The 81650-nt window shown below is 73.2% G+C and carries 68 protein-coding genes; 30 read left to right on the forward strand and 38 right to left on the reverse strand.

Annotated features, from left to right (window positions below; translation table 11 throughout):
* The 8 genes from KME80_RS20280 to KME80_RS20315 all read right to left on the reverse strand — a co-directional run.
* A partial coding sequence (locus KME80_RS20280; protein WP_504739717.1) for an ABC transporter ATP-binding protein occupies positions 1-735 on the reverse strand: 735 nt, incomplete at its 3' end.
* Entirely contained in the window at positions 732-2867 is a 2136-nt protein-coding gene (locus tag KME80_RS20285; protein ID WP_219507393.1) for an ABC transporter transmembrane domain-containing protein, read from the reverse strand. The genes KME80_RS20285 and KME80_RS20280, both read right to left, overlap by 4 nt.
* A 79-nt stretch (positions 2868-2946) precedes the next feature.
* Positions 2947-3078, reverse strand: a complete 132-nt coding sequence (locus KME80_RS20290) for a SapB/AmfS family lanthipeptide (protein ID WP_156325919.1) — start codon at positions 3076-3078, stop codon at positions 2947-2949.
* The gene (lanKC, locus tag KME80_RS20295) at positions 3050-5629 is read right to left on the reverse strand and encodes a class III lanthionine synthetase LanKC (protein WP_219507394.1); all 2580 of its coding nucleotides are present in this window, start codon (positions 5627-5629) and stop codon (positions 3050-3052) included. The genes KME80_RS20290 and lanKC overlap by 29 nt, the downstream gene beginning before the upstream one ends.
* A 93-nt stretch (positions 5630-5722) precedes the next feature.
* Positions 5723-6847, reverse strand: coding sequence for a sensor histidine kinase (locus KME80_RS52780; protein WP_219507396.1), 1125 nt, complete (start codon positions 6845-6847; stop codon positions 5723-5725).
* Between the two features lie 116 nt (positions 6848-6963).
* On the reverse strand, positions 6964-8658 hold the full coding sequence (locus KME80_RS20305) for an AMP-binding protein (protein ID WP_219507397.1): 1695 nt from the start codon (positions 8656-8658) through the stop codon (positions 6964-6966).
* Positions 8659-8791: 133 nt separating this feature from the next.
* Complete coding sequence (locus tag KME80_RS20310; protein WP_219507399.1) at positions 8792-9226, reverse strand: peptidase inhibitor family I36 protein; 435 nt, start codon at positions 9224-9226, stop codon at positions 8792-8794.
* 44 nt (positions 9227-9270) lie between these two features.
* The gene (locus KME80_RS20315; RefSeq protein ID WP_219507400.1) at positions 9271-10128 is read right to left on the reverse strand and encodes a hypothetical protein; all 858 of its coding nucleotides are present in this window, start codon (positions 10126-10128) and stop codon (positions 9271-9273) included.
* Positions 10129-10283: 155 nt separating this feature from the next.
* On the opposite strand from KME80_RS20315, the gene KME80_RS20320 reads away from it, so the two are divergent.
* From KME80_RS20320 to KME80_RS20360, 9 genes are all read left to right on the forward strand, one after another.
* Entirely contained in the window at positions 10284-13940 is a 3657-nt protein-coding gene (locus KME80_RS20320; RefSeq protein ID WP_219507402.1) for an nSTAND1 domain-containing NTPase, read from the forward strand.
* Between the two features lie 10 nt (positions 13941-13950).
* Complete coding sequence (locus KME80_RS20325) at positions 13951-14919, forward strand: aldo/keto reductase (protein ID WP_219507404.1); 969 nt, start codon at positions 13951-13953, stop codon at positions 14917-14919.
* 89 nt (positions 14920-15008) lie between these two features.
* Entirely contained in the window at positions 15009-17627 is a 2619-nt protein-coding gene (locus KME80_RS20330) for a hypothetical protein (protein WP_219507406.1), read from the forward strand.
* A gap of 3 nt (positions 17628-17630) precedes the next feature.
* Entirely contained in the window at positions 17631-18923 is a 1293-nt protein-coding gene (locus KME80_RS20335; protein ID WP_219507407.1) for a hypothetical protein, read from the forward strand.
* A 62-nt stretch (positions 18924-18985) separates the two neighbouring features.
* The gene (locus KME80_RS20340) at positions 18986-19882 is read left to right on the forward strand and encodes a hypothetical protein (RefSeq protein ID WP_219507408.1); all 897 of its coding nucleotides are present in this window, start codon (positions 18986-18988) and stop codon (positions 19880-19882) included.
* A gap of 39 nt (positions 19883-19921) precedes the next feature.
* The gene (gene polX / locus KME80_RS20345) at positions 19922-21604 is read left to right on the forward strand and encodes a DNA polymerase/3'-5' exonuclease PolX (RefSeq protein WP_219507409.1); all 1683 of its coding nucleotides are present in this window, start codon (positions 19922-19924) and stop codon (positions 21602-21604) included.
* 203 nt (positions 21605-21807) lie between these two features.
* Positions 21808-22854, forward strand: a complete 1047-nt coding sequence (locus tag KME80_RS20350; RefSeq protein WP_219507410.1) for a sulfite oxidase — start codon at positions 21808-21810, stop codon at positions 22852-22854.
* Positions 22855-23024: 170 nt separating this feature from the next.
* Positions 23025-24776, forward strand: coding sequence for a wax ester/triacylglycerol synthase domain-containing protein (locus KME80_RS20355; RefSeq protein WP_219507411.1), 1752 nt, complete (start codon positions 23025-23027; stop codon positions 24774-24776).
* Between the two features lie 56 nt (positions 24777-24832).
* Entirely contained in the window at positions 24833-25762 is a 930-nt protein-coding gene (locus KME80_RS20360) for an aldo/keto reductase (RefSeq protein ID WP_219507412.1), read from the forward strand.
* 99 nt (positions 25763-25861) lie between these two features.
* Here KME80_RS20360 and KME80_RS20365 read toward each other — a convergent pair whose 3' ends face one another.
* On the reverse strand, positions 25862-26929 hold the full coding sequence (locus tag KME80_RS20365) for a polyprenyl synthetase family protein (protein WP_219507413.1): 1068 nt from the start codon (positions 26927-26929) through the stop codon (positions 25862-25864).
* A gap of 121 nt (positions 26930-27050) precedes the next feature.
* Between KME80_RS20365 and KME80_RS20370 the strand changes: the two genes are divergently transcribed.
* From KME80_RS20370 to KME80_RS20400, 7 genes are all read left to right on the forward strand, one after another.
* Complete coding sequence (locus KME80_RS20370; RefSeq protein WP_219507414.1) at positions 27051-28403, forward strand: cytochrome P450; 1353 nt, start codon at positions 27051-27053, stop codon at positions 28401-28403.
* The gene (locus KME80_RS20375) at positions 28400-29278 is read left to right on the forward strand and encodes a terpene synthase family protein (protein ID WP_219507416.1); all 879 of its coding nucleotides are present in this window, start codon (positions 28400-28402) and stop codon (positions 29276-29278) included. Before KME80_RS20370 ends, KME80_RS20375 begins: the two co-directional genes overlap by 4 nt.
* A complete protein-coding gene (locus KME80_RS20380) occupies positions 29275-31062 on the forward strand; it encodes a prenyltransferase/squalene oxidase repeat-containing protein (protein WP_308125847.1) in 1788 nt (595 codons plus the stop codon). Before KME80_RS20375 ends, KME80_RS20380 begins: the two co-directional genes overlap by 4 nt.
* A 156-nt stretch (positions 31063-31218) precedes the next feature.
* The gene (locus KME80_RS20385; protein WP_308125848.1) at positions 31219-33612 is read left to right on the forward strand and encodes a sensor histidine kinase; all 2394 of its coding nucleotides are present in this window, start codon (positions 31219-31221) and stop codon (positions 33610-33612) included.
* Entirely contained in the window at positions 33609-34013 is a 405-nt protein-coding gene (locus tag KME80_RS20390; protein ID WP_219507418.1) for a roadblock/LC7 domain-containing protein, read from the forward strand. Before KME80_RS20385 ends, KME80_RS20390 begins: the two co-directional genes overlap by 4 nt.
* A complete protein-coding gene (locus KME80_RS20395; protein WP_219507419.1) occupies positions 34010-34369 on the forward strand; it encodes a DUF742 domain-containing protein in 360 nt (119 codons plus the stop codon). The genes KME80_RS20390 and KME80_RS20395 overlap by 4 nt, the downstream gene beginning before the upstream one ends.
* Entirely contained in the window at positions 34350-34934 is a 585-nt protein-coding gene (locus KME80_RS20400) for a GTP-binding protein (protein ID WP_219507421.1), read from the forward strand. The genes KME80_RS20395 and KME80_RS20400 overlap by 20 nt, the downstream gene beginning before the upstream one ends.
* On the opposite strand, the gene KME80_RS20405 is transcribed toward KME80_RS20400, so the two are convergent.
* The 14 genes from KME80_RS20405 to KME80_RS20470 all read right to left on the reverse strand — a co-directional run bounded on the left by KME80_RS20405 (position 34885) and on the right by KME80_RS20470 (position 46663).
* Positions 34885-36045 carry a hypothetical protein gene (locus KME80_RS20405; protein ID WP_219507423.1) on the reverse strand — a complete coding sequence of 387 codons (1161 nt, stop codon included), beginning with the start codon at positions 36043-36045 and terminating at the stop codon, positions 34885-34887. The two genes, KME80_RS20400 and KME80_RS20405, sit on opposite strands and share 50 nt — an antisense overlap.
* 75 nt (positions 36046-36120) lie before the next feature.
* A complete protein-coding gene (locus KME80_RS20410) occupies positions 36121-37740 on the reverse strand; it encodes a monocarboxylic acid transporter (RefSeq protein WP_219507424.1) in 1620 nt (539 codons plus the stop codon).
* Positions 37737-38066, reverse strand: a complete 330-nt coding sequence (locus KME80_RS20415; RefSeq protein WP_219507426.1) for a DUF485 domain-containing protein — start codon at positions 38064-38066, stop codon at positions 37737-37739. The genes KME80_RS20410 and KME80_RS20415 overlap by 4 nt, the downstream gene beginning before the upstream one ends.
* A gap of 152 nt (positions 38067-38218) precedes the next feature.
* Entirely contained in the window at positions 38219-39373 is a 1155-nt protein-coding gene (locus KME80_RS20420) for a trans-sulfuration enzyme family protein (RefSeq protein ID WP_219507427.1), read from the reverse strand.
* A gap of 30 nt (positions 39374-39403) precedes the next feature.
* Entirely contained in the window at positions 39404-40888 is a 1485-nt protein-coding gene (locus tag KME80_RS20425; RefSeq protein ID WP_219507429.1) for a sodium/solute symporter, read from the reverse strand.
* Entirely contained in the window at positions 40885-41265 is a 381-nt protein-coding gene (locus tag KME80_RS20430; protein WP_219507430.1) for a hypothetical protein, read from the reverse strand. The genes KME80_RS20425 and KME80_RS20430 overlap by 4 nt, the downstream gene beginning before the upstream one ends.
* Positions 41262-42011 (reverse strand): LytR/AlgR family response regulator transcription factor, encoded by a 750-nt coding sequence (locus KME80_RS20435; RefSeq protein ID WP_219507432.1) that lies wholly within the window; start codon positions 42009-42011, stop codon positions 41262-41264. The genes KME80_RS20430 and KME80_RS20435 overlap by 4 nt, the downstream gene beginning before the upstream one ends.
* A gap of 33 nt (positions 42012-42044) precedes the next feature.
* Positions 42045-43223, reverse strand: coding sequence for a sensor histidine kinase (locus tag KME80_RS20440; protein WP_219507433.1), 1179 nt, complete (start codon positions 43221-43223; stop codon positions 42045-42047).
* A gap of 13 nt (positions 43224-43236) precedes the next feature.
* Positions 43237-43644 carry an HIT family protein gene (locus KME80_RS20445; RefSeq protein ID WP_219507434.1) on the reverse strand — a complete coding sequence of 136 codons (408 nt, stop codon included), beginning with the start codon at positions 43642-43644 and terminating at the stop codon, positions 43237-43239.
* The gene (locus KME80_RS20450) at positions 43641-44351 is read right to left on the reverse strand and encodes a DUF1838 family protein (protein WP_219507435.1); all 711 of its coding nucleotides are present in this window, start codon (positions 44349-44351) and stop codon (positions 43641-43643) included. Before KME80_RS20450 ends, KME80_RS20445 begins: the two co-directional genes overlap by 4 nt.
* 18 nt (positions 44352-44369) lie before the next feature.
* Positions 44370-45254: a YihY/virulence factor BrkB family protein gene (locus tag KME80_RS20455; protein WP_308125849.1), complete on the reverse strand. Its 885-nt coding sequence runs from the start codon at positions 45252-45254 to the stop codon at positions 44370-44372.
* 54 nt (positions 45255-45308) lie between these two features.
* The gene (locus KME80_RS20460; RefSeq protein WP_219507437.1) at positions 45309-46040 is read right to left on the reverse strand and encodes a DUF3618 domain-containing protein; all 732 of its coding nucleotides are present in this window, start codon (positions 46038-46040) and stop codon (positions 45309-45311) included.
* Positions 46037-46417: a phage holin family protein gene (locus KME80_RS20465; RefSeq protein WP_219507438.1), complete on the reverse strand. Its 381-nt coding sequence runs from the start codon at positions 46415-46417 to the stop codon at positions 46037-46039. The genes KME80_RS20460 and KME80_RS20465 overlap by 4 nt, the downstream gene beginning before the upstream one ends.
* A gap of 81 nt (positions 46418-46498) precedes the next feature.
* On the reverse strand, positions 46499-46663 hold the full coding sequence (locus tag KME80_RS20470) for a hypothetical protein (protein ID WP_219507439.1): 165 nt from the start codon (positions 46661-46663) through the stop codon (positions 46499-46501).
* 102 nt (positions 46664-46765) lie between these two features.
* On the opposite strand from KME80_RS20470, the gene KME80_RS20475 reads away from it, so the two are divergent.
* Together KME80_RS20475 and KME80_RS52785 are read left to right on the forward strand one after the other, a co-directional pair.
* On the forward strand, positions 46766-49984 hold the full coding sequence (locus KME80_RS20475) for a DEAD/DEAH box helicase (RefSeq protein WP_219507440.1): 3219 nt from the start codon (positions 46766-46768) through the stop codon (positions 49982-49984).
* 1 nt (position 49985) lies between these two features.
* Entirely contained in the window at positions 49986-50735 is a 750-nt protein-coding gene (locus tag KME80_RS52785; RefSeq protein WP_219507441.1) for an SWIM zinc finger family protein, read from the forward strand.
* A gap of 22 nt (positions 50736-50757) precedes the next feature.
* Here KME80_RS52785 and KME80_RS20485 read toward each other — a convergent pair whose 3' ends face one another.
* The 8 genes from KME80_RS20485 to ctaD all read right to left on the reverse strand — a co-directional run bounded on the left by KME80_RS20485 (position 50758) and on the right by ctaD (position 59803).
* The gene (locus KME80_RS20485; protein WP_219507443.1) at positions 50758-51696 is read right to left on the reverse strand and encodes a diacylglycerol/lipid kinase family protein; all 939 of its coding nucleotides are present in this window, start codon (positions 51694-51696) and stop codon (positions 50758-50760) included.
* A gap of 48 nt (positions 51697-51744) precedes the next feature.
* Positions 51745-54492, reverse strand: a complete 2748-nt coding sequence (locus KME80_RS20490) for an immune inhibitor A domain-containing protein (RefSeq protein ID WP_308125850.1) — start codon at positions 54490-54492, stop codon at positions 51745-51747.
* 124 nt (positions 54493-54616) lie between these two features.
* A complete protein-coding gene (locus KME80_RS20495) occupies positions 54617-54958 on the reverse strand; it encodes a fumarate reductase subunit D (protein WP_219507447.1) in 342 nt (113 codons plus the stop codon).
* A gap of 17 nt (positions 54959-54975) precedes the next feature.
* A complete protein-coding gene (locus KME80_RS20500; RefSeq protein WP_219507449.1) occupies positions 54976-55362 on the reverse strand; it encodes a succinate dehydrogenase/fumarate reductase transmembrane subunit in 387 nt (128 codons plus the stop codon).
* Positions 55359-56084, reverse strand: coding sequence for a succinate dehydrogenase iron-sulfur subunit (sdhB, locus tag KME80_RS20505; protein WP_219507450.1), 726 nt, complete (start codon positions 56082-56084; stop codon positions 55359-55361). The genes KME80_RS20500 and sdhB overlap by 4 nt, the downstream gene beginning before the upstream one ends.
* On the reverse strand, positions 56077-57804 hold the full coding sequence (frdA, locus tag KME80_RS20510; RefSeq protein ID WP_219507451.1) for a fumarate reductase (quinol) flavoprotein subunit: 1728 nt from the start codon (positions 57802-57804) through the stop codon (positions 56077-56079). Before frdA ends, sdhB begins: the two co-directional genes overlap by 8 nt.
* A 4-nt stretch (positions 57805-57808) precedes the next feature.
* Entirely contained in the window at positions 57809-58042 is a 234-nt protein-coding gene (locus KME80_RS20515; protein ID WP_219507452.1) for a hypothetical protein, read from the reverse strand.
* 66 nt (positions 58043-58108) lie between these two features.
* On the reverse strand, positions 58109-59803 hold the full coding sequence (gene ctaD, locus KME80_RS20520; protein WP_219507453.1) for an aa3-type cytochrome oxidase subunit I: 1695 nt from the start codon (positions 59801-59803) through the stop codon (positions 58109-58111).
* 173 nt (positions 59804-59976) lie between these two features.
* Between ctaD and KME80_RS20525 the strand changes: the two genes are divergently transcribed.
* Positions 59977-61182, forward strand: coding sequence for an aspartate aminotransferase type Ic (locus tag KME80_RS20525; RefSeq protein WP_219507454.1), 1206 nt, complete (start codon positions 59977-59979; stop codon positions 61180-61182).
* 54 nt (positions 61183-61236) lie between these two features.
* Here KME80_RS20525 and KME80_RS20530 read toward each other — a convergent pair whose 3' ends face one another.
* Positions 61237-61794 carry a hypothetical protein gene (locus KME80_RS20530; RefSeq protein ID WP_219507455.1) on the reverse strand — a complete coding sequence of 186 codons (558 nt, stop codon included), beginning with the start codon at positions 61792-61794 and terminating at the stop codon, positions 61237-61239.
* A gap of 70 nt (positions 61795-61864) precedes the next feature.
* On the opposite strand from KME80_RS20530, the gene KME80_RS20535 reads away from it, so the two are divergent.
* From KME80_RS20535 to KME80_RS20560, 6 genes are all read left to right on the forward strand, one after another.
* Entirely contained in the window at positions 61865-63226 is a 1362-nt protein-coding gene (locus tag KME80_RS20535; protein ID WP_308125851.1) for an FAD-binding oxidoreductase, read from the forward strand.
* A 157-nt stretch (positions 63227-63383) separates the two neighbouring features.
* Complete coding sequence (locus tag KME80_RS51910; RefSeq protein ID WP_308125852.1) at positions 63384-65591, forward strand: serine/threonine protein kinase; 2208 nt, start codon at positions 63384-63386, stop codon at positions 65589-65591.
* An 84-nt stretch (positions 65592-65675) separates the two neighbouring features.
* Positions 65676-67208, forward strand: a complete 1533-nt coding sequence (locus tag KME80_RS20545) for an acyl-CoA carboxylase subunit beta (RefSeq protein WP_219507477.1) — start codon at positions 65676-65678, stop codon at positions 67206-67208.
* On the forward strand, positions 67205-69079 hold the full coding sequence (locus KME80_RS20550) for an ATP-binding protein (protein ID WP_219507456.1): 1875 nt from the start codon (positions 67205-67207) through the stop codon (positions 69077-69079). The genes KME80_RS20545 and KME80_RS20550 overlap by 4 nt, the downstream gene beginning before the upstream one ends.
* Positions 69076-69840 carry an enoyl-CoA hydratase-related protein gene (locus KME80_RS20555; protein WP_219507457.1) on the forward strand — a complete coding sequence of 255 codons (765 nt, stop codon included), beginning with the start codon at positions 69076-69078 and terminating at the stop codon, positions 69838-69840. Before KME80_RS20550 ends, KME80_RS20555 begins: the two co-directional genes overlap by 4 nt.
* Before the next feature lie 83 nt (positions 69841-69923).
* The gene (locus KME80_RS20560) at positions 69924-71555 is read left to right on the forward strand and encodes an acyclic terpene utilization AtuA family protein (RefSeq protein WP_246645296.1); all 1632 of its coding nucleotides are present in this window, start codon (positions 69924-69926) and stop codon (positions 71553-71555) included.
* Between the two features lie 28 nt (positions 71556-71583).
* On the opposite strand, the gene KME80_RS20565 is transcribed toward KME80_RS20560, so the two are convergent.
* Positions 71584-72459: an ROK family protein gene (locus tag KME80_RS20565; RefSeq protein WP_219507461.1), complete on the reverse strand. Its 876-nt coding sequence runs from the start codon at positions 72457-72459 to the stop codon at positions 71584-71586.
* 67 nt (positions 72460-72526) lie between these two features.
* On the opposite strand from KME80_RS20565, the gene KME80_RS20570 reads away from it, so the two are divergent.
* The 5 genes from KME80_RS20570 (at position 72527) to KME80_RS20590 (ending at position 76035) form a co-directional block, all read left to right on the forward strand.
* On the forward strand, positions 72527-73333 hold the full coding sequence (locus KME80_RS20570) for a GNAT family N-acetyltransferase (RefSeq protein ID WP_219507463.1): 807 nt from the start codon (positions 72527-72529) through the stop codon (positions 73331-73333).
* Positions 73334-73394: 61 nt separating this feature from the next.
* Positions 73395-74411: a phosphotransferase family protein gene (locus KME80_RS20575; RefSeq protein ID WP_219507465.1), complete on the forward strand. Its 1017-nt coding sequence runs from the start codon at positions 73395-73397 to the stop codon at positions 74409-74411.
* A 103-nt stretch (positions 74412-74514) separates the two neighbouring features.
* Positions 74515-74724 carry a hypothetical protein gene (locus tag KME80_RS20580; RefSeq protein ID WP_219507466.1) on the forward strand — a complete coding sequence of 70 codons (210 nt, stop codon included), beginning with the start codon at positions 74515-74517 and terminating at the stop codon, positions 74722-74724.
* A gap of 123 nt (positions 74725-74847) precedes the next feature.
* Positions 74848-75699 carry a helix-turn-helix domain-containing protein gene (locus KME80_RS20585; RefSeq protein ID WP_219507467.1) on the forward strand — a complete coding sequence of 284 codons (852 nt, stop codon included), beginning with the start codon at positions 74848-74850 and terminating at the stop codon, positions 75697-75699.
* A 69-nt stretch (positions 75700-75768) separates the two neighbouring features.
* Positions 75769-76035 (forward strand): hypothetical protein, encoded by a 267-nt coding sequence (locus KME80_RS20590; protein ID WP_219507468.1) that lies wholly within the window; start codon positions 75769-75771, stop codon positions 76033-76035.
* A 58-nt stretch (positions 76036-76093) separates the two neighbouring features.
* On the opposite strand, the gene KME80_RS20595 is transcribed toward KME80_RS20590, so the two are convergent.
* The 5 genes from KME80_RS20595 to KME80_RS20615 form a co-directional block, all read right to left on the reverse strand.
* The gene (locus KME80_RS20595; protein WP_219507469.1) at positions 76094-76780 is read right to left on the reverse strand and encodes an SRPBCC family protein; all 687 of its coding nucleotides are present in this window, start codon (positions 76778-76780) and stop codon (positions 76094-76096) included.
* Positions 76773-77354, reverse strand: a complete 582-nt coding sequence (locus KME80_RS20600) for an ArsR/SmtB family transcription factor (protein WP_219507470.1) — start codon at positions 77352-77354, stop codon at positions 76773-76775. The genes KME80_RS20595 and KME80_RS20600 overlap by 8 nt, the downstream gene beginning before the upstream one ends.
* 126 nt (positions 77355-77480) lie before the next feature.
* The gene (locus KME80_RS20605; RefSeq protein WP_308125853.1) at positions 77481-78848 is read right to left on the reverse strand and encodes a sensor histidine kinase; all 1368 of its coding nucleotides are present in this window, start codon (positions 78846-78848) and stop codon (positions 77481-77483) included.
* The gene (locus KME80_RS20610; RefSeq protein ID WP_219507471.1) at positions 78845-79540 is read right to left on the reverse strand and encodes a response regulator transcription factor; all 696 of its coding nucleotides are present in this window, start codon (positions 79538-79540) and stop codon (positions 78845-78847) included. The genes KME80_RS20605 and KME80_RS20610 overlap by 4 nt, the downstream gene beginning before the upstream one ends.
* A gap of 171 nt (positions 79541-79711) precedes the next feature.
* Entirely contained in the window at positions 79712-81214 is a 1503-nt protein-coding gene (locus KME80_RS20615) for a phytoene desaturase family protein (protein ID WP_219507472.1), read from the reverse strand.
* Between the last annotated feature and the right edge of the window lie 436 nt (positions 81215-81650).

Consider the following 81650-nt stretch of genomic DNA (forward strand, 5'->3'; position numbering starts at 1 on the left):
CAGCCAGCCGCCGACGGCGAGCGCGGCGGTGCGCACCGCCGTCATCCTGGCCAGCGACCGGGCCGCGGCGGCCTGCCGGGCGACGCGCGCGGACAGACGGGCGTCGGCGCGGTCCTCGTCCCCGCAGGCCACGATGTCGCGCAGGCCACCCGCCAGGCCGGTCATCGCGTCGGACAGCTCCTCGTCGGCCACCAGGAACGCGCGCTGCCGCCGGGCGAGCGCCGGCAGCGACGCCAGGAACAGCACCAGCCCCGCCACGAACGCGGGCAGCACGAGCACGAGCGCGCCCGGCACCAGCGTCGACAGGCCGATCACCACCCCCGCCACCGTGAACGCGAACCCGCGCACGGTGGTGACGACGGCGGCGAACGCGTCCCTGGCCAGCTCCACCTGCAGCCCGGCCCGCGCGACGGCCGCGCTGTCGCGGGGCTCGCGGGCGTGCACGGCGTCCTCGACGACCCGGGTGAGCAGGTCGTCGCGGAACGGCTCGGCGATCCCGGCGACGGCGAGCACCACCTGGCGCGCGGCCACGGCCGCCAGCGCCCACGCGGCGCCCAGCGCGGCCAGCCACACCAGGCCCGTCCCGGGGCTCCCGGCGGCGAACCCGTCCTCGATGGCGCGCGCGACGGCATGCCCGATGAGCACCGCCGGGGCCGCCTCCAGCAGCGACCACACGCCGATCCTCACCAGCAGCCGCGGCTCCCGCCGCAGCGCCCCCCACACCACCCCCCTCACCGCCCACCACCGAACCCCCCGCTTTGCCGAGGCGCCAGCCCACCCTGCCCCTGATGGGGAACAGCCGCCCCCCGGCCCTCCCCCGAGGTGAAGGCATCGCCCGCAAGGCGGCCGTCCCGGCGGGAAGCGGGGGCCGAAGGGCCGCCCGCCAAGCCCTCACCCTGGCCGGGAGCGGGCGCCGCCCGGTCCTCCCCCGAGGCGGCAGGACCGCCGAGGTAACCGTCCCTGCGGGGAGCGGGGGTGGGAGGACCGCCCGCGCGGCCCTCCCCCGCGACAGGCGCGCCACCCGGAAGGTGACCGTCCCGGCAGGGAGCGGGGGCCGGAGGGCCGTCCGCGAAGCCCTCGCGCGCTCGGGGCGGGGGCGGGGGGTGGTCCTTGCCCGAGGCGGCGGGGGCGTCCGTGGGGTGGGGGGTGGACTGGAAGATGGCCCGGTAGGCGGGGTCCTGCCAGAGGTCGTGGTGGGGGCCGGTGGCGCGGACGGCGCCGTTGTCGAGCCAGATGACCTGGTCGGCGCGGGCGGCCGTGGCGAGGCGGTGGGCGACGATGAGGCGGGTGCGGCCGCGCGGGTCCTCGGTGAGGGCGCGGGCGACCTGGCGTTCGGTGACGGTGTCGAGGCTGGAGGTGGCGTCGTCCAGCACGAGGAGCCGCTCGCCGCGGGCGAACGCGCGGGCGAGGCCGAGGCGCTGGCGTTCGCCGCCGGACATGGGGGCGTCGGCGAGCGGGGTGTCGTAGCCGTCCGGCAGCCGCCGTACGAAGGAGTCCGCGCAGGCGGCGCGTGCCGCCTCGGCGACGTGCTCGGTCAGGTCGTCGCCGGAGGGGCCGGGGTACGGGGTGAGGGCGTCGGCGATGGTGTCGCCGGTCAGGACCGGGCGTTCGACGGCGTACCCGATGGCCCGGCGCAGGGTGCGGCGGGGCAGCTCGGTGAGGGGGACGCCGTCGAGGAGAACGGCGCCGCCGGACGGGTCGGCGAGGCGGGCGGCGAGGGCGGCGAGCAGGGACTTGCCTGATCCGGAGCGGCCGACGACGGCGGTGACGGTGCCGCCGGGGATGACCAGCTCGGGGACGGCGAGCCCGGCGGCGGTGACGGACCGGAACTCAAGGGTGCCGGGGGTGCGGCCGGAGGCGGCCCCGCCGGCCGTGCCGGAAGGCTTGGGAGGGTACGGCGGTAAGGGGTGGGTGCCGTAGTGGGGGGTGGGGAGGGTGAAGAGCTCGGCGACGCGGGCGGCGGCGGAGCGGGCGCGGGCGAGGCCGCCGAGGTAGCCGAGGGCGCCGCTGAGGGCGGCGCCGAGGACGGCGTAGCGGGCGGCGGCGTAGAGTTCGCCGATCGTGAGGTCGCCGGCGGCGAGCAGGAGCCCGCCGGCGGCGAGGACGGCGATCTCGACGACGGGCACGACGAGGCCCGCCTGGACGCCGGCGGTGGCGTTGGCGCGCCACAGTCCGAGGCCGCGGGCGCGCAGGCGGGGCAGGGGGCCGAGGACGCGGCGGGCCTCGCGGTCGGCGGTGCCGGCGGCGGTGATGGTGCGGGCGCCGCCGAGCGCGTCGACGAGGCGGGCGGCGATCTCGCCCTGGACCTCCTGGTAGCCGCCGGCGACGGCGGTGGTGGTGCGCAGGAAGGCGCGCAGGACGAGCAGGATGGCGACCACGCCGGCGGCGAGGGCGGCGGCGAGCCGCGGGTCGATGAGGACGAGGGCGACGAGTGCGCCCACGGTGGGGACGAGCGGGGCGAGGGCGCCGGTGACGGCTTCGGGGGCGCGGCCGACTTCCTCGGTGTTGAGCCCGGTGCGGGTGACGAGCTCGCCGCCGGGGTAGCGGCGGGTCACGGGCAGGCCGGCGGCGAGGACGTGGCGCAGGAGGCGCAGGCGGAGTCCGGCGGCGGCGTGGGCGGCGCTGGCGCCGCGGGCCCAGACGCCGAGGCTCTCGCAGAGCATGACGGCGGCGACGACGGCGGCGCTGAGCGCGAGCCAGAACGTCTGCTGGGGGGCGGCGGCGGTGAAGGCGTCGACGGTGCGGCCCACGAGGTAGGGCAGGGCGAGTTCGGCGGCGGCGCCGGTGATCGCGGTGACGGCGAGGATCGCGGGCCAGGGCCCGCCGCGCCGTACCGTGTCGAGCACGAGCCGGTCTGCGGCCTGCATCCGTCGTCTCCTCGGGGGGCATGAAGGTGAGCGGGTCCCCGCGCCGGCACCTGCGGTGCGGGGACCCGTGCCACAGGATCTAGTGGCAGATGGCGACACTCAGGTTGCTGGGCTTGCCGGAGTGACACGTGAGAACCGTGAGCGTGCTGCCGCCGCTGGCCACGTCGCTGGCCGCGGGAGCCTCAAGACCCTGCAGGTCGAGAAGAACCATGTGAAGACACCTCCTTCCGAGGCTCGTCGGGGACAGGCCGCTCGGGTGCGGCCTCAAGGAACGGCAGTCGGACGGTCCGCTCCGCGTGCCCCGTGCCGTGCACGGTGCCGAGGGCGAACAGGACGCCGGCCGTTCCGGTCGCGAAATCCATGGACAGGCGCAGGAGCTGGTCTCCGGGGAAGGCGAGCCCGCCCGCGTGGGGCAGGGCGTGCCAGCTCAGTGCCTTGACGTGCTCGTCGGCCAGGGGGTCTCCGGCGAGCGCGGCGACGATGCCGGCGCGGCCGGTGAACAGCCCGGACTGGACGAAGAAGCCGGAGCGTGCGACGAGGCGCAGCGCGTCCAGCTCGCCGGCGAGTTCGTCGCCGGGGCGGTGGGTGAGGTAGCGGGCGAGGACGAGGGCGATGCCGACGGATCCCTCGTCGAGGTAGGGCAGCAGCCGCCAGCCCTGGTTCACCTGGAGGGAGCCGTCCTCGGCGCGGCGGCAGCGGCGCAGGTCCTGGCGGAGCGCGGTGGCGGCCAGGTCGAGCAGCGCGGTGTCGCCGGTGCGCTCGTAGGCGTGGAGGAAGAGCAGGGCGGGCCCGGACGAGCCGTACATGAGGCCGGCGCGTGGGTTGTCGCCGCCGCTGAGCTCGGGCACGTCGTCGGGGCCGCCGAGCCGGTCGGCGCACAGTTCGACGGCGCGGCGGGCCTCGTCGGGGAAGCCGAGGTGGAAGAAGGTGAGGCCGAGGCCGGACAGTCCGGAGTGCAGCGCCGGTTCGAGGCCTTCCCAGTGCTCGCGCAGGCTGATGCCGATGGTGTCGAGCGCGGTCTGGCGGTGGCCGAGCCGGTCCAGGACGTACGCGATGCCGTGCAGGCCGTCGTAGAGGCCGAGGCCGGAGCCTGGGGCGGGCCGCAGGGCGCGGGCGAGCAGCCACTCCTCGTATTCGGGGAAGCGGCCGGCGCCGGTGGCCTCCAGCGCGTACAGGACTCCGGCGGCGCCGGTGGCGAGGTTGAGGCCGCCGCCGGGCTTGAACTGGGCCACGTCGCCGGGGAAGAGCCGGTCGTCGCGTCCGGGGGTGGCGCTGGCGCGGATGGCCTTGACCATGGCGTCGCGCAGGTGCGGCCAGGGGGTGACGCCGGGCAGCGGCGGGGGCGGGGTCTCGGTTTCGCCGCCGAGGATCGTGGCGACGGCGCGGGTCACGCTCTCGCGGGGCACGGGGAAGGTCTCGGTGACGAGCTCGCCGAGGTGGGCGACCTTGGGCCGGTGCAGCGGCAGCATGATCGTGCACTGCGGGGCGAACAGGCCGAGCCGCAGGCAGGCGAGCGCGTACCTGTCGACGTCGGCGCCCTGCCGGTCGGGGGGCGCGGCGAAGGCGGGGTGGGCGAGCGCGGCGCGGGCGCCGTCGCCGGTGAGGGTGGCCACCTCGTAGTCGATGAGCACGACCCGGCCGTCGTCGGTGAGCAGGATGTTGTCCGGGTGCAGGTCGCCGAAGACCACGCCGCGCCCGTGCAGCTCGTCCACGGCCGCCTCGACCTGGTCGAGGGTGTCGAGCGCCCAGCGCGTGTAGTCGGCGAGGTCGGCGTCGGTGCAGGTGGCGCGGGTGAGCGGGTAGCGGTGGACGAGCCGGCGTTGCAGCGGCGTCCCGTCGACGAACTCCTGCACGAGGAAGTGGTGCTCGCCGAGCGTGAAGTAGCCGCGCAGGCCGGGCGCGGCGCTGAGCCCGTCGAGGCGTTCCAGGATGTCGCGTTCGTGCTCCAGGCGGGCGACGGCGTCGCGGCCGGCGGCGTCCAGCCCGGCGTGCGGCCTGGCCTCCTTGAGGACGACCCGCTCCCCGGTGCCCGTGTCGCGGGCCAGGTAGACGCCGCCGCCGTTGGAGAAGTGCAGGACGCTCTCGATCGTGTACGGGAGCCCGCTCGTGGTGACGGCGTTGCGCGCGGCCAGGTGGGGTTCGAGGAAGCCGGGCAGCGTCGTCCAGGGGGGCACCGTGAAGGTGGCGCCGCGCACGTCGGGCACGAGCTTGCCGCCGCCGTCCTCGACGGCGAGCACGCGCTCGCCGGAGCCGGACAGGCAGTGCCGCTCGGCGAACCCGCCGTAGCGCACGTACAGCGGGCCGTCGCCGTAGCGCAGGTCGCTGAGGATGTACGGGCCCCGCACCCCGCGCAGCAGCTCGTCGAGCTCCTTCAGGACGAGTTCGAGCTGGCCCTCGTCGCGCGGGTAGATCGTGACGAGTTTGCCGCTGGAGGCGCGGGAGGCGGCCTTGGAGTTCAGCATGATCAGGACGGGCGCGCCGCGCAGGAACTTGAACGCGATGCCGCGCGGGACGCAGTAGTCCCAGACGGCGGCTATGGCGCGCTCGGCGTCGTCGGCGCGGGCGGACACGTGGATCTTCCAGCCCTGGGCGGGCAGGGGCGGCTCACCGGTGGGGGCGTAATAGCACCAGGTGTCGGTCGTGTCATGAAACCAGCCCTCCGGCACGGGCCGGCGGGGGAATTCCGCGCCATCGGCTGCGCTGTGGTCGAGATTGTCGTAGAACAATCTGTCGGCCAGGCAGTACAGCTCATACTGATCCATGCGTTAGAGATTGCCCGCCAAGCCCGGATTGCGTCTAGTAACACATAACATGACTGATGTGTGGCAATTTAATTCGCATTTGTGAATTTTTCACTATAAGGCGCGTGGGAGATATACGGTGAATGTGAATTCGCCGCTGCGCAGGGCCGTGGCCTCCAGCCAGCCGCCGAGCACCGACACGCGTTCGGCCAGGTTGAGCAGCCCCTGGCCGGCGTCTCCCGGCTTGCGCGGCGGGCCGACGCCGTCGTTGCGGATCGACAGGCGCACCAGGCCGTCACGTTCCAGCAGGTGCACGACGCACTCGCGGGCGGTGGCGTGGCGCAGCACGTTCGTCACGCCCTCGCGCAGCGCGTGGGTGAGCGCCTCGGCGACCTCCCACGGCAGCTCACGGCACGACACCTTGACCTGGCAGCGCACCCCGACCGACTCCAGCAGCGCGCGGGCCGAGCTCAGCTCCCGCTCCAGCGACGAGCGCCGTACGCCGTGGGCGACCGCGCGGACGTCGGCGGCCAGCCCGCGCGCCAGCGCGAGCGTCTCGTGCACCTCGTTCTCGCACTTGTCCAGGTCGTCGCGCAGCAGCCGCTGGATGAGCTGCACCTTCAGCACCAGGACGGTGAGCCGGTGGCCGACCAGGTCGTGCAGGTCGCGGGTGAAGCGGCGGCGCTCGAACGACACGGCCTTGCCGATCATCTCGGTGCGCGCCTCCGACAGGCGGTGCGCCCGCACGGCCAGGCTCACGACCGCGAACTCGGCCAGCCCGACCACCGGCGCGGAGACCGCCCACCCGAGGTCCACCGACGCCTGGTCGGGCGCGGCCAGCAGCAGCGGGCCGGTGACCAGCGCCAGCGCGACCAGCACGAACGAGCGGATCCGGTCGGCGGCCAGCAGCAGCGCCCCGGCGAGCAGCCCGCACACGGGCGTCCACGCCGCCCCGAACAGCGGCAGCGGCAGGTAGGTCAGCCACGACTGCAGCCCGGCCGCCCACCACCCCGGGCTGCCGCCGGTCAGCAGCCCGAGCACGAACCTGGCGTGCACGGCCAGCAGCACCAGCAAGGTCACCGACCCGGCCAGTTCCCGCCCGCTCCCCGCCAGGCTCGACTGCACCGCCACGGAGACGCCGAGCAGCCCGGCCGTCAGCCCGATGCCGCCCGTCCACAACGGGGACGAGGGACCGGCCGTCCAGGAGCGCGACCGGCGAACGCCACGTGTCTCTTCCACCCGTCCCCCGCCATGCGGCTGACCCGACAGGACCGTACCGTCGCGAGAGCGCCCACCACCCCCGCCTCTTACCCATCGGACCCGACCGGGCCGGTGTTGCACACCTCAGGTCGTGCTCAGCCCTTCAGTTCGGGGAACTGGTCGTCACGCCACTCCGTGGCGGCGCCGCCGGGCAGCTCGGCCTCGCGGGTCCGCAGCTCGACGCGGCGGATTTTCCCGGAGACCGTCTTGGGCAGCTCGGCGAACTCCAGGCGCCGGACGCGCTGGAACGGGTTCAGGTGGTCGCGGGCGTGCTTGAGGATCGAGTACGCGGTCTCCCTGGTCGGCTCGTAGCCCGGGGCGAGCGTGACGTACGCCTTGGGCACGGCCGTGCGGACCGGGTCGGGGGCCGGGACGACGGCGCTCTCGGCCACCGCGGGATGCTCGATGAGCACCGACTCCAGCTCGAACGGGCTGATCTTGTAGTCGCTGGCCTTGAACACGTCGTCGGTGCGGCCCACGTAGAAGATGTAGCCGTCCTCGTCCACGGTCGCCACGTCACCGGTGTGGTAGTGGCCGCCGGCCATCGCCTCGGCGGTGCGGCCGGGGTCGCCCTGGTAGCCGCGCATGAGCGGGACGGGCCCGCGCGCCAGGTCGAGGCAGATCTCGCCCTCGCCCGGCCCGTCCAGCGGCCGGCCGGTGACGGGGTCGACCAGCACCACGGGGACGCCGGGCAGCGGGCGGCCCATCGAGCCGGGCTTCACCGGCGAGCCGGGGGTGTTGCCGACCTGGGCGGCGGTCTCGGTCTGGCCGAAGCCGTCGCGGATGGTCAGCCCCCAGGCCCGGCGCACCTGCTCGATGACCTCCGGGTTGAGCGGCTCGCCCGCGCCGATGACCTCGCGCAGGCCGGGGGGCCGCTCCCCCAGGTCGGCGTTGATGAGCATGCGCCACACGGTCGGCGGGGCGCAGAAGGTGTTGACGCCGCGCTCGCGCAGCTGGGCGAGCAGCGCCGCCGCGTCGAACCGGCGGTAGTTGTAGACGAAGATCGTCGCCTCGGCGATCCACGGCGCGAAGAAGCACGACCAGGCGTGTTTCGCCCATCCCGGGGCCGAGATGTTGAGGTGCACGTCGCCGGGCCGCACGCCGATGAAGTACAGGGTGGACAGGTGCCCGACCGGGTACGACACCTGCGTGTGCTCGACCAGCTTCGGCCGCGACGTCGTGCCGGAGGTGAAGTAGAGCAGCACCGGGTCGCCGGTCGCGGTGCCGGGGTGCGGGATCGGCTCCCACGTGAGCGCGGCGGCCTGCCTGAGGTCGGCCCAGCCGTCGGCCGGTCCGACGCTGATGCGCGTGTAGCCGCCGGGCACGCCGGCGAAGCGGCCGGTGTCGGCGGCGTTGCAGACGACGTGCCGGGCGCCGCTGCGCTCGATCCGGTCGGCCAGGTCGGCGGTGGTGAGCGCGGTGGTGGCGGGCAGGATGACCGCGCCCAGCTTCATCACCGCCAGCATCGACTCCCACAGCTCGACCTGGTTGCCCAGCATGAGCATGACCGGGTCGCCCTTGGACACCCCGCGGGCCGCCAGCCACGACGCCAGCCGGTCGGAGGCGCGGGACATCTCCTCGTAGCCGCGCTCGGTGACGGTGCCGTCCTCCTCCACGATGACCAGGGCCGGCCGGTCGTTGCCCCGGGCGACGGCGTCGAACCAGTCGACCGCCCAGTTGAAGCGGTCGCCCAGCTCCGGCCAGCGGAACTCGGCCACCGCCCGCTCGTGCTCACCGCGCAGCGACAGCAACAGGTCCCGGCTCGCCCTGTAAGCCTCGGTCACGTCCATGTCGGGCACTCCTTCGTCGATCAGCGCTGCGTCTCATCTCATACCGCCGATCGCGATCTGTCACCCGTGGCCCGCCCGTACGCCGGACGGGCGGCCCGGGACACCCCGGACCGCCCGCGTCGCACCGGCCGCGTCAGGTGAGGATCGTCGTGCACTCGCCCGGAGTCACCCACTTGTGCGAGGTGATCCTGTCGTTCACGATGACGCCGTTGCTGAACCGGTTGTCGGTCAGGTTGTCGGCGTACAGCTCGCCCGCCAGCAGGCAGGTGTGGCCGCCGCCGTGGTTGATGTCCTGGTAGAACTTGACCGCGTCACGCCCGCCGGTGAAGCCCCGGTTCATCACGGACGAGGCCTTGTCGGTGGCCCCGGCGCCCCAGTACGAGCTGTTGCCCGCGGTGGCGATCAGCCGGGTGCCCTCGCAGTTGAGGTCCTGCCAGGCGTACATGTAGCCGTTGCGCGGCCCCCAGTCGTCGTCGCAGCCGCCCGCCGCCTGCGCGGCGGTGGCGGGCACGGTGACGCCGAGGCAGGCGAGGCCGAGGAGCATCGCCGAGATGGTGATCTTGCGCATGGTGCTTTCCTCTCGTTGGGTGGGTGGTGCGTGGACGGTGAAGGTCAGCGGCGTTCCGGGACGATGCGCACCGCCCGCTCGTAGGCCCGCAGGCCGAGCCTGCGGTAGGCGTCGAGGTCGGCGCCGAACCGGTCGCGCAGGCGGTCGCGGTAGTGCTCCTCCCGGGCCGTGGCCACGGCGCGCAGGGAGGTCGCGCGGGCGCAGGTCGCGTCCGCGACGGCGGTCTCGCGCTCGGCCGCGAAGCCGCTGGGACCACGGCCCAGGACGGCGTCCCGGGCCTGCTGGGGGTCGGCGTACGGGTGTCCCGCGGCCTTCATGCACCGGGACCAGGCCCGTATCGCCGCGGTGAGCCGGGCGTCCCGCATGAGGTCGTCGCCGTAGAGCGCGCCCAGGCTCATGGCGACCTTGCTGACGCGGAACCACTCGGCGGGGTCGCCGTACAGCTCGCGGTCGGCCTCCTCCCCGCAGCCGCCGAGGCGTTTGCGGATCTCGCCGCCGCCCGGCAGCCGCGCGGTGAGCAGGCGGGCGCCGCGGCCCCCGTCGAGCGCGGCGTCGAACGCGGCGCGCTGGGCCTCCGGCAGGCCGCGCCGGTAGGCGGCGTTGGGGTCGTCCCCGTCCTTGCCGCCGATCCGGCTGCCGTACCCGTAGGCACGCGCCCAGGCCACGTCGTCCTGGACGTAGCGCACCGGGCGGCTCTCCTGGAGCGTCAGCTCCCGGTCCTCCCAGTAGCCGAAGCCGTGCCGGTTCATGCACTGCCGGATCAGCCGCTGCTGGGCGTCGGCGATCCGCAGCTCCTGCCGCCAGGTCAGCGCCGGCGCGGGCGGTTGCGCCGCCGCCCCGCCCGAGCATCCGGTCGCGGCGGCCGCCATGACCGCGCAACAGGCGATGAGCACGCCTCTCATGGCCCCGAACCCCCGTTTCCCCGTGTCGCCGTGGCCGTTCGCTCCGGTCCTATCGCGGCGGGGCCTGTTCGGTGTCGGTGGCGGGCGCCGAACAAACACATGACGAACAAAGGGCCCTGATGCAGAATGGTTTGACCGGCTCTACGGGGGTGGGCGTGCCACGAGGTGAGCTCCCGCTGCCGCCCGGCGACGACGCGCTGGTGAGGTTCGCGGCGGACCTGCGTGAGCTGCGCCGGCGCGCGGGCGGGCCGACCTACCGGGAGCTGGCCAAGCGGGCCCATTACTCGCTGGCGACGCTGTCGGGGGCGGCGAGCGGGCAGCGGCTGCCGAGCCTGGCGGTGACCCTGGCCTACGTGACGGCGTGCGGCGGCGACGCCGCAGAGTGGGAGAAGCGCTGGCACGCCACGGCGGCCGAGCTGGCTTCCGCCGAGGATCCCGAGCCGGACCTGCGGGCGCCCTATGCGGGGCTGTCGGCGTTCCGGGAGGAGGACGCCGATCTGTTCTTCGGCCGGGAGCGGTTCGCCGACGAGCTGACCAGGCGGCTGGAGGCTGATCGGCTCGTCGCGGTGTTCGGCGCCTCGGGCGCGGGCAAGTCGTCGCTGCTGCGCGCCGGGCTGCTCGCGCGCTGGCCACACCGGTCGATGATCCTCACGCCCGGCGCGCACCCGCTGGAGGAGTGCGCCGTCCAGCTCGCCCGCCTGACGGGCGCGTCCCCGGCGCGCATCCGCGCCGACCTGGCCGCCGGGCCGCGCGCCCTGCACCTGTTCGCGTGCCAGGCGGCCGGCGACCCGCCGGGCGACCTGCTGGTCGTCGTCGACCAGTTCGAGGAGGTCTTCACCCTGTGCCGCGACGAGACCGAGCGGGCCCGGTTCGCCGAGGCGCTGGTCACGGCGGCGCGGGCGGGCAACTCGCGGTGCCGGGTGGTGCTGGGCGTCCGCTCGGACTTCCACGCCCACTGCGCCGGGCATCCGGCCCTGCGCGGCGAGCTGGACCGCCCGCTCGTGCTCGGCCCGATGACGCCCGGCGAGCTGCGGCGGGCCATCACCACGCCCGCCACGCGCGCCGGCTGCGTGGTCGAGCAGGCGCTGCTGGTCGAGCTTGTGGCGCAGGCCGGGGGCCGGGTCGGCGTGCTGCCGCTGCTGTCGCACGCGCTGCTGGAGACGTGGCGGCGACGGCGCGGCAACACGCTCACGCTGACCGGCTTCCAGGCGGCGGGCGGGATCGACGGCGCGCTCGCCCACACCGCCGAACGCGTCTACGGCCGGCTCGGACCGGCCGGGCAGGAGCTGGCCAGAGACCTGTTCCTGCGGCTCACCGCGCTCGGCGAGGGCACCGAGGACACCCGGCGGCGCGTCACCCTGGCCGAGCTCGACGCGGGCGACCCCGGCACCGAGGTGGTGCTCGGCCGCCTGGCGGCGCAGCGGCTGATCACCGTCGACGACGGCGCCGTCGAGCTCACCCATGAGGCGCTGATCCGCTCCTGGCCGCGCCTGCACGGCTGGCTGACCGAGGACCGCGACGCGCTGCGCGCCCACCGGCGGCTCACCGAGGCCGCGCAGACCTGGCGGGAGCTGGACCGCGACCCGAGCGCCCTCTACCGGGGCGTCCGGCTGGAGGCGGCGGCCGAGGCCGGCGGCAGGCTGAGCGCGCTCGAACGCGAGTTCCTGGCCGCGAGCCGGGCGGCCGAGGCGGCGCAGGAGGAGGCGGCCCGGCGCGGCGTCCGGCGGCTGCGCCGGCTGGTGGTGCTGCTCAGCGCGCTGCTGGTGCTGGCCGTGGCCGCGAGCGCCGTCGCCGTCGCGGCCCAGCGGCAGGCGGCCCGCGAGCGCAACACCGCCACCTCCCAGCGGGTCGCCGAGCGGGCGGCGGCGCTGCGCGCCACCGATCCTGCGCTGGCCGCGCAGCTCAGCCTGGCCGCCTACCGGCTGTCGGCGAACGAGGTGACCCGCGGCAGCCTGCTCAGCGCGTTCGGCACCCCGTACGCGACCCGGCTGACCGGGCACGGCGACGCGGTGACGGCGGTGACGCTCAGCGGCGACGGGCGGCTGGCCGCCACGGCGGGCGCCGACGGCACGATCAGGCTCACCGACACCCGCGACCCGCGCCACCCGCGCCCGCTGGCCGCCCTCACCGCCGACGCGGTCTCGGCGGCGCTGAGCCCCGACGGACGCACGCTGGCGGCGGGCGCCGGCGACGCGGTGCTGCTGTGGGACACGACCGATCCCGCCAGACCCGCGCCGCTGCCGGGCCTGGCGGGCGAGGCCGGGGCCGGGGCGGTCGCGTTCGGCCCGGACGGCCGGACGCTGGCGAGCGCGGGCGCCGACGGGGCCGTCCGGCTGCACGACCTGGACGGCGGCGAGCCGGTCACGCTCGACGGCCACTCCGGCGGCGTGACGGCGCTGGCCTTCGGCCCGGACGGGCGCACGCTCGCCTCCGCCGGGGCCGACGGCACCGCCCGGTTGTGGGACCTCGGGACCCGTACGCCGGTCGTGCTGGCGGGGCACACCGGCGCGGTCCACGCGGTGGCGTTCACCGGGTCCGCGCTGGCCACGGCGGGCGACGACCGCACCGTGCGCCTGTGGGACCTCGACGGCCGCCCGCTGGCCACGGCCGAGGGGCACACCGACGCGGTGCGCTCGCTGGCGTTCACCGGCGACGCGCTCGTGTCGGGCAGCGCCGACGCCTCCGTGCGGGTGTGGGACGTGGGCGACCCGCGCGAGGTGCGCGAGCTGGCCGTGCTCGCCGGGCACACCGGCGCGGTCACCTCCGCCGCCTCCGCCGGGCGCACGCTGGCCACGGCCGGCGCGGACCAGACGACGCGGCTGTGGGACCTGCCGGGCGACACGCTCACCGGCCACCGCAGCTCCGTCTACGGGGCGGCGTTCAGCCCCGACGGCCGCACCCTGGCGACCGGCGGCTACGACCGGACGATCCGGCTGTGGAGCGTGCGCGAGCGCACGTCGCGGGTGCTGCGCGGGCACGACGGCCCGGTCAACGCGGTGGACTTCAGCCCCGACGGCCGGACGCTGGCCAGCGCCAGCGCCGACGGGACGGCCCGGCTGTGGAACCTGCGCGAACGCACCTCGGCCGTGCTGGCCGAGCACCCGGACGCGGTGGAGTCGGTGGCGTTCGGCCCCGGCGGCCGGCTGCTGGCCGTGGCGAGCTCCGACGGCACCGCCGCGCTGTGGGACGCCCCGGCCCGCGCCCGCCTGGTCACGCTGCGCGGGCACGCCGGGCCGGTCAACGACGTGGCGACGACCGGCAGCCTCGTCGCCACCGCGAGCGCCGACCACAGCGTGCGCCTGTGGGACGTCTCGGGGCGGCTGCTCTCGTTCAGCCACGGCCACGAGGACGCGGTCAAGTCCGTGGCGTTCAGCCCCGACGGCCGGACGCTGGCCACCGCGGGCTCCGACCGCCGCGTCATGCTGTGGGACGTCGCCGACCCCGCCGCGCCCAGGCGCGTCGCGGTGCTCGACGGCTACACGGACGCGGTCAAGTCGGTCGCGTTCAGCCCGGACGGCCGCGTCCTGGCGACGGCGAGCTCCGACCGGACCGCCGTGCTGTGGGACGTGGCCGGCCGCGCCAGACTGGCGACGCTGCGCGGCCACGCCAAGCCGGTCGACGCCGTCGCGTACGCCCCCGACGGGCGGACGCTCGTCACGGCGGGCGAGGACTGGACGGCCAAGCTGTGGGCCACCGACCCGGAGCGGACGGCGGCGCGGATCTGCGCGACCGCCAGCCCGCCGATCACCGCCGACGAGTGGTCCCAGCACTTCCCGGGTCTGCCCGCCCAGCCGCTCTGCCCCGAGCCCTAGTGTGGGCCGCATGGAATACATGCGCTTGGGTGACAGCGGCTTGAAGGTCTCGCGGGTCTGTCTCGGCATGATGAGCTACGGCGACCCGGCCAAGCAGGAGTGGGCGCTGACGGAGGAGCAGGCCGAGCCGATCGTGCGCCGCGCGGCCGACGCCGGGGTCGTGTTCTTCGACACCGCCGACTACTACAGCGCCGGGGCCAGCGAGGTCGTGACCGGCAACCTGCTGCGCCGCGTCTTCGCGCGGCGTGAGGACTACGTGCTCGCCACCAAGGTCTATTTCCCGATGGGGCGCGGCGTCAACGACCGGGGGCTGTCGCGCAAGCACATCCACGCCGCTGTCGACGCCTCACTGACCCGCCTCGGCACCGACCACGTCGACCTCTACCAGATCCACCGCTGGGACGACGAGACGCCGATCGAGGAGACGATGGAGGCCCTGCACGAGGTGGTCAAGGCCGGCAAGGCCCGCTACCTGGGCGCCTCCTCCATGTGGGCGTGGCAGTTCGCCAAGGCGCAGCACGTCGCCGAGCGCAACGGGTGGACGAAGTTCGTCTCGATGCAGAACCACTACAACCTGCTCTACCGGGAGGAGGAGCGGGAGATGCTGCCGCTCTGCGCTGACCAGGGGGTGGGCGTGATCCCGTGGAGCCCGCTGGCGCGCGGCGTGCTGGCGCGTGCCGGGTCGGCCTCGGCGACCTCGCGGGCCGGCTCCGACGAGCGCATCGGCTACCTGTACGAGCCGGACGCCGACCAGGCGATCGTGGACCGGGTCGCCGAGGTGGCGCGCGAGCGCGGGCTGCCGCCGGCGCAGGTCGCGCTCGCCTGGCTGCTGCACCGGCCCGGCGTGACGGCGCCGATCGTGGGCGCCACCAAGGACCGCCACGTCGACGACGCGGTGGCCGCGGTGGACGTCCGGCTGTCGGACAAGGAGCTCACCTTCCTGTCCGAACCGTATCGCCCCCGCGAGGTGCGTTTCTAGCCGGGAGAGGGCTGGGCACGGGGCCCCGGCTCGTCTACTGTTGGGGCCTCGCGTCACGAACCCCCTCGTAACCGCAAGGGGGTTTCGTCATGCCGTCATCACCCGACAATTCCGCGCCGATCCTCGAGAACTCAGCGCGTGAGGTGCTCAAAGGCACGCTCGTTCCCGTCCGGGTCGACGTCCCTCAGGACGAGCCGGGCGGCGGGCTGGTCAAGCTGGGCGCGGTCCGGCAGCTCGCGCTGGCGCCCGGCGAGGCGGAGGAGGTCCGCCGCAGGCTCGGCGCCCACGACGCCGTGAACGTGTCGGCGGGCGCGTTCGACCTGCTCGGCGCGTTCGCCCGGCCGCTGGTGCCCTCGCTCAGGCCCGACCCGGAGGCGCTGGCGCGGATTCCCGCCCGGCAGCTGGCGGCGTTCGCCGAGACGCTGGTGGAGCTGCGCGCCGAACGCCTGCGCGAGGCCGAGGAGCGGCGCTCCCCGGACGAGGCCGGGCCGGCCGCGCAGGCGCTCAACACGGCGGTCGTCGCGCTGCGCGGGCTGCGCGCCGCCACCGCCACGCCGCCGATCGGCCTGCTCAACCTCGAACGGATCGAGATGGTGCCGATCGGCATCCAGCGCGGCGAGCTCGTGGCGACCGTGCCGCTGGCGCCCGGCGAGGAGACCGCCGTCACCCAGACGGAGTGGTCGGTGACCTCGCGGGAGTTCACCACGATCGTCACCGACGCGCTGGAGGAGGTCAGCGAGACCGGCGTCACGGACAACACGGACCTGTCGCAGTCGACGTCGTCGCAGAGCCAGCACTCCAACCAGTTCAACATCACCGGCACGGTCCAGGGCGGCATCCCGATCATCTCCGGGTCGAGCACCACCGGGTTCACCTCGCAGGGGTCGCAGTCGGAGTCGGCGACCGAGAGCATCAAGCACGCCCGGTCCACGACGCAGAAGGCGTCGTCGCGGTCGCGGCGCGAGCACAAGGTGACGATCTCGACCACGACCGTCACCGGCACGTCGTCGACCTCGACGCGCGTCCTGAAGAACCCGGGCCGCGAGCCCATCCGGATCGACTACTTCAGCATGATGCGCAAGTGGCGGGTGCGGCTCTACCGCTACGGGCTGCGGCTCACGTACGACATCGCGGTGCCGGAGCCGGGGGCGGCGATGCGGCGGGCGTACGCGGAGCTGGAGACGCTGCGCGCCCAGCAGGGGCCGTTCACGTTCGGCGTGAAGCTCTCCGACGTGACCACCGAGCTCGTGGACGAGCACGGCAACCCGTCGCCCACGGGCAAGCCGAAGTACCAGTGGCTCGCCGACCGGCACGGCGTGACCGTCCGGCCGCATCCGGAGCCGCCCACGCCGCTGACGGCGAGCTCGACGGCCGACACCGGCGGCGGCTGGTTCTTCCTCGGCCTGGAGTTCGACGTGCCCGGCGGCACCCGCGTGCGGGAGATCATCCTGGACGCGCAGATCGGCAAGGACGACTCCGACGACCGGATGAACTTCGACGTGCTCGGCGCCCGGCACGAGCCCGGCTGGAACGGGCAGACCGGCGCGCTGATCATCCGCAACCACCGGATCATGTCGGTCGGCGCGGACCGGCCGTTCATGGCGGGCTTCACCGGACGACACAAGATCACGTTCTTCTTCCACCACGCCGAGCAGGTGTTCGTCGGGCTGACCGTGCACCGGGAGCTCATGCCGGAGACGATCGAGCAGTGGCGGGCCGACGTGTGGAACGCCCTGCACGGCGCCGCCCAGGCCCGCTACTTCGCCCAGCAGCAGGAGGTCGCCGCGCGCATCGCCGCCATCGAGGAGCGGCTGTCCAGCGTCGACACGCTGACGCTGCGCCGCGAGGAGAGCGACGAGATCATGAAGAGCGTGTTGCGGTTCGTCCTCGGCACCGACTTCGACTTCATGCCCGCCGACGTGCTGGCCGCCTTCGTCGCCGCCGGCGTCGACCTCCAGCACGGCATCGGCTTCGACGGGCCCGGCCTCGGGCTGAGCCAGGACCAGTGGACGCTGCTGCGCCAGCACGAGGACCTGATCCGCTTCATCAACCAGGCGATCGAGTGGGAGAACGTGGTGACGTTCCTCTACTCGTACTTCTGGGACGTGCCGCCGAGCTGGGCGTTCATCCGGCAGTTGCGCCATCCCGACCCCAACCGGCAGGCGTTCCTGCGCGCGGGCAGCGCGCGGATCGTGCTCACCGTCCGCAAGGGCTGGGAGGAGCGGTGGATGCGCTTCGCCGAGGGCGGCGGGGTCGGCGCGCCCGTCCCCGGCCCCTACCTGACGATCGCCAGGGAGATCGCCGCGTACGACGACCGCAACTATCCGGGCATCCCGCCGGCGAACCCCGGCAAGGAGGCCGTGCACCTTCAGGACGCCGTCTTCACCACCACGACGGCGGACCTGGCGCCCAGCGCGGCCCCGGTGACGATCAGGGTGGCGAGCAGCGCCGGGTTCGTGGTCGGGCTGCCGGTCGTCATCGACTCCGAGGACGAGCGGCGCGTTCAGGAGGCCCAGGTCGTCACCGCGATCCCCGACAACACGCGCATCACCGTCGCCCGGCTCGACTTCGCGCACCGGGGCTCGCAGGCGCCGGTGCCGATCCTGCAACCGGGTGAGAAGGGCGCGCTCATCGCCGAATGGCACGAGTACACGCCGTCGTCCGGCACCGACATCGCCGTGACGTCCAACCTCTCCACGATCGCCTGACCGATGGCGATGCGGGACGTCAGCCGCCGGGTCCTGGAGCTCCACCCCGGCGAGCCGTTCCGGGCCGGGCCGGGCGGCGCCGCCGAGACGGCGCCGCGCGCCCTGCTCGGCGGGGGCGAGCTGCGCAAGTTCGGCTGGAAGGTGCTCGACGCGAGCATGGCCGACGGCATCACGTACGCGCCGGTCCCGTTCGGCTCGGCCTCGATCAGCGAGGCCAACCGGGCCGTGGTGGCCGGGCGGGCGTTCGCGCTGGAGCGCGACACGGGCACCACCAGGCTGTTCTTCGTGTGGCTGCCGAGCGCGCTGGCCGACCGGCTGGCCAAGGGCACGATGACGGGCCCGCTGAACTTCCACGTCATCTTCCACACGCCGACCTACCTGGACAGCTACGTGAAGAGCCGCCCGTACTGGACCGGCAAGAACCCCTCGGACAGGGTGGCGTACTACGTGCGGCTGGGCGCGCGCTACCTGTCGACGGACTTCCGGGCGGTCGCCCACCACGTCATGGCCGTCACCGCCCGCGACCCGAACCTGGCCTACGTCGTCCCGATCGCCGACCTGAGCGGCAACCTGTCCGACCTGACCACGCCCGGCGGGCTGCTCGGCGCGCTGACCGAGGTGAACGCGGCGCTGGCCGCCCTGCTGTCCGGGCCGGCGCCGTCCGGCAAGGTGGGCGGCGTGATGCTGTCGGCCTACAGCCACAGCGGCGACCGGATCGTGGCGCTGATGCGCCACATCAGCGGGGCGCCGTTCTTCACCGAGCACCTGATGCAGATCAACGCCTTCGACGTCAACCTCGGCGACAACGACCAGCAGCGGCTGCCCGAGCTGGCCCGGATGTGGGAGGGCGTGCGGCAGTGGGCCACGCTCAACCGCCGCGCCCGCGCGTACGTCTACACCGCCTACCGCAGCCACTACGCCCAGTGCCTGGCCTCGCCCGTGCCGCGAGGGGCCGCGTGGACGGACCGGGCGGACGTCAAGCTCGACGACGTGACCTGGTCCGACAGCGCCGCCAAGGCCGCGCCCGGCCAGTCACGGGGGGTCGCGTCGGAGGCGTACGGGCCGGACGGGCGGTTCGGGGTGGTCTGCCTGCCGGTGTCGTTCTTCCGCTTCTACCTGGAGAACCATCACCACGGCAAGACGGAGATCATCGGCAACACGGCGCGCGGCTGGCACGACGGCGAGTACGACATCGGCCGCGCCCACGGTCACGGCCTGTTCCTGCGCGGGCTCATGTCGCACGCCGTCGCCCGCGCCGACCCCGTCTTCTTCGCCCCCGTCCGGCGCGTGCCGTGACCCGCTCCCCGGTTGGCCGGAACCTACAAGACCGCAGGTCGCCGGCGTAGCAGGATGGCCGTATGACCTTCGACCGTTCCGTGGCCGCCGCGTTCATGGCCGGCCACGCGAGAGTTCTCGACCGGCGCCGCTTCGACTTGCTGTGGGGCGGCGGCGACCGGCCCGGCGTGCTCGCCGCGCTGGACGCCTACCGCAATCCCGACGGCGGCTACGGGTGGGGCCTGGAGCCGGACCTGCGCTCACCCGAGAGCCAGCCGGGGGCCGCGCTGCACGCGTTCGAGGTGTTCGCGGAGATCGCGCCCGCGACCTCGCCGCACGCGGTGGCGCTGTGCGACTGGCTGGCCTCGGTGACGCTGCCCGACGGCGGGCTGCCGTTCGCGCTGCCGCTGGCCGTCCCGGCGGCGACCGCGCCGTGGTGGGCGGGCGCTCCCCACGACGTCTCCTCGCTCCAGATCACCGCCGTGTCGGCGGCCGCCGCGTACCGCGTCGCCGCGCACGACCCGGCCGTGGCCGCCCATCCGTGGCTCGCGCGGGCGACCGGCTACTGCCTGGAGGCGATCGAGGAGCTCACCGATCCGCACGCGTACGTGCTGTCGTTCGCGGTGCAGTTCCTGGACGCCGTGCACGAGTCCGTGGCGGAGCTGCGCGGCGAGGCGGCGCGGCTGCTGGAGCGGCTGAGCGGGCACTTCCCCGCCGAGGGCGTGCTGCCGGTGGCGGGCGGCGCCGAAGGGGAGGTGCTCAGGCCGCTCGACGTCGCGCCGTACCCGGACCGGCCGGCCCGCACGCTGTTCGCGCCCGAGGTGATCGCGGCCGACCTGGACCGGCTGGCGGCCGGGCAGCAGGACGACGGCGGGTGGAGCGTCGACTACGCCCGGATCTCCCCGGCGGGGGCGCTGGAGTGGCGCGGCGCCGCCACCGTGCGGGCCGTCGACGTGCTGCGGCGCAACGGGCGCAGCTGACCTCCGGGACTGTCGGTGCGGGCTTCTAAGCTTGGGGCCATGGCACGGGCAAACGAGGAGGCTGCGGCCGCCCTCCAGGAATACGCGGAGCTGTTCGCGCTCACCGGGGGCGACGCGTTCCGGGTGCGCAGTTATCAGAAGGCGGCCAAGGCGATCGCCGGCTACCCCGACGACATCGCCGCCGTCGACGTGCGCGCCGTCCCCGGCGTGGGCGAGGCGATCGCCAAGAAGATGGAGGAGTTCCTGCAGCGCGGGAGCTTCCGGCAGCTCGACGACCTGCGCGGGCGGGTGCCCGACGGGGTGCGGCGGCTGACCCGGGTGCCTTCGCTCGGGCCCAAGACCGCGATCATGCTGTTCGAGGACTTCGGCATCGACTCGCCCGTCGCGCTCGGCGAGGCGATCGCCGCCGGCCGCCTCGACGGGGTCAAGGGCCTCGGCCCCAAGACGCTGGCCAACCTCGCCAAGGGCATCGAGCAGCTGGAGCAGTCGGGCCGCCGCGTCCACATCGGCGTCGCGATGGCGCTGGCCGAGCAGGTCATGGGCTCGCTGGAGGCCGAGCGCATCGGCTACGCGGGCTCGCTGCGCCGGATGAAGGACACGATCGGCGACATCGACATCCTGGCCGTGGCCGACGAGTCGATCATGACGGCCTTCCGCGCCCAGCCGTACGTGGCCGAGGTCATCGCGGCCGGCGACAAGAAGACGTCCGTGCGCACCACCTCCGGCATGCAGGTCGACCTGCAGGTGGTGCCCGCGGGCTCGTGGGGCGCCGCGATGCAGTACTTCACCGGCTCGAAGGAGCACAACGTGGCCATCCGGGAGATGGCGGTGAAGAAGGGCTGGAAGCTGTCCGAATACGGGCTGTTCGACGGTGAGCGGGTGATCGCCGCCGAGTCCGAGGAGGAGATCTACGCGGCGCTCGGCATGCAGTTCGTGCCGCCGCCGATGCGCGAGGACGGCGGCGAGGTGCAGGCCGCGCTCCGCGGCGAGTTGCCCGCACTGCTCCAGCTGGCCGACCTGCGCGGCGACCTCCACACGCACACCGACCTGACCGACGGCATCGCCTCGCTGGAGGACATGGTGGCCGCCGGCGCCGCCCGGGGCTACTCCTACTACGCCGTCACCGACCACGCCCCCGACCTGGCCATGCAGCGCATGACCCTCGACAAGGCGCTGGAGCAGCGCGAGCGCGTCGCCGCGTTGCAGCCGCGCCATCCCGGCATGCGCATCCTGCACGGCACCGAGCTCAACATCGCGCCCGACGGGTCGGTCGACTGGCCGGGCGAGGTGCTGCGCACGTTCGACGTGTGCGTGGCGTCGGTTCACTCCCACTTCTCGATGCCGCGCGACGAGATGACCCGGCGCTTCATCGCCGCCTGCGAGAACCCGTACGTGGACATCATCGGCCACCCCACCACCCGCAAGATCGGCAAGCGGGAGCCGGTCGACGCCGACTGGGACGCGATCTTCCGCGCGGCGGCGCGCACCGGCACCGCCATGGAGATCGACTCCTACCCCGACCGCTCCGACCTGCCCTCCGACCTGGTGCGGCTGGCCAAGCACCACGGGGTCAAGTTCTCCGTCGACAGCGACTCGCACGCCATCCCGCACCTGGCGCACCAGCGGTTCGGCGTGGGCATCGCGCAGCGCGCCTGGCTCACCGCCGACGACGTGATCAACGCCTGGCCGCTCGACCGGCTGCTCGCCTTCCTCGGCCGCTGACCGGGCGGCCCTGGGCCTGCCTGCCTCACGCCACCGTCCTCCCCCGGGCCGCCCGGGGAGGGGCGGGATGTTACCCATTGTCACCGTTGGGCATGGATCGGTGAAGGGGAAATCGATCGGAGGAGGAGGGCGTGGCTTGCGCTGCGGCCGATTACATGGTTAACAGGTAGGAAATGTTGCTGGGGAAAGGCGGGAGGTCAGGCATGGCGCATTCGCTGGTGACGATGGTGAAGCCGGTGCCGGCAAGCCTGTTCGTGCTGCGCGACAGCGGCGCGGAGATGCGCTGGGAGGGCATGGCGGGCCAGGGCTACCACACGCCCACCGACCGGTTCTTCGTACGCAACCACACCTACACGCCGATCATCGACGCGGCCACCTGGCGGCTGCGGGTGCACGGCGAAGGGCTGCGGCAGGCGGCCGGCTACTCCTACGACGACCTGCTCGCCATGCCGTCGCGCACGATCGACGCCGCCATCGAGTGCGCGGGCAACGGGCGGCGCTTCTACGAGACGCAGCAGGGCGAGCCCGCGCCGGGGACCCCGTGGGGCCTCGGCGCCGTCGGGGTGGCGCGGTGGCGGGGAGTGCCGCTGCGCGACCTGCTGAAGGCATCCGGCATCCGGCGCGAGGCCGTGGACGTGCTCGCCCAGGGACTCGACGCGCCGTTCGAGCACTACGGCCGGGTGCGCCGGCCGCTGCCCGCGGACAAGGCGATGGACGACGTCCTCGTCGCGTACGAGATGAATGGCGAGCCCCTCCCGCACGACCACGGATTTCCGGTGCGCCTGGTGGTGCCGGGATGGGCGGGAATAGCGTCCATCAAGTGGCTGGGCGACATCGAAGTTCTCACCCGGCCGATATTCACGCCGTGGAACACCGAGTTCTACCGCGACGTCACCGAACTCCCCGTGAAGAGCGCGTTCGAACTCCCCTGGGACGCGACGCTGCCGGCGGGCCTGCCGCTCGTGCTCCACGGCAGGTCGTGGTCCGGGCACGGCCGCGTCGTCCGGGTGGAGGTCAGCGTCGACGGCGGCGCCACCTGGCGCACCGCCGAACACCACGGCCACCACCTGGTCAGAGCCTGGCTGCCCTGGCACGTGGAGTGGGCGCCGAACCGGCCCGGACGGCACGTGCTGATGGCCAGGGCGACGGACGAGACCGGCGCGACCCAGCCGATGGAGGCGCCGTGGCATCCGCAGGGCTACGGGTTCGGCGCCGTCGTGCGGCATCCGGTGCAGGTGGTCCTCGGTTAGGGAAATGTCACGGAAGCGCGCTGAGCTGGCCAATCAGCGAATGGGCCGCACGGGGCCGCCGAATTCATCTGTAAGACTTTCGCGGAAACGTCCGGGAAATTCTTCTGTGCGATCGTCGGCTTCATCGCTGGGGAACTCGCTGGGGAAGTCGCTGGGGAAAAGGAGAGCAGATGCGCCAGCTGACCGCGCTCGACGCGCAGTTCCTCAACGTCGAGTCCGCGACGACCGCCGCGCACGTGGCGGGGCTGGCGATCGTGGACCCCGCCGGCGGGCGGCTCAACCGGCAGGCGCTCGCCGACCTCCTGCGGCGGCGCCTCCACCTCGCCCCGGCGCTGGGGCTGCGGCTGGCCGAGGTGCCGTTCGGGCTGGACCGGCCCTACTGGGTCACCGATGCGGAGCTCGACCTCGACCGGCACCTGTTCGAGCTGACGCTCCCGGCTCCGGGCGGGGATCGGCAGCTCGCGGAGGCGGTGGCGCGGATCCACGCCCGGCGGCTGGACCGGGCGCGTCCGCTGTGGGAGATGCACCTCATCCACGGGCTCGCCGGTGGCCTCGTCGGCGTCTACACCAAGGTCCACCACGCGGCCATCGACGGCGTCTCGGGCGCCGAAACGCTGGCCGCCCTCCTCGACCTGACCCCCGACGGCCCCCTGCCCACCAGCCTCACGACCTCCCTCAGCCGGGGGTCGGCGTCCGCCGCCCGGGAGCCGGCGTCCATGACCCCGGGAGGCCCGGCCGATCAGGGCCCCGCGCCGACCGGCTCGGACGCGTCCCCGCTGCCGGGGCACCTCGCCCCCGGCACCGCACCGGCACCCCATGCCGACAGCCGCGCGACGGAAGCCCGTGCCGACGGGGGCGTGGCGTGCTCCGAACCCAAGGCCGCGGTCGACGGCGAGGGGCTTGGCCTTTCGGGGGCTGCCGGCGGCGCGGGCGCGTACGGGCGGGAGGGGGAGCCCGGGGTGGTGGGGATGCTGGCCGGGGCGGTGGCGCGGGTGGCGGGGCAGCCGGTGCGGGCGGCGGGGGCGCTCGTGCGGGCGGCCGCGGATCTGGACGTGATCCCGCTGGCCGGGGCGCTGCCCGGGGCGCGGCTGGTGGCCAGGGCGGCGCGGGCGCTGGCGGGTGATCGGCGGCCCCGGCCGGAGGTGCCGGAGGGGCCGGGGGTGATCGCGCCGCGGACGCCGTTCAACGGCCCGATCAGCGCGGGACGGCGGCTGGCGTTCGGGTCGGTGTCGCTCAAGGACGTGAAAACCGTCGCCCGCGCGCACGGTCTGAGCGTGAACGACGTGGTCATGGCGTTGTGCACGTCGGCGCTGCGGTCGTGGCTGTCGGAGCGGGACGCGCTGCCCGAGGGGCCGCTGGTCGCGGCTGTGCCCGTGGCGGTGCGGGAGCCGGAGGCGCGGGACGCGGTCGGCAACCAGATCTCCGCGCTGATCGCCCCACTGCCCACGCATGAGCCCGATGCCCGCGTACGGCTGCGCGAGGTGGGGGCGGCGATGGCGGCGGCCAAGCGGCGGTTCGCGGTGGCGCCCGCGCGGTGGCTGGACGAGCTGTGCTCGATGCTGCCCGCGCCGGTCACCGCCCTGGCGACTCCGGCGATCTTCCGGCTGGCGTCGGTGGCGTTCCCGCCGATCAACCTGATCATCAGCAACGTCCCCGGCCCGCAGTTCCCGCTCTACCTGTGCGGGGGGCGGGTGCTGTCGTACTACCCGATGTCGGTGCTGACGGACATGACGGGCGGCGTCAGCATCACGTGCTTCTCCTACGACGGCATGCTCGACTTCGGCGTGGTGGCGTGCCCGGAGCGCATGTCCGATGTGTGGAGCCTGGCCGGGCATCTGCGGGCGGCGCTGGACGAGCTGCTGGAGGGCATGGCGGCCGAGGCCGACGCCTACAGCGACGCCGCCGCCCCGGCCTCCGGCTAGCCCCGCGGCTCGCGCGGCTCCCCGATCTTCGGGCCGGACGTGCCGATAATGACGAGATGAGATCGATCGGCACCACGGACCTGTCCGTGCACCCCATAGCGCTCGGCACCAACGTCTTCGGCTGGACGGCGGACAAGGAGACCTCGTTCGCGATCCTCGACGCCTACACCGAGGCCGGCGGCAACTTCATCGACACCGCCGACGTCTACCCGTACTGGGTCACCGGCGAGTCCACGTCGGAGTCCTTCATCGGCGAGTGGATGGCCACCCGCCGCAACCGTGACACGCTCGTGCTCGCCACCAAGGTCGGCATGCTGGAGGGGCTGAAGGGCCTGGCCCCGCGCACGATCCGCACCGCCGTGGAGAACTCGCTGCGCCGCCTGCGCACCGACCGGATCGACCTCTACTGGGCGCACGTGGACGACACCGACACGCCGCTGGCCGAGTCGCTGGGCGCGTTCGGCGAGCTGGTCACCGAGGGGAAGGTGCGGCACGTCGGCGCCTCCAACTACGCCGCCGACCGGCTCGCCGAGGCGCTGAAGGTGGCGCGGGAGGAGGGCCTGCCGGCGTACGTCGCCCTCCAGCAGCCGTACAACCTGGTGGAGCGCGGCTACGAGGGCGAGCTGCGTGACGTCGTGGAGCGCGAGGGGCTGTCCAGCACGCCGTACTTCGGGCTGGCGCGCGGCTTCCTGACGGGCAAGTACGCGCCGGGCGTCACCGTCGACAGCCCGCGCGCCGCCCAGGCGGCCCGCTACCTGAAGTTCGAGTACGGGCTGCGCACGCTGGAGGCGCTGGCCAAGGTGGCCGCCGAGCGCGGGGTCAAGCCCGCCACGGTCGCGCTGGCGTGGCTGGCCGCCCAGCCGACGATCACCTCGGCGATCACCAGCGGGCGTGACCTCACGCAGCTCGGGCCGCTGCTGGCGGCGGCGGAGCTGACGCTGTCGGACGACGAGCTCGCCCTCCTCGACGAGGCCTCCCGCCCCTGACGGTTCCGCCGCATCCGGGGGGAGGTTCAGCGAGTTCAACGGGGTTCGGCGAGGTCCGACGGGGTTCGGCGGGAGTCAGCCGGTACGGCCTCGCCCGGGTCAGCGGATGCGGTCGACGAGCGTGAGGCAGAGGGCGCGCAGGGCGGTGTCGCCGGGGAGGCAGGCGTCCATGAGCTCCAGGGCCGAGGCGGCGTGCCGGGCGGCCAGGTCGAGGGCCGCCCGCCTGCCTCCGGCGTGCTCGACGAGCCGGGCGGCGTGCCGTACGGCGTCGTCGTCCGGGGCCGCGTGGCCCGGCGCGGGGTCACCCGAGGCGGGGCCGTCCAGGGCGGCGGCGTCGAGGGCGGCGGCCAGCTCGGCGGCCGGCGGGCTGCCCGCGGACAGGACGGCCAGGACGGGGAGCGTCTTCTTGCCGCGCCGCAGGTCGCTGTGGATGGGTTTGCCCGTGACGGCCGGGTCGCCCCAGATGCCGAGCACGTCGTCGTAGATCTGGAAGGCGACGCCGAACGCGCACCCCATGTCCCAGGCGGTTTCGGCGAGCTCGGGCCGGCCGCCGAGCGCGACGCCGGTCGCGGCGGCGGCGGCGAGCAGGCTTCCGGTCTTGCCTGCGGCCATCACCTCGTACTCGGCGACGGTGACGGCGTCGCGGCCGAGCCAGGGGCGGCTCTCGAAGGCCAGGTCGCGCGTCTGCCCCTGGACGAGCTCGACCAGCGCCCTGGACAGGTGGCGCATGGGCTCGCCGGTCCCCGCCAGCCGGGCGACGGCCAGCGCGAGCAGCGCGTCGCCGGTCAGCAGCGCGGGCCCCACGCCGTACGCCTTCCACAGCGCCTGGCGGTGCCTGCGCCGCTCGTCGGCGTCCATGATGTCGTCGTGCACCAGCGAGAACGCGTGCACGAGCTCCACCGCGACCGCGCCCGGCAGCCCGGCCTCCAGCGGCGCGCCGGCGGCCTCGGCCGCGAGCATCGCGATGGCGGGCCGCAGGTGCTTGCCGCCGTCACCGTCGGCCGGTCGCCCGTCCACGTCGGACCAGCCGAGCGTGAACGCGGCCATCCTGGCGCCCCACGGATGCAGGCCCGACACGGCCTCCCGCAGCGCGGGCTCCAGCAGCCGGCGGCAGCGGGCGATCGCGTCGCCGGCGGGGCCGGGGGCCGCGGACTGGCCGACGGTCATGACATCTCCTACCCAACGTACGATCTTGAATCTATATGCAGCATCATGTGATACTCCACCCTGATCACTAACTTTTGTCAGGAGATGTCCGACAGCTGAGACGGACATGGAGGAGAGCCGCGTGTCCACCGGGACCGAAGCCGCCAGACGAGCCAGGATCCTCCCCTTCCTCCGCGCGCTGGCCAGGCACCACCGCTCCCCCATCGACGCCTTCGAGGAAGCCGGCGCCCGGGCGGGCGGCGAGCTGGTCCGTCTGAACATGGGACCGTTCCAGCCATACCTGATCACCCATCCCGATCACGTCCAGCACGTGTTACGCGGCAACCAGCCCAACTACGTGCGCGAGGGCATGTTCTGGGACCCGCTGGCGCCGCTGATCGGCAAGGGCATCCTGTCAGACGGCCCCGACTGGGCGGAGAGCAGGCGCATCGTGCAGCCGCTGTTCACCGCCCGGCAGCTCGAAGGGCTCGGCGAGCGGATGGCCGCGATCATCGCCGAGCTGGTGGACGGGACGCTGACGCCGGGGCGGCCGTTCGACGTGGCGGCGGCCATGTCCGCGATCGTGCACGCGACGACCGTGCGGCTGTTCTTCGGCGAGTCGATCTCCGGCGCGGACATCGACCGGCTGGCCCCGGCCTACGACACCGGCGTGACGGCGCGGGCCATCAGGCTCGTGCTGCCGTCGGTGCCGCAGCGCTGTCCGATGCCCGGTGACCGGGCGTTCGGCCGGGCCGTGGCGACCATCGACGAGGTCGTGTACCCGCGCATCGAGCACGCTCGGCAGCGCGAGGGCAGCGGTGACAGCGCGGGCGACGTCGTCTCGGCACTGTGCCGGGCCCCGTACGCCGACAAGGGCGACCGGCGGGTGCGCGACGACATGGTGGCCATCCACGGCGCCGCCACCGAGACCGCCGCCACGGCGCTGACCTGGGTGTGGCCGGTGCTCGACGCCCATCCGGAGATCGCGGCCAAGGTGTACGAGGAGATCACCCGGGTCGTCGGCGACGGCCCGGTCACGGTCGGCCACCTGCCCGCGCTGACGTACCTGCGGATGTTCCTCAGCGAGCTGCTGCGGCTGTACCCGCCGGGCTGGATCCTGCCGCGCAAGGCGCTCGCGGACGACGTGATCGACGGCGTGGCGATCGAGGCGGGCGCCACGGTGGTGCTGAGCCCGTTCCTGACGCAGCGGCTGCCGCAGGTGTGGGAGCGCCCGCTGGAGTTCGACCCCGAGCGGTTCGCGCCGGGGAACGAGAGACGGCGGTCGCGGTACGCGTACTTCCCGTTCGCGGCCGGGCCGCACTCGTGCGTGGGGCCGCACCTGTTCATGATGGAGGCGCAACTGCTGCTCGCCGGGATCCTGCGCTCGTACCGGCCGGTGCTGCACACGCCCGGGCCGGTGGCGCCCCGGCTGGCCTCGACGCTGCGGCCCACGGCGGGGCTGACGATGACGCTCGTCCCGGCGGCACGGTCATGATCGCGGACAGCGGGACCGGCCGGACGAGCGGGATCGACGGGTCGATGCCCGCCGTCGGCGGCGCGGAGCTGGGGCGGACGTGCGCGCTGGCCGTCGAGTGCGCCCGCGAGCTGGCCCGCGACGCCGGGCGGCACCCCGAACTGTTCCCCGCCAAGCCGTTCGACGCCGGGTTCTACCACTCGCTGGCGCTCGTGGGCGCGTTCGGCTCGCCCTGGGCGACGGCCCGCGAGCTGCGCGCGGTCAACCGGGCGGCGCTGTGGGTGTTCGCGGTGGACCTGCTCATCGACCACGTCGCCACCTCCCGCGACGAGGTGGCCGACCTCGTCGGCGCCTGCCTGGCCGTGGCCGACGGCGCCGAACCGCGCACCCCCGCCACCCACTTCCTCGCCGAGCTGCGCGACGAGGCCGGCTCCCCCGCCTGGCGCGACCAGCTCGGACGCATGCTGGCCGCCATGTCCCGCGAATGGGACTGGCGCACCGGCGACCGGCCGGACCTGGCGACGTACCTGGACAACGCCGACAGCACCGGCTCCTCGTTCGTCAACCTCGCGCACTGGAACGCCACCGGCGACCCGTGGACGCTCGCCAACCTCGACCGCGTCCGCGCCGTCGGCGACGAGGTGCAGCGCTACCTGCGGCTGCTGAACGACCTCGCCACCCGCGACCGCGAAGCCGGCTGGGGCGACGTGAACGCGCTCACGCTCGGCGCCGCACCCGCCGAGGTGACGGCCCGGATGGCCGAGCTGTCGCAGCGCGCCGTCGCCCTCATCGAGCCGCTGCGCGACACCGCGCCGCGTACCGCCCTCTATCTGGAGCGACAGTTGACGTTCAACACGGGCTTCTACGGACTGGCGGACTTCTGGGGGGCGCTGTGAACGTCACCCGCGAGGCTCAGGCTCTGGTCTCCACGCTGATGGCGCTGCCGTGGGGTCAGGTGTCGGCGTCCATCTACGAGACGGGCCGCCTCGTCACGCTCGCGCCGTGGCTCACCGGGCACCGCGAACGGGTCGCGTACCTGCTGGAGCGGCAGCTTCCTGACGGGTCGTGGGGGGCGCCCGACGGGTACGGGCTGGTGCCGACGCTGAGCGCCACGGAGGCGCTGCTGTCGGCGGGCGGCGCCTTCGAGGCCGGTGCCGCCGAGCTGCGGGAGGCGGCCGGGCGCGGGCTGCGGGTGCTGCGGCCGTGGCTGGCCGGGCCGGTGGAGCTGCCCGACATGCCGGCGGTGGAGCTGATCGTGCCGTCGCTGGTCGCGCTCATCAACGCGCACGCGGTGGGGGCGCCGCTGCCGCTGCCCGACGGGATGGACTTCGCGCGGGTCGAACGGCTCCGGCACGTGGTCCGGTCCGGGGCCGCGCTGCCGGAGAAGCTGCTGCACGCGCTGGAGGTGGCGGGGCCCGCGGCGGGCAACGCGCACGCGGTGCGGCCGACCCCCATCGGCACCGTCGGCGCCTCCCCCGCCGCCACCGCCGCCTGGCTCGGCGCCGTACCTCCGGACCCGCGTACGGAGCCGCATCCGGACCTGCGTCCGGACCCGCGTCCGGGCACGCGCTCCGGCGAGCCCGCCGACGCGCTCGCGGGCCGCGGGCCGGCGGGAAGGACCGCCCTGCTCGACGCCCCGGCGCGCCCGGTCCCGACGGGGCCGGCGACGGTGGCGGGGCCGCTCCTCCTGGCCGGACCGGCGGACCTCCACGTTCCGGAGGGGTCCGGTGGGACCGCCTCCCGGGGGTCGTCCTCCTTCGACGGCAGCCCCGTCCCCGGTGCGGACGGGGGGCAGGGGGAAGTGGTCCGGGCGCACCTGGAGGCCGTGGTCAGCCGGTACGGGGGGCCGGTGCCGGTGGGGTTCCCGATCACCGTGTTCGAGCGCGGATGGGTGCTGAGCTGGCTGATCAGGGCGGGGGTGCCGGTGACGGCGCCGCCGGAGATGGTGGCGGACCTGCGGGCGGCGATCGGCCCGGCGGGCACGCCGGCCGGTCCGGGGCTTCCGGCGGACGCCGACACGACGTCCGTGGCGCTGTACGCGCTGGCGCTGGTGGGGCAGCCGCACGATCCGGCGAGCCTGCTGGAGTTCGACGTGGGCACGCACTTCTGCACCTGGCAGGGCGAGGACGGCTTCTCCGTGAGCGTGAACGCGCACGTCCTGGACGCGTTCGGGGCGTACGCGGCGCGCCGCCCGGACCGCGCGCGGGCGTACGCGCCGGTGGTGCGCAGGCTGTCGGCGCTGCTGGCCGACCGGCAGCAGCCCGACGGGAGCTGGGACGACCGCTGGCACGCCTCTCCGTTCTACGCGACGCTGAGCTGCGTGCTGGCGCTCGGCGAGTACGGCGGGCCGGGGCGGGCGGAGGCGATCCGGCGGGCTCGCGCGTGGGTGCTGTCCGCGCAGCGGCCGGACGGGTCGTGGGGCCGCTGGGAGGGCACGCTGGAGGAGACCGCGTACGCGCTGCAGGCGCTGCTCGCGTGCGACAAGGAACTGGACGAGCAGTACGAGTCTGCCGTCGACCGTGGATATCGGTATTTGCGCACGGTAGCGGATATTTCGGAGCATCCGCCGTTATGGCATGACAAGGACCTTTACACGCCGTTCGCGATCGTACGGTCCGCGATCCTGGCCGCGTTACACCTGTGCGAGACCAAGGCGAAGACAGGACAAATTCGGACGTAACGCTATTAACGGGCAGGTACCCGGCTTGAGGTGGGTTTGAGCCATTGCTAAGGTAAGCCCGGCACTGGATGTCGGAAATATCGCTCTATAGCTTGACTTCCAGTTTGACGCAATCCCCTTACCTGGATGGCTTATATGCGTTTGCGCAATACGCGCGTGCGAACAAAGGTGACAGCACTGCTGGTGTCCCTGGTCGCGCTGTGGGCGTTCGCCGCATGGGTGACGCTGCGCGAAGGCGTGAACCTGGTCGGCGCCACCACGGTCGACAGCGAGGCGGTGCAGCCCAGCGAACGGCTGCTGGCCGAGCTCCAGCGCGAGCGCCGCCTGACGATGGCCGGCATCGGCACGGGCGGCCCCCTGCCCGGCCAGGCCCTGCGCGAGCAGCGGGCCAGGACCGACGCCGCCGGCGCCGCCCTGCGGGAGAGCGCGGGCGGCACCCTGGTGCAGCTCGCGGCCGACGACGTGCTGACCGGCCGCCTGAACGAGGCGCTCACGAGCGTCGCCAAGCTCCCCGCCACGCGCAAGGCCATCGACGCGGCCGGGCCCGGCCGCATGACGGCGGCGAGCGCGTACGACCACATCATCGACTCGCTCTACGACATGTTCGACTCGGTGGCCTCGCTCGACGACAAGGAGATCGCCAAGGACGCCCGGACCATGCTGGCGCTCAGCCGGGCCAGCGAGAGCCTGGCCCGCACCGACGCGATGGTGGCGCGGGTGCTGGCGCGCGGACAGTTCACGCCCGCCGAGTACACCGCGTTCGTGCGCGGCACCGGCATCTACCGCTACAACCTGGAGCAGGCCGCCGAGCAGCTGCCCGCGCCCGACCTGGCCGCGTACGAGGCGTGGACCAGGAGCAAGCCCGCGCTGCGGCTGCAGGAGCTGGAACAGCGGCTCGTCACGCAGATCGACAACGCCGGGCCGCCGCCGGTCACCGCCGCCGAGTGGCAGGCGACCGCCGAGCCGGCCCGCGCCGGCATCGAGAAGATCATCGTCGACGGCGGTGACCGGCTGGTCGAGCGGGCCGTCCCCGGCGCGGTCGGCGTCATCGCCCGCCTGCTGCTGGCCGGCGGGCTCGGCCTGGTCGCCGTCGTGGCCTCGATCGTGCTGTCGATCACCACGACGCGGTCGCTGCTGGCCCAGCTCAAGAAGCTGCGCGACGCCGCGCACGAGCTGTCGGACGAGCGGCTGCCCGGCGTGGTCGAGCGGATCGGGCACGGCGAGGTCGTGGACGTCTCCCGTGAGGTGCCCGATCTGGACTTCGGCGACGACGAGATCGGGCAGGTGGGACAGGCGTTCAACACGGTGCAGCGCACCGCGGTGAGCGTCGCCGCCGAGCAGGCGGAGCTGCGGCGCAGCATCCGCGACATCCTGCTCAGCCTGGCCCGCCGCACGCAGGGTCTGGTGCACCGGCAGCTCACCGTGCTGGACGTGATGGAGCGCCGCGAGACCGACCCCGAGGAGCTGAAGGAGCTCTTCCGGCTGGACCACCTGGCCATCCGCATGCGGCGCAACGCCGAGAACCTCATCGTGCTGTCCGGCTCCTCCCCCGCCCGCACCTGGCGGCGCTCGGTGCCGATGGTCGACGTGGTGCGCGGCGCGCTGGCCGAGGTCGAGGACTACACGCGGGTCACGCTCATGCCGATGGGCGACGTGGTGCTCGTCGGCCGGGCCGTGGGTGACGTCATCCACCTGCTGGCCGAGCTCATCGAGAACGCCGTGTCGTTCTCGCCGCCGTACACGAGCGTGCAGGTGAGCGGGCAGATGGTGGCCAACGGGTACGTGGTCGAGATCGAGGACCGCGGGCTGGGCATGAAGCCCGAGGACCTGGCGGCGGCCAACGAGCGGATCGCCGACCCGCCGGAGTTCCGGATCACGGGCACGGCGCGGCTCGGGCTGTACGTGGTGAGCCGGCTGGCCGAGCGGCACGACATCCAGGTGGTGCTCAAGCCGTCGCCGTACGGCGGCACCACGGTGGTGGTGCTGCTGCCGCAGGAGCTGGTGGAGCTGAGCGAGGGGCCGGAGCCCGGCGGCGAGCCGGTGGCGAGCCTGCCCCGCCGCCCGGCGGCGCTGACGGGAGTGCCCGGCCCGGCGGGTCAGGGCGCGGGCACGGCCACGGCCGTGCGGCGCGCCCCCGCGGACGCCGGCCGCCCGCTGCCCGGCGAGAACGTGCGGGCGCTGCCGACGGAGAACGTGCGGCCGCTCAAGGTGGCGGCGGCGCCGGAGGACGCCCGGGAGGCCGAGCCGCCGGACCCCGGGCCGTCAGAAGGGGAGGCGACCACGACCGCCCAACCGGACAGGAGCGCGGAAGGCGACGGCGAGGCGGCGAGGTTCACGCCCGGCGGGCTCCCCCTGCGGGTGCCGCAGGCGAACCTGGCCCCGGCGCTGCGCGAGGAGGCCCCGGCCGCCCCGCCCGAGCCCGAGCGGGACGAGGACGAGCCGACCCCGGAGGAGATCCGGGCGCGGATGGGATCTTTGCAGTCGGGCACCCGACTCGGCAGGACCGAGGCGGCCAAACTCATGGACGAGCGGGCAGGAGGCGATACGTGACACCGGGTGCCGGCACAGACCTGAACTGGCTTCTCGACGACCTGGTCGGCCGCGTGAAGGACGCCGAGCACGCGATCGTGCTGTCGTCCGACGGGCTGCTGATGGCCTCGTCGGCCGGGCTGCAGCGGACCGACGGCGAGCACCTGTCGGCCGTGGCCTCCGGCCTGCAGAGCCTGGCCAAGGGCGTCTCCGAGCACGTGGGCGGCGGCCCGGTCAAGCAGACGGTGGTGGAATGGCGTTCGCAGTTTCTCGTGGTGACCGTGGCGGGGCAGCGGGCGTGCCTGGCCGTGCTGTGCGGGCAGGGCGCCGACATCGGCCTGGTCGCCTACGAGATGGCGATGCTGGTGGCGCGCGTCGGCCAGTACCTGACGTCCGGGGCCAGGGCCGGGAGCGACCTGTGACCGAGGAGCACTGGGTCGACCCCGAGATCGTCCGTCCGTACGTGGTGACGCGCGGGCGCACCGCGCCCGTGCACGGCAAGTTCGACCTGATCTCCATGGCGGTCTCCGTCGGGCCGCCGCCGGGGCCGGAGGCCGGGCTCGACCCGGAGCACCACTCGATCCTCCGGCTCTGCCGCGAACCGAAATCCGTGGCGGAGATCGCCGCCCATCTTGACCTGCCCGCGGGCACCATCCGCGTGCTGCTCGGCGACCTGTTCGACAGGGAGCTCGTCTCGGCCCAGGAACCGCAATCCGAGGTGGACATGCGTGACATGAAGATGTACAGGGCGGTGCTCGATGGTCTTCGATCGCTCTGACCGCCCGCGCCTGCCGACGGCGATCAAGATCCTCATCGCCGGAGGGTTCGGCGCGGGCAAGACGACGCTGGTCGGCGCGGTCTCCGAGACCAGGCCGCTGCGCACGGAGGAGGTGCTGACCGACCGGGGCGTCGGCGTCGACGACCTGTCGAGCGTCGAGGCCAAGCGGACGACGACGGTCGCGATGGACTTCGGCCGGATCACGCTGGGCGACGAGTACGTCCTCTACCTGTTCGGCACGCCCGGGCAGGAGCGGTTCTGGTTCGTGTGGGACGAGCTGGCGGAGGGTTCGCTCGGGGCGGTCATCCTGGCCGACACGCGGCGGCTGGCCGACTGCTTCCCGTCGGTCGACTACTTCGAGCGGCGCGGCACGCCGTTCGTGGTGGCGGTCAACTGCTTCGACGGCGCGCCGACGTTCGAGGTCGACGAGGTACGGCTGGCGCTCCAGCTCGACCCGTCGGTTCCGATCATCCTGTGCGACGCGCGGCGGCGGCACTCCAGCCGGGAGGTGCTCATCACGCTGGTGAAGCACTCCGCCCGGCTGCGGGCCGAGCCGGTGGGCTGAACCAGCGGTCCGGCGGGATCCGTACGGGTTCCGGGAACGTCCTCAGGTGCGCGAGCCGCGGCAGCACGCGCGCCAGGCGGTAGGCGGACGGCGGGGTGGCGAGGGCTCCTGACAGCCGCCCGGCCGGGCCCGCCGCCGCCTCGGCCCGCTCCGGCTCGCACACCGGGGCGAGCTCGACCGCGTGGTGCACCACGAGCCGCAGCGCCAGGTCCTCGGCGACCGTCTTGGGGCGCAGGCGTCCCTTCGTGGCCAGCCGGTGGCCGACGTCCTCGACCGTGGCGAGGAAGCGGCGGGTGAAGGCGGCGTCGTAGGCCCCGGCGTACGGCCACGGCAGCTCGGCCAGGGCCCGCACCCGGTGCGGGCCCAGGTCGGCGAGAGTGCGCACGCGGTGGCCCTCGTCGGCCGGGGCGCCGTCGCCGAGCGCCGCCGCGTCGTGCCGCAGGCCGTCGGCCAGCGTCCGGGCCGCCCGCACGAAGGCCCCGGCGAGCCGGCGCGCCTCGTGGGCGGGCAGGCCGAGCCGCCGCACCAGCGCCTGCTCGGCGGGCGCGTGGGCGAGCGCGGACAGCCGCGCCGCCTCCGCCCGGCCCTCGTTGCCGGCGAAGGGCCCCGGCCGATCCTCGTCGTCGGCTCGTGCCCGGCGGGCGTCGCGGGGCGGCAGGCCCGTCCAGGAGTAGCCGGGATCGTGCGGCGGGTCGAGGCAGGTGCGCGCCCCGGCGGCCAGCGCCCGCAGGTACGGCTCCAGCGCCCGCCGGTAGTGCGCGTCCCCGTCCGGGTCGCGCCACAGGCCGTACAGGCAGCACGCGCCGGTGCGCCGGTCCCACGGCTGGACGAGCGACTCCATGACCTCTAGCGCGGTCGTGCGGAGCCGGTCGTCCACGGGGACGGGCAGCCGCGGGAACGACGGGTCGAGGGCCGGGTCGAGGAGCAGGGCCACCTCGCCGGCGGCGGCCAGGCCCGCCTCGGCGACGTCCGGCAGGATCAGGCTGTCCTCGGCGTGCACCGCCTCCAGGACCTGGACCAGCACGGGCAGCGGGTCGGCCAGGCCGTGCAGGTGGTCCTGGACGGCCATCGCCTCGTCGCTGCCGAAGGGGTCGTACCCGTGTCTGCTCACCCGACGATCATGGCGTGGCCGGGGCGGCGGGGGAAGGCGGGCCCGGCGGAGGGGGTGCCGGGCCCGCGGCGGCCGTCAGTGGTCGGCGGCCTTCTCCGCCCCCACCCCGGTGAGGGAGCGGACCTCGATCTCGGCGTACTTGGCCGCGTTGTACTCCTTGCTCAGGATCGTGCCGAGCCAGCCGCACAGGAAGCCGAGCGGGATCGAGACGATGCCCGGGTTGCTGAGCGGGAACCAGGCAAAGTCGGCGTCCTTGAACAGGGCGGCCTTGCTGCCGGAGACGACCGGCGAGAAGATCACCAGCACCAGGGCGGACAGCAGGCCGCCGTAGATGGCGCTGACGGCGCCGGTCGTGTTGAACCTCTTCCAGAACAGGCTGTAGAGGATCGCCGGCAGGTTGCCCGAGGCGGCCACGGCGAAGGCCAGGGCGACCAGGAAGGCGACGTTCTGGCTCTGCGCGAGGATGCTCAGGCCGATGGCGACGGCGCCGATGACCAGGGCGGAGATCCGGGCCACGACGACCTCCTGCCGCTCGCTGGCCTGGCCGCGCCGGAAGACGTGCGCGTACAGGTCGTGGGCGAAGCTGGAGGAGGAGGCGAGCGTGAGGCCGGCGACCACCGCGAGGATGGTGGCGAAGGCGACGGCGCCGATGAAGGCCAGCAGCAGCGTGCCGCCGACCGAGCCGAAGATCTCCTCGCCGATCCGCAGCGCGAGCAGCGGCGCGGCGGTGTTGCCTCCGGGGTCCTGGGCGACGATGGCCTCCCTGCCGACCAGGGCGGCGGCGCCGAAGCCGAGGACGAGCGTGAGCAGGTAGAACACGCCGATGATGCCGATGCCCCAGAGGACGGACTTGCGGGCGTCCTTGGCGGTGGGGACGGTGTAGAAGCGGATGAGGATGTGCGGCAGGCCGGCGGTGCCGAGCACGAGGGCGAGGCCGAGGCTGATCAGGTCGATCTTGCCGGCGATGCCCTGCGCCTCGGTGCCGTACTTCAGGCCGGGGATGAGGAAGCTGTCGGGGTTGGCCTTGGGTCCGCTGGTGGCGGCGGCCTGGCCGAGCAGCGCCGACAGGTTGAAGCCGAACTTGCCCAGCACCAGCACGGTCACCAGGGCGGCGCCGGTCATCAGCAGCACGGCCTTGACGATCTGGACCCAGGTGGTGCCCTTCATGCCGCCGAAGACCACGTACACGATCATGAGGGCGCCGACGGCGACGATCGTCCAGATCTTGCCGGCCTCGGAGGTGATGCCGAGCAGCAGGCCGACCAGGGCGCCCGCGCCGACCATCTGGGCGAGCAGGTAGAAGATGCTGACGACGATGGTCGAGACGCCGGCGGCGGTGCGGACGGGTCGCGGGCTCATCCGGAAGGCCAGCACGTCGGCCATGGTGAACTTGCCGGAGTTGCGCATGAGCTCGGCCACCAGCAGCAGCGCGACGAGCCACGCCACGAGGAAGCCGATGGAGTACAGGAACCCGTCGTAGCCGGACAGCGCGATGATGCCGGCGATGCCGAGGAAGGAGGCGGCGGACATGTAGTCGCCGCCGATGGCCAGGCCGTTCTGCACGCCGCTGAAGGAGCGCCCGCCGGCGTAGTAGTCGGCGGCGGTCTTGGTCTGGCGGCTGGCCCAGAAGGTGATGCCGAGCGTGGCCGCGACGAAGACGAGGAAGAGGATCGTGGCGAGGGTGGTGGAGCTCACTTGGTCTTCTCCTCGACCTCGTGGCGGAGCTTGTCGGCGATCGGGTCGAGCTTCTTCCCGGCGTGCCTGGAGTAGGCCCAGGCGATGAGGAACGTCGTCACGAACTGCAGCAGCCCGAGGATCAGCCCGACGTTGATGTCACCGAGCAGCTTGATGCCCATGAAGTCGCGGGCCCATCCCGACAGCACCACGTACAGCAGGTACCACACCAGGAAGGCCGCCGTCATGGGGAACGTCCACCGCCTGAAGCGGCTCTTCAGCTCCTGGAACTCGCTGCTCCTCTGCACCTGTTCGTAAACGGACGCGTCATGTTCTCTGGTCGTCACGAGACCTCCACTGTGATGCGGATCACGCACAAGGTAAGAGCGCAACCTACCCGCGGTGGAGGGGTCTCGCAGGGCTGTTCGGCGAGCCGCCGCCGAACGGCGTTCAGCTGGTCAGGGGTTGCGGTGAATGGTCCCTTATGTACGACGAACGGTCAGGCGATTCCGCCCAGCGCGCCGCCCAGGTCCTCGATCAGCGTGGCGGCGGGCTCCAGGCCGACCGCCAGGCGCACCAGGCCCACCGGGACGCCCATGGTGGCCCGCACGCTCTCCTCGACGGTCAGCGCGGGCGCGTTGACCAGGCTCTCGAACCCGCCCCACGACACGCCGATCCGGAAGTGCCGCAGCCCGTCGAGGAAGGCGCCCACCTCGGCGCGCGAGTCCGTGTCCAGCTCCACGCTGAACAGGCTGGAGAAGCCCGACATCTGGCCGCGCGCGACGCCGTGGCCGGGATGCGAGGGCAGGCCGGGGTGGTTGACCCGGCGTACGGCCGGATGTCCCTCCAGGTACGCGGCGACCGCCAGGCCGCGCTCCTGGTGCGCGGCCATCCGTACGGGCAGCGTGCGCAGGCCCTTGATCACCCGGGCGGCGTCGTGCGGCGACATGGCCGCGCCGTACAGCTGGTATTCGGTCAGCGCCAGCGGCCTGATCAGCCGCGCCGGGCCCGCCACCACGCCGCCGACCACGTCGCTGTGCCCGCCCGCGTACTTCGACAGCGAGTGCACGACCAGGTCCACGCCCTTGGTCAGCGGCTTCTGGAACAGCGGCGTCGACCAGGTGTTGTCCATCACGGTGACCAGCCCGTGGCCGCGCGCCCACCCGGCGACGGCCTCCAGGTCGAAGATCTCGTAGCGCATGTAGGAGGGCGACTCGAAGTACAGCAGCCGGGTGCCGGGCCGCACCGCCTCCTCGCACGCCGCCAGGTCGGCCGCGTGCGTGTGGGTGACGCCGAACTTCTCCAGGTAGCGCAGGAACTGCGTGGTCGGCCCGTAGACGGCGCCCAGCACCAGCACGTGGTCCCCGGCCGACACCAGCGACGAGATCGCCGCCGAGATCGCGCCCATCCCGGAGCCGAAGCACTTGGCCCGCTCGGCCCGTTCCAGCGCGGCCAGCTTGCGCTGCAACAGGTCGACGGTCGGGTTGGTGCCCCGCCAGTAGACGTAGCGCTCGTCCTCGTCCCTGATCGCCGCGCCGAGCTCCGCCATCGAGCCGAAGGTGAACACGCTGTTGCCGAACACCGGCGGGTTGACCGCGCCGAGCTGCCACGGCTCGTCCTCGCCCAGCCGGGCGCAGATCCACTCGTCATCCATGACGGCCCACCCTAGGACAGCGCCCGCCCGTCACCCCCGGGGCCGCCAGTCGCCCCGGTCGAGGTCGAGGTTCTCCGGGGTGTGCAGGCGGACCATCGTCCTGGCCACGCCCAGCGGCACCCGGTCGGGCGTCAGGAACGACACCGACACCATCACCGCGAACGCGATCGGCACCGTCCACGCGGCGGGCTGGGCCAGCAGGGCGCCCGCCAGGCCCTCGTACGGGCCGCCGGTGATGGTGGCGAGCACGGCCGAGCAGGCCAGGCCGCCGCCGACGAACAGCCCGGCGAGCGCGCCGGTGGTGGACAGGCGCCGCCACCAGATGCCGAGCACGAGCAGCGGGCAGAACGACGAGGCGGCGACCGCGAACGCCAGCCCCACCACGTCGGCGACCGGCAGCGCCCGCGCCCACAGCGCCAGCCCGAGCGGCACGGCGACGGCCATGAGCGTGGCGATCCGGAACGAGCGCACGCCGCCCTTGAGCAGGTCCTGGGCGATCACCCCGGCGACCGACACGGTCAGCCCGGACGAGGTGGACAGGAACGCCGCGAACGCCCCGGCGGTGACCAGCGCCGTCAGCAGGTCGCCGAGCGTGCCGCCGACCATGCGGGCCGGCAGCGTCAGCACCACGGCGTCGGTGCGGACGAGGTCGGGCGCGTAGATGCGGCCGAGCCAGCCGTACAGCGCGGGCAGCAGGTAGAAGGCGCCGAGCAGCGACAGCACGACGAGCGTGGTGCGGCGGGCGGCCCGCCCGTCGGGGTTGGTGTAGAAGCGGACGAGCACGTGCGGCAGCCCCATCGTGCCCAGGAACGTGGCCAGGATCAGCGAGTACGTCGAGTACAGGGCGTAGTCCTTGGCCCCGGCCAGCGGCACCTGCCAGACGGCGGCGTCCACCGGGTCGAGCGCCGGGGCGCCGTCGGCCTTCCACGCCAGCAGCAGGAACACCAGCGGCACGGCCAGCGCGGTCAGCTTCAGCCAGTACTGGAACGCCTGCACGAACGTGATCGAGCGCATGCCGCCCGACAGCACGTTGACCGCGACCACGACGGCCACCAGCAGCCCGCCGGCCCACACCGGCGCCCCGGTGATCGTGCGCAGCACCAGGCCGGCGCTCTGGAACTGCGGCATCAGGTAGAGCCAGCCGATGAGCACGACGAGCACGCTGGCCGTGCGCCGCACCACCATCGACTCCAGCCGCGCCTCGGCGAAGTCGGGCAGCGTGTAGGCGCCGGAGCGGCGCAGCGGCGCGGACACCAGCACGAGCAGCACCAGGTAGCCGCCGGTCCACCCGACGGGCAGCCACAGCATGTCGACGCCGTAGCTGAGGATGAGCCCGGCCACGCCGAGGAAGGAGGCCGCCGACAGGTACTCGCCGCCGATCGCGGAGGCGTTCCACAGCGGGCTGACGGTGCGGGAGGCGACGTAGAAGTCGGAGGTGGTGCGCGAGAAGCGGATGCCGAAGGCGCCGATGAGCACGGCCGCGACCATGACGACGACGACGGCGGCCAGGCTCATGAACGGTCGACCAGGTCGGCGAAGTGGCGTTCGTTGCGCTCGGCCTGCCGGACGTACAGCCAGGCGCCGATGACGAAGGCGGGGTAGATGAGCCCGGCGAGCACTGCCCACGGGAGCGGGACGCCGAGCAGGTGGGCGTCGCGCAGCTCGGGGATGAGCAGGAACAGCAGCGGCAGCCCGCCCACGACGCAGCCGAGCACCGTGCACACGAACAGCGCCAGCCGGAACTGGGTGCGCAGCAGCGAGCGCATGTAGACCTCGCCGAGGTGGGTCTGCTCGTCGATCTCCCGGGTGGCCGGGCGGCGGGGCCGGCGGGCGGCGGCGGTGCGCGGGCTGGTGACGGCGGTGCGCCGGCCCGGCCGCGGCTCGGGGCTCACTCGTGCCGTCCCTTCCTGGCGCGGCGGACGAGCAGGTCGCGCAGCTCGCGGGTGTGGCGGCGGCTGACGGGCAGCTCGGTGTCGTGGACGCGGACCGAGCACCGGCCGGAGTCGATGTGCAGCTCCTCGATGTGCTTGACGGCGACCAGGTGGCTGCGGTGCACGCGCACGAACCCGGCCGCCGACCAGCGCTCCTCCAGCGTGGCGAGCGGGATGCGCACGAGGTGGCTGCCGGTGGCGGTGTGCAGGCGGGCGTAGTCGCCGTGCGCCTCCACGTAGATCACGTCGGCGCTGGAGACGAACCGGGTCACGCCGCCCAGCTCGACCGGGATGGTGTCGCTCTCACCGCCGTCGGCGGGCACGTCGGCCGAGACGGCCACCCGCCTGATCGCCTCGGCCAGGCGCTCCGGCCGCACCGGTTTGAGCAGGTAGTCCTCGGCCTTGATCTCGAACGCGTCGACGGCGTGTTCCTCGTACGCGGTGACGAACACCACCCGCGGCGGGTTGGCGAACTGCGACAGCAGCCGGCCGAGCACGACCCCGTCGAGGCCGCGCATCCGGATGTCGAGGAAGACCGCGTCGATGGGCCTGCCCTCGGCGATCGCCCGGTCCAGCAGCCGCAGCGCCGCCGAGCCGTCCCTGGCGGTCGCCACCTCGCCGATCCGCGGGTCGGCACGCAGCAGGTACGACAGGTCTTCCAGGGCGGGAAGCTCGTCGTCGACCGCGAGGACCCGAAGTTGTGCCATAGACAGTGATAAAACCGACAACGAAGATCCAGGTCAACGGGCCGAGACGCCCGGGTGATACTTCGGCAACCTGACGTTGACCTTCGTGCCCGCCCCGCGCCCGGTCTCGACCACCAGCCCGTACTCGTCGCCGTAGACCTGGCGCAGCCGCTCGTCCACGTTGGCCAGGCCGATCCCGCCGTCGGAGGCGGTCTCCCCGGCCAGGACGCGGCGCAGCCGGTCGGGGTCCATGCCGAGCCCGTCGTCCTCGACGCTGATGCTGCACTCGGCCCCGGCGTCCTCGGCCACGATGGAGATGCGGCCGACGCCGTCCTTGCTCTCCAGGCCGTGGCGCACGGCGTTCTCCACGAGCGGCTGCAGGCACAGGAACGGCACCGCCACCGGCAGCACCTCGGGCGCGATGCGCAGCGTGACCTGGAGCTGGTCGCCGAAGCGGGCCCGCTCCAGGATGAGGTAGCGGTCGATCGAGCGCAGCTCCTCGGCCAGCGTGGTGAACTCGCCGTGCCTGCGGAAGGAGTAGCGGGTGAAGTCGGCGAACTCCAGCAGCAGCTCGCGGGCCCGCTCCGGGTCGGTGCGGACGAACGAGGCGATCGTCGTCAGCGAGTTGTAGATGAAGTGCGGCGAGATCTGCGCGCGCAGCGCCCGCACCTCGGCCTCCATGAGCAGCGTGCGCGAACGGTCGAGCTCGGCCAGCTCCAGCTGCGAGTCGACCCAGCCGGCGACCTCCTGGGCGGCCCGGACGAGCCCGGCGGAGGCGTGCGTGCCGTAGGCGGTCAGCGCGCCGACGACCCGCTCGTCGGTGGTGAGCGGCACCACGACGGCGTTCCTCACCGGGCATTCGAGCAGGTCGCAGTCGATCGCCAGGACCTGGGTGCGGCCGTCCTGCAGGGTCGCCCTCGCGTGCTCGAAGGCGTCCTCGGCGTGATGGTCGCCGGCGCCGTCGTACACGAGCAGGCGCTCGCCGTCGGTGATGGCGAGCGCGGCCGAGCCGAGCAGCTCGCGCAGGTGGCGCGAGGCCCGCTGGGCGCCGTCGACGGTGAGCCCGGCGCGCAGCGGCGGCCCCGCCAGCGACGCGGTGTGCAACGTCTCGAACGTGGCCCGCTCCGCCGGGCTGGTGCCCAGGTCGCGGCGGCCCCGCATGACCCGCCACAGCACGATCGCGGGCACGCCGACGAGCACGGCCACCACGGCGACGCCGACCAGGTATTCCACCGTGCGGCCCGGCTCAGCCCAGCGCCTTGGCGATCCGCTCCGCGTAGGAGGCGGCCTCGTCGGCGGAGGAGTAGGTGGTGCGCGGCCAGAAGAAGCCGCGCAGGCCGTCCTTCTTGACCCGGGGCACCACGTGCACGTGCAGGTGGGGGACGCTCTGGCTGATCCGGTTGTTCATCGCGACGAACGTGCCGCCCGCCTCCAGGCCCTCCTCCACGGCGCGGGCCATGCGCTGGACGCTCTCGAAGAACGGCCCCACCCCGGTCAGGTCGGCGAGCGTCTCGGCGTGCACGCGCGGCACCACGAGCACGTGCCCCTTGAACACGGGCCGGGTGTCGAGAAAGGAGACGGACACCTCGTCGGAGCCGACGATCGTCGCCGGGCGCTCCCCCGCGACGATCTCGCAGAACAGATCGGTGCTCATCGGCCGACCTTATCCGCGAACGCGGTCCAGCTCGTCACGTTGGGGGCCGACCACTCCTGCGGCGCGTGCAGGAACCGCTCCCCGGCGCGCTCGCGCAGCCTCGGCGGCACCTCGGCGCCCTTGCCGCCCCGGCAGTGGTAGACGAGCCCGCCCGGCCGCTGGGCCATCGCCATCCACGGCAACCAGGGCGACACCCGGCACCAGGAGAACACGCTCGGCACGTCCGGCAGCTCCGACTCGACGTCGGCCGCCCGGGCGAAGAACTGGAACAGCTCCATCGCCCGGTACGTGTCGTCCGCCGAGTTGTCCGGATAGTCGGCCACCTTCAGCGGCGACGGGTAGGCCAGGCGCACGTCCACGTTGAACACCACCTGCTCGCCCAGCCGCGTCACCGGCACCGGGTAGCCGCCCAGCCGCTGGTTGACCGGGTCGTTGAAGACGTGCTGCACCTCCACGCGGCGGCCGGTCAGCGGGTTGTCCCACACGTCGAGCACCTCGCGGGTGCGCGGGTCGAGGTAGAGGGCGGCCTCCCGGGTCAGCAGCAGCCAGCCGCCGCCGTCGCCGCGCACCGCCCTGGCCACGTTGACGCCCTCGAAGCCGAACAGGTGATGCGGCCCGCCGCCGGGCTCCCAGCCATAGACGTCGCCGGTCCACGACGAGATCGTCTCCGCGCCGTCGGAGGAGGCGCGCACGCGGATGAAGTCCATGCGCGAAGCCTCTCACTTTCAGCCCGGCAGATCATCCGGCTCCGGCGGGTCGCGCGGCACCGCGTACGGCTCCCGCCCGGGGGGCCGGCCCTGGGCCGCGGCGCGCTCCCTGATGAGCTCGGCGTCCAGCTCGGCGCCGAACAGCAGCGCCATGTTCGACAGCCACAGCCAGATGAGGAACACCACGACCCCGGCGAGGGCGCCGTAGGTCTTGTTGTAGGAGCCGAAGCCCGCCACGTACAGCGCGAAGCCGCCCGAGACCAGCGCCCAGAGCACGACCGCGAGCAGGCCCCCGGGCGTGATCCAGCGCATGCCCGGCTGGCGGACGTTCGGCGCCGCCCAGTACAGCACCATGATCAGGCCGGCCGCGATGAGCGCCAGCACCGGCCACTTGAGGATGTCCCACGCCGTCACGGCGGCGTCGCCGAGGCCGAGCGCCTCACCGGCCGCGGCGGCCAGCTCGCCCGTCAGCGTGACCGCGATCGCGCCCACGACCAGCAGGATCATCATCATGACCGTGAGGCCGAGCCGCAGCGGGGTCAGCTTCCAGAACGGGCGGCCCTCCTCGATGTCGTAGATCTCATTGCACGCCCGGATGAACGCGGCGATGTACCCGGAAGCCGACCACAGCGCGACCAGCAGGCCGGTGATCGCCACCAGGCCCGCGCCGCCGGTGCTGCGCACCCCGCGCACGCTCTCCGCGATCAGGCCGCGCGCCTCCTCCGGCGCGAGCACGACAAGGGAGCCCACGACCGTGCCGAGGTCGTCGCGGCCCAGCAGGCCGAACAGCGACACCAGCACGATCAGCGCCGGGAACACCGACAGCACCGCGTAGTACGTCAGCGCCGCCGCCAGGTCCTGGACGCGGTCGTTCTTGAACTCGGCGAACGTTCTTCTGATCACCCGCCACCACGACCGGCGTGGCAGCTCGGCGGGTCCGTCGGGGGCCTCCACGCGTCACTTGGCCTTGTTGCGCCTCACCATGCGGCGCACGACCAGGGCCACCACCGTCCCGAGCGCGACCATCACGAACACCGGGCGCTTCTTGACCTGCTCCGGCGTGGCATCGCCGACCCTTTCGCCGACCCTGCCCGCGACCTCGTGCGCCTTGCCGGTCATCTCGTGCGCCTTGCCCTTGGCGGCGCCCGTCATCTCGTGCGCCTTGCCCTTGGCGGCGCCCGTCATCTCGGCCGTCTTGCCCTTGGCCGTCTCCGCCAGCTCCGTGGCCCTGTCCTTGGCCGTGCCTGCCATTCTGCTCGCCTTTCCTCTGGCCGTGGCCGCCGCGTCGGCTGCCCGGCTCTTGACGTCCGCCTTGTGCGCCAGGGCGCTCACCGTCTCGCCGAGCTCCCGGCGGGTCTGCCTGATGTCCTCCCGGACCGCGTCCGCGTCGTCACCCTGGGTACGGTGCTCGCTTCCGGACCGTTTCGCGGCCCGGCCCCCGGTCAGGGACTCCTCCTCCGTGGCGCGCGACCTGACCGCGTCGGTGCGGTCGTCGGCCTGGGGAGGTTCGGGGATGAAGGTCTCGTGCTCCTCGCGGGCCAGCTCGGCCTCGTGCGCGTTCTCGGCCGCGCCCGGCCTGGTCGGCGGCACGTTGATGGACTCGGCGTCCGTCGGCGTGCCGACGGTGGCCCGGCGCGCGCCGACCGTGCCGGCGTGCTGGTCGCTGCGTCCCGGATCGGTCTCGCTCATCGCCGCGCCCCTTCCTTGACCGCGTCGACGTCGGCCCGCAGGCTCGCGATGGTCTCGGTCGGGACCGGCGGCGTCGCCTGCTTCACCTTGCTCTTGCCGGCCAGCCCCAGCAGGGCGGCCACGATCAGCAGGACCACTCCGACGATGGCCGCGGCGACCCACGCGGGCATCACCAGCGCGAGCAGCATCACCACGGCGGCCACGAGCACCGCGCCGCCGAAGAACGCGACCAGCCCGGCCGCCCCGAACATGCCCGCGCCGAACCCGGCGCGCTTGCCCTTCTCCGTGAGTTCGAGCCTGGCCAGCCGCAACTCGTCCTTGACGAGCCGGGAGACCTGCTCGGAAAGGTCGTTGACCAGTTTGTGGGTGTCGTTCACGACGTCGCCTCCTCCGTCGCGAACCCGCCTACCCGAAGAGCCCGGCTTCTATCACCCCGCGGTTTTCCGCCGGGCCGGGTCCTACCGCTTGGCGGCGCGCAGGAGCAGGCCGACCAGCGACTCGACCGGCGACTTGGGCGCCTCGCACCAGTTGTCCGGCTTCTTGGGGGCGCTCCACGGGGACGGGAGCTCACACGACGGAGCCGGCGGCTTGGGCCGCTCGCACCACGATCCCGGAGTATTCATGCCTCCAGTCTACGACTTGCACTGATTTTTCCCATGAGCCGGCCAGTGCGCCGTCGGCGGACTCGGGCCACCGGCCCCTCCCGGTCCGGGTACCCTGCCGAGGTGCTGGTCGTGCATGGGGTCTGGGCCGGGGACGGGGTCGCCTTCTGGGCGGAGGACACCGCCCTCGCGCCGCGTGCCGCCCGTGGCCCGGCGCCGCGCGCCCATCCCTGGGCCGCGCCGGTCGAGCGCCTCCCGGCGGGCGGGCCGCGCATGCTGGAGCTCCTGCTGCCGGGGTCCGCGGCCGAGCCGCTCCCCTCCCCCGAGACCGGGCTCCTGTCCGCGGTCACCCGCCCCTCGCTGCGCCCCTGGCGCGTCCCCGCCGTGGTCCCGCCCCTACCCGCCGCCGTACACCTCCTCGCCCCCGACCCCACCCCAGCCGCCGCCCCCGCCGCTGACCCCGACCCTGCCCCCGGCCCCGACCCTGCCCCCGGCCCCGACCTCGCCCCCGGCCCCGACGCTGACGCCGGCCCTGTCTCCGATGCCGGGCCCGGTCTCACCGGCTGGGGTGACGCCGTGCCGGGCGCTACGGTGCGGCACTGGCGGGCCGTCGCCGCGTTCGCGCGGGATCTCGTACGCCGCGGCCGGGTCGTTCCCCAGCTGGAGCTGACGGAGGCCGACGGCGAGGCCCGGGCGGCCTGGCGCGCGGTCGTCACCGGCGCCGACGCCGCCTACTTCCGCGACCTCGCCCTCACCATGCCCCCCGCCTGCCGCACCTGGGCGGTCGAGCGCCCCTCCCACGAGGTGCTGCGCCAGGCCCTGGACGCCTTCGCCGACACTTTCGCCCGAACCGCCCTGAACGCCCGGCCTCCGCAGGCGGACACGGGCACAGGCACGGGCACGGGGCGGGGGCGGTGGCTGGCCGCACTGGCCTCCCCCGGCGCCGCCTGCCCCGGCGCCGCTTCCTCCGACACCGGCTCTCCCGACCCCTCCTCCCCCGACCCCTCCTCCCCCGGCACCGCTTCCCCCGGCACCGCCTCCCCCGACGCCGCCTGCCCTGACGCCGCCTGCCCCGATGACCCGGACCTGCGGCGGGCCCTGGAGGAGTGGCGCCGCTCCGTGGAGTCGGCCGAGGGCGCCACCCGCGTGTGCTTCCGCCTCACCGAGCCGGTCGACCCCCCGGCTCCCGCCGGGGACGGCCGCGACGACGCGGGCGGTGAGCATCGGTGGCGGGTGGAGCTGGCGGTGCAGGCGGCCGACGACCCGAGCCTGTACGTGCCCGCCGGGAAGGTGTGGGGCGGCGGGCCGGTGGCCGGGTTGCCGGCCGGGGCGGAGCGGGAGCTGCTGGCCGGGCTGGGCCGGGCGGTGCGGCTCTATCCGGAGCTGGACCGGGCGTTGCGGGTGCCGGAGCCGGAGGAGCTGGTGCTCGACACGGCCGGGGCGTTCGCGTTCCTGCGGGAGGCGGCGCCGTTGCTGCAGGCGGCCGGGTTCGGGGTGCAGCTGCCCCGCTGGGCGGGCCGGGCGAGGCTGGGGCTGAAGGTGACGACGCGGACGAAGACGCAGAGCGCGGCGGCGAGCCAGGGGTTCGGGCTGCGCGAGCTGGTGGACTTCCGGGTGGACCTGGCGGTGGGCGGGGAGACGATCGGCGAGGAGGAGCTGGCCGAGCTGGCCCGGCTGAAGGTGCCGCTGGTGCGGGTGCGCGGCCAGTGGGTGGAGCTGGACGAGCGGCAGCTCGCGGCGGCGCTGCGCGCGGTCGGCGGCGAGCGCGGCGGGGTGCTCCCGGCGGCGGAGGTGCTGCGGCACGTGGTCCAGGGCGACGACGAGCTGCCGCTGCTGGAGGTGGACGCCGACGGGGTGCTGGGCGAGCTGCTGTCGGGCCGGCCGGAGGGCGGGCCGGAGGGGCGGCCGGCTGTGATCGGGACGCCGGCGGGCCTGGACGCGACGTTGCGCCCCTACCAGGAGCGCGGGCTGGCGTGGCTGAGCTTCCTGTCGGAGCTCGGGCTGGGCGGGGTGCTGGCCGACGACATGGGGCTGGGCAAGACGGTCACCACGCTGGCGCTGCTCGTGCACGAGCGGGCTGCGGAGCCGACGCTGCTGGTGTGCCCGATGTCGCTGGTGGGCAACTGGCAGCGGGAGGCGGCGCGGTTCGCGCCGGGCCTGCGCGTGCACGTCCATCACGGCAGCGGCAGGGACGCGGCCCGCATCGCGGACGCCGACCTGGTGATCACCACGTACGGGACGGCGCAGCGCGACCTGGAGACGCTGCGGCGGGTCGCGTGGCGGCGGGTGGTGTGCGACGAGGCGCAGGCGATCAAGAACAGCGGCACCCTCCAGGCGCAGGCGGTGCGGTCGATCCCGGCGGGCACCCGGCTGGCGCTGACGGGCACCCCGGTGGAGAACCACCTGGCCGAGCTCTGGTCGATCATGGAGTTCGCCAATCCGGGCCTGCTGGGGCCGAAGGCGCGCTTCCGCACCCGGTTCCAGGAGCCGATCGAGGCGCGGCAGGACGAGCAGGCCGCGCAGGCGCTGCGTCGGGCGACGGGGCCGTTCATCCTGCGCCGGCTCAAGACCGACGCCTCGATCATCTCCGACCTGCCGGAGAAGCTGGAGGTCAAGGAGTGGTGCACGCTGACGCCGGAGCAGGCGTCGCTGTACCAGGCGGTGGTGGACGACATGCTGGGCAGGATCGACGACAGCGAGGGGATCGAGCGGCGCGGCCTGGTGCTGGCGGCCATGGCCAAGCTGAAGCAGGTCTGCAACCATCCGGCCCACCTGCTGAAGGACGGCTCCCGGCTGGCGGGCCGGTCGGGCAAGCTGGCGCGGCTGGAGCAGCTCGCGGAGGAGATCCTGGCCGAGGGCGAGAAGGCGCTGCTGTTCACGCAGTACGCGGAGTTCGGCAGCATGCTGCAGCCCTATCTGGAGCAGCGGCTGGACCAGCCGGTGCTGTGGCTGCACGGCGGGCTGCCGAAGAAGGCGCGCGACCGGCTGGTGGACCGGTTCCAGCAGGACGACGAGCCCATGCTGTTCCTGCTGTCGCTGAAGGCGGCCGGGGTGGGGCTCAACCTGACGGCGGCGAGCCACGTGGTGCACGTCGACCGCTGGTGGAACCCGGCGGTCGAGGACCAGGCGACCGATCGGGCGTTCCGCATCGGCCAGCGCAGGAACGTGCAGGTGCGCAAGCTGATCTGCGCGGGCACCCTGGAGGAGCGGGTGGACGAGATGATCGAGCGGAAGAAGGCGCTGGCGGAGCGGGTGGTCGGCGCGGGCGAGGACTGGCTGACGGATCTGTCGACCGGGGAGCTGCGCGAGGTGTTCCGCCTGACGGCCGGGGCGGTGGGCTGACGTGCCGGGCTGGAGCACTCCGATCAGCGTCGAGGGCGGTATCCGGGCCAGGTCGCGGCGCGGTTCGATCGGCTCGACCTGGTGGTCGAGGCGGTTCATCGACGTGCTGGAGCGGATCTGCGACAAGGGCCGCCTGTCGCGCGGGCGCGGCTACGCCAGGGCGGGCCAGGTGCTGTCGATCGACCTGTCGCCGGGCCTGGCCAGGGCGTCGGTGCAGGGGTCGCGCCCGGCTCCGTACGAGGTGACGATCGCCGTCGAGGTGTTCGGCGAGGAGCTGTGGCAGGCGGTCGAGCGGGCGGTGGCCGAGCAGGCCGTCCACCGGGCGAGGCTGCTGGCCGGGGAGATGCCGGAGGAGATCGAGGAGCTGTTCGCGGCGCTGGGCGCCGACCTGTTCCCGCGCGATCTGGACATGGCGTGCTCGTGTCCCGACTGGGGTTTCCCGTGCAAGCACGTGTCGGCGGTGCTCTACCTGCTGGCCGAGTCGTTCGACGACGACCCGTTCCTGGTGCTGGCCTGGCGGGGGCGCGCCCGTGAGGAGCTGCTGGGCTCGCTGGCGGCTGGCGGCGGGGCCGCGCTGGAGGTGGAGGACGTGCCGTTCGCCGACCGGCTCGCCGACTTCTACGCGCCCGCCGGCAAGGCCAGGCCCGAGCGACGCCCGTCCGCCGTGGAGCCGGGCCTGCTGCTGCGCGTCTTCCCGCCGCCGGCGGGCCTGTCGGCGCCGCTGACCGAGCTGTACGACCGCCTGCGCTAGGAGACCAGCCGGGCTGTGCGGGTCAACGGTCCTCGAAGTCGGCGGGCACCATGACGCGCACCCCGTTGGGCACCACGCGCAGCCGGATCGGGGTGCGCAGCCGCACCTCGCCGTCGACGTCGGCGGCCATCGGCGGGTCGGTCTCCAGCAGCATCTCGCGGCCGACGACGAACGGCCCGCCCGCCAGGCTGCGCCAGCGCCCGGTCGTCGCGCGGGCCAGCGTCTCGACGAGCAGGCGCACCTTCTTGCCGGAGCCGAGCTGGTAGGCCACGAGCATGCCGTCGTCGATGCTGATGTCGCGGGCCACCTGCCAGCCGCCGTGGAAGCGCCCGTTGGCGATGTTGAGCTGGTGGGTGAGCAGCTCGTGGCGCTGCCCGTCGACGGTGATGTAGGCGCGGAAGGGCCGGTGCCCCGGCAGCACGGTCAGCGCGGTCAGCGGGTAGGCGGGCCGGCCGAGCACCCGCTTGAGCCACGGCTTGACCTTGCCCGCGACCTCGACGGAGACGCCGAAGCTGGCCAGGTTGGCGAACGGCCGGTCGTCGGCCATGCCCAGGTCGATGTCGGCGACCTTGCCGGTGTCGAACACCCGGATCGCGCCGGCCAGGTCGAGCGGCAGGCCGAGGCTGCGGGCGAAGTTGTTGGTGGTGCCGAGCGGGAGAACGCCGAGCGCCACGTCGCGGTGGGCGACGTGGCGCACGGCGGAGGACAGCGTGCCGTCACCGCCGCCGACGATCAGCAGGTCGGGCCCCGTCGCCAGGGCCGTGTCGAGCAGGTCGCGCAGTCGCTTGGGGTTGTAGACGCCGATCTCGGCCAGCGGCTCGTAGCCCAGCTCGTGCAGCTGCTCGATCACCTCGAAGTAGTGGCGGCGGCCACGGCGTGAGCGAGTGTTGATCACCACCGCCACCCTGCGGTCCTGACGGATCGCCTCGGTGTGCTCGGCCTTGGTGCGCAATTCGCTCATGGTCATCAATGTTAGGGCCGCCGGGACACCGCCCGGCGGCCCCTTGGATCACTTCTTCGGCGGGGTCACCTGGACGAGCGCGCCCAGGTTGCCCGGCAGCGGGGTGACCAGCTTGAACTGGACGCCCAGCGCCTTGCCCTCGTCGCCGGGGTTGCCGGTGCCGAGGACGTGGCCGTTGCCGAGGTCGGTGCCGTAGAGCTCGGTCGCCGGGGTTCCGTCGACGTTGACCACGCGGGTGCTGTACGGCTGGTCGCCCTTGCTCGGGACGACGACGGAGGCGTCGAAGTCCCGGTAGTACAGCGAGCCGTCCTGCAGCTCAAGGCCCGGGTACCAGGTCTTGGCGTCGGTGAAGCTCGGCACGCCCTTCAGCGCGGGGACGTTCGTGCAGTACTCGCTGAACGGCTCGTCCGCGGCCTCGAGGCACTCCTTGAACGGGTAGGTCTTCGTGAAGGAGAACGCGGCGTTGGAGGTCTGCGAGCGGCCCTCCATGTTCTTGTGCCGTGACGGGTCCTTCGCGGCCGCCTCGCCGGTGCGGCGGAGCGGGTCGTAGTGCGAGTCCACGAGCAGCAGGCTGCCCTTGGAGCCGATGCTCGGCGCCGCTTCGAGGTTGTTGGCCAGCACGTTGTTGGTGTAGGTCGAGTCGCGGTACCAGACCAGCAGGCCCGGCGCGTTGTACTTGACCTTCTCCACCTTCCACGCTCCGTCACGCGAGTACGTGGTGTCGTAGGCGTACTGCAGGCCCTTGTCGAAGCCGTCGAAGTTGCGCCACTCGGCGAGGTAGAACCGGTCGATCTGGCGCTCGCCGTTGTTGATCGTCCAGCCCTGGCCGCTGGTGTTGGTGAACGTGCCGCCGAAGGCGCGCCAGCCGTTCTCGCCGTTCTCCACGTCGTCGCTCCACACGGAGGCGCCGCCGTTGGTGATCGAGAAGTCGTCGGCGTGCCAGCCGCGCGGCGTGAAGGCGGCGTCGGTGTTGTACGCCAGCCGCAGCTTGATCGTCTGGCCGGCGAACGGGGTCAGGTTGACGTAGTCGTGCCGCCAGCCGTCGGTGTTGCCGGTGATGCCGTACTTCTTGTTGCCGAACGTGGCGAGGTTCTTGTTCGGGTCCGGGTAGCCGTCGGGCGTGGTGATCTCGGTGCCGGCCTCGTCGTAGACCTTCTGCTGGGTCCAGGTGTTGCCGCCGTCGGTGGACACCTCGACGAAGCCGAAGTCCCAGTCAGCCTCGATCTCGTAGTTGTTCCACATCCAGAAGCGGACGTCGGTCCCGGCGGGCACCTGGATGTCGCGGGCCAGCGAGACGTTGGCCCACTCCTGGTCCATGCCGGACCACCAGGCGTTGGCGCCGCTGTGCGGGTCGATCATCTTCAGCGGCTCGGAGGCGAGGTTGACGCGGACGCCGTCCTCGGTGAAGCGGGGCGTGCGCGAGGTCTGGCCGACCGTGACGAGCTTCTTGCTGTCACCCGGGTTGAACACCTTCGGGTTCGCCCAGCCGAGCACCCACTTGTCCCAGAGGCCCATGTGGGTGGGCATCGACTGGAAGATGGGGCCGGAGTGGGAGCCGCTGGACATCAGGTCCCAGAAGTCCACCGCGGAGCTGGCCTGGCCGGAGGTGTCGTACAGGTCGGGCAGGCCGAGGTCGTGGCCGTACTCGTGGGCGAAGACGCCGACGCCGGAGTCCTCGGGCTGCACGATGTAGTTGGAGATCTTCTTGTCGGTGCCGGGCACCTGGTAGCCGCCGGCGACCGCGCTGGAGTGCGCCCAGATGGCGTACGTGCCCTCGGCGCCGCCGTCGGAGGACTTGTCCTTGCCGGCGTGGACGAGCACGAGGTGGTCGATCACGCCGTCGGGCTCGGCGAAGTTGCCGTCGCCGTCGGCGTCGGAGACGTCCTCGATGTCGTAGTCGGCCCACGGGAAGTCGGGCTGGGTCTGCGACAGGACGTTGACGGCGTCGATGGCGAGCTGGCCGGCGCCGAGCGGGTTGTCCGGGTGGCCCGACATGTCCTGCGGGACCCCGCCGCAGGCGGCCGCGCCGTACCACGCCTCGGAGTGCGGAGCCTTGATCCAGCCGACCGCGGAGCCGGTGACGGAGTAGGCGCCCTTGGACATCTCCTCGTACATCTTCTTCAGCGTGTGGCCGGAGATGTCGATGCCGGGCTTGCCGTCGCGCGGGTCCTTCAGGTCGGGGCGGACGCGCTCGGTGATGCCCTTGTCCGTGTAGAGCATCTTGTTGAAGTGCTCGGGGCTGAAGTCCTTGACCCAGAAGGAGTTGTTGTCCTTGTGCGGCAGCGTGGCCGGGTCCGGGATGTTGTTGTGCAGCGGGCCGTTCTTGAGCGTGCCGGCCGGCTCGACGACGCAGTCGTCGGGGGCGCTGTCGACGGTCCGCAGGCGGTTGAAGCCGGAGAAGTCGTCGTTGGCGTTCTCGTTGAACTCGACCAGCAGCGTGAGAAGCTTGGCGGTCTTCGTCTGCTTGGACTTTTTGAAGATCCATTCAGCGGGGTTTCGGCCGGTGCGGATGGCCTCGGCCTCGCGGGCCGCGAGCACCCGGGCAGCGGCCGGGTTTCCGCTGCTGAACTTCTGGTCGATCTTCTTCGCGGCGGAGATCGACCGCTTGTTCTTGCCCGGGACTCCCGGCTCGGCCGGCGGGTCGTCGTCCCTGGGTGGCGCGTAGTTAATGTAGTAGTCAGACGCGCTGGGCTGGTATGACGCGACCGAGTCGGCCTGAGCGCTGGGTACGGTCAGGGCGGCGCCGAGGAGGGCTACCGCCGGGATTGTGGCTAATAGGCGCTTCTTGCTGGGCACCAGTAACCCCTTCTGCCCGGGATCGCCGGGCGCAATGGCCATAGGGTCTTGCAAACCGGCACGGTAGACCGTTTCTAAAGATTGCGTAAAGTAGGTTGTGGAAATGTGATCAAACTACGACATTTCACAACAACCGCATCGCGGCAATGATCCCGCCCGTAACTGCTCCCCCGTAACAGACGACCGCGATGAACCCGTCGTACCGTCCGATCCCCAGCAGTTCCTCACTGGTGAACCTGATCCGGTGCGCCGCGTGGAACAGGCACAGCACCACCGCCACCACCAGCCCCGCCCGCACCCACAGCGGCTCCAGCAGCGCGGCCAGGTGCGCCGCGTCGGGCCAGCCGATCACGCCGAGCGGCATGAGCACCCCGAACAGCAGCGCCAGCACCGGCAGCACCAGCGCCGCGACGATCCCCCCGCCGCTGAACAGCAGCCACAGATACGGCTCAGGCGTCCTTCTCACGGCGTCTCCCCGGCTTCTCATGGCGTCCGCAGGACGACGTACGCGATCACCGCCGAGACGAGCAGCCAGCCGGAATGGTTGCCGCCCTGGATCATCCAGGCGGGCACCCGCCAGCCGTCCAGCCGCACCACGGTGGCCTTCGGGGCGAGGTTGAGGAACGTGATCGCGTGGTAGGCGGTCGCCGCCAGCGCCACCGTGTTGAGCGCGATCATCCACGGGCGCGCCGCCAGCGCCGTGAACTGCGCGTACGTCCCGGCGACCACCGAGTCGGCCAGCAGGACCAGGTACGCGACGGTCCAGGCGACGAAGACGCTGGTCAGCTCGCGCAGCACGAACAGCGTGTAGCGCCTGCTGCGGGCGAACCAGAGCGGGTCCCTGGGCGGGCGGCGGGCGGGCGCGGTCATCGCCGGCTCCACGGCAGCACCGAGCGCAGCGCGGCGGTCAGCTTGTAGCGCTGGATCGCCTCGGCCGGGTCGACGTGCTTGGGGCAGGCCCGGGTGCACTCGCCGACGAACGTGCACCCCCAGACGGCGTCGTCCAGGTTGAGCACGTCGAAGCGGTCGCCCATGTCGCGCGAGTCCAGGTTGTAGCGCTGGGCCAGCGCGATCGCCGCCGGGCCGAGGAAGTCCGGGTCGAGCACGTACACCGGGCAGGCCGAGTAGCAGAGCATGCAGTTGATGCACATGCTGTACTGCTTGTACGCCTCCAACTGGTCCGGCGTCTGGGCGTACTCGGCGGTGAGCGGCAGCTCCTCCCCCTCCCGGATCAGCCACGGCCGCACCGACGACAGCTTGGCCAGGAAGTCGTCGATGTCCACGACCAGGTCCCTGATGACGGGGAAGCCCTTGAGCGGCTCGACCCTGACCGGGCCGGCGCCGTACTCGGTGAGGAAGGTGCCGCAGGTCAGGCGGGGCTCGCCGTTGACGGTCATGCCGCACGAGCCGCAGATGCCCATCCGGCACGACCAGCGGAACGACAGGCTGCCGTCGAGCCGGTCCTTGACGTGGGTGAGCCCGTCGAGCACGGCCCAGTCGGGGCGCAGCGGCACGTCGTACGCCTGAAACACCGGCTCGTCGTCCTGGCCGGGCCGGTAGCGGGACACTTCCAGCCGGATGGAGTCAGTCACGGCCGTACACCCTTTCCCCGGGAGGCCAGCGGGTGATCGTCACGGGCAGCAGGCCGACCGACGGGCTGCCGTCGGGGGCCCGGTGGACCAGCGAGTGCGCCAGGTAGGCGGCGTCGTCCCTGGCCGGGAAGTCGGTGCGCTGGTGGGCGCCGCGCGACTCGCGCCGCTCGGCCGCGCAGGCCACGATCGTGCGCGCGACGTCGAGCATGGCGTGCAGCTCCAGCAGGGCGACCAGCTCGGTGTTGAAGGCGGCGCTGGAGTCGTCCACGAGCGCCCCGGCGGCCCGTTCGCCCAGCTCGGCGAGGGTGTCGGCGGCCTTGGCGAGGACGTCGCCGGTGCGGTAGATGCCGGCGGCGCCTTCGAGCGTGCGCTGCATCTCCTCGCGCAGCACGGCGATCCGCTCGCCGCCGCCCTCGCGCGCCCGCTCCAGCCGCCGCCGCTCGTCGGCGCCCTGGCTGCGGACGGCGGCCGCCTCGCCGTCGCGGTGGCCGCGGGCGAAGCGGGCGGCGGCCAGCCCGGCGCGCCTGCCGAAGACGAGGATCTCCGGCAGCGAGTTGGAGCCGAGCCGGTTGGCGCCGTTGATGCTCACGCAGGCCGTCTCGCCCGCCGCGAACAGGCCGGCGATCGGGGTGGCGCCGTCGAGGTCGGTGTGGACGCCGCCCATCATGTAGTGCACGACGGGGCGGACCGGGACGAGGTCGGTGACCGGGTCGAGGTTCTGGTAGCTGCGGCACAGCTCGCGCACGAACGGGATGCGCGCGTCGATCCTGTCCTCGCCCAGGTGGCGCAGGTCGAGGTGGACGACGGGACCGTACGGCGTGTCGACGGTGCGGCCCTTGCGCTGCTCGTGCACGAACGCCTGCGAGAGGCGGTCGCGCGGGCCGAGCTCCATGCTGCGCAGCCGGGGCGCCGGGGTGGGGGTGCCGAGGTCGTAGTCCTGGAGGTAGCGGTAGCCGTCCTTGTTGATCAGCCAGCCGCCCTCGGCCCTGGCCGCCTCGGTGATGAGGATGCCGGTGAACGGCAGGCCGGTGGGGTGGTACTGGACGAACTCCATGTCCTTCAGCGGGGCGCCCGCGCGGTAGGCCAGGGCCATGCCGTCTCCGGACTTGATGGCGGCGTTGGTGGTGAAGGGGAAGGCCCGGCCGCAGCCGCCGGTGGCCAGGACGACGGTCCTGGCGGGGATCGCCTCGACGCGGCCGGTGCGCAGCTCGACGGCCACGACGCCGTGGACGCGGCCGTCGTCGACGACGAGCCGGGTGACGTACCACTCGTCGTACCGCGCGATGCCGGGGTGTTTGAGCGTGGTCTGGAACAGCGTGTGCAGCAGGTGGAAGCCGGTCTTGTCGGCCGCGTACCAGGTGCGCATCCGCTTCATGCCGCCGAACGGGCGCACCGCGACGCGCCCGTCGCGCTCGCGGCTCCACGGGCAGCCCCAGTGTTCGACCTGGACGAGCTCGCGCGGCGCCTCGGCCACGAACGCCTCCACCGCGTCCTGGTCGCACAGCCAGTCGCCGCCGGAGATCGTGTCGTAGCAGTGCTCGTCGAGCGTGTCGCCGTCGGCGACGACCGCGGCGGCGCCGCCCTCGGCCGAGACGGTGTGGCTGCGCATCGGGTAGACCTTCGACACGACCGCCACGCTGAGGGTGAGGTCGCTCTCGGCGACGGCGACGGCCGCCCGCAGTCCGGCGCCGCCGCCTCCCACGATGAGCACGTCGATCATCGGTTCAGCTCCCGCGGTCCGGTTCGATCGGATCCTTCACCCGCTTGCCGTCGCAGCGGATGGCGGACAGGTGGATGCTGCCGTCGTGGTACTCGTGCCGGATCCGGCGGCAGCCGCAGTCGAAGAGCTGGTCACGGATCACCAGGCCGTAGCCGTCGTCGTCGAGGAGACGCTCACCGCCGTGCTTCTTGCCGCAGGGGGCGGTCTCGGGGGTGAAGGGGCTCTTGGCGCCTGTCATCGCCGATCTCCTTAGATGGGCGAAACGTAACCTCCACACAAGCACCGCGGCCCGGTCCGGGAAAGGTCAGTCGGGCGTTTTCTCGCCGGGTTCTCCGGGTTCGGCCCGCTCGCCCGTCTCGTCCGTCTCGTCCTCGTGCGGGTAGTGGAGGTCGAAGGCGGGCCGTTCGGAGCGGATCGGCGGCATGAACGTGAAGTTGTGCCGGGGCGGCGGGCAGGAGGTCGCCCATTCGAGGGAGTTGCCGTAGCCCCAGGGGTCGTCGAGCGTGACCTTGGGCGCGTGCCTGGCGGTCTTCCAGACGTTGTAGAGGAACGGCAGCGTCGACAGCCCGAGCAGGAACGCGCCCAGCGACGAGAGCTGGTTGAGCGCGGTGAACCCGTCGGCCGGGCCGTAGTCGGCGTAGCGGCGCGGCATGCCGATCTGCCCGAGCCAGTGCTGCACCAGGAACGTGGTGTGGAAGCCGACGAACAGCGTCCAGAAGTGCACCTTGCCGAGCCGGTCGCCGAGCATCCGGCCGGTCATCTTGGGCCACCAGAAGTAGAACCCGGCGAACATGGCGAACACGACGGTGCCGAAGACCACGTAGTGGAAGTGCGCGACGACGAAGTACGTGTCGCTGATGTGGAAGTCGAGCGGCGGCGAGGCCAGGATGACGCCGGTCAGCCCGCCGAGCAGGAAGGTCACCAGGAACCCGATCGCGAACAGCATCGGCGTCTCGAACGTCAGATGCCCCCGCCACATGGTGCCGATCCAGTTGAAGAACTTCACACCTGTCGGCACCGCGATGAGGAACGTCATGAACGAGAAGAACGGCAGCAGCACCTGCCCGGTGGGGAACATGTGGTGCGCCCACACGGTCATCGACAGCCCGGCGATCGCGATCGTGGCGCCGACCAGGCCCATGTAGCCGAAGATCGGCTTGCGGCTGAAGACCGGGATGACCTCGGTGATGATCCCGAAGAACGGCAGCGCGATGATGTAGACCTCGGGATGGCCGAAGAACCAGAACAGGTGCTGCCACAGGATCGGCCCGCCGTTGGCCGGGTCGTAGATGTGCGTGCCGAGCTTGCGGTCGGCCTCCAGCGCGAGCAGCGCCGCCGCCAGCACCGGGAACGCCAGCAGCACGAGCATGCTGGTCAGCAGCACGTTCCAGGTGAACAGCGGCATCCGGAACATCGTCATGCCCGGCGCCCGCATGCCGATGATCGTGGTGATGAAGTTGACCGCGCCGAGGATCGTGCCGAGGCCCGACATCGCCAGCCCCATGATCCACAAATCGCCGCCGACCTGCGGCGAGTAGGCGGACGACGACAGCGGCGTGTAGGCGAACCAGCCGAAGTCGGCCGCCCCGCCCGGCGTGAAGAACCCGGCCACCACCATGAGCCCGCCGAACAGGAACAGCCAGTACGCCACCGCGTTCAGCCGGGGGAAGGCCACGTCGGGGGCGCCGATCTGCAGCGGCATGACCACGTTGGCGAACCCGGCGAACAGCGGCGTGGCGAACAGCAGCAGCATGATCGTGCCGTGCATGGTGAAGAGCTGGTTGTACATGTCCTGGTTGACGACCTGCATCCCCGGCTGGGCCAGCTCCGCGCGGATGATCATGGCCATGACGCCCGCGATCAGGAAGAACGCGAACGAGGTGATCAGATACAGGTACCCGATGACCTTGTGGTCGGTCGTGGTCAGCCAGGACGTGAGCACGGTCCCGGTGCGGCGCCGCCTGACCCGCTCGATCGACGTCTCGCGCACGCTGGTCACGGCTGCTCCCTCCAGTCGAGAGGTATGGCCTGCCCCGATCACCCCATTCCACGCCACCGATCGCCGTCCGTGAAGTCGTTCCGGGCAAAGACATCCACATCCCGGACCCGTGCCTGCCTCGGCGGCGAAGTCTTCTATCCTTCGTAGCGACCCGATCGGAGGAGAAGAATCCCGTGAACGCCTCGCGTGACTATGCCGCCCTTGTCCAGCAGGGACTCAAGCTCGACCTCACCAGGGGCAAGCCGTCACCGCGCCAGCTCGACCTCTCCGACGACATGCTCAAGCTCCCGACCACCCACGTGACCGCGGGCGGCCTCGACGCGCGCAACTACGGCGACCTGCAGGGGCTGCCGGAGCTGCGCGAGCTGTTCGGGCCGCTGCTCCAGGTGCCGCCCGCGCAGCTCGTGGTGGGCGGCAACGCCAGCCTGGCGATGATGCACGACACGGTCGTGCACGCGCTGCTGAGCAAGGTGCCCGGCGCCGGGCGCCGCTGGGTGGAGGAGCCGGAGATCACGTTCCTGTGCCCGGTGCCCGGCTACGACCGGCACTTCACCATCTGCCAGGAGTTCGGGATCAAGATGGTCCCGGTGCCCATGAACGCCGAGGGCCCCGACATGGACGTCGTCGAGCGCCTGGTCGCCGAGGACGCGAGCGTCAAGGGCATCTGGTGCGTGCCCAAGTACAGCAACCCGTCCGGCATCGTCTACAGCGACGAGACCGTGCGCCGCCTGGCCGCCATGCCCGCCGCCGCGCCCGACTTCCGCATCTTCTGGGACAACGCCTACGCCGTCCACCACCTGACCGACACCCCGGCCGAGCTCGCCGACCTGCTCGCGCTCTGCGCCGAGCACGGCAACCCCGACCGCGCCTTCGTCTACGGCTCCACCTCGAAGGTGACGCTGGCCGGCGCGGGTGTGGCGTTCTTCGGCTCCTCCCCGGCCAACGTCGCCTGGTTCCTCGACAACACGCGCAAGCAGTCCATCGGCCCCGACAAGCTCAACCAGCTGCGCCACGTGGAGTTCCTGCGCGACGCCGACGGCGTGGCCGCGCACATGCGCAAGCACGCCGAGCTGATCGGGCCCAAGTTCGAGGTGGTCGACCGGGTCCTCGCCAAGGAGCTCGGCGACCTGGCCACCTGGACCAGCCCGAAGGGCGGCTACTTCATCAGCCTGGAGGTTCCGCACGCCGCCGAGGTGGTGGCCAAGGCCAAGGCCGCGGGCATCGCGCTGACCCCGGCCGGCGCCACCCACCCCTACGGCCAGGACCCCGACGACCGCACGATCCGCATCGCGCCCACCTACCCCGGCCTGGAGGAGCTGGAGCAGGCCATCACCGGCCTGGCCGTCTGCGTCCGCCTCGTCGCCGAGGAGCACGCGTAAGCGCGCGTAAGCACCCCGGCCCCGGAGTGACCGCCCGGCCGGTGACGTGACCGGTCAGGCGGCGCCGGAGCGGCGGAAGCCGAAGATGTACTCGCGCGTCTCGCTCGGATGGAACGAGACGCCGACCCCCGGCTCGAACGCGACGTTGTCGCGCGAGCAGTAGTAGAGCCCCTCCCAGACGGCGAGCGCCTTCTCCCTGGCCGGCCCCTCGGCCAGGTCGCGCTTGCGCGCCGCGTGCGCGCCGAGCACGAACAGCATCCCGAACCCCCACAGCACGCCTGTCAGGCAGAACGGCGCGAGCAGCACCTCGGCCCAGCCCGAGTGCTTGCCCATGGCCAGCACCAGCCCCACCACCAGGTGCGCGAGTGCGGCGACGAGCAGCAGCAGGTAGCCCTGGTTCCTCGACCAGGGCGCGTAGTGGCGGCTGGGGAACGACAGCCACACGGCGAGCTGCGTGCGGCTCATCTGGTGCTTGGACGCGCCCAGCGCGGACCCGGTGGGCAGATCGGCGACCTGGCGGTCACCGGGCATGCGTACCCTGCCGATCCGGTACGTGGTCCCCGCCGCGACCGCTCCGGGCACCGAGACGACCTGGTCGACCTGCGTACACACCGGACAGCTCACTTCCACCCGGGCAGTCTGGCCGTAAGCCACCGTCCACGCAAACCGTAAGGTTTCTCATGTGAGACCCATTGACGCTCTGGTGAACTCCCTGCCCGGCGGCCGTGTCGTCACCGACCCGGACGTGATCGACTCCTACGCCCGCGACCGCACGTTCGTGGCCCCGGGCAAGCCTCTGGGAGTGGTGCTGGCCGCCTCCCGCGACGACGTGGTGACCACCATGCGCTGGGCCACCGAGCACCGGGTGCCCGTGGTGCCGCGCGGCGCGGGCAGCGGGCTGGCGGGCGCCGCCACGGCCACCGACGGGTCGGTGGTGCTGTCGCTGGCCAGGATGACCGCGATCCGGGAGCTCTCGCCGGTGGACGAGATCGCCGTGGTCGAGCCCGGCGTGATCACCGCCGACCTCGACAGGGCCGCGCGCGAGCACGGGCTCATGTACGCGCCTGACCCGTCCTCGTACGAGATCTCCACGATCGGCGGCAACCTGGCCACGAACGCGGGCGGGCTGCGCTGCGTCAAGTACGGGGTCACCCGCGACTCGGCGCTGGGCCTGGAGGTCGTGCTGGCCGACGGCCGGGTGCTCCAGACCGGGCGGCGGACCGTGAAGGGCGTCACCGGGTACGACCTGACCGGGCTGTTCGTCGGCTCCGAGGGCACGCTGGGCGTGATCACCTCGGCCACCGTCCGGCTGCGGCGGGCGCCGGTCGCGCCGCCCGCGACGTTCGCCGCCGAGTTCGGCTCTCTGCGCGACGCGGGCGCCGCCGTGACCGCGATCATGGCGGCCGGGTGCCAGCCGTCGCTGATGGAGCTGCTGGACCGGGCCACGCTCCAGGCCATCGACGACTGGCGCAACATCGGCCTGGAGCCCGCCACGATGGCGATGCTGATCGGGCAGTCCGACGCCGCCGACAGCCAGGAGGTGGCCGCCCGCATGGAACGCCTCTGCCTCGACAACGGCGCCACGTTCGTGGCCGTGTCGTCCAGCCCGCAGGAGACCGAGGAGCTGATCGGGCTGCGCCGGATGGCCTACCAGGCCAAGGAGCGCCTCGGCGCGTGCCTGGTCGAGGACGTGTGCGTGCCCCGCTCGGTGCTGCCCGACATGATCGGCGCCATCGAGGCCGCCGCCGTCCGGCACGGCGTGCGCATCTGCACGGTCGCGCACGCGGGCGACGGCAACCTGCACCCGACGTTCGTCTTCGAGCACGGGACGACCGAGCCGCCCGCCGAGGTGTGGGCGGCGGCGGACGAGATCTTCACCCGGGCGCTCGAACTCGGCGGCACGCTGACCGGCGAGCACGGCGTCGGGGTGCTCAAACGGCGCTGGCTGGCCCTGGAGTCGGGGCCGGTGGCGCACGAGGTGCAGCACGGGATCAAGGCCGTCTTCGACCCGCTGGGACTGCTGAACCCGGGCAAGGCCATCTGATCAGCTATTGTTCACCAACCCGTGACCTGAGCCACGACCTGCGCAGAAACCCTGACTTGCGGGGGTAAAGGTGAATGATCTAGCAGGTCGGCGTACGTACCAAGTGTCACGCTGGTAGCGTTTCGCCCCAGAGATCGTTCTGTTATGGGGGTCCGGGGTGAATCAGTTCCAGCCGCTGATGGCGGACGACCCGCGGCGGCTGGGCGAGTACGAGATCGTCGCCCGGCTCGGCGAGGGTGGTCAAGGGGTCGTCTATCTGGGCAAGGCCGAGTCCGGGGAGCAGGCTGCCGTCAAGCTCCTGCACCACGCGCTCGTCGCCGACCCCGAGGCGCGCAGCCGCTTCCTGCGCGAGGTCGCGGTCGCCCAGCGGGTCGCCCGCTTCTGCACCGCCCCCGTGCTCCACGCCGACCTCGAAGGCAGCCGGCCCTACATCGTCAGCGAGTACGTGCCCGGGCCGTCGCTGCGCGAGCTCGTCATCAACGAGGGCCCGCGCCGCGGCGCCGCCCTCGAACGGCTCGCCATCAGCACCGCCACCGCGCTGGCCGCCATCCACCGGGCCGGCATCCTGCACCGCGACTTCAAGCCGGCCAACGTGCTCATGGGCCCCGAAGGCCCGGTGGTGATCGACTTCGGCATCGCCCGCGCCCTCGACTCCCCCGGCGCCACGGCCACCGGCATGGCGATGGGCACCCCGTCCTACCTCGCGCCCGAGCAGCTCACCGCCGCCTCCCCGGTGTCGGAGGCCGCCGACGTGTTCGCCTGGGGCGTCACGATGGTGTACGCGGCCACGGGCAAGCCGGCCTTCGGGTCCGACTCGATCCCCGTGGTCATGAACCGCATCCTCCACGAGGAGCCGCAGCTCGGCGGCATGGACGGCACGCTCGCCGAGCTGGTGGCGGCCTGCCTGTCCAAGGACCCCGCCCAGCGGCCCACGGCCGACCAGCTCATCGTCCGTCTCACCGGCCAGCCGGCCCCCAACGCGGCCATCGAGCCGCTCACGGGGCCCACCGCCCAGATCGCCCCCCAGGGCTGGACGCCCCAGGCGGCGGCCTGGCGGGGCGGCGACAACCCCGTCCCGGAGACCGGCCCGTACGGCCGCCCCACGCCGAGCGCCCCCGCGGCCGGATCCCAGCCGGGACCCTCCTCTGCAGCCGCTCACCAGGCGGGGCCCGCGCCCACCGCCGGTGGCCAGCCGGGATCCGCGCCTGCCGCCGGTCCCCAGCCGGGGCCCGCGCCCGCCGGGACGCACGGCGGGGCCCAGCCCCAGGCCGCCGCCCAGCCGCAGGGCCAGGGCGGCCCTCAGGGGCAGGGCACCGCGCACGGCCGGCCCCCGCACGGCCCCGGCGGGCCGCACGGCCAAGGTGCCCCGCAGGGTTACGGCGCCCCGCACGCCCAGGGCGGCGCGCAGCCGCCGCACGGCCAAGGCGGCGCGCAGCCGCCGCGAGGGCCCGGTGGGCCTCAGGGGCCGGGAATGGCGCAAGGACCCGGCGGGCCGCAGGGGCAGCCCGCGAAGGGCGGGCAGCCGGGGCAGCGGCGGACGCTGACGTTCGCGCTGTCCGGCGCGGCGGCCGCGGCGCTGCTGGTGGTGGCCGGGGCCGTGGTGGTCCAGGCGAACTCCAAGCCGCAGACCGTGGTGGCCGTCGGCAACACCTCGGTGACCTCCCCCACCACGGACGCGCAGATCCCGCCGGAGGTGGTCAACCCGCCGAGCATCGCCCCGTCGACGGTCCCGGAGCTGGACATCGACGAGCCGAAGCCGACGAAGACGAAGACCAGGCCGAAGGACGACGGCGTGGCCCAGGTGCCGGACCCGATCACGCAGCCGACGCGGCAGCCGGCGACACGCCGCCCGGAGCCGACGAAGACCAGGACGCGGACCCAGGAGCCGACGCAGAAGCCGGCGGACCGGGTCGAGCCCGAGTCGGAGCCGACGGGCTCGCCGACGGCGGACGTGTCGCAGCAGCCGACGAGCATCCCGACGAAGAAGCCGACGGTGAAGCCCACGGTCAAACCGACGGTCAAGCCGACGCAGCTCAAGCCGAACCCGTACACGCCGGCCGGGGTGTGCGGCTCCGGCTACAAGGTGATCAACAAGCACGCCCTGGGCACCAAGGCGACGATCTACCTGCTCTACAACAGCGGCGCGGGCCGGAACTGCGTGGTGACGATGTCGCGCCTGGTCTATCCGGGCAAGGTCCAGATGAACGCGATCCTTCAGGTGAAGGGTGGCTCGAGCGGCAGCAACCCGGGCAAGTTCACCGCCTACGCGGGCCCGGTCCGGCTGCCCGGGAAGGGCAAGTGTGTCATCTGGGGCGGCACCTGGGCCGGTCTGACCTGGAAGTCGGGCTGGAGCCACTGCGGCTGACCCGGGCGACGGGTTACGGTATGCGTCGTGATCGTCAGCACGCTCGACACGTCCGGCCCCGACTACGCGCGGCGGCGGGAGGCGATGCTGGGCAAGCTGGCCGAGCTCGACGCCGAGCACGCCAAGGCGGTCGCGGGCGGCGGTGAGCGCTACGTGCGCCGCCACCGCGACCGGGGCAAGCTGCTGGCGCGCGAGCGGATCGAGCTGCTGGTCGACCCGGATTCGCCGTTCCTGGAGCTGTCGCCGCTGGCGGCGTGGGGCAGCGACTTCCCGGTGGGCGCGAGCGTGGTGACGGGCATCGGGGTGGTCGAGGGCGTCGAGTGCGTGATCACCGCGAACGACCCGACGGTGCGCGGCGGCGCCTCGAACCCGTGGACGCTGCGCAAGACGCTGCGCGCCGCCGACATCGCGCTGGCCAACCGCCTGCCGTACGTCAATCTGGTGGAGAGCGGCGGCGCGGACCTGCCGACGCAGAAGGAGATCTTCATCCCGGGCGGCCGGATCTTCCGTGACCTGACGCGGCTGTCGGCGGCGGGGATCCCGACGATCGCGCTGGTGTTCGGCAACTCGACGGCCGGGGGCGCGTACGTGCCGGGGATGAGCGACCACGTGGTGATGGTGCGCGAGCGGGCGAAGGTGTTCCTGGGCGGGCCGCCGCTGGTCAGGATGGCGACCGGCGAGGAGTCTGACGAGGAGTCGCTGGGCGGCGCGGAGATGCACGCCCGGGTGAGCGGCCTGGCCGACTACCTGGCGGCCGACGAGCACGACGCGCTGCGGATCGGCCGCCGGATCGTGCGCTCGCTCGGCTGGCGCAAGCTGGGCGCGCGGCCTGGCGCCGTGCGCGATCCGCTCTATCCGGCGGAGGAGCTGCTGGGGATCGTGCCGGAGGACCTGAAGGTGCCGTTCGACCCGCGCGAGGTGATCGCCCGCATCGCCGACGGCAGCGCGTTCGAGGAGTTCAAGCCGCTGTACGGGGCGTCGCTGGTGACGGGGTGGGCGCGGCTGCACGGCTACCCGGTGGGCGTGCTGGCGAACGCGCGCGGGGTGCTGTTCAGCGAGGAGGCGCAGAAGGCGGCGCAGTTCATCCAGCTCGCCAACCAGTCGCGCACGCCGCTGGTCTTCCTGCAGAACACGACGGGTTACATGGTCGGCAAGGAGTACGAGCAGGGCGGCATCATCAAGCACGGCGCCATGATGATCAACGCGGTGTCCAACTCGACGGTGCCGCATCTGACGGTGGTGATGGGCGCCTCCTACGGGGCGGGCAACTACGGGATGTGCGGGCGGGCCTACGATCCGCGGTTCCTGTTCAGCTGGCCGAGCGCCAAGTCGGCGGTGATGGGCCCGGCGCAGCTCGCCGGGGTGCTGTCGATCGTCGGCCGGGCGTCGGCGCTGGCGCGTGGCCAGGCGTACGACGAGGAGGCGGACGCGGCGATGCGGGCGATGGTGGAGGAGCGGATCGAGGCGGAGTCGCTGCCGTTCTTCCTGTCGGGGCGGCTCTACGACGACGGCGTGATCGACCCGCGTGACACGCGGACGGTGCTGGGGCTGTGCCTGTCGGCGATCAACAGCGCGCCGGTGCCGGAGCCCGCCGGGTTCGGGGTGTTCCGGCCGTGATCACGCGTCTGCTGGTGGCCAACCGGGGCGAGATCGCCCGCCGGGTCTTCCGCACCTGCCGCGAGCTCGGCGTCGAGACGGTCGCGGTCTTCTCCGACGCCGACGCCCGCGCCCCGCACGTGGCGGAGGCCGACCGCGCGGTGCGGCTGAGCGGGGTCACGCCCGCCGAGACCTACTTGGCGGCCGACCGGCTGATCGAGGCGTGCCGGGCGTCGGGGGCCGACGCGGTCCATCCGGGTTACGGGTTCCTGTCGGAGAACGCGGCGTTCGCGCAGGCGGTGCTCGACGCGGGGCTGGCGTGGGTGGGGCCGCCGCCCTCGGCGATCGCCGCGATGGGCTCGAAGCCGGCCGCCAAGCGGCTGATGGCGGAGGCGGGCGTGCCGGTGCTGCCGTCGCTGCCGGTGGACGGGGAGCCCGGCCCGGGATGGGAGTTCCCGCTGCTGGTGAAGGCGAGCGCGGGCGGCGGCGGGCGCGGCATGCGGGTCGTCCGCGATCCGGGCGAGCTGGCGCGGGCGGTGGAGTCGGCGCGGCGGGAGGCGGAGGCGGCCTTCGGCGACGGCGGCGTGTTCGCCGAGCCGCTGCTGGAGGGCGCCCGGCACGTCGAGGTGCAGGTGCTGGCCGACCGCCACGGCGGCGTGTGGGCGCTGGGCGAGCGCGAGTGCAGCGTGCAGCGCCGGCATCAGAAGGTCGTCGAGGAGTGCCCGTCGCCCGGCGTCACCGCCGCCCTGCGGGCCGAGCTGGAGGACGCGGCCGTGCGGGCGGCGCGGGCGATCGGCTACGTCGGCGCGGGCACCGTCGAGTTCCTGGTCAGGGGCGAGCGGGTGGCGTTCCTGGAGATGAACACCCGGCTGCAGGTCGAGCATCCGGTGACCGAGCTGGTCCACGGGATCGACCTGGTCCGATGGCAGATCGAGGTGGCGCGGGGCGCGGCGCTGCCGCCGGGGCCGCCGCGCCCGTCGGGCCACGCGGTGGAGGTGCGGCTGTACGCGGAGGACCGCGACTTCCTGCCGCAGGCGGGGGTTCTGCACCGGTTCGAGGTGCCGGAGGGGGTGCGGGTCGACGCGGGGGTGGAGAGCGGGTCGGCGGTGCCGCCGCACTACGACGCGCTCCTGGCCAAGATCGTCGGGTACGGGGCCGATCGGGACGAGGCGGTGCGCAGGACGGCCCGGGCTCTGCGCGGGGCCAGAATTCACGGGCTCACCACGAATCGCGACCTTCTCCTCCACATCCTGAAAAATCAGGACTTCTTGCGGGGGGAGACGCACACCGGGTTCCTCGACCTCCATCCGGAGCCCGCCCCCGCGCCCCCGTCGGACCTCGCGGTGCTGGCCCTGGCCGCCGCCAACCGCGAGCGCGCCCCGGTCCTGCGCGGCCTTCCCAGCGGGTGGCGCAACGTCCGCTCGCAGCCGCGCACGGCCCGCTTCGAGGAGGCCGAGGCGGTCTACGACCCGCTGCCCGAGGGCGTGACGGTGACCGAGGTCGCCCGCGCCGGTGACGCGTACCGGGTGGTACTGGAACGCGGCACGGTGCGGCAGGCGTTCGAGGTGGCCCGCTACGACGGCGGGAAGGTGTACGTGGACGGGCCGGACGAGTCGGTCACGCTGACGCCGGTGCCGAGGCTGCCGGAGCCCGCCGAGCACGTCGCCCCCGGGTCGCTGCTGGCCCCGATGCCGGGCAACGTGCTGCGCGTCGAGGTCGAGGCGGGCGCCCGGGTGGAGAAGGGCCAGCCGGTGCTGGTGCTGGAGGCGATGAAGATGGAGCATCTGATCACCGCCCCGGCGGGCGGCGTCGTCTCGGCCGTGCACGCGCGCCAGGGCCGCCAGGTCGAGGCGGGAGCCGTACTGGCGATCATCGAAGAAAGGGAATCATGACGCGCCTGGTCCACAAGGAGCTGTCCGGCGGCATCGCGACGATCACGCTCGACTCGCCGCCGAACCGCAACGCCCTGTCCACCCGCCTGCTCGCCGACCTGACCGACCGCCTGGAGTGGGCGCTGGCCGAGCCGTCGGCACGGGTGATCGTGCTGACGGGCACCGGGCACGTGTTCAGCTCCGGCGCCGACCTGAAGGAGCAGCGGGCCGCGGGCTCGGACGCGCCGGTCACCTCCGCGTTCCCGCAGGTGATGGCCACCCTCTGGGAGAGCCCGAAGCCGGTGATCTGCCGGCTCAACGGCACCGCTCGCGCGGGCGGGCTCGGGCTGGTGGCCTCGTGCGACTTCGCGATCGCGCCGGTGACGGCGTCGTTCGCGTTCACCGAGGTGCGGCTGGGCGTGGTGCCCGCGATGATCTCGGTGCCGGTGCTGCGGCGGCTGGACCCGAGGGCGGCGGCCGAATACCTGATGACCGGCGAGGTGTTCCCTGCGGCCCGGGCGGTGGAGATCGGCCTGCTGACCCGCGCCGTCCCGGAGGAGGACCTGGACGAGGCCGTCGCCCACTACGCCGGCATGCTGCTCAAGGGCGGCCCGGAGGCGCTGGCCATCACCAAGCGCCTGGTCAGGGAGGTGCCGGCGCTGTCGTTCGAGGAGGGGCTGAGCCGGATGACGGAGCTGTCGGCCGAGCGCTTCACCTCCGACGAGGGCCGCGAGGGCATCGCCGCCTTCGCCGCCAAGCGCCCGCCCCGCTGGGTCCCGTGACCGGGGCCGGGGCCGGGAGCGGTCCGCTGCGGGTGGCCAACTGCAGCGGCTTCTACGGCGACCGGCTCTCGGCCGCCCGCGAGATGGTCGAGGGCGGCCCCATCGACGTGCTGACCGGCGACTGGCTGGCCGAGCTGACGATGCTCATCCTGGCGGGCAACCGGCTCAAGGGCCGCCCCGGCTACGCGCCCACGTTCCTGCGGCAGCTGGAGGACGTGCTCGGGCCGTGCCTGGACCGGGGCATCAGGATCGTCGCCAACGCCGGCGGCCTCGACCCGGCGGGCTGCGCGGAGGCCGTGCACGAGCTGGCCGCCCGGCTCGGCCTGTCGCCCAGCGTCGCCTGCGTGACCGGCGACGACCTGACCGGGACGGACCTCGACCTGGTCAACGCCGACACCGGCGAACGGCTGACCGCCACGCCGTTGACCGCCAACGCCTACCTGGGCGGCCGGCCCATCGCCGCCGCGCTGTCGGCGGGCGCGGACGTGGTGGTGACCGGCCGGGTCACCGACGCCGCCCTGGTCACGGGGCCGGGCATCTGGCGCTACGGGTGGCGGCCCGGCGACCTGGACGCGCTGGCGGGCTCGGTGGTCGCCGGCCACGTCATCGAGTGCGGCTGCCAGGCCACCGGCGGCAACTACGCGTTCTTCCGCGACGTGCCCGACCTGGCGCACTGCGGCTTCCCGCTGGCCGAGCTGCACGCCGACGGCTCCAGCGTGATCACCAAGCATCCCGGCACGGGCGGCCTGGTGTCGGTCGGCACGGTGACGGCGCAGCTCCTGTACGAGATCGCCGGGCCTGCCTACCCGGGGCCCGACGTGGTGGCCCGCTTCGACACGATCACGCTGTCCGGCGACGGCCCCGACCGGGTGCGCATCAGCGGCGTGCGCGGCGATCCGCCGCCCGGCACGCTCAAGGTCGCGGTCACCTACCCGGCGGGCTACCGCAACACGATGACGCTCGTGCTGACCGGCCTGGACCAGGAGGCCAAGGCCCGGGTCGCCGAGGAGGCCATCTGGGCGCGGGTGCCCAAGGAGTCGTTCGAGCGGGTGGAGGTCTCCCGGGCGGACGGGCTGCTGCGCATCACGGTCATGGACCCCGACCCGGGCCGGGCGGGCCGGGCGTTCTCCTCCGCCGTGGTGGAGACGGGCCTGGCCAGCTACCCGGGCTTCCACGCGCTCTCCCCGCCCGGCGCGGCGTCGCCGTACGGCGTCTACTGGCCGGTGCTGGTCTCGGCGTCGGCGGTCACGCCGGAGGTCCGCGTGGACGGCGAGCTGCTGCCCCCGGACGGCCCGCCCCCGCCCTTCCCCGACCTGCCCTTCGCCGACCCGCCCGAGCGGCCCGTCCCTGCCGTCCCGGACGCGCCGGTGGCCGGTGGGGAGCCGGTACGGGTCCCGCTGGGGCGGGTGGCCGGGGCGCGGTCGGGCGACAAGGGCGGCAACGCGAACCTTGGCGTGTGGACCACCACGGCCGCGCAGTACGCCTGGCTGGCGGCCCATCTGACCGTCGGGCGGCTGAAGGAGCTGCTGCCGGAGCTGGCCGCCCACCGGGTGGACCGCTACGAGCTGCCCAACCTGAACGCGCTGAACTTCGTCGTGCACGGCCTGCTGGGCAGGGGTGTCGCGGCCAGCGCCCGGCCCGACCCGCAGGCCAAGGCACTGGGCGAGGAGCTGCGCGCCCAGGAGGTGGAGATCCCGGCGTCCCTCCTGAAGTGAGCGGCGGCACGGCTGTTCTTCGGCGCGGTCAGGCGAGTGCGCGGAAGCCGAGCAGGGCCGCGCCGAGGAGCCCCGCGTCCACGCCGAGCGCCGAGGCGCGCACGCGGGGCGGGCGGCGGAAGGTCAGCCGGCCCGCCAGGTGCTCGCGCAGCGGGCCCAGGAGGGCGTCACCGGCGCGCGAGAGGCCGCCGCCGATGACGATCAGCGCCGGGTCCAGCAGCAGCGTGCAGGTGGCCAGGGCGGTGGCCAGGGCCGCCAGGGCGTCGTCCCAGACCTCGGCCGCCACGGGGTCGCCCTCGGCCGCGCGGCGCACCACGTCGGCCGCCGACGACTCGCCGCACCGGGCGGCGATGGCCGACGCCGACGCGTACAGGGTCAGGCAGCCGCGCTGGCCGCACGCGCAGGACGGCCCGGCGGGGCGTGCCGGGATGTGCCCGAGCTGCCCGGCCCAGCCGGACGCGCCGCCGTACAGGGAGCCGTTCAGCACCAGCGCGCCGGCGATGCCGGTGCCGATCGGCACATACAGCACGTGGCCGGGCGTCCGCTCGGTGACGCCGTAGGCCAGCTCGGCGTCCCCGGCGGAGCGGACGTCGTGGCCCAGGGCGAGCGGGAGGTCCAGGGTGGTGAAGGCGCCCGCCGGGACGTCGCGCCAGCCGATCGCGGCCGAGTAGACGGCGTGGGTGGGCGTGACGAGGCCGGGCACGGCCAGGCCGACGGCCTCGGGCGCGGCGCCCGGGCGGGCGGCGAGGTCGGCGATGAGGGCGGAGACGGCGGCGACGACGCGGTCCGGGCCGTCGGCGCGCGGGGTGGGACGGCGCTCATGATGGAGGATTGTGCCGTCACGAGCGACAAGTCCACCTTTGATGGTGGTGCCGCCGACATCTACCGCTATAACGCATTGCATCCCTCCATGGTCGCGGTGACGGAAAACACTTTGAGCCGCCGGGGTGCCGTACAGGAGGATGGCGGCCATGCACGTACGCCGTCTGACCCTCGACGACCTGGACGCCTGCGGCCGGCTGGCCAAGGACCGGGGCTGGCTGCCCGAGCGGCACAAGTGGACGCTGCTGTTCGAGGTCGGCGAGGTCTACGGGATCGACGCGCCCGACGGCGACGGCCTGGCCTCGACCACGATCCTGACCCGCTACGGCGACGACCACGCGGTGATCAGCATGGTGCTGACCGCTTCCCGCTACGGCCGGCAGGGGCTGGCCCGCCGCCTGATGGAGCACGTGATCGCCCAGGCGGGCGACCGGATCGTGTCGCTGCACGCCACCGAGAACGGCCGCCCCCTGTACGAGCGGCTCGGCTTCCGCACGGTCGGGCACGTCGCCAAGCGGACCGGCGTCTTCGGCGGCGAGCACTCCGGCCGGACGCGCCCGGCGACGGAGGCCGACCTGGAGACGATCCTGGCGCTCGACGCCGACGCGTTCGGCACCGACCGGTCGCCGCTGCTGCGCAGGATGTTCATCTTCGGCGAGCGGGTGCGGATCGCCGAGGGCGGCTTCGGGCACTGCTGGCGCAACGACGACAACGTGGTCATCGGCCCCGTCGTGGCGGGGGACGAGGAGACCGCGCGGGCGCTGATCGGCGACCTGGCCCTCGACGTGGGCGGCGAGGTGCGCCTGGACCTCGACCTGGCCAAGGAGGACCTGGCCGGCTGGGCGGCCGAGCACGGCATCGGCGCCCCCTGGCAGGTGTCGCTCATGGTGCGCGGCGGCGACCTGCCGGGTGACCGCGCGCGGCAGTTCCTGCCGTTCATGCAGGCGCTAGGTTGACCGGCGGATCGGCGCTCTCGTAGGGTCGATCACCAGAATATCGTTCTGTCGAAGGGCCGTCATGTCCGCCACCCACATCGACGTCAACGCCGTCGACCTCGCCGGCCTCGGCGCCTGGATGGACGCGCAGGGCCTGCCCGAAGGGCCGATCACCGGCCTGGCGCCGGTGCCCGGCGGCACCCAGAACGTCATGGCCCGCTTCGAGCGCGGCGGCCGCCCGCACATCCTGCGCAGGCCCCCGCAGCACGCCCGCGCCAAGAGCAACGAGGTGCTGCGGCGCGAGGCGCGGGTGCTGGCGGCGCTGCGTGACACGCCCGTCGCGGCGCCCCGGCTGGTCGCCGCGCAGACGGCGGAAGAGCCGGTGTTCTACCTGATGGAGCCGGTCGACGGGTTCAACCCGTCGACCGGGCTGCCCGAGCCGCACGCCTCCGACCCGGCGATCCGGCACCGGATGGGCCTGGAGGCCGCCTCGGCGCTGGCCGAGCTCGGGCGCGTCGACCCGGGGGTGCTGCCGGGGTTCGGCCGGCCGGAGGGGTTCCTGGAGCGGCAGGTGCCGCGCTGGATGCGGGAGCTCGACTCCTACGGGGAGCTCGACGGCTACCCGGGGCCGCGGATTCCCGGGCTGGCCGAGACGGCGGCGTGGCTGGAGGCCAACCGGCCCGCGTCGTTCACGCCGGGGATCATGCACGGCGACTACCACTTCGCCAACCTGATGTTCGCCCACGACGGGCCCCGGGTGGCGGCGATCGTCGACTGGGAGATGTGCACGATCGGCGACCCGCTGGTCGACCTCGGCTGGCTGGTGGCGATGTGGCCGCAGGCCGCGGGGCTGGTGCCGGGGCTGGCCTCGCCCCGGGAGATCGTCGACTGCTACGCGGCGCTGTCCGACCGCGACCTGTCGGCGATCGACTGGTACGCGGTGATGGCCTGCTTCAAGCTCGGCATCGTGCTGGAGGGCACCCACGCCCGCGCGTTCGCCGGCAAGGCGCCCAAGGACATCGGCGATCTGCTGCACGCCACCACGCTGTCGCTGTTCGAACGGGCCGGGCACATCATGCGCGACTCGATTTCGACATAACCCCCACATAGCCCAATATCCCGATTTTTCCGAAAAAGGATCACAAGTAGGAAGTTGTCCCCTACAATTGCGCGCAATTGCAGTTGTTCGGGGAAGGATCGTCATGCGGATGCGGTTCCTGGGTTCCACGTCGGACGCCGGCGCCTGCCCGACCCTGTACGAGACCGACCGCGGCACCATCGTCATCCAGGGGCTCCAGGTCACCGACGCCGAGGCCCTGGCCGACCTGCGGGACGTGCTCGACGGGGAGACCGCGGTCGAGGTGCCCCGCGAGCTCATCACGGAGATCGCCCGCCGGGTCCTGCACTCCTGACCACTGCTCAGCCCCGCGCGGCCTCGGGACATCGGGAAAGTGACCACCCCCCGCGACCGGCTGGTCACGATTGCGCGACTGGGCCTGGCATGATCCACCGGCCCGGGGCTAGCCTCTTGCGTCGTGACGTCGTTTCAACAGGCGCGCGCCGACCTCGGCGGGCAGCTCAGGCAATTGCGTGAGGCGGCCCGCCTCACGGGCAAGGAGCTGGCCGAACGGCTGCGCTGGCAGCCGTCCAAGGTCTCCCGCCTGGAGAACGCCCGGCAGACCCCGTCCGAGGACGACGTCGTGGTGTGGGCGCAGGCGGTGAAGGCGCCACCCGAGGTCACGGACGAGCTGATCGCCCAGGCCATCGCCCTGCTGGAACGGCACGACGGCTGGAAGCAGCGCCACCGCAGCGGCCTGGCCGCCCTCCAGGAGGACGTGCGCGACCTGGAGGCGCGCACCAAGCTGTTCCGGGTGTTCGAGCCGGGCATCCTGGCCGGCCTGCTGCAGACCTCCGAGTACGCCCGCCACGTGTTCCGCAAGGTCAGGCGCCTCTACAGCGCGGCCGACCAGATCGACGCGGCGGTGCGGGTGCGGATGCAGCGCCAGGAGATCCTCTACGACCGCACGCGCACGTTCAGGTTCGTGGTGCCGGAGGCGGTGCTGCACACCCGGCTGGCCCCGCACGACGTGATGCTCGGCCAGGTCGACCGGCTGCTCGCGGTCAGCTCACTGCCGAACGTGCAGTTCGGCGTGATCCCGTTCACCCAGGAGCTGCCGTCGGCGCCGGTCAACGGCTTCTGGATCTACAACGAGGCCATGGTGGGCGTCGCCACCATGACGAAGGATCTGGTGCTGCGCGATCCCGACGACGTGGCGTTCTACGTTCGCGCCTTCGACGATTACGCGAAAGTCGCGGAGTTCGGCGAAGCCGGGCGGGACACCATCATCCGGATTCTTAACGAATACCGCAAACAATCCCCACATTAATCCTCGCAATTGCTTGCCCTCCTGCTCAAGATCGTGCAATTCTGGCGCGAGACGATGCGGAGGTGACGCATGATGCTTGACACCGCGCTCTGCCTGGAGCAGTTCGCGAGGTTCGCGGGTCGTCACGCCGACCTGTCCGTCCAGAGCCTGTCCCTGGCGAGCGACCCGGCGTTCGTGTGCGTGCGCAACCGTTTCTCCGCCACGCTGGCCGAGAACGTCACCTGCTCCGACGACGGCAGCTTCGTCACGTCGTGGGGCTACCGGCTCGGCACGGCCGACGACGTGGAGGCCGCCGCCGCCCGCCTCGCCTACCTCCTGGCCGCCCTCCCCGCCTGACGGGGAGCGACGGGAACGAAGCCGGAAGCGGCCCCAGGCCCCCTGGGCGGCGCAACGGTCAGGACAGCACCGCCTCCGTCCACCAGTCGTTCCACTGCTTGCTCAGTTCCGCGTGGCGGCTCTCGCCGACCTTGTACAGGCTGAGGACGGCCATGCACGCACCGCTGTCAGGATGGTGGCTCAGGACCAGGAGTCCGTCGTTCCAGCCGTCGACGGTCAGTCCGAGCTGGTGTTCCGAGCGGTAGAAGACCTGGCCGGTCGCGGTCTCGCCCGGGAGCTCCAGCCGATGCCTCTGGCCGGGGGACAGCTCCGCCGTGTCGAGCGCCGTCAGCGGTGAGGTCTTGCCCGTGCCTGACAGGAAGACGGTCCGGCGGGCGTCGGCCGGGTGCCGCTCGAGCATGAACTTGAGCTGGTGCAGGAAGGTGATCCAGCCCTCGGTGATGTCGTCGTAGTACTTGGCCCAGTCGGGATCGTCGCCGGGTGCCGCGCGGGTGAGTGTGACCCGGGTGCCGCTCTCGACCGGTTCGAGTTCGACTCGGTCGCCGCCGTTCAGGTTGATCACGCGATCGTCGGCGGTCACGCCGGTGAAGTAGATGAGCTCGATCTCCTCGTCCAGGCTGCCGTCCGGACCACCGTCGAACTCCCAGCCGTGCCAGTGCCGGATCCTGTCCCTGTCCCGGAACGCGCCCCGGACCGTACTGGGCGGTGCGGCCACAGTGACCTGGATCCGCGGGGTGTCAGTCATCGCCGTCTCCTTCAGTGTGTGGCTTGCGCGGTGCCGGGTGGGCGCCCGCGATCAATCGGTACGGGCGGCCGCCGGGAGAGTCGAACGCCTCCACTGTCCGGCGGACGGCCTCGGCCAGGGCGTCGGCGAACCGGTGCAGGTCGCCGGGCTCGGCGAACCGGACCTCGGCCTCGACGGTGAAGGTCAGCAGCCGTTGCCCGGCCTTGTCGGCTTCGGCCTGCATCCGCGCGATCTCGCGCACGGTCCCGGCGGCCACCTCCACCAGGTGCTCGGCCGAGTACCGGTCCTGAATGCGATCGAAGGCGCGGCCCATCACCGCGGGATCGACCACCAGCGTGGCGCCGGTGGCCTGCAGTACCCGCTCGGTGAACCCACGCCGCTGCCGCTCCTCGACCAGCTCGACCAGTCCGGCCTTCTCCAGTGCTTTCAGGTGGTAGTTGACCCGCTGCCGGGGCAGGTCGAGTTCCTCGGCCAACCGGCTCGCCGACGACGGCTCGCGCAGCAGCTCAAGCAGCCGCCGCCGGATCGGCGACAGCGCCATCCGGACCTGGTCGGGCTCCTCGAGGTATCTCATGGCCGACAGTCTGCCAATTGACAGAAAAAACTGTCAATTGGGTCCTTCCTCGCTGCCGACCGGTCGGCGGTGACGCGTCGCTTCAGCCCCGCCGCCCAGTCCTGGGCCGCAACCGGATGACAGCCGTCAGCTCGGGGTGGCGCGGCCCGGCAGTTCGAGGGTCGCGATCACGCCGCCGTCCGGCGCGTTCCCGAGCCGTACCTCTCCGCCCACCTCGGCCACGGCCTGCGCGACGATCGCCAGGCCCAGCCCCGAACCCGGCAGCGAGCGAGCCGACGGCGAGCGCCAGAACCGCTCGAACACGTGCGGCAGCTCCTCCTCCGCGATGCCCGGCCCCCGGTCCCGCACGGTCAGCACGCCGTCGCGCAGCACGACCTCCACCCGGCCGCCGGGACTGAACTTGGCGGCGTTGTCGATGAGGTTGAGCACGGCACGTTCCAACGACGCGGCGCCGCCGACCACGTACCAGGGGCTGAGGTCGGTGCTGACCTCGGCGCCGCGCAGCCGGGCCCGCCCGGCGGCTGCCGTGACGACGTCGTGCAGCGGCAGCTCGGCGTGCGGCTCGTGGTCGGTGTCGCCCCTGGCAAGCTGCAGCAGGTCGCCCACCAGCGTGGACAGCTCGGCGAACTGCGCCTTGACGTTGACCAGCAGCCGCTCCTTGGCGCCCGGGTCGAGGCTCCGGCCCGTCTGCTCGCTGCGCAGCAGCAGGTCGATGTTGGTGCGCAGGGTGGTGAGCGGCGTGCGCAGCTCGTGCCCGGCGTCGGCGACGAGCTGCCGCTGGCGGTCGCGCGACCCGGCCAGCGCGGCGGTCATCGCGTTGAACGACGCGCTCAGCCGGGCGATCTCGTCGCTGCCGTCGATCGGGATGCGGGTGTCGAGGTCCTCGGTCTGCGCGATGTGCTCGACCGCCCTGGTCAGCCGGCCCACCGGGCGCAGCGCGGCGCGCGAGACGAGCAGCCCCGCCGTGGCCGCGACGAGCACGCCGAGCGCGGCCACGGCCGCCAGCAGGATCGACACGCTGCGCAGCGTGCTCTGCAGCTCGTGGGTGGGGCGGGCGATGACGAACGCGGCGTCGCGGTCGACGTTCCTGACCAGCACGCGCAGCGGGGTGCCGTCGTCGGCGTAACCGTCGTAGACGAGCTCCTGGCCGTGGCTGCCGCCGGCGACCTCCTCCTCCCGGCGGGTGACCTTGATCGCGGTGTTGCCCATGACGCAGCGGGTGCCGTCGGGGAAGACGATCTGCATCGGCTCGGGGAACGGCGGGTACTTGCCGTAGCCGGTCGCGCTCACCGGCTCGGCGGAGCACTCGCGGGTCGCCTTCTGCATGCGTTCGAAGGGGACGCGCTCGCCGGTCTCCCGCAGCGACTGGTTGAGCTGCCACGACAGCTCCCTGCGGACGAAGTACCAGGTGCCGACGGCCGAGACGCCCACCGCGATCGCCACCGCCGCGGCCACCAGGAGCGTCAGGCGGGCGCGCAGGCTGCGCTTTCTCACGAGGAGCCTCTGAGCACGTAGCCGACGCCGCGCACGGTGTGGATCACCCGGGGCTCGCCGCCGGCCTCGGTCTTGCGCCGCAGGTACATCACGTACACGTCGAGCGAGTTGGACGTCGGCTCGAAGTCGAACCCCCACACCTCGGCCAGGATCTGGTCCCGCGTCAGCACCTGGCGGGGGTGGGCCAGGAACAGCTCCATCAGCAGGTACTCGGTCCTGGTGAGGTCCAGCCGCCGGGTGCCCCGCGTCACCTCGCGGGTCGCCGGGTCCATGCGCAGGTCGCCGAAGGCCAGCGTCTGCTCGGGCTCGCCCGCGCTCAGCGCGCCGCGCCGCAGCAGCGCCCGCACCCGGGCCAGCAGCTCGTCCAGCTCGAACGGCTTGACCAGGTAGTCGTCGGCGCCCGCGTCCAGCCCCGACACCCGGTCGCCGACGGCGTCGCGGGCGGTCAGCATGAGCACCGGGACGTGGTTGCCGGTCCCGCGCAGCCGGCGGCAGGCGGTCAGCCCGTCGAGCCGCGGCATCATCACGTCGAGCAGCACCGCGTCGTACGGCTGCCGGGCCAGCTCCTCCAGCGCCGCCTGCCCGTCGTCGGCGGTGACGACCCGGTAGCCCTCGAACTCCAGGCTCGACTGCAGCGCCTCGCGCAACGCGGGCTCGTCGTCCACCACCAGCAACCGTGCGGGCTCACTCATGCCACCACGCTAGAGGAGCAATCTGAGAAGGCGATGAACGCGACCACCCGCCCGCCCGGCCCCTGCCCGACCGGCCCGCCCTGTCCGGCCCTGTTCAGTTGTACGGGCGGACGCGGGCGGGCGGACGCGGGCGGGCGGACGCGGGCGGGCGGACAGGGCCGGCGGCGCCGGTCAGCCGAGGAGGGCCATCGCCGCGTTGTGGCCGGGGATGCCGCTGACGCCGCCGCCCCGGCGGGCGCCCGCGCCGCACAGCAGGATCCGCTCGTGCCCGGTCTCGACGCCCCAGCCGCCCTCGTCCCCGTACGGCCAGCTCAGGTCGCGGTGGAAGATGTGGCCGCCGGGCAGCCCGGCCTCGTTCTCCAGGTCCACCGGCGTCTTGGCCTCGACGCACGGCGTGCCGTCGGGGGCGCGCAGGAGGCAGTCCTCGATGGGCTCGGCCAGGACCGTGTTGATCGACGCGAACGTGGCGCGCAGGGCATCCTCCCTGGCCTTGTCCGGATTTTCCCGGAAAAGGCGGGCGGGCATGTGGAGGCCGAACAGCGTCAGCGTCTCCGCCCTCCCCCGCAGCTCCGGCCCGAGGATCGACGGGTCCGTGAGCGAGTGGCAGTACACCTCGGCCGGCGGCAGCTCCGGGATCACGCCCGCCGCCGCCTGCGCGTACGCCCGGGCGAGCTGGTCGCGGCCCTCGTTGATGTGGAACGTCCCGCTGAAGGCCGCGACCGGGTCGACCGTCCCGTCCTTGAGCCTGGGCAGCCGGCTGAGCACCATGTTCACCTTGAGCTGTGCGCCCTCCGGCTGCTCGGGCGTCCTGCCGAGCACCTCGTCCAGCACGGCCGGGGGCAGGTTCACCAGGACGTGCCCGCCGGTCACCGTGTGCTCGACGCCCTCCGTACGGAACGTGACCTCCCCCGACGGCGAGATGCCGACGACCTCCGCGCCCGTCCTGATCTCCGCGCCCGCGCGCCGGGCCGCGTCCTCCAGCGCGCCCGAGACCGCGCCCATGCCGCCGACCGGCACGTTCCACTCCCCCGTGCCGTCGCCGATCACGTGATAGAGGAAGCACCGGTTCGCCAGCAGGTCGGTGGCCGGATCGGCGAACGTCCCGATCAGCGCGTCCGTCAGCACCACCCCGCGCACCGTGTCGTCGCCGAACCGCTCGTCCACCGTCTCCCCGATGGGCCGCGCGAACAGCTCACCCCACGCCCGCGCCCCCACCATGCGCTCGACCTCCGCCGCCGTGCGCAACGGCTCCAGCAGCGTGGGCGCGAGCACCTGGGCGGTACGGGCCACCATGCCGTAGAAGTCCTGCCATGCGGTGTGGTCGGCCTCCCCGCCCGTCACCTCCAGGAACGACCGCCTCGTCCGCTCGGCGTCCCCGCCGTCCACGAGCAGCCCGGTGTCCCCCTTGGGGGTGTACGAGGCATACCGGCGCCTGCGCAGCTCCAGGCCGAGACCCAGATCCTTGACGATCTTCGTCGGAAGGAGGCTGACCAGGTACGAGTAGCGCGACAGGCGTACGTCCACGCCCGGGAACGGCCGCGCGGAGATCGCCAGGCCGCCCGCGTGGTCCTGCCGCTCCAGCACCAGCACCCGCCGCCCGGCCCCCGCCAGGTAGGCTGCCGCGACCAGCCCATTGTGACCTCCACCGGCCACAACCACGTCATACGCACCCATCCCGGCACCATATCCCGCACCACCTCCCAGAGACACGCCCTCCCAGCCCCGCCCCCGCCCGAGGCACCTGCCGTTGAAAGGCCACCCCAGCGGCTTGGTCACCCCGAGCACCTGCCGTGGGAAGGCCGCCCCGGAGGGCTGACCACCCGGTTGCGCCGCAACCTCCCACCCGGCGCCCCCGGCGACCAAACCACCCGCGCGCCACCGCCGACCGCCCGGATGCGCCGCAACCTCCCACCCGGCGCCCCGCCCGACGCCTCCGGCGACGGCACCACCCGCACGCGCCACCGCCGGCCACCCGGGCGACCCCCGGCGGGCCCCTGCGGCGCCCGTCCCCCGGAGCGGTGGGGCCGCAGCCCGGGCCGAGCCGAGGAGCGGGCTGGTGGGGCCCGGGGCCGGGGGCCGGGGCCGGGACGGGGGCCGGGGCCGGGACGGG

It is taken from the genome of Nonomuraea ceibae, assembly GCF_019396325.1.
Classification (GTDB): domain Bacteria; phylum Actinomycetota; class Actinomycetes; order Streptosporangiales; family Streptosporangiaceae; genus Nonomuraea; species Nonomuraea ceibae.

Excerpts from the sequence above, each read along its gene's own strand:
- KME80_RS20310 (WP_219507399.1), bottom strand. The coding sequence starts at position 9,226 with ATGCGCAAGATCACCATCTCGGCGATGCTCCTCGGCCTCGCCTGCCTC.
- KME80_RS20420 (WP_219507427.1), bottom strand. The coding sequence starts at position 39,373 with ATGGATGACGAGTGGATCTGCGCCCGGCTGGGCGAGGACGAGCCGTGG.
- KME80_RS20615 (WP_219507472.1), bottom strand. The coding sequence starts at position 81,214 with ATGGGTGCGTATGACGTGGTTGTGGCCGGTGGAGGTCACAATGGGCTG.
- KME80_RS20600 (WP_219507470.1), bottom strand. The coding sequence starts at position 77,354 with ATGAGATACCTCGAGGAGCCCGACCAGGTCCGGATGGCGCTGTCGCCG.
- KME80_RS20400 (WP_219507421.1), top strand. The coding sequence starts at position 34,350 with ATGGTCTTCGATCGCTCTGACCGCCCGCGCCTGCCGACGGCGATCAAG.
- KME80_RS20325 (WP_219507404.1), top strand. The coding sequence starts at position 13,951 with ATGGAATACATGCGCTTGGGTGACAGCGGCTTGAAGGTCTCGCGGGTC.
- frdA (WP_219507451.1), bottom strand. The coding sequence starts at position 57,804 with ATGATCGACGTGCTCATCGTGGGAGGCGGCGGCGCCGGACTGCGGGCG.
- KME80_RS20570 (WP_219507463.1), top strand. The coding sequence starts at position 72,527 with ATGCACGTACGCCGTCTGACCCTCGACGACCTGGACGCCTGCGGCCGG.
- KME80_RS20515 (WP_219507452.1), bottom strand. The coding sequence starts at position 58,042 with ATGACAGGCGCCAAGAGCCCCTTCACCCCCGAGACCGCCCCCTGCGGC.
- KME80_RS20375 (WP_219507416.1), top strand. The coding sequence starts at position 28,400 with ATGATCGCGGACAGCGGGACCGGCCGGACGAGCGGGATCGACGGGTCG.
- KME80_RS20340 (WP_219507408.1), top strand. The coding sequence starts at position 18,986 with ATGACCTTCGACCGTTCCGTGGCCGCCGCGTTCATGGCCGGCCACGCG.
- KME80_RS20365 (WP_219507413.1), bottom strand. The coding sequence starts at position 26,929 with ATGACCGTCGGCCAGTCCGCGGCCCCCGGCCCCGCCGGCGACGCGATC.
- KME80_RS20350 (WP_219507410.1), top strand. The coding sequence starts at position 21,808 with ATGGCGCATTCGCTGGTGACGATGGTGAAGCCGGTGCCGGCAAGCCTG.
- KME80_RS20285 (WP_219507393.1), bottom strand. The coding sequence starts at position 2,867 with ATGCAGGCCGCAGACCGGCTCGTGCTCGACACGGTACGGCGCGGCGGG.
- KME80_RS20575 (WP_219507465.1), top strand. The coding sequence starts at position 73,395 with ATGTCCGCCACCCACATCGACGTCAACGCCGTCGACCTCGCCGGCCTC.
- KME80_RS20580 (WP_219507466.1), top strand. The coding sequence starts at position 74,515 with ATGCGGATGCGGTTCCTGGGTTCCACGTCGGACGCCGGCGCCTGCCCG.
- KME80_RS20545 (WP_219507477.1), top strand. The coding sequence starts at position 65,676 with ATGCTGGGCAAGCTGGCCGAGCTCGACGCCGAGCACGCCAAGGCGGTC.
- KME80_RS20335 (WP_219507407.1), top strand. The coding sequence starts at position 17,631 with ATGGCGATGCGGGACGTCAGCCGCCGGGTCCTGGAGCTCCACCCCGGC.
- KME80_RS20450 (WP_219507435.1), bottom strand. The coding sequence starts at position 44,351 with ATGGACTTCATCCGCGTGCGCGCCTCCTCCGACGGCGCGGAGACGATC.
- KME80_RS20485 (WP_219507443.1), bottom strand. The coding sequence starts at position 51,696 with ATGAGCGAATTGCGCACCAAGGCCGAGCACACCGAGGCGATCCGTCAG.
- KME80_RS20560 (WP_246645296.1), top strand. The coding sequence starts at position 69,924 with ATGGTCGAGGGCGGCCCCATCGACGTGCTGACCGGCGACTGGCTGGCC.
- lanKC (WP_219507394.1), bottom strand. The coding sequence starts at position 5,629 with ATGGATCAGTATGAGCTGTACTGCCTGGCCGACAGATTGTTCTACGAC.
- KME80_RS20290 (WP_156325919.1), bottom strand. The coding sequence starts at position 3,078 with ATGGTTCTTCTCGACCTGCAGGGTCTTGAGGCTCCCGCGGCCAGCGAC.
- KME80_RS20500 (WP_219507449.1), bottom strand. The coding sequence starts at position 55,362 with ATGACCGCGCCCGCCCGCCGCCCGCCCAGGGACCCGCTCTGGTTCGCC.
- KME80_RS20565 (WP_219507461.1), bottom strand. The coding sequence starts at position 72,459 with ATGCAATGCGTTATAGCGGTAGATGTCGGCGGCACCACCATCAAAGGT.
- KME80_RS20470 (WP_219507439.1), bottom strand. The coding sequence starts at position 46,663 with ATGAATACTCCGGGATCGTGGTGCGAGCGGCCCAAGCCGCCGGCTCCG.
- KME80_RS20425 (WP_219507429.1), bottom strand. The coding sequence starts at position 40,888 with ATGAGCCTGGCCGCCGTCGTCGTCGTCATGGTCGCGGCCGTGCTCATC.
- KME80_RS20305 (WP_219507397.1), bottom strand. The coding sequence starts at position 8,658 with ATGGACGTGACCGAGGCTTACAGGGCGAGCCGGGACCTGTTGCTGTCG.
- KME80_RS20435 (WP_219507432.1), bottom strand. The coding sequence starts at position 42,011 with ATGGCACAACTTCGGGTCCTCGCGGTCGACGACGAGCTTCCCGCCCTG.
- KME80_RS20595 (WP_219507469.1), bottom strand. The coding sequence starts at position 76,780 with ATGACTGACACCCCGCGGATCCAGGTCACTGTGGCCGCACCGCCCAGT.
- KME80_RS20610 (WP_219507471.1), bottom strand. The coding sequence starts at position 79,540 with ATGAGTGAGCCCGCACGGTTGCTGGTGGTGGACGACGAGCCCGCGTTG.
- KME80_RS20445 (WP_219507434.1), bottom strand. The coding sequence starts at position 43,644 with ATGAGCACCGATCTGTTCTGCGAGATCGTCGCGGGGGAGCGCCCGGCG.
- KME80_RS20330 (WP_219507406.1), top strand. The coding sequence starts at position 15,009 with ATGCCGTCATCACCCGACAATTCCGCGCCGATCCTCGAGAACTCAGCG.
- KME80_RS20460 (WP_219507437.1), bottom strand. The coding sequence starts at position 46,040 with ATGAGCGAGACCGATCCGGGACGCAGCGACCAGCACGCCGGCACGGTC.
- KME80_RS20315 (WP_219507400.1), bottom strand. The coding sequence starts at position 10,128 with ATGAGAGGCGTGCTCATCGCCTGTTGCGCGGTCATGGCGGCCGCCGCG.
- KME80_RS20555 (WP_219507457.1), top strand. The coding sequence starts at position 69,076 with ATGACGCGCCTGGTCCACAAGGAGCTGTCCGGCGGCATCGCGACGATC.
- KME80_RS20360 (WP_219507412.1), top strand. The coding sequence starts at position 24,833 with ATGAGATCGATCGGCACCACGGACCTGTCCGTGCACCCCATAGCGCTC.
- KME80_RS20355 (WP_219507411.1), top strand. The coding sequence starts at position 23,025 with ATGCGCCAGCTGACCGCGCTCGACGCGCAGTTCCTCAACGTCGAGTCC.
- KME80_RS20590 (WP_219507468.1), top strand. The coding sequence starts at position 75,769 with ATGATGCTTGACACCGCGCTCTGCCTGGAGCAGTTCGCGAGGTTCGCG.
- polX (WP_219507409.1), top strand. The coding sequence starts at position 19,922 with ATGGCACGGGCAAACGAGGAGGCTGCGGCCGCCCTCCAGGAATACGCG.